113 protein-coding genes (1 of these 113 cut by a window edge) are annotated in these 112,105 nt (G+C 56.7%); 71 read left to right on the top strand and 42 right to left on the bottom strand.

Translation table 11 applies throughout. The annotated features are described in order from the left end of the window. From istB to C5F52_RS29765, 3 genes are all read left to right on the top strand, one after another. Positions 1-532 (top strand): IS21-like element helper ATPase IstB (gene istB / locus C5F52_RS21395; RefSeq protein WP_104800394.1); only part of this gene is annotated, 532 nt, incomplete at its 5' end. Positions 533-581: 49 nt separating this feature from the next. Further along, positions 582-776, top strand: coding sequence for a hypothetical protein (locus tag C5F52_RS29760; protein ID WP_146100135.1), 195 nt, complete (start codon positions 582-584; stop codon positions 774-776). Between the two features lie 32 nt (positions 777-808). Beyond that, on the top strand, positions 809-1,060 hold the full coding sequence (locus tag C5F52_RS29765; protein ID WP_146100136.1) for a hypothetical protein: 252 nt from the start codon (positions 809-811) through the stop codon (positions 1,058-1,060). Between the two features lie 844 nt (positions 1,061-1,904). Here the strand turns inward: C5F52_RS29765 and moaC are convergent. Next, positions 1,905-2,381 (bottom strand): cyclic pyranopterin monophosphate synthase MoaC, encoded by a 477-nt coding sequence (gene moaC / locus C5F52_RS21400; protein ID WP_104800395.1) that lies wholly within the window; start codon positions 2,379-2,381, stop codon positions 1,905-1,907. Between the two features lie 46 nt (positions 2,382-2,427). On the opposite strand from moaC, the gene C5F52_RS21405 reads away from it, so the two are divergent. Then, a complete protein-coding gene (locus C5F52_RS21405) occupies positions 2,428-4,026 on the top strand; it encodes a M48 family metalloprotease (protein ID WP_369953706.1) in 1,599 nt (532 codons plus the stop codon). On the opposite strand, the gene C5F52_RS21410 is transcribed toward C5F52_RS21405, so the two are convergent. Continuing rightward, the gene (locus tag C5F52_RS21410; protein ID WP_104800397.1) at positions 3,979-4,338 is read right to left on the bottom strand and encodes a phage holin family protein; all 360 of its coding nucleotides are present in this window, start codon (positions 4,336-4,338) and stop codon (positions 3,979-3,981) included. The two genes, C5F52_RS21405 and C5F52_RS21410, sit on opposite strands and share 48 nt — an antisense overlap. A gap of 79 nt (positions 4,339-4,417) precedes the next feature. Between C5F52_RS21410 and C5F52_RS21415 the strand changes: the two genes are divergently transcribed. Continuing rightward, positions 4,418-4,825, top strand: a complete 408-nt coding sequence (locus tag C5F52_RS21415; protein ID WP_104800398.1) for a DUF3717 domain-containing protein — start codon at positions 4,418-4,420, stop codon at positions 4,823-4,825. Between the two features lie 3 nt (positions 4,826-4,828). Here C5F52_RS21415 and C5F52_RS21420 read toward each other — a convergent pair whose 3' ends face one another. Then, the gene (locus tag C5F52_RS21420; RefSeq protein WP_104800399.1) at positions 4,829-5,389 is read right to left on the bottom strand and encodes a YaeQ family protein; all 561 of its coding nucleotides are present in this window, start codon (positions 5,387-5,389) and stop codon (positions 4,829-4,831) included. Between the two features lie 4 nt (positions 5,390-5,393). Next, positions 5,394-6,797: an adenylosuccinate lyase gene (gene purB, locus C5F52_RS21425; protein WP_104800400.1), complete on the bottom strand. Its 1,404-nt coding sequence runs from the start codon at positions 6,795-6,797 to the stop codon at positions 5,394-5,396. 84 nt (positions 6,798-6,881) lie between these two features. On the opposite strand from purB, the gene C5F52_RS21430 reads away from it, so the two are divergent. After that, positions 6,882-7,496 carry a glutathione S-transferase N-terminal domain-containing protein gene (locus tag C5F52_RS21430; RefSeq protein WP_104800401.1) on the top strand — a complete coding sequence of 205 codons (615 nt, stop codon included), beginning with the start codon at positions 6,882-6,884 and terminating at the stop codon, positions 7,494-7,496. Here the strand turns inward: C5F52_RS21430 and C5F52_RS21435 are convergent. Genes C5F52_RS21435 through C5F52_RS21465 form a run of 7 tightly spaced genes read right to left on the bottom strand, consistent with a single transcriptional unit; the run spans position 7,493 to position 13,274 of the window. Beyond that, complete coding sequence (locus C5F52_RS21435; protein ID WP_104800402.1) at positions 7,493-7,942, bottom strand: nuclear transport factor 2 family protein; 450 nt, start codon at positions 7,940-7,942, stop codon at positions 7,493-7,495. The genes C5F52_RS21430 and C5F52_RS21435 overlap by 4 nt on opposite strands. Next, positions 7,942-8,724: an SDR family oxidoreductase gene (locus C5F52_RS21440; protein WP_104800403.1), complete on the bottom strand. Its 783-nt coding sequence runs from the start codon at positions 8,722-8,724 to the stop codon at positions 7,942-7,944. The genes C5F52_RS21435 and C5F52_RS21440 overlap by 1 nt, the downstream gene beginning before the upstream one ends. Positions 8,725-8,758: 34 nt before the next feature. Beyond that, complete coding sequence (locus C5F52_RS21445) at positions 8,759-9,337, bottom strand: chalcone isomerase family protein (RefSeq protein WP_104800404.1); 579 nt, start codon at positions 9,335-9,337, stop codon at positions 8,759-8,761. Then, positions 9,334-10,569, bottom strand: a complete 1,236-nt coding sequence (locus C5F52_RS21450; RefSeq protein WP_104800405.1) for a cyclopropane-fatty-acyl-phospholipid synthase family protein — start codon at positions 10,567-10,569, stop codon at positions 9,334-9,336. Before C5F52_RS21450 ends, C5F52_RS21445 begins: the two co-directional genes overlap by 4 nt. Before the next feature lie 19 nt (positions 10,570-10,588). Further along, the gene (locus C5F52_RS21455) at positions 10,589-11,377 is read right to left on the bottom strand and encodes a DUF1365 domain-containing protein (RefSeq protein WP_104800561.1); all 789 of its coding nucleotides are present in this window, start codon (positions 11,375-11,377) and stop codon (positions 10,589-10,591) included. A gap of 5 nt (positions 11,378-11,382) precedes the next feature. After that, positions 11,383-12,675 carry an NAD(P)/FAD-dependent oxidoreductase gene (locus C5F52_RS21460; RefSeq protein ID WP_104800406.1) on the bottom strand — a complete coding sequence of 431 codons (1,293 nt, stop codon included), beginning with the start codon at positions 12,673-12,675 and terminating at the stop codon, positions 11,383-11,385. Continuing rightward, positions 12,672-13,274, bottom strand: coding sequence for a glutathione peroxidase (locus C5F52_RS21465; protein WP_104800407.1), 603 nt, complete (start codon positions 13,272-13,274; stop codon positions 12,672-12,674). The genes C5F52_RS21460 and C5F52_RS21465 overlap by 4 nt, the downstream gene beginning before the upstream one ends. A 126-nt stretch (positions 13,275-13,400) precedes the next feature. Here C5F52_RS21465 and C5F52_RS21470 point away from each other — a divergent pair, with 126 nt between their 5' ends. Beyond that, positions 13,401-14,345: a MerR family transcriptional regulator gene (locus C5F52_RS21470; RefSeq protein ID WP_236657958.1), complete on the top strand. Its 945-nt coding sequence runs from the start codon at positions 13,401-13,403 to the stop codon at positions 14,343-14,345. A 43-nt stretch (positions 14,346-14,388) separates the two neighbouring features. Beyond that, a complete protein-coding gene (rfaE2, locus tag C5F52_RS21475; protein ID WP_104800409.1) occupies positions 14,389-14,892 on the top strand; it encodes a D-glycero-beta-D-manno-heptose 1-phosphate adenylyltransferase in 504 nt (167 codons plus the stop codon). Here rfaE2 and glnE read toward each other — a convergent pair whose 3' ends face one another. Then, positions 14,893-17,586 (bottom strand): bifunctional [glutamate--ammonia ligase]-adenylyl-L-tyrosine phosphorylase/[glutamate--ammonia-ligase] adenylyltransferase, encoded by a 2,694-nt coding sequence (gene glnE, locus C5F52_RS21480; protein ID WP_236657959.1) that lies wholly within the window; start codon positions 17,584-17,586, stop codon positions 14,893-14,895. A gap of 36 nt (positions 17,587-17,622) precedes the next feature. Between glnE and C5F52_RS21485 the strand changes: the two genes are divergently transcribed. The 3 genes from C5F52_RS21485 to C5F52_RS21495 are packed head-to-tail and all read left to right on the top strand — an operon-like array spanning position 17,623 to position 24,320. Then, positions 17,623-21,681 (top strand): YhdP family protein, encoded by a 4,059-nt coding sequence (locus C5F52_RS21485; protein ID WP_104800411.1) that lies wholly within the window; start codon positions 17,623-17,625, stop codon positions 21,679-21,681. After that, positions 21,681-23,681, top strand: coding sequence for a nitrogen regulation protein NR(II) (locus tag C5F52_RS21490; protein ID WP_104800412.1), 2,001 nt, complete (start codon positions 21,681-21,683; stop codon positions 23,679-23,681). Before C5F52_RS21485 ends, C5F52_RS21490 begins: the two co-directional genes overlap by 1 nt. A gap of 3 nt (positions 23,682-23,684) precedes the next feature. Then, positions 23,685-24,320, top strand: a complete 636-nt coding sequence (locus tag C5F52_RS21495) for a response regulator transcription factor (protein ID WP_104800413.1) — start codon at positions 23,685-23,687, stop codon at positions 24,318-24,320. 1 nt (position 24,321) lies between these two features. On the opposite strand, the gene C5F52_RS30085 is transcribed toward C5F52_RS21495, so the two are convergent. After that, entirely contained in the window at positions 24,322-24,462 is a 141-nt protein-coding gene (locus C5F52_RS30085) for a hypothetical protein (protein ID WP_201747071.1), read from the bottom strand. On the opposite strand from C5F52_RS30085, the gene C5F52_RS21500 reads away from it, so the two are divergent. Genes C5F52_RS21500 through C5F52_RS30375 form a run of 3 tightly spaced genes read left to right on the top strand, consistent with a single transcriptional unit; the run spans position 24,395 to position 26,302 of the window. Then, positions 24,395-25,654, top strand: coding sequence for a murein transglycosylase A (locus C5F52_RS21500; RefSeq protein ID WP_236657968.1), 1,260 nt, complete (start codon positions 24,395-24,397; stop codon positions 25,652-25,654). The genes C5F52_RS30085 and C5F52_RS21500 overlap by 68 nt on opposite strands. Before the next feature lie 56 nt (positions 25,655-25,710). Next, on the top strand, positions 25,711-25,998 hold the full coding sequence (locus C5F52_RS21505; RefSeq protein WP_104800415.1) for a Bor family protein: 288 nt from the start codon (positions 25,711-25,713) through the stop codon (positions 25,996-25,998). Between the two features lie 16 nt (positions 25,999-26,014). After that, positions 26,015-26,302, top strand: coding sequence for a Bor family protein (locus C5F52_RS30375; RefSeq protein ID WP_104800416.1), 288 nt, complete (start codon positions 26,015-26,017; stop codon positions 26,300-26,302). 58 nt (positions 26,303-26,360) lie between these two features. Here the strand turns inward: C5F52_RS30375 and C5F52_RS21515 are convergent, their stop codons facing one another. Beyond that, complete coding sequence (locus C5F52_RS21515; RefSeq protein ID WP_104800417.1) at positions 26,361-26,837, bottom strand: Lrp/AsnC family transcriptional regulator; 477 nt, start codon at positions 26,835-26,837, stop codon at positions 26,361-26,363. 141 nt (positions 26,838-26,978) lie between these two features. Here C5F52_RS21515 and C5F52_RS21520 point away from each other — a divergent pair, with 141 nt between their 5' ends. The 9 genes from C5F52_RS21520 to C5F52_RS21560 all read left to right on the top strand — a co-directional run bounded on the left by C5F52_RS21520 (position 26,979) and on the right by C5F52_RS21560 (position 38,572). Next, complete coding sequence (locus C5F52_RS21520) at positions 26,979-30,539, top strand: indolepyruvate ferredoxin oxidoreductase family protein (RefSeq protein ID WP_104800418.1); 3,561 nt, start codon at positions 26,979-26,981, stop codon at positions 30,537-30,539. Positions 30,540-30,626: 87 nt separating this feature from the next. Beyond that, on the top strand, positions 30,627-30,956 hold the full coding sequence (gene yajC, locus C5F52_RS21525; protein ID WP_104800562.1) for a preprotein translocase subunit YajC: 330 nt from the start codon (positions 30,627-30,629) through the stop codon (positions 30,954-30,956). 28 nt (positions 30,957-30,984) lie between these two features. Next, positions 30,985-32,838 (top strand): protein translocase subunit SecD, encoded by a 1,854-nt coding sequence (gene secD / locus C5F52_RS21530; protein WP_104800419.1) that lies wholly within the window; start codon positions 30,985-30,987, stop codon positions 32,836-32,838. A gap of 12 nt (positions 32,839-32,850) precedes the next feature. After that, positions 32,851-33,804, top strand: coding sequence for a protein translocase subunit SecF (secF, locus tag C5F52_RS21535; protein WP_104800420.1), 954 nt, complete (start codon positions 32,851-32,853; stop codon positions 33,802-33,804). A gap of 185 nt (positions 33,805-33,989) precedes the next feature. Further along, positions 33,990-34,754: an ABC transporter ATP-binding protein gene (locus tag C5F52_RS21540; RefSeq protein ID WP_104800421.1), complete on the top strand. Its 765-nt coding sequence runs from the start codon at positions 33,990-33,992 to the stop codon at positions 34,752-34,754. Beyond that, positions 34,751-35,455 carry an ABC transporter ATP-binding protein gene (locus C5F52_RS21545; RefSeq protein ID WP_104800422.1) on the top strand — a complete coding sequence of 235 codons (705 nt, stop codon included), beginning with the start codon at positions 34,751-34,753 and terminating at the stop codon, positions 35,453-35,455. Before C5F52_RS21540 ends, C5F52_RS21545 begins: the two co-directional genes overlap by 4 nt. A gap of 24 nt (positions 35,456-35,479) precedes the next feature. Beyond that, positions 35,480-36,712 (top strand): ABC transporter substrate-binding protein, encoded by a 1,233-nt coding sequence (locus C5F52_RS21550; RefSeq protein WP_104800423.1) that lies wholly within the window; start codon positions 35,480-35,482, stop codon positions 36,710-36,712. Between the two features lie 52 nt (positions 36,713-36,764). Beyond that, positions 36,765-37,652 carry a branched-chain amino acid ABC transporter permease gene (locus tag C5F52_RS21555; protein WP_104800424.1) on the top strand — a complete coding sequence of 296 codons (888 nt, stop codon included), beginning with the start codon at positions 36,765-36,767 and terminating at the stop codon, positions 37,650-37,652. Further along, positions 37,652-38,572, top strand: a complete 921-nt coding sequence (locus C5F52_RS21560) for a branched-chain amino acid ABC transporter permease (protein WP_104800563.1) — start codon at positions 37,652-37,654, stop codon at positions 38,570-38,572. The genes C5F52_RS21555 and C5F52_RS21560 overlap by 1 nt, the downstream gene beginning before the upstream one ends. Before the next feature lie 16 nt (positions 38,573-38,588). Here C5F52_RS21560 and C5F52_RS21565 read toward each other — a convergent pair whose 3' ends face one another. Continuing rightward, positions 38,589-39,071, bottom strand: coding sequence for a DUF494 domain-containing protein (locus C5F52_RS21565; protein ID WP_104800564.1), 483 nt, complete (start codon positions 39,069-39,071; stop codon positions 38,589-38,591). Positions 39,072-39,131: 60 nt separating this feature from the next. Then, positions 39,132-40,295: a DNA-processing protein DprA gene (gene dprA, locus C5F52_RS21570; RefSeq protein ID WP_104800425.1), complete on the bottom strand. Its 1,164-nt coding sequence runs from the start codon at positions 40,293-40,295 to the stop codon at positions 39,132-39,134. Positions 40,296-40,414: 119 nt separating this feature from the next. Between dprA and C5F52_RS21575 the strand changes: the two genes are divergently transcribed. The 5 genes from C5F52_RS21575 to C5F52_RS21595 are packed head-to-tail and all read left to right on the top strand — an operon-like array spanning position 40,415 to position 45,440. Further along, the gene (locus C5F52_RS21575; protein WP_104800426.1) at positions 40,415-42,823 is read left to right on the top strand and encodes a penicillin acylase family protein; all 2,409 of its coding nucleotides are present in this window, start codon (positions 40,415-40,417) and stop codon (positions 42,821-42,823) included. 38 nt (positions 42,824-42,861) lie between these two features. Continuing rightward, on the top strand, positions 42,862-43,368 hold the full coding sequence (def, locus tag C5F52_RS21580; RefSeq protein WP_104800427.1) for a peptide deformylase: 507 nt from the start codon (positions 42,862-42,864) through the stop codon (positions 43,366-43,368). A gap of 4 nt (positions 43,369-43,372) precedes the next feature. Then, positions 43,373-44,362: a methionyl-tRNA formyltransferase gene (fmt, locus tag C5F52_RS21585; protein ID WP_104800565.1), complete on the top strand. Its 990-nt coding sequence runs from the start codon at positions 43,373-43,375 to the stop codon at positions 44,360-44,362. Next, complete coding sequence (locus C5F52_RS21590) at positions 44,362-45,093, top strand: AzlC family ABC transporter permease (protein WP_104800428.1); 732 nt, start codon at positions 44,362-44,364, stop codon at positions 45,091-45,093. The genes fmt and C5F52_RS21590 overlap by 1 nt, the downstream gene beginning before the upstream one ends. Beyond that, entirely contained in the window at positions 45,090-45,440 is a 351-nt protein-coding gene (locus C5F52_RS21595; protein WP_236657960.1) for an AzlD domain-containing protein, read from the top strand. The genes C5F52_RS21590 and C5F52_RS21595 overlap by 4 nt, the downstream gene beginning before the upstream one ends. Here C5F52_RS21595 and C5F52_RS21600 read toward each other — a convergent pair whose 3' ends face one another. Continuing rightward, a complete protein-coding gene (locus C5F52_RS21600; protein ID WP_104800429.1) occupies positions 45,441-45,827 on the bottom strand; it encodes a hypothetical protein in 387 nt (128 codons plus the stop codon). Positions 45,828-45,941: 114 nt separating this feature from the next. On the opposite strand from C5F52_RS21600, the gene C5F52_RS21605 reads away from it, so the two are divergent. Together C5F52_RS21605 and C5F52_RS21610 are read left to right on the top strand one after the other, a co-directional pair. Next, on the top strand, positions 45,942-46,691 hold the full coding sequence (locus tag C5F52_RS21605) for an SDR family oxidoreductase (RefSeq protein WP_104800430.1): 750 nt from the start codon (positions 45,942-45,944) through the stop codon (positions 46,689-46,691). Positions 46,692-46,770: 79 nt separating this feature from the next. Continuing rightward, entirely contained in the window at positions 46,771-47,964 is a 1,194-nt protein-coding gene (locus tag C5F52_RS21610; protein WP_104800431.1) for a phosphoglycerate kinase, read from the top strand. On the opposite strand, the gene C5F52_RS21615 is transcribed toward C5F52_RS21610, so the two are convergent. After that, positions 47,965-48,336 (bottom strand): surface-adhesin E family protein, encoded by a 372-nt coding sequence (locus C5F52_RS21615; RefSeq protein ID WP_104800432.1) that lies wholly within the window; start codon positions 48,334-48,336, stop codon positions 47,965-47,967. It abuts the gene before it with no gap. A 73-nt stretch (positions 48,337-48,409) separates the two neighbouring features. Continuing rightward, a complete protein-coding gene (locus tag C5F52_RS21620) occupies positions 48,410-49,495 on the bottom strand; it encodes a fatty acid desaturase (RefSeq protein WP_104800433.1) in 1,086 nt (361 codons plus the stop codon). Between the two features lie 237 nt (positions 49,496-49,732). On the opposite strand from C5F52_RS21620, the gene pyk reads away from it, so the two are divergent. From pyk to C5F52_RS21635, 3 genes are all read left to right on the top strand, one after another. Beyond that, a complete protein-coding gene (pyk, locus tag C5F52_RS21625) occupies positions 49,733-51,166 on the top strand; it encodes a pyruvate kinase (RefSeq protein ID WP_104800434.1) in 1,434 nt (477 codons plus the stop codon). 66 nt (positions 51,167-51,232) lie between these two features. Next, the gene (fba, locus tag C5F52_RS21630; protein WP_104800435.1) at positions 51,233-52,297 is read left to right on the top strand and encodes a class II fructose-bisphosphate aldolase; all 1,065 of its coding nucleotides are present in this window, start codon (positions 51,233-51,235) and stop codon (positions 52,295-52,297) included. Positions 52,298-52,300: 3 nt separating this feature from the next. Next, positions 52,301-53,206, top strand: a complete 906-nt coding sequence (locus C5F52_RS21635) for a phosphoribosylaminoimidazolesuccinocarboxamide synthase (protein WP_104800436.1) — start codon at positions 52,301-52,303, stop codon at positions 53,204-53,206. Positions 53,207-53,210: 4 nt separating this feature from the next. Here C5F52_RS21635 and trxA read toward each other — a convergent pair whose 3' ends face one another. Beyond that, positions 53,211-54,167: a thioredoxin gene (gene trxA, locus C5F52_RS21640; protein WP_104800437.1), complete on the bottom strand. Its 957-nt coding sequence runs from the start codon at positions 54,165-54,167 to the stop codon at positions 53,211-53,213. A 46-nt stretch (positions 54,168-54,213) separates the two neighbouring features. On the opposite strand from trxA, the gene purE reads away from it, so the two are divergent. From purE to C5F52_RS21660, 4 genes are read left to right on the top strand one after another with little or no spacing between them, the layout of a single operon-like run. Further along, positions 54,214-54,705 carry a 5-(carboxyamino)imidazole ribonucleotide mutase gene (purE, locus tag C5F52_RS21645; protein ID WP_104800438.1) on the top strand — a complete coding sequence of 164 codons (492 nt, stop codon included), beginning with the start codon at positions 54,214-54,216 and terminating at the stop codon, positions 54,703-54,705. Next, entirely contained in the window at positions 54,702-55,901 is a 1,200-nt protein-coding gene (locus tag C5F52_RS21650) for a 5-(carboxyamino)imidazole ribonucleotide synthase (protein WP_104800439.1), read from the top strand. The genes purE and C5F52_RS21650 overlap by 4 nt, the downstream gene beginning before the upstream one ends. A gap of 18 nt (positions 55,902-55,919) precedes the next feature. Then, positions 55,920-56,948 carry an L-threonylcarbamoyladenylate synthase gene (locus tag C5F52_RS21655; protein ID WP_104800440.1) on the top strand — a complete coding sequence of 343 codons (1,029 nt, stop codon included), beginning with the start codon at positions 55,920-55,922 and terminating at the stop codon, positions 56,946-56,948. Positions 56,949-56,978: 30 nt separating this feature from the next. Further along, positions 56,979-57,962: an SGNH/GDSL hydrolase family protein gene (locus C5F52_RS21660; RefSeq protein ID WP_146100137.1), complete on the top strand. Its 984-nt coding sequence runs from the start codon at positions 56,979-56,981 to the stop codon at positions 57,960-57,962. On the opposite strand, the gene C5F52_RS21665 is transcribed toward C5F52_RS21660, so the two are convergent. Further along, complete coding sequence (locus C5F52_RS21665; protein ID WP_104800442.1) at positions 57,959-58,222, bottom strand: SemiSWEET transporter; 264 nt, start codon at positions 58,220-58,222, stop codon at positions 57,959-57,961. The genes C5F52_RS21660 and C5F52_RS21665 overlap by 4 nt on opposite strands. 39 nt (positions 58,223-58,261) lie before the next feature. Beyond that, a complete protein-coding gene (dacB, locus tag C5F52_RS21670) occupies positions 58,262-59,800 on the bottom strand; it encodes a D-alanyl-D-alanine carboxypeptidase/D-alanyl-D-alanine-endopeptidase (RefSeq protein ID WP_236657961.1) in 1,539 nt (512 codons plus the stop codon). 32 nt (positions 59,801-59,832) lie between these two features. Here dacB and tsaB point away from each other — a divergent pair, with 32 nt between their 5' ends. Genes tsaB through C5F52_RS21685 form a run of 3 tightly spaced genes read left to right on the top strand, consistent with a single transcriptional unit; the run spans position 59,833 to position 62,108 of the window. After that, positions 59,833-60,660 (top strand): tRNA (adenosine(37)-N6)-threonylcarbamoyltransferase complex dimerization subunit type 1 TsaB, encoded by an 828-nt coding sequence (gene tsaB, locus C5F52_RS21675; protein ID WP_104800444.1) that lies wholly within the window; start codon positions 59,833-59,835, stop codon positions 60,658-60,660. 27 nt (positions 60,661-60,687) lie between these two features. Continuing rightward, positions 60,688-61,152 carry a ribosomal protein S18-alanine N-acetyltransferase gene (gene rimI / locus C5F52_RS21680; protein ID WP_104800445.1) on the top strand — a complete coding sequence of 155 codons (465 nt, stop codon included), beginning with the start codon at positions 60,688-60,690 and terminating at the stop codon, positions 61,150-61,152. Between the two features lie 11 nt (positions 61,153-61,163). After that, the gene (locus C5F52_RS21685) at positions 61,164-62,108 is read left to right on the top strand and encodes a uracil-DNA glycosylase family protein (protein WP_104800446.1); all 945 of its coding nucleotides are present in this window, start codon (positions 61,164-61,166) and stop codon (positions 62,106-62,108) included. Here the strand turns inward: C5F52_RS21685 and C5F52_RS21690 are convergent. Next, the gene (locus tag C5F52_RS21690; RefSeq protein ID WP_236657962.1) at positions 62,092-63,000 is read right to left on the bottom strand and encodes a DMT family transporter; all 909 of its coding nucleotides are present in this window, start codon (positions 62,998-63,000) and stop codon (positions 62,092-62,094) included. The genes C5F52_RS21685 and C5F52_RS21690 overlap by 17 nt on opposite strands. A 23-nt stretch (positions 63,001-63,023) precedes the next feature. On the opposite strand from C5F52_RS21690, the gene pyrF reads away from it, so the two are divergent. After that, positions 63,024-63,866, top strand: coding sequence for an orotidine-5'-phosphate decarboxylase (pyrF, locus tag C5F52_RS21695; protein WP_201747072.1), 843 nt, complete (start codon positions 63,024-63,026; stop codon positions 63,864-63,866). 3 nt (positions 63,867-63,869) lie between these two features. On the opposite strand, the gene C5F52_RS21700 is transcribed toward pyrF, so the two are convergent. Both C5F52_RS21700 and C5F52_RS21705 read right to left on the bottom strand, forming a co-directional pair. Next, positions 63,870-64,490 carry a CYTH domain-containing protein gene (locus C5F52_RS21700; RefSeq protein WP_161499747.1) on the bottom strand — a complete coding sequence of 207 codons (621 nt, stop codon included), beginning with the start codon at positions 64,488-64,490 and terminating at the stop codon, positions 63,870-63,872. A gap of 25 nt (positions 64,491-64,515) precedes the next feature. Beyond that, positions 64,516-64,914 carry a glutaredoxin gene (locus tag C5F52_RS21705; protein WP_104800569.1) on the bottom strand — a complete coding sequence of 133 codons (399 nt, stop codon included), beginning with the start codon at positions 64,912-64,914 and terminating at the stop codon, positions 64,516-64,518. 77 nt (positions 64,915-64,991) lie between these two features. Here C5F52_RS21705 and C5F52_RS21710 point away from each other — a divergent pair, with 77 nt between their 5' ends. Beyond that, complete coding sequence (locus C5F52_RS21710) at positions 64,992-65,462, top strand: peptidylprolyl isomerase (protein ID WP_104800448.1); 471 nt, start codon at positions 64,992-64,994, stop codon at positions 65,460-65,462. On the opposite strand, the gene C5F52_RS21715 is transcribed toward C5F52_RS21710, so the two are convergent. Then, positions 65,459-66,637: an ATP-binding protein gene (locus C5F52_RS21715; protein ID WP_104800449.1), complete on the bottom strand. Its 1,179-nt coding sequence runs from the start codon at positions 66,635-66,637 to the stop codon at positions 65,459-65,461. The genes C5F52_RS21710 and C5F52_RS21715 overlap by 4 nt on opposite strands. A gap of 250 nt (positions 66,638-66,887) precedes the next feature. Here C5F52_RS21715 and C5F52_RS21720 point away from each other — a divergent pair, with 250 nt between their 5' ends. Together C5F52_RS21720 and C5F52_RS21725 are read left to right on the top strand one after the other, a co-directional pair. Then, positions 66,888-67,724 (top strand): hypothetical protein, encoded by an 837-nt coding sequence (locus C5F52_RS21720; RefSeq protein WP_104800450.1) that lies wholly within the window; start codon positions 66,888-66,890, stop codon positions 67,722-67,724. A gap of 256 nt (positions 67,725-67,980) precedes the next feature. Then, positions 67,981-68,814, top strand: a complete 834-nt coding sequence (locus C5F52_RS21725; protein ID WP_161499748.1) for a DUF2971 domain-containing protein — start codon at positions 67,981-67,983, stop codon at positions 68,812-68,814. Positions 68,815-68,822: 8 nt separating this feature from the next. Here the strand turns inward: C5F52_RS21725 and uvrA are convergent, their stop codons facing one another. Continuing rightward, positions 68,823-71,798 (bottom strand): excinuclease ABC subunit UvrA, encoded by a 2,976-nt coding sequence (gene uvrA / locus C5F52_RS21730; RefSeq protein ID WP_104800571.1) that lies wholly within the window; start codon positions 71,796-71,798, stop codon positions 68,823-68,825. A gap of 187 nt (positions 71,799-71,985) precedes the next feature. Between uvrA and C5F52_RS21735 the strand changes: the two genes are divergently transcribed. The 3 genes from C5F52_RS21735 to C5F52_RS21745 all read left to right on the top strand — a co-directional run bounded on the left by C5F52_RS21735 (position 71,986) and on the right by C5F52_RS21745 (position 74,137). Next, positions 71,986-73,173 carry an MFS transporter gene (locus tag C5F52_RS21735; RefSeq protein WP_104800570.1) on the top strand — a complete coding sequence of 396 codons (1,188 nt, stop codon included), beginning with the start codon at positions 71,986-71,988 and terminating at the stop codon, positions 73,171-73,173. A gap of 27 nt (positions 73,174-73,200) precedes the next feature. Then, the gene (gene ssb, locus C5F52_RS21740) at positions 73,201-73,698 is read left to right on the top strand and encodes a single-stranded DNA-binding protein (RefSeq protein ID WP_104800452.1); all 498 of its coding nucleotides are present in this window, start codon (positions 73,201-73,203) and stop codon (positions 73,696-73,698) included. A 199-nt stretch (positions 73,699-73,897) separates the two neighbouring features. After that, complete coding sequence (locus C5F52_RS21745; protein WP_104800572.1) at positions 73,898-74,137, top strand: hypothetical protein; 240 nt, start codon at positions 73,898-73,900, stop codon at positions 74,135-74,137. Positions 74,138-74,158: 21 nt separating this feature from the next. Here C5F52_RS21745 and mnmA read toward each other — a convergent pair whose 3' ends face one another. Together mnmA and C5F52_RS21755 are read right to left on the bottom strand one after the other, a co-directional pair. Further along, on the bottom strand, positions 74,159-75,286 hold the full coding sequence (gene mnmA, locus C5F52_RS21750; protein ID WP_104800453.1) for a tRNA 2-thiouridine(34) synthase MnmA: 1,128 nt from the start codon (positions 75,284-75,286) through the stop codon (positions 74,159-74,161). Positions 75,287-75,293: 7 nt separating this feature from the next. Next, positions 75,294-75,794: an NUDIX hydrolase gene (locus tag C5F52_RS21755; RefSeq protein ID WP_104800454.1), complete on the bottom strand. Its 501-nt coding sequence runs from the start codon at positions 75,792-75,794 to the stop codon at positions 75,294-75,296. 103 nt (positions 75,795-75,897) lie between these two features. Between C5F52_RS21755 and C5F52_RS21760 the strand changes: the two genes are divergently transcribed. From C5F52_RS21760 to C5F52_RS21780, 5 genes are read left to right on the top strand one after another with little or no spacing between them, the layout of a single operon-like run. Further along, positions 75,898-77,028 carry a Re/Si-specific NAD(P)(+) transhydrogenase subunit alpha gene (locus tag C5F52_RS21760; protein WP_104800455.1) on the top strand — a complete coding sequence of 377 codons (1,131 nt, stop codon included), beginning with the start codon at positions 75,898-75,900 and terminating at the stop codon, positions 77,026-77,028. Positions 77,029-77,047: 19 nt separating this feature from the next. Further along, positions 77,048-77,371 (top strand): NAD(P) transhydrogenase subunit alpha, encoded by a 324-nt coding sequence (locus tag C5F52_RS21765; RefSeq protein ID WP_104800456.1) that lies wholly within the window; start codon positions 77,048-77,050, stop codon positions 77,369-77,371. Positions 77,372-77,388: 17 nt separating this feature from the next. Then, on the top strand, positions 77,389-78,867 hold the full coding sequence (locus C5F52_RS21770) for an NAD(P)(+) transhydrogenase (Re/Si-specific) subunit beta (RefSeq protein WP_369953765.1): 1,479 nt from the start codon (positions 77,389-77,391) through the stop codon (positions 78,865-78,867). Then, entirely contained in the window at positions 78,864-80,552 is a 1,689-nt protein-coding gene (locus C5F52_RS21775; RefSeq protein ID WP_104800458.1) for a long-chain-fatty-acid--CoA ligase, read from the top strand. Before C5F52_RS21770 ends, C5F52_RS21775 begins: the two co-directional genes overlap by 4 nt. After that, positions 80,549-81,307: a 5'-methylthioadenosine/adenosylhomocysteine nucleosidase gene (locus tag C5F52_RS21780; protein WP_104800459.1), complete on the top strand. Its 759-nt coding sequence runs from the start codon at positions 80,549-80,551 to the stop codon at positions 81,305-81,307. Before C5F52_RS21775 ends, C5F52_RS21780 begins: the two co-directional genes overlap by 4 nt. On the opposite strand, the gene corA is transcribed toward C5F52_RS21780, so the two are convergent. Next, complete coding sequence (corA, locus tag C5F52_RS21785) at positions 81,308-82,294, bottom strand: magnesium/cobalt transporter CorA (RefSeq protein ID WP_104800460.1); 987 nt, start codon at positions 82,292-82,294, stop codon at positions 81,308-81,310. 278 nt (positions 82,295-82,572) lie between these two features. On the opposite strand from corA, the gene hpf reads away from it, so the two are divergent. From hpf to hprK, 3 genes are all read left to right on the top strand, one after another. After that, complete coding sequence (gene hpf, locus C5F52_RS21790) at positions 82,573-82,902, top strand: ribosome hibernation-promoting factor, HPF/YfiA family (RefSeq protein WP_104800461.1); 330 nt, start codon at positions 82,573-82,575, stop codon at positions 82,900-82,902. A 90-nt stretch (positions 82,903-82,992) separates the two neighbouring features. Continuing rightward, the gene (locus C5F52_RS21795) at positions 82,993-83,457 is read left to right on the top strand and encodes a PTS sugar transporter subunit IIA (protein ID WP_104800462.1); all 465 of its coding nucleotides are present in this window, start codon (positions 82,993-82,995) and stop codon (positions 83,455-83,457) included. Further along, a complete protein-coding gene (gene hprK / locus C5F52_RS21800; protein ID WP_104800463.1) occupies positions 83,454-84,401 on the top strand; it encodes an HPr(Ser) kinase/phosphatase in 948 nt (315 codons plus the stop codon). Before C5F52_RS21795 ends, hprK begins: the two co-directional genes overlap by 4 nt. A 3-nt stretch (positions 84,402-84,404) precedes the next feature. Here the strand turns inward: hprK and fur are convergent, their stop codons facing one another. Beyond that, positions 84,405-84,839 carry a ferric iron uptake transcriptional regulator gene (gene fur / locus C5F52_RS21805; protein WP_104800573.1) on the bottom strand — a complete coding sequence of 145 codons (435 nt, stop codon included), beginning with the start codon at positions 84,837-84,839 and terminating at the stop codon, positions 84,405-84,407. An 85-nt stretch (positions 84,840-84,924) separates the two neighbouring features. Between fur and C5F52_RS21810 the strand changes: the two genes are divergently transcribed. The 8 genes from C5F52_RS21810 (at position 84,925) to C5F52_RS21845 (ending at position 93,106) form a co-directional block, all read left to right on the top strand. After that, entirely contained in the window at positions 84,925-85,470 is a 546-nt protein-coding gene (locus C5F52_RS21810; RefSeq protein WP_104800464.1) for an outer membrane protein assembly factor BamE, read from the top strand. A 22-nt stretch (positions 85,471-85,492) separates the two neighbouring features. Beyond that, positions 85,493-86,311, top strand: coding sequence for a 4-hydroxy-tetrahydrodipicolinate reductase (dapB, locus tag C5F52_RS21815; protein ID WP_104800465.1), 819 nt, complete (start codon positions 85,493-85,495; stop codon positions 86,309-86,311). 5 nt (positions 86,312-86,316) lie between these two features. Continuing rightward, the gene (locus tag C5F52_RS21820; protein WP_104800466.1) at positions 86,317-86,943 is read left to right on the top strand and encodes a MotA/TolQ/ExbB proton channel family protein; all 627 of its coding nucleotides are present in this window, start codon (positions 86,317-86,319) and stop codon (positions 86,941-86,943) included. Beyond that, positions 86,943-87,395: a biopolymer transporter ExbD gene (locus tag C5F52_RS21825; protein WP_104800467.1), complete on the top strand. Its 453-nt coding sequence runs from the start codon at positions 86,943-86,945 to the stop codon at positions 87,393-87,395. The genes C5F52_RS21820 and C5F52_RS21825 overlap by 1 nt, the downstream gene beginning before the upstream one ends. Positions 87,396-87,536: 141 nt before the next feature. Further along, positions 87,537-90,224, top strand: coding sequence for a leucine--tRNA ligase (gene leuS, locus C5F52_RS21830; RefSeq protein WP_104800468.1), 2,688 nt, complete (start codon positions 87,537-87,539; stop codon positions 90,222-90,224). Positions 90,225-90,234: 10 nt separating this feature from the next. After that, on the top strand, positions 90,235-90,738 hold the full coding sequence (lptE, locus tag C5F52_RS21835; RefSeq protein ID WP_104800469.1) for an LPS assembly lipoprotein LptE: 504 nt from the start codon (positions 90,235-90,237) through the stop codon (positions 90,736-90,738). A 2-nt stretch (positions 90,739-90,740) separates the two neighbouring features. After that, positions 90,741-91,811 (top strand): DNA polymerase III subunit delta, encoded by a 1,071-nt coding sequence (holA, locus tag C5F52_RS21840; RefSeq protein ID WP_104800470.1) that lies wholly within the window; start codon positions 90,741-90,743, stop codon positions 91,809-91,811. Between the two features lie 14 nt (positions 91,812-91,825). Then, positions 91,826-93,106 (top strand): glutamate-5-semialdehyde dehydrogenase, encoded by a 1,281-nt coding sequence (locus tag C5F52_RS21845; RefSeq protein WP_104800471.1) that lies wholly within the window; start codon positions 91,826-91,828, stop codon positions 93,104-93,106. A 57-nt stretch (positions 93,107-93,163) separates the two neighbouring features. Here C5F52_RS21845 and C5F52_RS21850 read toward each other — a convergent pair whose 3' ends face one another. Genes C5F52_RS21850 through C5F52_RS21860 form a run of 3 tightly spaced genes read right to left on the bottom strand, consistent with a single transcriptional unit; the run spans position 93,164 to position 94,882 of the window. Continuing rightward, positions 93,164-93,826: a DUF799 domain-containing protein gene (locus tag C5F52_RS21850; protein WP_104800472.1), complete on the bottom strand. Its 663-nt coding sequence runs from the start codon at positions 93,824-93,826 to the stop codon at positions 93,164-93,166. A 9-nt stretch (positions 93,827-93,835) separates the two neighbouring features. Beyond that, entirely contained in the window at positions 93,836-94,186 is a 351-nt protein-coding gene (locus C5F52_RS21855; protein ID WP_104800473.1) for a DUF4810 domain-containing protein, read from the bottom strand. A gap of 15 nt (positions 94,187-94,201) precedes the next feature. After that, on the bottom strand, positions 94,202-94,882 hold the full coding sequence (locus tag C5F52_RS21860) for a CsgG/HfaB family protein (protein WP_104800474.1): 681 nt from the start codon (positions 94,880-94,882) through the stop codon (positions 94,202-94,204). Between the two features lie 159 nt (positions 94,883-95,041). Between C5F52_RS21860 and gshA the strand changes: the two genes are divergently transcribed. From gshA to gshB, 3 genes are read left to right on the top strand one after another with little or no spacing between them, the layout of a single operon-like run. Next, positions 95,042-96,337, top strand: a complete 1,296-nt coding sequence (gshA, locus tag C5F52_RS21865; RefSeq protein ID WP_104800475.1) for a glutamate--cysteine ligase — start codon at positions 95,042-95,044, stop codon at positions 96,335-96,337. Between the two features lie 8 nt (positions 96,338-96,345). After that, positions 96,346-98,217, top strand: coding sequence for a potassium transporter Kup (locus tag C5F52_RS21870; protein ID WP_104800476.1), 1,872 nt, complete (start codon positions 96,346-96,348; stop codon positions 98,215-98,217). A gap of 5 nt (positions 98,218-98,222) precedes the next feature. Beyond that, a complete protein-coding gene (gene gshB / locus C5F52_RS21875; protein WP_104800477.1) occupies positions 98,223-99,173 on the top strand; it encodes a glutathione synthase in 951 nt (316 codons plus the stop codon). Positions 99,174-99,189: 16 nt separating this feature from the next. Here the strand turns inward: gshB and C5F52_RS21880 are convergent, their stop codons facing one another. The 3 genes from C5F52_RS21880 to C5F52_RS21890 are packed head-to-tail and all read right to left on the bottom strand — an operon-like array spanning position 99,190 to position 101,661. Next, positions 99,190-99,966 (bottom strand): class II glutamine amidotransferase, encoded by a 777-nt coding sequence (locus C5F52_RS21880; protein ID WP_104800478.1) that lies wholly within the window; start codon positions 99,964-99,966, stop codon positions 99,190-99,192. 17 nt (positions 99,967-99,983) lie between these two features. Then, complete coding sequence (locus tag C5F52_RS21885) at positions 99,984-101,444, bottom strand: MFS transporter (protein ID WP_104800479.1); 1,461 nt, start codon at positions 101,442-101,444, stop codon at positions 99,984-99,986. Further along, the gene (locus C5F52_RS21890; RefSeq protein WP_104800480.1) at positions 101,437-101,661 is read right to left on the bottom strand and encodes a cysteine-rich CWC family protein; all 225 of its coding nucleotides are present in this window, start codon (positions 101,659-101,661) and stop codon (positions 101,437-101,439) included. Before C5F52_RS21890 ends, C5F52_RS21885 begins: the two co-directional genes overlap by 8 nt. Before the next feature lie 47 nt (positions 101,662-101,708). On the opposite strand from C5F52_RS21890, the gene C5F52_RS21895 reads away from it, so the two are divergent. After that, positions 101,709-102,911 (top strand): FAD-binding domain-containing protein, encoded by a 1,203-nt coding sequence (locus C5F52_RS21895; protein WP_104800481.1) that lies wholly within the window; start codon positions 101,709-101,711, stop codon positions 102,909-102,911. A gap of 17 nt (positions 102,912-102,928) precedes the next feature. On the opposite strand, the gene C5F52_RS21900 is transcribed toward C5F52_RS21895, so the two are convergent. The 3 genes from C5F52_RS21900 to C5F52_RS21910 form a co-directional block, all read right to left on the bottom strand. Next, positions 102,929-103,324 carry a hypothetical protein gene (locus tag C5F52_RS21900; RefSeq protein ID WP_104800482.1) on the bottom strand — a complete coding sequence of 132 codons (396 nt, stop codon included), beginning with the start codon at positions 103,322-103,324 and terminating at the stop codon, positions 102,929-102,931. A gap of 114 nt (positions 103,325-103,438) precedes the next feature. Further along, complete coding sequence (locus tag C5F52_RS21905; protein ID WP_104800483.1) at positions 103,439-105,658, bottom strand: malate synthase G; 2,220 nt, start codon at positions 105,656-105,658, stop codon at positions 103,439-103,441. A 131-nt stretch (positions 105,659-105,789) separates the two neighbouring features. After that, positions 105,790-106,818 carry an SLAC1 anion channel family protein gene (locus tag C5F52_RS21910; protein WP_161499749.1) on the bottom strand — a complete coding sequence of 343 codons (1,029 nt, stop codon included), beginning with the start codon at positions 106,816-106,818 and terminating at the stop codon, positions 105,790-105,792. A 52-nt stretch (positions 106,819-106,870) separates the two neighbouring features. On the opposite strand from C5F52_RS21910, the gene C5F52_RS21915 reads away from it, so the two are divergent. From C5F52_RS21915 to C5F52_RS21925, 3 genes are read left to right on the top strand one after another with little or no spacing between them, the layout of a single operon-like run. Further along, positions 106,871-107,812: a LysR family transcriptional regulator gene (locus C5F52_RS21915; protein ID WP_104800485.1), complete on the top strand. Its 942-nt coding sequence runs from the start codon at positions 106,871-106,873 to the stop codon at positions 107,810-107,812. Then, entirely contained in the window at positions 107,809-108,639 is an 831-nt protein-coding gene (locus C5F52_RS21920) for a ChbG/HpnK family deacetylase (protein ID WP_104800486.1), read from the top strand. The genes C5F52_RS21915 and C5F52_RS21920 overlap by 4 nt, the downstream gene beginning before the upstream one ends. A gap of 7 nt (positions 108,640-108,646) precedes the next feature. Further along, entirely contained in the window at positions 108,647-110,260 is a 1,614-nt protein-coding gene (locus C5F52_RS21925) for a glycosyltransferase family 39 protein (protein WP_104800487.1), read from the top strand. On the opposite strand, the gene C5F52_RS21930 is transcribed toward C5F52_RS21925, so the two are convergent. Together C5F52_RS21930 and C5F52_RS21935 are read right to left on the bottom strand one after the other, a co-directional pair. Then, entirely contained in the window at positions 110,183-110,554 is a 372-nt protein-coding gene (locus C5F52_RS21930; RefSeq protein WP_104800488.1) for a GtrA family protein, read from the bottom strand. The two genes, C5F52_RS21925 and C5F52_RS21930, sit on opposite strands and share 78 nt — an antisense overlap. A gap of 4 nt (positions 110,555-110,558) precedes the next feature. After that, positions 110,559-111,599, bottom strand: coding sequence for a glycosyltransferase family 2 protein (locus C5F52_RS21935; RefSeq protein ID WP_104800489.1), 1,041 nt, complete (start codon positions 111,597-111,599; stop codon positions 110,559-110,561). Between the two features lie 66 nt (positions 111,600-111,665). Here C5F52_RS21935 and argS point away from each other — a divergent pair, with 66 nt between their 5' ends. Beyond that, positions 111,666-112,105 carry the 5' portion of an arginine--tRNA ligase gene (gene argS / locus C5F52_RS21940; protein WP_104800490.1) on the top strand. The gene runs 1,270 nt beyond the window's last position, so the window shows 440 of its 1,710 coding nt (coding positions 1-440); the start codon lies at positions 111,666-111,668; the stop codon falls past the right edge of the window.

Raw genomic sequence — 112,105 nt, forward strand, 5'->3', positions numbered from 1 at the left:
GGCTCAAATCCGAACGCTTCATAAAGGTTTGTTTGTTGAGAACGCTGAGAACGTGGTGCTCATTGGTGGGCCAGGAACAGGCAAGACGCATTTAGCGACAGCTATTGGTGTTCAAGCCATCATGCACATGCAACGGCGGGTGAGGTTCTTCTCGACGGCGGAGTTGGTGAATGCGCTGGAGATGGAAAAGGGCGCTGGCAAGCATGGGCAAATAGCCAACCGTTTAGGGATGGTTGATTTGGTGATCTTGGATGAGCTGGGGTATTTGCCGTTCAGCCAAGCTGGTGGGGCGTTGCTATTTCATTTGCTGAGTCGTTTGTACGAGCGCACCAGCGTGATCATCACGACGAACTTGAGCTTCTCGGAGTGGTCAGCGGTATTTGGTGACCCGAAGATGACGACAGCACTGTTGGACCGGTTAACGCATCACTGCCACATCGTTGAGACGGGAAACGAAAGCTACCGGTTCAGGAACAGTTCGACTCAAAGCAACAAGGAGGGAAAACAGAGAAAATCAAAACAGGAGCTCTAAAAAGCTTAAATCGGGTGGGTCAATATTCGATGCAAATCCTGGGTCAGATTTGGATGCAATTCAACAACGCAGAAGAATTGACCGTGCAATCAATGAAATGCATGAATTCTTGACATCCATTGAGGGTGAATTCGCTGGCGAAGAATTCGAGGTGCCACCTCTGAAGGTGAATCCTGCGGCAATCGAAGGACGGCTTGCATTCCTTGAATCAATGAGAAAGAAGCCTTCATCTGGTGAAGACTGACCTTTGATTTTTGATAGCAAAGGAAAGGATTTATGCCAAGTAAACAGCAACGACGTAACTGGAAAAGTTACGGTGACTTGATAAAGTCAGAAAGAAGAAAAACTAAAAAAGGAACTTACTGTGTGCTTTGCGGTGAATTCATTCCTAAAGGAATGTTGCTAAGTCACAAAGAGTTGGTCCACAACGAGAAAAAGATAACGGAATCACCTGCTGTAGATAAAAACTCATCGACATGGGTGTCGGTTGTAGGTGGTGGACTTCCCTCCTTAGGGAAGAAACGCTAAGCAAGCTAAGCAAGCATCTCAACTCAGGACGCAACTGTCCATTTGTCCTTATTTGAGCTTCAGGTCATATGCTGGGTAATGAGGTTAACTGCGTTAACCTGTTGATTTCGTTTCGTTCCTGAAAGTTCGCTTTGCTCATTTCAGTCACTTCACTCATCAACTAATTTTTAAAAGATTATTAGAAGAATCGGAGTGAAACGACGACTAGGGATTCATACAGATTCTTTAGACACACTTCGCCTTAAGCAGGCGAAGTGAATGTGTTTTATGTTTCATACGAGTTCCCCGAAACACTCTAGCGTTAGGACTACATGTTCTTAGAACAAGCGTAGGCTGTCACCCGTTACCTACTCATCCAGTCTTCATTGCGACGGCGGTTTACATTTCAAAAGCAGACTTGATATGTAAACGTGTGGGTCTTGCCCACGTCGTTTTGCCTTTAAAAATTTTTAGATGTAGTTGTGCCATGATCAGAGAGCCTTAATGATTTAAGTTCACATACTCCGCAGAATAATGAACTCGCTTTTTTAATAAAACAGCAAAACCACGGCATTTGTGATCGTCGTCCCCATTCGGGATAGTTGCTTGAGTGCGTATGTGCAGCGGATACGTCTTCTGTTTTCACACCCCGAGGGCTGGTTGTCTGTTAATCATTGACTTACTGCGTCGATGATTCACGTATGTTAGGCACCCGAATTTAGACTAGTGCTTGTCGTTAACTGCATGATATTTGTGGGACTTTCACCCACGTGTTTTTCTGAGCCATGAAGTGCTTCAAATTGGGTTGCAACAGTTAAGAACTGGCACCGCAGGAAATGTATAAGTTGCTAAAAACTTATATATATCAACGGTTTACGTATGACCCCGACTTTCCACCGTGTTTCTCAAGCAGTCGCACGTTGGTGATTTCCATCCCTCTGTCAACTGCCTTGCACATGTCATAGATCGTGAGCAACGCCACTTGCACAGCGGTGAGGGCTTCCATCTCCACGCCTGTTTGACCGACGGTCTCCACAGTGGCCGTGCACTGCACGCTGTGCGTGGTTTCGTCGATGGCAAATTCCACCGCCACGCGGGTGAGCGCGAGTGGATGGCACAAGGGAATCAAGTCGCTGGTTTTCTTGGCAGCTTGAATGCCTGCAATGCGGGCAATGCCCAACACATCGCCCTTCTTCGCGGTGCCGCTTTGAATTAGGCCCAACGTGGCGGGCAACATGACGATGCGGCCGGTGGCGACGCCCACGCGTTTGGTGTGGGCTTTGTCGGCCACGTCCACCATGTGGGCTTGGCCTTGCGCGTCAAAGTGTGTGAGTGTGGACATGCTGAAATTTACAACGGGTTAACATGAAAGCCGCATCATACGGTCCATGGCACACATGTTTTCTACCCTACCCCATCTGTTACGTCGCCTTGGCGTGTGGGGGGTGTGCGCGGCGATGTTGCTGCCAATGGCGCCTGCGCAGGCGCAACTCAACAATGGGCGCTTGCCAAACTTAGGGGATGGCGCCGAAGTGCCACTGGGTGTGGAGCGACGTTTGGGCGAGAGCATTGCCCGAGAAATTTACCGTGACCCAGACTATTTAGACGACCCCGTGCTGGGCGACTATTTGCAATCCATCTGGCAACCCTTGCTGGCTTCTGCGCGTCAGCGCGGCGAGCTGACGCCCGAGTTGGAGCAACAGTTTGCGTGGGAAGTGGCGCTGATTCGTGAGCGCAGCATCAACGCGTTTGCGCTGCCCGGTGGCTATTTGGGCGTGCACTTGGGCTTGATTTCAGCGGTCAGCAGTGCCGATGAATTGGCCTCGGTGTTGGCGCATGAGTTGAGCCACGTCACGCAACGCCACATTGCACGCATGATTGCGCAGCAGGGGCGTCAAGGCCCTATGGTGATGGGCGCCATGATTTTGGGCATGCTGGCTGCGAGCCGCACTGCCAACGCCAGCAGCATGAGTGCGGCGAATGCGGTGATGGTGGGCGGCCAAGCCGCGGCCATACAAAGCCAGTTGAACTTTTCGCGCGACATGGAGCGCGAGGCGGACCGCGTTGGCTACGGCGTGATGACCGAAGCCGGCTACGAGCCACAAGGTTTTGTCACCATGTTTGAAAAGCTGCAACAGGCCGCGCGTTTGAACGACAACGGTTCATTCCCTTACCTGCGCAGTCACCCGATGACGACCGAGCGTATTTCAGATGCGCAAGCGCGTCAGCAGTTGCTGCCCATGCGTGGCGCTGTGCCCACCACGTCGATGCACGCGATGATGGCTGCGCGTGCGCAGGTGTTGGCCAATCCAGGCATTGATGTCCTGCGCACCATCACCGCGCAAGCCAACGTAACGACTTTGGCGGCAGCGACGAAAGCCAAACAAGCAGGCATGCTGTACGGCGCTGCGATGGCCGAGATGAAGCAACGCAACTTTGGCGAAGCGCGTCAGTACCTGGGGCGCTTGCAAGCCTTAGGTAGCTTGGAGGTGAGCGCCCAACGTGTGGTGCGTTTGTTGGCTGCCGAGTTGGCTTTGGCGACCGGTGACGCCGCGCAAGCGGTGGCCTTGTTAGAGACCAAAGCCACGGTGATTGCGAACAACGACCGAGCTACACGCATTCAACTGGCCCAAAGCCGAGTGGCCACTCGCAAACCTACACAAGGCAAAGCCGCAGCAAGTGATTTGTCGGTGTGGCTCAACCAGCACCCACGCGACGCCACGGCTTGGTTGGTGCAAGCATCGGCGCATGAGTTGCAAGGTGACGGCTTGCGTGCCATTCGCGCGCATGCAGAGGCCCGCGCTATGGAGTTGGATTACGGTGCGGCGGTAGACCGTTTCAAAGCGGCCCAATTGCTGGCGCACCAAATAGCAGGTGAGGGAAAGCTAGACCGGGCGGGTCACATGGAGGCGTCCATCATTGACGCTCGTTTGCGCGAGTTAGAGCGGTTGCGGCGGGAACAAGCGCTCGAGCGCGGCATCAATTAACACGCCAAACGCCGAGTAAATCAGCGAGCCCAGCAGGGCTGAGCCAAAGCCGCGGACCCAAAAACCTTCCAGCAAACCAGCGGCGGCCCAAAACATCAAGGCGTTGATGACAAACATGAACAAGCCCAGCGTGAAAAACGTCACCGGCAATGTCAGCACGACCAAAGCCGGTCGCACGATGAGGTTAAAAATACCCATGACCAAAGCGGCTGCCATGGCCGCGCCAAAGCCCGTGACTTCAACGCCGCTGTAAAGATGTGCCAATGCCATCAAGGCGGTTGCGTGCAGTACCCAAGTTAAAAGTAGTTTCATTGCTCGGTCAGCATAGCATTGCCGCTATCATCCACACCCCGACTTCCCCCCTGCTTTTTAGGTAACAAACTCTAACGCGATGGCTGGCATTCACATCACCGACATTGAGGCGGCCATCAACTATTGGCGCGAACAAAAGCCATCGCCCGACGGCGTCACACTCGCGCCCGAAATCCGTGCGCTGGCCGAGGTGTATGCGCTGATGATTTATTACCACCACGAAGAAGCAGCTGAAAAAGGTTTCCCCAAAAAGGCCTACGACGCATGGCTAGGTTGGTACAACACCACCCCCGATGCGCCTTGCATTGCAATTTGCTCCACCAGCCAAGGCGACGAAGAGTGCAAGGGCTGCGGTCGCACCTTTGAAGAAGTGCAGTACTGGCCAGAAATGTCGCCGGGCGAGAAGCGCAGCACATGGCGACGCATCACCATGATTGGCACGTCTTGGCGCTTTAACAAATACGCCGAGCGTGCCCAGGCTGACTAGGCGTTACTTCCAGCGTTCGCACTCAATGTCAACGGTAGTCTTGCCGTTGCTCATCATCACCACACCTTCTTGAATGGTCGCTTGCAGCTGCATGCTGCGCTCGGCCAGTTTGGCCAAGTCTTGTGAGGCGCTGCTAGGAATGCGCCACACCTGCAGAGACGTGGGCTTGATGAGTTTGTTTTGCATGTTCTTCCACCAGACATCGCCTGAGCTAGAGAATACATACAACATCACTTGGTCAGCCTTGCTACATGCTTTGAGCAATGGCTTTTCTTCGGGCTGACCCACTTCAATCCACAGTCGTTTGCGGCCCGTGAAATCGGTCAGCATCACATCGGGTTCGTCGGGGTTCGACAGACCAGCGCCAAACGCCAGTACGCCGTCGCCGTTGCACACGTCTTGTAGCAAATGCGCTTGCAATGAGAGCGCGACCAAGCGCACCATCATGCGTTCGTCGGTTTCGCTTGGGTGACGCGCCAGGGTCAGTGCGTGGTCTGCGTAGTAGCTGTGGTCAATGTCAGCGATCTGAACGTTCGCTTTGAAGATGGTGGATTTGATCGCCATCTGTTTAAACGCGACGCGCCAGTTCGGCGGCTTTGCCCACGTAGCTGCCGGGCGTCATCGCCAGCAAGCGGTCTTTGTCGGCTTGAGGGATTTGTAACGAGGCAATCAAACCATGCAGCGCTTCTGCAGTGACGGTTTTGCCGCGCGTGACTTCTTTGAGCTGTTCGTAAGCACCTTGCACACCGTAGCGGCGCATGACGGTTTGGATGGGCTCGGCCAACACTTCCCATGCGGCGTCGAGGTCGGCAGCCAAGGCTTCTTCGTTGAGCTCGAGTTTGTTCAAGCCCACCATCATCGATTGATACGCCAGCGCGGTGTAGCCCAAAGCCACGCCCATGTTGCGCAACACGGTGGAGTCGGTCAGGTCACGCTGCCATCGGCTGATGGGTAGCTTTTCGCTCAGGTGTTTGAGCACGGCGTTGGCCAAACCTAAATTGCCTTCTGCGTTTTCAAAGTCAATCGGGTTGACTTTGTGTGGCATCGTGGACGAGCCAATCTCGCCAGCTTTCAGGCGTTGTTTGAAATAACCCAAAGACACATAGCCCCATACGTCGCGTGACCAGTCGATCAGGATGGTGTTGGCGCGCGCCACGGCATCAAACAACTCAGCCATGTAGTCGTGGTGTTCGATTTGAATGCTGTAGGGCTGGAAGGTCAGGCCCAAACCCAAAGGCGCTGGCGTTTCAACCACTTTGCGGCTGAAGGCTTCCCAGTCAAAGTCGGGCCAAGCGCTCATGTGCGCGTTGTAGTTGCCCACTGCACCGTTCATTTTGGCCATGATGTGCACGCCTGCAATGCGCTCGCGCACTTGTTTCAAGCGCACCACCACGTTGGCCACTTCTTTGCCCACGGTGGTGGGGCTGGCGGTTTGGCCGTGGGTGCGGCTGAGCATGGGCACGTCGGCAAACGCGTGGGCCATCTCGCGCAACTTGGCGATCAAGCCATCGAGGCCAGGCAAGATGACCTCATCGCGGCCCGCCTGCAATTGCAGCGCGTGGCTGGTGTTGTTGATGTCTTCGCTGGTGCAAGCAAAGTGCACAAACTCAGCAGCAGCTTCGAGTTCGGCATGGCCTTTGAATTTTTTCTTAATCCAATACTCCACGGCCTTCACGTCGTGGTTGGTGACCTTCTCTTCGTCTTTGATGGCCAGCGCGTCTTCGGTGCTGAAGTGGGTGACCAAACCGATCAAATACTCGCGCGAGGCGGCGCTCAAAGGTTTGAATTCGGCAAAGCCCGCATCGCTCAAGGCGATGAACCATGCAATCTCCACTTGCACGCGACGGTGCATATAACCTTGCTCGCTCATCAAGGGGCGCAGAGCGGCGACTTTGCCAGCGTAGCGGCCATCGAGAGGTGACAGGGCGGTGACTTGGGAAATGGCTTGGGAAGTGTGGTTTGTATTGCTCATCCTGCAATTTTAGGTGCTGGGCCCAAGTGCCATGTATACGCCAAGCTCGCTAAACTACAGCATCAACAAATCGATGTGAAACGTATGAAACTGATTGGTGCAATTACCAGCCCCTATGTGCGCAAAGTGCGCATCGTCATGGCCGAGAAAAAACTGGATTACCAGTTTGTGACGGAGGACGTTTGGGCCGCCGACACCACGATTTCCGCCGCCAATCCTTTGGGAAAGGTGCCTTGCCTTGTCATGGAAGGTGGCGAGGCCTTGTTTGACTCGCGCGTCATTGTGGAATACGTGGACACCTTGTCGCCCGTGGGCAAGCTCATCCCAGACCGTGGCCGCGAGCGCGCCGAAGTGAAAACTTGGGAAGCCTTGGCCGATGGCCTGTTGGACGCGGCGATCTTGGCCCGCTTAGAAGCGACTTGGTCAGGCCGCAAAGATGGCGAACGCAGCCAAGCGTGGATTGAGCGCCAAATGAAAAAGATTGACGACAGCTTGGTGGCAATGCATCGTGGTTTGGCCGAGCGCAGCAATTGCGTGGGCATCCATCTGAGTTTGGCAGACATTGCCGTTGGCTCCGCCTTGGGTTATTTGGATTTCCGTTTTCCGCAGCTGGATTGGCGTGCGCAGCACCCCAACCTAGAGGCTTTGTACGAACGCTTGGCGCAACGCCAAAGCTTCAAAGACACGGCGCCGGTTTAACTGTTCGCACGTTTTTTGAGCCAACGCATCAAGCTGCCCACCACGGGCAGTTTTTCGTACAACTCTTCAGCTGCATCCCAATAGTCGCGGTGCACGGCCACGCGCCATGCGCCCGCTTCTTCACGCAGCACAAAGTGCGTGGCGCCATGAATGGTTTGTGTCGCGCCGTTGTGCAGGCGAGGCATGGCAAACAAAAAATCCCACGTCACAAAACACTGTGCGCCTTGTTGCACTTGCTGGGTGATGACAAAGCGGGGCGCATCTAAGGCCTCAAACATGTGGGCAAAGATGCCTTCAATAGCGGGCAAGCCTTGCACCTCATTGAATGGGTCCTTGAACTGCGCATCGTGTGTGTAAATGCTGGCCATGTGGGCCACATCCGACGCTTGCAGGTGTTCAAAAAATTGCACCACGCGTTGCAACGCGGCTTCTGGGCTGTCTTGCATCACATGCCCGTGCCGCGGCGAACCAAGGCGAAATACCAGCGGTAGGGCAGCATGCGCAACAGCAACAACATGCGCGTGAACCGCTTGGGAAAGTGAATTTGAAATTCACCCTTGCGCCACCCTTTGAGAATTTCTTGTGCAGCTTTTGTGCTGCTGATGAGCGCGGGCATGGGGAAATCATTGCCTGCCACCAGCGGTGTTTCCACAAAGCCTGGGTTGATCACGCTCACGCCAATGCCGTGCGGCGACACGTCGTAATACAAGGCCTCAGCCAAGTTGATGAGTGCCGCCTTGGTGGGGCCGTACGCCAAACTTTGCGGCAAACCGCGAAACCCTGCCACGCTAGAAATAAAACTGATGTGACCACGTTGCTGCGGCAGCAACTCCGGTAACACGGCGTCCAGCACACGCAGTGCGCCGGTGTAATTGATGTCGAGGTGGCGCAGCATTTCAGACAGCGAGTAGTCGCTGGCGCGAACGGGCACGTAGTAGCCTGCGCAATACATCACCACGTCTAAGCCTTGCTGGGCTTGCACATATTTGGCAGCTTGGGTGATGGCCGTTGCATCGCTCACGTCCAACACCACAGCTTGGGCACCTGGATGTGCGTCGACAAACTGTTGCAGCAAGTCAGCTTTGCGAGCCGACACCACCACCTTGGCTCCCGCCGCATGTAATGCTTTGGCCGTGGCCAAACCGATGCCGCTGGAAGCGCCAATGAGCCAGACGCTGCGGCCGTGCCAATCGGTGATGGGCGTATTGAGAGGTTTTAAAAAGTTCATAACTCGGCTCTGTGTGAAAAGACGGGCGTGCGCATCAAAGCTGTGCACCTGCCAAAAGTTGTTGGCGCAGTTGGCGTTGCGAGGTTTCGGGTGCCAGCCAAATACCGAAAAAGCGTTGTGCCAGTTCGGTGTCTGTCACCTCACCCAAAGCACGGTCTTGATGCCACAGCTGCATGCCTTTGTCGGGTGCGTACACACCTGTGATGCGTTCGCCGTTGCGCACATTTGGAATGAGCGTTTGAAGCACGCCTGCCCAGTTTTGTTTTTGGTTGGTGGTCAACGCGCGCTGGCCTTGCATCTCATCTATCGAGCGTTGAGCAATGTCCGTGCCCTTGAAGTCACGCAAGTAGCGTAGCTCTAGCATCAGGGTTTGTTTGGCCCAGTCTTCAGGGGCAAATGCGGCGCTGGCCCACAGACTGGCGTCATACACCTCAAAGCCCCAATAGGTGAAGCGGTGTTGTCCAATCAGACGTGGCGTGCCACGCAGCAAGGTGCGTACAAAACCAGGGGCCGCTGCTGACGTGTTGGCGTGCGCCTCCACGGCCAGGCCCCCTGCACCGCTGACCAACGCGGCATGCATCACATAGGTCAAGGCGGTGCGACGTGTGGTCATGGTTTGACCAAGGTGAATTGCAACACGTCGGTGTTGTGCTGCTCAAACGCCGCCTCGCAGTAGGCGAGGTAAAACTCCCAAATGCGAACAAAGCGTTCATCAAAGCCGAGCTGCAACACCTGCGCTTTGTCCGCCATGAACTGGTGACGCCAGCGGCGCAATGTTTCGGCGTAGTCAAGTCCAAAGGCCAGCTCGTCGATTACCTTCAGGCCTGCGCGCTCGGCGTGCGCGCGGAACTCGCGCGGGCAGGGCAAGCAGCCACCGGGGAAGATGTATTGCTGAATGAAGTCGGTGCTTTTCACGTAGCGGTCAAACAGCGCGTCATCGATCACGATGGTTTGGACGCAAGCTTTGCCGCCCGACTTGAGCAAGCGCGCCACGCTCTCGAAATACGTGGGCCAATATTCTTGGCCAACCGCTTCCAGCATTTCGATGGAGCAAATGGCGTCATAAGGTCCGTCGTCAATGTCGCGGTAGTCTTGCAGGCGCAAGTTGCTGGTGCTTGCCAATCCTAGCTTTTGCATGCGTTGGTTGGCGAAGGCCAGTTGTTCATGGCTCAAGGTCACGCCACTCATGCGTGCGCCAAATTCTTTTCCACCCAACTCGGCCAGAGCGCCCCAGCCGCAGCCGATTTCTAGAATGCGGTCGCCCGCTTTGGCGTCGACCATGCGCAGGGCGCGGCGCACTTTGGCGGTTTGTGCTTCGGCCATGGGTTTGGCACGGTCGTTGTCAAACCAAGCCGATGAGTAGTTCATGGTGGGGTCTAGCCACAGCTCGTAAAACGCGTTGCCCAAGTCGTAATGCGCGTGGATGTTTTTCTTGCTGTTGCTGCGCGTGTTGCGATGCAACAGGTGGCGCACGCGGTAAAACAAGCGCCCTAGCCAGCTGCCAAAAATTAGCGCGTCCATGTCACGGCGGTTGGCCACCAAGAGTTGCAACAGTTCAGACAAATTGTTGGTGGTCCACTCGCCCGCGATGTAGCTTTCGGCAAAGCCAATGTCGCCTGATTTCAAGGCTTGCGTGAGCGGCGCATAGCTGTGCAAATGCAAGGTGGCGTTGAGAGCAGGGCCAGAGGCAGGTGTTGCGCCGTATTGCGCCACACTGCCATCGGGCCATTGCACATGCAAGGTGCCGTGTTGCAAACGTTGCAGCAAGCTCAACACGCGTCGCGCAGCAGCGGGCATGTCTTGTGGGGCAGAGCGGACGGGGGCCGAGGTCGTGGAGGTGGTCATGGCTGGGCTGTGAATCGGTTCAACGGGTTACAAAATCTTTGGGCGGCGTGGGCTTGGTAAAAAACGGCACACGCTTGCGCCACAACTTGAAGGCTTGCCAGTGGATGCGCAGCATCACCATCAAGGTCATCAGCGGGTAGCCCCACAGGGCGTGGCGCAACTCATCGCGGGTGATGGGCTTGAGGAGGCCGCTCACGCTGGTTTCAATCAATGGGCCTTGCGCATCGTCGTGGTCCACGCGTGCCACGGTGTGGTCGGCGGTGCGCATGAAGCGAAAGCGGTAGTCGCCCTGCACAGCACAAAACGGTGACACATGAAACACTTTGTCGGCACGTTGTTCGACACCGTATTGCGGACGGTCTAACAAGTAGCAATGACGTTCACCAAAGGTGTTGTTCACCTCCACCACGATGGCGCGTAGGGTGTTGTCGGCGGCGTGGCAATACCAAAAACTCACGGGCTTGAAGGTGTAGCCCAGCACGCGGGGGTAGCAATGCAGCCAGGTCTCGCCCGTGGCATCCAGAATGCCCGCGTCTTGCAGCAGTTCATCCAACCACGCCAATGCTCCCCCTGACTGAGCGCCGCGGCCATCGCCATGGTCGGTGTCGTGAAAGCTGATGGCCCCTGCGCGGTTGATGGGCAACACCGCATCGCCCGAGCTGCGCAGTGTGCGCATGGGCAGCATTAAAAAGAAGGTGCTGTAGTTGAACGCATGCACCTTGGGTCGCAAACGCGTGTGACGCACTTGGCCAAAGCCAATCATGGCTTTGGATATTTCACTGGCGGGTGAAGTCGGGCTGTGCGTCATGGGGTTCATGGTGCCAGGCTGGCCAATAAGTTCTGTGCGGCATCGCGCCCAGCTTTGAAGCCGTCTTCATGGAAGCCGTAGCCCATCCATGCGCCGGCGAACCACGTGTGTTGTTGGCCTTGCAGCTGTGGCATGTGGGCCTGCGCTTGAATGGCGGGCAAGTCAAACACGGGGTGGGCGTAAGCGTATTCGCCAATCACGAGTGCGGGATCAATCTCGCGAACAGGGTTGAGCGACACGATCACATCTTGGCTAAAAGGCAGTGGCTGCAGCAAGTTGAGCCAATAGTGCAAACACACACGGGTGGACTCGGTGCTGCTGTGCGCGGCACGCTCGTAGTTCCAGGCGGCCCATGCCAGTTTTGTCTGCGGCATCACCGAGGTGTCGGTGTGCAGCACCGCGCGGTTGGGGTGGTAGCGAATGGCACTGAGCGTGGCCTGTTCTTGTGCCGTGGGCTCGGCCAGCATGGCCAGTGATTGGTCGGCATGGGTGGCCAAAATCACTTGGTCAAATCGCTCATTGCGCCCGTGCGTCTGCACCGTCACGCTGTGCGCGTCGCGTTCAATTTTGAGCACGGGGGTGTTGAGGCGTTTGTCGGGAATACGCGCCAAAATCTTGTCGACATAGTGGCGTGCGCCGCCTGCCACCGTGTACCACTGGGGACGGTTGTTGACTTGAATCAGCCCGTGGTTGTGGCAAAACCGAATCATGGTGGCCACAGGAAACTTCAGCATTTGATCTGTCGGGCAGCTCCAGATGCAGCCCAACATCGGCAACAAATACCAGTCACGAAACGCATCGCTGAATTTGTGTGAGAACAAAAAGCCGCTCAGGGGTTGGGCCAGTTCGTGGTCTTGGTTGCGCTCGGCCAGCTCGGTGGCGAGGGTGTTGAAGCGCATCACATCGCGCAGCATGCGCAAGAAGCTGGGCTTGAACACATTGCTGCGTTGTGCAAACACGGTGTTGAGGTTGGCGCCGTTCCATTCCAAAGCGCCTTTGCCGTTCGCGTGCGGCACTTGCACCGAAAACGACATGTCTGATTTAACAGTCGTGACTTGCAGCTCTTCAAACAAGGCAATCAGCCCCGGATACGTGCGTTCGTTGTAGACCAAAAACCCCGTGTCTACGCCGTGTGTTTGTGTGCCCGTCGGCGTGGGCAATGTCACGTCGACGGTGTGTGTGTGGCCCCCGAAATAGTCGCTCGCTTCAAACAAAGTGATGTCGGCTGCCCCGTGCAAATGGTGGGCGGCCGACAGACCTGAAATACCTGAGCCCACAATGGCGATGCGTGGTTTCATGACGCAGGGCCCTTGACGATGGCCTGTTTTTCAGCGAGTTGTTTTTCGATTTCTTGGACGAAACTTTTATCTTGCGGGTTGGTCATGCTGCTGAAGCTTTTGATGGTTTTGCCGTCACGGCTGATGATGTACTTGTAGAAATTCCACTTGGGGGTGGTGCCCGTTTGCTCTGCCAACTGCTTGAACAAAGGCAAGGCACCCGCGCCCTTGACGGTGGTTTTCACAAACATGGGGAATTTCACGCCAAAGGTGTTTTCGCAGAAGTCTGCAATTTTGGCGTTGCTTTCGGGTTCTTGCGAAAAATCGTTGCTCGGAAACCCGAGCACTACCAACCCTTTGTCCTTGTATTTGGCGTGCAGAGCTTCTAGCCCTTTGTACTGCGACGTGAAGCCGCAAAAGCTGGCGGTGTTGACCACCACCACCACTTGACCGGCGTATTGGCACAGATTTTGTGGCTTTTCGTCTTGCAGGCGAGCCACCGTGTGCTGCAACACAGCTGGGCAAGTGGCTGCTGTGAAAGTGCCAGCGTCAGCTGCGCTGTGGGCGACGCCCATGCTGGCCATGAGGCAAACCACTATAAAAATGTTGCGTGGGTTCATTTCAAAGCCCTCCTAATTCGTACACAATCTTTGCGAAGTATTGCACTTCTGTCCAAGACAGATCCATTCTCCACGCTGACCACCGGGGGATTTCAACTTATGAATTCACGTGATGACCATTCGCAAATGACACTCTCCATCTCCGCTGTTGAGCGCGACACCGGGATTGGCAAAGACACACTCCGTGTATGGGAGCGTCGCTATGGCTTTCCCATCCCAGGGCGTGATGCTAACGGCGAGCGCACTTACCCCATGGCGCAAGTGGAAAAATTGCGTGTCATTAAACGTTTGATGGACCAAGGCCATCGCCCGGGCCGCATCGTGGCGCAGTCGATCGATGCTTTGCAGCACTTGAGCCGCGGCGAAGCCACTTTGCAAGCCAGTCGCGCGGTAGAAGCCGCCCACACCCGCCAAGACTTGGTGGCCTACATTGCCCTGTTGCAAACCCAAGACCATGAGGGCATGCGCCGCGAGTTGCTCAAAACCCTCTCTCAGCACGGCTTGCAATACTTTGTCACCGAGGTGGTGGCGCCACTCACGTTCATGGTGGGCGAGACATGGGCGCGCGGGGAACTGGCGGTGCATGAAGAACATTTGTTCACCGAGTGCGTCAGCAGCCTGATGCGCCAAGCCACTGTGGCAATCCCCAAGCCCGAAGGTGGCGGCGAGCCGGTTGTTTTGCTGACCACGTTCCCACAAGAGGCCCACGGTTTGGGTTTGTTGATGGTGGAGAGTTTGCTGACTTTGCAAGGCTGCCGTTGCGTGTCGTTGGGCACACAAACGCCGGTGCGCGACATCGCCCAAGCGGCAATTGCCCATGCCGCCGATGTGGTGGCTTTGAGTTTCAGCGTCAACATGAACCCCAACCATGTGGTCGACGGTTTGATGGAACTCAATCTGCTGTTGCCCGACTCGGTTGAGGTGTGGGTGGGCGGCGGTGCTTCGGCGTTGCGCCGCCGGCAGATTGAGCGCGTGCTGGTGCTGCACGACCTGCACTCAATTTCAGAAGCTGTGAGCCACTGGCATCGCCACAAAACCAGCTCTGAAAGCAAGGCCGACGGCTGGTCTTGAGGCTGCCCGTGTTCGGTCGGGTGCCGCCTAGAATTGGCGCACCATGACCGACACCACTTTGTTCCCTCCTGCTTTTTTATCCAAGTTGGCTTCGCGTCAAGACGCCGTGCAACGCGTGGCGGCCTTACGCACCCAAGGACCTGTGGTGTTCACCAACGGGGTGTTTGATGTGTTGCACCGAGGTCATGCCTCGTACTTGGCACAAGCCCGCAGCTTAGGTGGCAGTTTGGTGGTGGCTTTGAACAGCGATGCTTCTGCGCGTCGTTTGGGCAAAGGCCCAGACCGTCCGCTGAACAACGAGCTGGACCGCGCCGCCTTGATGGCTGCCTTGGAGTCGGTGAGCTTGGTCACGTGGTTTGACGAAGACACGCCTTTGGAGCTCATCACCGAGTTGCGTCCCGATGTGTTGGTCAAAGGTGGCGACTACGACATGAGCAAACTGGCCGAAACCCAAGTGGTCGAGGCTTACGGCGGTCGTGCCCAAGCCATTCCGTTTGTGGATGGTTACTCCACCACCGCTTTGGTGAAGAAGATTCGTCAAGGCTAATCAATCAAACACCGCGTGCCACAAAGACTGAATCGCCGCACATTCTTTTTCTAGTTCAGCCGTTGGCACTTGTGTGGGTTGCTCATCCAAACGCGCACGGTGTTGCACACGACGCAATTCTCGGTAAGCGCTGCCTGCCGCTTCACCCACACCAGCGGGCAACAAGCCTGCTTTTTCAGCACTGAGCAGCAAGGCAATGTTGCCCACGTTGGCGAGCAATTCGAGGTGTTGTTGCGCATGGGCGAGCACCAAGTACTGCACGGCAAATTCCACATCCACCATGCCGCCCGCGCTGTGTTTGACGTCAAACAAATCAGGCTTGACGGGATGGGCTGTGCGCATTTTGTCGCGCATGGTCACGATTTCTTGACGCAGTAAAACTGGGTCGCGCTTGGCGTTGATGACGCTGGCGCGCACTGCGTCAAAGCGTGCTTGCAGCTCGGGCGCACCTTGGCAGAATCGCGCACGCGTCATGGCTTGGTGCTCCCAGGTCCACGCGGTGTTGTCGCCGCGTTGGCCCTGGTAGTCGGCATAGGCCTCAAAGGTGGACACCAGCAGACCTGAGTTGCCGTTGGGTCGCAGGGCGGTGTCGATTTCGTACAAGTCGCCTTCGCCTGTTTTGACGGTCAACCAGTTGATGAGTTTGCGCACATACGACGCGTAAATTTCGCCCGCCCGCTCGTGCTCGTCTTCATACACAAACACGATGTCCAAGTCACTGCCGTAGCCCAGCTCTTTGCCGCCGAGCTTGCCGTAGGCGAGGATGGCAAATTGTGGTTCGTCGCGATGGCGTTGCTTGAAGTGTTGCCACACCCAACGACTGGTGATTTTCAATACCGCATCGGCCAATGCGCTCAGGTCGTCGGCCACTTGTTCGACGGTGATGCGGCCTTCCACGTCACGCGCCAAAGTGCGGAACACTTCGGCATGGTGGGCGCGGCGCAGCAAGTTGAGCAGGGTTTCCTCGTCGGCTTGTCCGGTGGCTTGCAGCGAGCCCAAGCGACGCTCTAACTCTTGCTCAAACTCAGCCGGCACAAAGCGTTCGGCCAACAAGGCTTCACCTGCCAACTCATCAATCACGCCGGGATGTTGTTGCAAATACTTGGCTGGCCAACGCGCAAGCCCCAGCAATCGCATGAGTTGCTCATGCACACGTGGACGTTCGATCAACAGAGCCAAATAGCTTTCGCGGCGCAGCAGCGGCTCCATCCAATCGCTCCAACGTATGGCGGCTTCTTCGGTCACACGACCATCGTCAATCCACGCGTTGGTGCGCTGCAAGAGTTTGAGCAAACGTTGCACGCCGTCATCACGCAGCGCGCGCATGCGTGGCTGCTCAGACCAATGGCTCACGCGCTCACGCAAACGAGGGTTCAAGTCAGGCAGCAAAGACGCCAAATCCACGTAATCGTTTTTAGGCGTGCAGCCTTTGCATTCGCCGTTGCCGTTGGATTCGGTTTTTTCGCCCAAGCCCAACAAGCGGTCAAACTCTTGCGCCACCAATTCGCGGTGGCTGTCGAGTTGTGCCAGGAAGTCGCACACATCACCAAAGCCCAAGGTCAACGCAATCCAATTCAGGTCTTCGTCGTGGGTGGGCAGTGCATGGGTTTGTTGGTCGTCCAAGTATTGAATGCGGTGTTCGACTTGGCGCAAAAACACATAGGCTTTGGCCAGCGCATCGGCGGTGGCGGCGGGCATGAGGTTAGCCTGGCTCAGGCGCTGCAAGGCTTGCAGCGTGGGGCGTGTGCGCAGCTCAGGGAAATGGCCGCCGCGCACCACTTGCAGCAGCTGCACGGTGAATTCAATTTCTCGAATGCCGCCGCGTGCAAGCTTCACATCGTTGGCGCGCTCAGGCCGTCCTGCGCTGCGTGAGACCGAGTGCTTGCGAATTTGCTGGTGCAGTCCGCGTAACGACTCAAACACGCTGTAGTCCAAATAGCGACGGAACACAAAGGGCAGCACGGTGTCGCGCAGCTCAAACGCATTGGCTTTGGCGCTGAAGGGGGCGACCACGCGGCTCTTTAGCCAGGCAAAGCGTTCCCACTCGCGCCCTTGCACCAAGAAATATTCTTCCAGCGATTGGCGCGACACCACGCTTGGCCCCGAGTTGCCGTTGGGGCGCAAGGCCAAGTCCATGCGAAACACAAAGCCGTGTTCGGTGGTGTCACCAATCAAGGTGTAAATCAGTTTGACGGCTTTGGCAAAGTAGTCGTGGTTGCTGATGCGTCCGCGGCCATCGGGCAAGCCGGTGGTTTCACCGTCTTCGTCGTACACATAAATCAGGTCGATGTCGCTGGACACATTGAGTTCACGTGCGCCAAATTTGCCCATGCCGATGATCCACAAAGTGGCGCGCTCGCCGCTGGGGGTGGTGGGCATGCCGTAGTTGCCATCGAGTTGGGCTTGTGCTTCTTGGAAGGCCATGTTGAGCGTGAACTCGCCCAATTCGGTCACGGCGCAGGTGATGGTGTCTAGGTTGGCGTTCTGCTCACAGTCCAGCACCACCAAACGTTCCATCACCAGCTGGCGCAGCATGCGCAGGCTATCGCTGCAGCTGTGGGTTTGGCGCAGTGCCTCAAAACAGGTCTGCATCGTTGCCAAGACAGGCGCCCCCTGCGGCAGCAAATGCAGCGCATTGGCATAGCGGCGGCGTAATCGTTGAACGAAGCGCGAATAAGTACTCAAGTTTTCCATAGGGCAGGGGATAATTCCCGTCATATTGCTCGTACCGTGAAACAGTTGTCTGACGCCGTGAATGCCACCCCCGAAAATTTGATGCTTGATTTGCAAACCAAGTCAGGCTGGCGACGTGCGCTCAACTGGGCTTTGGGTTTGGTGGTGTTCACGTGGGTGGCTGTGCTGATGGCTTGGAGCGCTCTGCACATTTTCATTGTGCCGCGAATCAGCGATTACCGTGAGGTGCTGCAACAACAAGCCTCACGTGCATTGGGCATTCGTGTGGAAATCGGCCATGTCAGTGCCCAAGGCGGCTGGTTGGTGCCATGGTTTGAAGCCAATGACATTGTGTTGTTTGACCGTGAAGGGCGTGACGCCTTGCGCTTGCCGCGCGTGATTGCAGCGGTGTCGCCACTCTCGGTGCTGTTCGGTCAGTTTGAGCAACTGGACATCGAGCAACCCGAATTAGAAATTCGTCGTGATGCGCAAGGCCATGTGTGGGTTGCTGGTTTGGACACCAGTGCGGCGGGTGATGGCCGCGGCGCAGATTGGTTCTTTTCACAACCCGCGTTTATGGTGCGTCAAGGCGCGGTGCATTGGCGTGATGAAAGCCGTCCAGCAAAAGCGCAAACGAGCGCACCGGTGCTGTCGCTTCAAGGTTTGGATGTCTCGGTGAAAAACCAGTGGTTTCAGCACGAGCTGAGGGTAGATGCCACCCCGCCCGAGGCCTTTGGCCAGCGCCTGTCTGTGCGTGGCAAGTTTTTCCAATTGCCTTGGCAGCGCGCGGGCGATACCGCGCAATGGTCGGGTGAGTTGTTTGCCGACTTGCCTTATGTCGATCTTGCGGCCTTGCGCCAATGGGTGGCGATGGACAAAGGTTTGTCTTTGCAAGAAGGCCGTGGTGCCGTGCGTGTGTGGACCGATGTGCAAAAAGGACAACCCATCGGTGTGACAGCAGATGTGGCGCTAGATGCTGTGGCTGCACGCTTGGGGGCAGATTTGTTGCCCTTGAGTTTGCGTCATATGCATGGTCGCGTGGGTGCACAGTGGCAAGACGGTGAAGTGGAAATCAGCAGTCAAGATTTGGTGTTCGACACCCAAGAGGGTGAACACTGGCCGGGTGGTGTGGTGCGTCTGAGCTGGCGCGGCGACACATTTGAATCTGGCACGTTCAGTGCAGACCGTTTGGATTTGGATGCTCTGGTGCAAATCAGCCAACGTGTGCCGTTGTCCGAACAGGTGCGTGACCTCTTGGCGCGTGCCCAACCGCAAGGTCAAGTCAACCAGCTCAAGGCCACATGGCAGACCAACGACGACGCTTCTCTTCAGTACAGCGCGCGCGGCCAAGTGCGTCAATTCTCTATGCAGCGCGATGCACTGCCCAACAGCCCATTGGCCCATGTGCCTGGCATGCAAGCCGCGCAACTGGAATTTGACGTGACGCAAAAAGGTGGCAAAGCCCGTGTGAGCATTCACAAAGGCAGCTTGACCTTGCCCCTCGGCTTAGATGAGCCGTACATCGCGCTGGAAGAAGCCTCGGCACAAATCGCTTGGCAGCTCAAAGGCGATGACGTGGCCGTGCAATTCACGCAGGGCCGCGTGGTGAACGACGACATGGCGGGTGAATTCAATGGCAATTGGAAAACAGGCGAAGGCGATGCGCGCTTACCCGGCGTGCTGGATTTGACGGCCTCGCTCAGCCGCGCCAAAGTGGCACACGTCCATCGCTATTTGCCCAACACCTTGCCCGCTGACGTGCGTGCCTATGTGCGTGATGCGGTCAAGACGGGAGACGCCAGCCATGTGACCCTGCGCTTGCGCGGCAACTTGAACGACATGCCGTTTGACAACCCCAAGCTGGGTGAGTTCCGCGTTGTTGCGCAAGTGGCACAAGCTAAATATGCCTACGTGCCACCGGAGCCACCTAAGCCTAAAACTGCGCCACGTCCTGCATGGCCTGCCCTGACAGAGCTCAATGGCGAGTTGGTGTTTGACCGATCTGCGTTGCATTTCAAAGGACGTACACAGTTGGCGGGTGCCCCAGATGTGACTTGGCAAAAAGTGGAAGCGCACATCCCTCAGTTGGCACAACCTGTGGTGAGCGTGACGGGCGAAGCGCGCGGGCCTGTGGCACAGGTGCTGGATGTGATTGCCAAATCTGCCCTCAACGACTTGACGGGCACCGTGCTGAACAAAAGCCAAGCCACGGGCGATGCAAATTTCAAATTGGCACTGAGCTTGCCCATCGACAAGCTAGAGACGTCTAAGGTTCAGGGCAGCGTGGTGTTTGCCGACAATGCTTTGCAAATTATTCCTGGTACGCCTGTGCTCAACCGCACACGCGGTACCTTGCAGTTCAGCGAACAAGGGTTTCAGCTCAAGGCGATGCAGGCCCAGTTGTTGGGCGGCGATGCGGTGTTAGATGGCGGGTTGTCATTTGTGGTGGGTGATGGCGAATCACCTTTGCAACTCAAAATTCATGGCGACCTGACCGCTGAGGGTTTGCAGCGTGCCCGTGAGCTTGGCTTTGTTTCTCGGTTGGCACAACGCGCATCTGGCAAGTCAAGCTACACCGCCACTTTGGGTTTGCGCCGTGGTGAGCCCGAGCTGTTGATCAACAGTGATCTCAAGGGCATGGCCTTGAATTTGCCGGCGCCTTTGAATAAAACGTCGCAGGCGGTCATGCCTTTGCGCGTTGAGACGCAACTCACACGCGAATCGCTAGCAGCTAAATCACGCGTGTTGCAAGACCAAATCAAAGTCACCTTAGGCAGTGTGGTGTCGGTGAACTATGTGCGTGACCTCACTGGGTCACGACCCCGTGTGGTGCGTGGCGGCATTGCCGTGGGGCAGTCGGTGATGGATGCTGTGCCTATGCGTGACAACGCGGTCAGCCTCAATTTGCAACTGCCGGCTTTAGACCTGGATGCATGGAACACCACGCTCACACAACTCACCGGTGCGTCGCCGCTCAAACGCAAATCAACCGCCACCTCGGTCATTGGCAGCGAAGCCACAAGCGAAGGCGCTCAAGACTACATGCCCACATTTGCTGCGTTGTTGGCAGAACAAATCAAGGTCTCAGATCGGGTGATTCACAAAGTGGTGGTGGGAGGCACACGCCAAGGTGATTTGTGGCGCCTCAACATCAGCGCCGATGAATTAAATGGTTCCGCGGAAGTTCGTCCGCCCAATGGCAACGTGCCCGCGCAGTTGTATGTGCGTTTGGCGTATTTGAATATTCCGCCCAGCTCGGTGCCCGATGTGGAGCGTCTGTTGACTGAGCAGCCCAGCAGCATTCCTACGTTGGACATCGTGGTGAATGAGTTGACCTTGCGTGGCAAGAAACTGGGGCGCTTAGAAATTGATGCGGTGAATCGCGTGGGCGCAAATGCTGTGCGTGAATGGCGACTCAACAAATTCAATGTGATCTTGCCCGAGGCCACCTTGACGGCCAATGGCAACTGGGCCGCCGAGGGGCCACGCGTACGTCGCACCCAGTTCAATTTTGTGCTGGCCATCCGCGACAGCGGTGATTTGTTGACGCGTTTGGGGACGCCTGGCGCTATTCGTTATGGTGAGGGGCGTTTAGAAGGCCAAGTGTCTTGGCAAGGCTCGCCCATCACTTTGGATTACGCCAGCATGAGCGGCAAGATGAATTTGGCGATTGAAAAAGGTCAATTTTTAAAAACAGAACCAGGCGCTGCGCGCTTGCTGGGTGTGTTGAATTTGCAAGCCTTGCCGCGTCGTTTGACCTTGGACTTCAGCGATTTGTTCAGCGATGGATTTGCTTTCGACTTTGTACGCGGTGATGTGCGCATTGACCAAGGCGTGGCATTCACCAACAACTTGCAGATGAAGGGCGTGGTTGCTGGCGCTTTGATTGAAGGCAGCGCCGACCTGGTGCGCGAAACCCAAAAACTCAAAGTGGTGGTGGTGCCTGAAATCAATGCGGGAACGGCATCGCTTTATGTGGCCACCATCAACCCGTTGGTTGGATTGACCAGCTACTTGGCCCAGATGGTGTTGAGCAAACCTCTGGTGCGTGCAGGCACCAGTGAGTTTCAAGTGGATGGCACGTGGGCAGATCCCCGTGTGACCAAGGTGGATTGATGTTGTTGCCTGTGGGACCACAAGTACGTCGCTGGGTGCTGTGGGGGCTCTTGGTGGTGCTGGTGTTGTCCATGCTGAGCACTTTGGTGTGGCTGGCTGGGCGCTATGAGGTGAGCCAGGTGCAAAGCCGCTTAGAGCGCGACGCGGCAGATGCGGTGAGCGACATCCGCACCGCGCTCACCCGCAATGTGCAAAGCTTGCAAGCCTTGCAATACGCCGATCGCGCTGCCACGCCGTGGGAGCAAGATGCCCACACCTTGTTGCGTGAACATCGCGAGTGGTTGCGTTTAGAGCTGCGTGATGCGGACTTACGCGTGCTCAAAAGCATCGACACCCCGTTTCGGGCTCCCGTGTTCAACCGTTTTGGTCGCGCGGCCAATCAGCCTGAAGTGGTGCAAGCGTGTGGTGTGGCACGCCGCCAAAGCGGCCCCGGCTATGGCGCGAGCACCTATGTCCCACAAGCTGATGGCTTGGGCTTGGAAATCATGGATTTGTGCCTGCCGGTCATCACCGATGGCCAGCTCACGGGCTACACCATTGCCACCTATTCCTTGGGTGAGATCTTGGTCAACATGGTGGGGCCACAGCTCACGCGCAGCCAAGAGGTGTCATTCACAGAGTCAGATGGCACGCGTTTGGCCATGCACGGCACAGCACGTCGCGGCTCGCGCGTGTTCATTGCCAAGCAGCTGATTGATTTGCCGGGCCACACCATGGTGCTGCGCATGGACAGCTGGCGCGGTGCCCCTGATGTGTTTCCCAATGTCTTGACCGCGTTGGTCACGGCCATGGCGATTGCCTTGGTCACCGTGCTCATCATGTTGGCGCGTGACATGCGTCGCCGTCAACGCGTGGAGCTGGACTTGGCCGATGCGTTGGCCTTTCGCAAAGCCATGGAAGACTCCCTCGTCACCGGCTTGCGCGCCCGTGACAACCAAGGTCGCATCACCTATGTGAACCCCGCATTTTGCGAAATGGTGGGTTTCGAGGCCAAAGAGTTGATTGGCAAAAGCATTCCTGCACCTTATTGGCCACCCGAGATGGTGGACGAGTACGGCCAGCGCCAAGCCTTGCGTTTGGCGGGTAATGCGCCGCCGCGTGAGGGCGTGGAATCGGTCTTCATGCGCCAAAACGGTGAGCGTTTTGCCGTGATGATTTTTGAAGCCCCGCTGATCAACGCCTTAGGCGAACAAACCGGCTGGATGGGCGCGGTGTTGGACATCAGCGAGCAGCGTCGCGTGGAAGAAGTGTCGCGTGCCAGCCAAGAACGTTTGCAAGCCACCGCACGTTTGGCCACGGTGGGTGAGATGGCCTCGTTGTTGAGCCACGAGTTGAACCAACCGCTCGCTGCGATTTCAAGTTATGCCACCGGCAGCATGAACCTGTTGCAAGATGCCGCTGTGAAAGACCCGCAGTTGGCGGAGACCTTGGGCAGTGCCATCCAGCGCATTGGCCAGCAAGCTGAACGTGCCGGCAAGGTCATCAAGAGCGTGCACGACTTTGTGCGTCGCCGTGACCAAGCGCGCGAGGCAGTGAAGCCACGTGCCTTGCTCGATGACGTGATGCCCTTGGTGATTTTGCAAGCCCGCAAATTGGGTGTGCGTGTGGTGGTTCAATGCCCGACCGATTTGCCAACCGTGTTCTGCGATCGGACCATGGTCGAACAAGTGCTGTTGAATTTGTCGCGCAATGGCATGCAAGCCATGGCGGATGAAACGCCTAACAAAGTGCTCACACTCAGCGTACGTAGCGCTGCATCCAACGCAACCAGCCGTTGGTTGGAGTTTTCGGTGGCTGATATTGGCCAAGGCATTCCTGATGGCGTGTCAGAGAAATTGTTCACACCGTTTTTCACCACCAAAGAAGAAGGCATGGGCTTGGGTCTGAGTTTGTGTCGTACCGTGGTGGAACAACATGGTGGATTTTTGGGGCATCGCCCCAACACACCGCGCGGCACGGTGTTCAGTTTCACCCTGCCACAATCGTCCCCCGAGACCTGACACATGCAACCCACAGAAGACGCTTTGGTTTTTATTGTTGACGATGACGCTGGCGTGCGCGAAGCGCTGGCGTGGCTGTTGCGTTCGCGCCGTTTGCCCAGTCAATCGTTTGACAGTGCAGATGCATTTGCCGAGTTTTTAGGGGGAGGCAGCAATGCGTGGCAGCCTTCGCAGCCCGGTTGCTTGTTGCTTGATGTGCGTATGCCAGGCATGAGCGGCTTGGCTTTGTTTGAGCATCTCATTGAGCGTCAACTGCTTGATGCCTTACCTGTGATTTTTTTAACAGGCCATGCCGATGTGCCCACCGCCGTCGATTCCGTCAAGCGGGGCGCGTTTGATTTTTGTGAAAAACCTTTTTCAGACAACGCCTTGGTCGACCGCATTGAACAAGCCTTGGCGCGTTCGGCGCAAACCTTGCAAAGCGTACGAGCCAAACAAGACCTGCAACACAACTTGGCCGATTTGACGGAACGTGAACGCGACGTGATGCACTTGGTGGTAGAGGGTTTGCCCAACAAACTGATTGCAGATCAGCTGGACATCAGCGTGCGCACCGTGGAAGTTCACCGCGCCCGTGTGTTTGACAAAATGAATGTGAAGTCGGCCGTGGAGTTGGCCAACTTGCTGCGTGGCGAGTGAGTTATTTTTCGTCTTTGGCGGCTTCTTCTTGTGCGGCAAGGTGTTCAGCTTCGGTTTCTTCCCGACCTGAGAACATCGTCCACCATACGATCAACACCAAGATGCAACCCGCGCCCAGCGCTTCTAGCAAAATTAACAGCATGAGACAAATCCTGTGGCGTTTGACATGGACCTTGATTGTAGGAAGCTTGGTGGCGTGCGGCACCCCACGCTACGCGCCCGTGACGGACTACGGTCGTTCAGCGCCTGCTGCTAGGGCGCCCGCAGAAACACCGCGTGCCAGCGGCAGTTTGGCTGGCACACCCGGCACACCGAGTCCGCAGCAAAGCTACCGCAGCCGTTGGGTGGCCACGTCATGGAACGATGTGCCCGGTTGGCAAAACGACCCCACGCAGGATGCATGGAATGCATGGCTGCAAAACTGTGAACGCCCGGGCCCTTTGTTTGCGCCGTTGTGCAAAGACGTGCGTCAACTCATGCTGGGCAGCGACGATGACCGCCGCCTGTGGATGATGAGCCACTTGCAGCCCTACCGTGTTGAATCGCTTGACGGTGCCGTCGATGGTTTGCTCACCAGCTATTACGAGCCGCTGTTTGATGCGTCAGCACAAATGCGTCCCGGCTTTGAAGTGCCGTTGTACGCCCCGCCTGAAGGGTTGGCCGAAGCGCGACGCGCGGGCCGCCCATGGTTCAGCCGACAAGAGATCGACACCAACTCGCAAGCGCGTGACGCCTTGCGTGGCCGCGAAGTGGCGTGGCTTGCTGATCCGATTGATGCCTTGGTGTTGCACATCCAAGGCTCAGGTCGCGTGCGCATGGCCAATCCCGATGGCACCACGCGCGTGGTGCGCTTGGCATTTGCCGGCTCCAACGAGCAGCCGTATCAAAGCGTGGGCCGTTGGTTGTTAGACCGTGGCTTGATTCGTGATGCGTCGTGGCAAGGCATCAAGGCATGGATTGTTAGCGCCCAACAAAGCAATCCGCGCTTGGTGCAAGAGATGTTGTGGAGCAACCCGCGCTATGTGTTCTTCCGTGAAGAGGTGCGCAGCGCGGCGGATGCCGACCTCGGTCCGCGTGGCGCACAAGGTGTGCCCCTGACCGCGGGACGCTCGATTGCCGTGGATAAAGATTCGATTCCCTACGGCACACCGGTATGGCTGGCCAGCGCTGGGCCCAATGGCAGTTTGCAGCGTTTGGTGTTTGCGCAAGACACGGGCAGCGCCATCGTGGGCGCGGTGCGGGCCGATTACTTTGCGGGCACAGGAGCGGAGGCGGGGGACTTTGCGGGGCGCATGAAGCAGGGTTTACGTCTTTGGGTGCTATGGCCTCGATGAATTGAATACTAATATCTACTAAAATAGACGCCCATCTAACTTTTTGAGTGTTTGAAATGAAAAAACTAGCGATTGCAGCCATTGTGCTCAGCTTGACTGGCTGCGCGATTCAGCGTTTTGATGTTCGCCCTGACGCGCACAACGCACCAACACATGACGACTTGCAAACCTTCTGGGTGGGTGGCATTGGCCAAAGCGAAGAGATTGATGCCGCCAAGGTGTGTGGCTCTGCTGCCAAAGTGCAGCGCGTCGAAACACAAATGACCGCTGGCAACGTGGGTCTGACCATTGTGACGCTGGGTATTTATTCCCCACGTCAAGTTCGTGTTTATTGCACCCGTTAATCGTTAGGACAGCATCATGAAAAAAATCTTTTTTCCCTTGATCTTGGTTGCCACATTGGCTGCTTGCTCAACACAAACTGCCTACATCAACGGTCAAACCGGCAAGTTGGGCAAAGAAGACATGCAAACCTTCTTTGTGAGCGGCTTGGGTCAAACACAAACCATCGACGCAGCTGCGGTTTGCGGCGGTGCCAACAAGGTGGTCAAGGTTGAACGTCAAACTTCATTCATCAACGGCGTGCTGGGTATGTTGACTGGCGGTATCTACACGCCTTACGACGCCAAGGTGTATTGCGCAAACTAAGTTAGTTGCGCATTTCGGAAGCCCCGTTTGCACGGGGCTTTTTTATGTCAGTCGACGATCATTTTTTCAAATGCGTCAAAGGCAAAGCCCCGCTGGCTTTGACTTCACCGAGTGAAAAGCTGGTGTGTATGTCTTTCACATGCGGCAAGTTGATCAACACCTCGCGTGCAAATTGGCTGAAGGTTTCTAAATCTTGCGACACCACTTGCAGCTCAAACGTGCCTGTGCCGCTGATGTAGTGGCAGGCCACGATTTCTGGAATTTTGCGAATCGCCACTTCTAACTTGCGGGCCACATCGCCTGTGTTGCGTTCCGCATCCACGCGCACAAATGCCAGCACACCCAAGCCAATTTTGTGGCGGTTGATTTCTGCGCGATAGCCGGTGATGTAACCCTCTTCTTCGAGCACACGCACACGTCGCCAACAAGGCGCCGCACTCAAGCCCACGCGCTGCGCCAGTTCTGCATTGGTCAGGCGTGCATCGGCTTGTAGCTCGCGCAAAATCGCCAGATCAAATTTGTCGAGTGTCTCCAAGGTAACGCCCCTTTGTTTCGTTTCGTGAAGATTTTAGAAAGAATCTTGCGCAAATAGGGTAATTTAGAGCGTAAAACGCAAACCTTTATCTGGACGCAAACCCTACACTTTGTTTCAAACACAAAACAAACGGAGACACCGATGAATGCACCCTTGCCCGAGCATATTCGCCGCGCCCTTGATACGGTGACGCTGGACGACAAATACAGCCTCGATGTGGGCCGTGCTTTCATGAGCGGCGTGCAAGCCTTGGTCAAGCTGCCCATGCTGCAGCGCCAACGCGATGCCTTGCAAGGCAAAAACACCGCAGGCTTCATCAGCGGCTATCGCGGGTCACCACTTGGCACGTATGACCAGTCGTTGTGGAAAGCTAAGCCGTATTTAGAAGCGCAAAACATCGTCTTCCAACCCGGTGTGAATGAAGAGCTAGCCGCCACTGCGCTGTGGGGCACGCAGCAACTGGGCTTTGCGCCGCCCGGCAGCAACAAGTTTGATGGCGTGTTTGGCATTTGGTATGGCAAGGGCCCGGGCGTGGACCGCTGCTCCGATGTGTTCAAGCACGCCAACATGGCGGGCACCACACCCTGGGGCGGCGTGCTGGCTGTGGCGGGCGATGACCATGTGGCCAAAAGCTCAACTGCGGTGCATCAAAGCGATCACATTTTCAAGGCCTGCGGCACGCCCGTGTTCTTCCCCAGCAACGTGCAAGAAATTTTGGATTTGGGTTTGCATGCCATCGCCATGAGCCGCTTCAGCGGTGTGTGGTCGGGTATGAAGACGATTCAAGAAATTGTGGAGTCCAGCTCCACTGCGGTGATTGATCCACAGCGCGTGAACATTGTCATTCCAGAGTTTGAAATGCCTGCAGGCGGCCTGCACATCCGTTGGCCCGACACCGCGTTGGAACAAGAGGCGCGTTTGTTTGACTACAAGTGGTACGCAGCCCTTGCGTATGTGCGCGCCAACCGTTTGAACCACAACGTCATCGAAGGCCCGAACGACCGCTTAGGGTTGATCACCAGTGGCAAGGCCTACAACGACACGCGGCAAGCGCTGCTTGACTTGGGGTTGGACGATGACACCTGCCGCCGCTTGGGTATTCGTTTGCACAAAGTGGCCGTAGTGTGGCCGTTGGATGCGCAGCTCACGCGTGAGTTTGCCAAGGGTCTGCAAGAAATTCTGGTGATTGAAGAAAAGCGCCAAGTTATTGAGTACCAACTCAAAGAAGAGCTGTACAACTGGCGTGCCGATGTCCGCCCCAATGTGTTGGGCAAGTTCAATGAGATCGAAGGCGATGCAGAGCAAGGCCCCTTTGGCGGCGGCGGTGGCGAATGGTCCATGCCCAACCCCAGCGCCAATACTTTGTTGCGCGCGAACGCGGACCTGAATCCTGCGCTCATTGCGAAGGCGATTGCACAACGCGTCTTGAAGCTCGGTGTGGATGCCGACACCACCGCGCGCATCAACGCGCAGCTGGCCATCATCACAGCCAAAGAACAAGCCATGACTGCGGTGACTTTGAAGGCCGACCGCATGCCGTGGTTCTGTTCGGGCTGCCCGCACAACACCTCGACCAAGGTGCCCGAGGGTTCACGCGCCATGGCCGGCATTGGTTGCCACTTCATGGTGTTGTGGATGGACCGCGACACGCATGGTTTTACGCAAATGGGCGGGGAAGGCGTGCCTTGGGTGGGGCAACAACCGTTTGTGAACGACCAGCACATCTTCGCCAACTTGGGCGACGGCACTTACTTTCACAGCGGCATCTTGGCGATTCGCCAAAGCATTGCGGCGGGTGTGAACATCACCTACAAGTTGCTCTACAACGATGCAGTGGCGATGACGGGCGGGCAGCGCGTAGGCGAGCGCCCCGAGGGGCACAGTGTTTTGCAAATCGCCCAAAGCATGAAAGCCGAAGGTGCGCAACGGATCACGGTGGTGACGGATGAGCCCGAGAAATACGAAGGTGTCGGTTTGGTCGAAGGTGTTGCCGTGTTCCACCGCGACGAGCTAGACCGCATCCAACGCGAGATGCGGGGAATCTTGGGCTGCACCGTCATCATCTATGACCAAACTTGTGCCACCGAAAAACGCCGTCGCCGCAAACGCGGCACCATGGCCGACCCTGCGGTGCGTGTGTTGATCAACGACTTGGTGTGCGAAGGCTGTGGCGACTGCGGCGTGCAAAGCAACTGCATGAGCGTGGAGCCGATTGAGACCGAGTTCGGTCGCAAACGCACCATCAACCAAAGCACCTGCAACAAAGACATCAGTTGCGTCAAAGGTTTTTGCCCGAGCTTTGTGACGGTGGAGGGCGGCAGCCTGAAGAAAAAAGCCAAAGGCGTGTCGCGTATGGCGTTGCCCGCATTGGCCTTGCCTGAACCCACATTGCCTGATGCCACACACGCGTGGGGCATGGTGGTGGCGGGTGTGGGTGGCACGGGTGTCATCACCATTGGCCAGTTGTTGGGTATGGCTGCGCACATCGAAGGCAAAGGCGTGGTCACGCAAGACGCTGCAGGCCTGGCACAAAAAGGCGGTGCGACGTGGAGCCATGTGCTCATTGCCAACCACCCAGACGACATTCGCACCACGCGTGTGGGTCTTGCCGCGGCAGACCTCATCATTGGTTGTGATCCCATCGTGGTGGCGGGCAAGGAAACCTTGCAACGCATGCGCGCCGGTCGCACGCATGTGGCGCTCAACGCACACAGCGCACCTACCGCAGCCTTTGTGCGCAACGCCAACTGGGAAAACCCAGGCGAAGCGTGTGTGGCTGAAATCGTGCACACCGTGGGCGCTGACGGCGTGAGCGCCTTTGATGCCGACCGTGTGGCCACACAAGTGCTGGGCGACAGCATTTTTGTGAACCCCATGGTCTTGGGCTTTGCTTGGCAAAAGGGTTGGGTGCCCTTGGGGCTGGAGGCCTTAATGCGTGCGATGGAACTCAACGACATGGCGGTGGCGCAAAACAAAGCGGCGTTTGAATGGGGCCGTCACTGCGCTGAGCATTGGGAAGCCGTGCAGGCCTTGTTGGCTCCCGCGCAAGTGGTGCAGTTCCACAAGCCCGAAGGCTTGGATGCGCTCATTGCGAAACGCGCAGATTTTCTGACTGACTACCAGAGCGCAGCCTATGCCAATCGCTACCGTGCCGTGGTGGAGCGCGTGCGCACAGTAGAGGCTGCGTTGCACAAAACCACACTGACCGAAGCCGTGGCACGCAACCTGTTCAAGCTCATGGCCTACAAAGACGAGTACGAAGTGGCGCGCTTGCACACCGACACAGCCTTCTTGCAAAAGATCGAAGGCATGTTTGAAGGCAACTACACGCTCAACTACCACTTGGCCCCGCCCTTGATTGCCAAGACGAATGGCAAAGGCGAGTTGCAAAAGCAAAAGTTTGGCCCGCTCATGCTCACGGGTTTCAAGGTGCTCAAGCATTTCAAGTGGCTCAGAGGCACGGCGTTGGATGTGTTTGGGTACCCCGAAGAGCGTCGCATCGAGCGCGCCTTGATCGCTCAATACCAAAGCAGCGTTGACACCATGCTGGGGCAGCTCAACGCCGGCAACCACGCCTTGGCGGTGGAGATGGCGCGAATACCTGAACAAATCAAAGGCTTTGGCCACGTCAAAGCGCGCCACTTGGCGGCGGCGCGTCAAAAGTGGGATGGCTTGAAAGCGCAGTGGTCTGCCCTGAACTGAGGCACTGAGCCAGCCGCATACAATCCGCGGTTGGTCTGCTGGGGCGTTTTGTGCTCTGGCAGTCGTCCCTCAAATTGGAGTTTGACCGTGTTGATTTCTTCTGCTTTTGCCCAAACCGCACCTGCCGCTGCTGCAGGTGGTGACCTCATGACTTCTTTGCAAGGCATGTTGCCTTTGGTGTTGATGTTTGTGGTCTTGTATTTCGTGATGATTCGTCCACAAATGAAGCGTCAAAAAGAACACAAAGCCATGATCGAAGCCATCGCCAAAGGCGACGAAATCGCCACAGCTGGCGGCTTGCTCGGCAAGGTGACCAAGTTGGCGGATGCCACCGTGACGATCGAAATCGCTGCTGGCGTGGAAGTGCAATTGCAACGCCAAGCCGTGGTGCAAGTTTTGCCAAAAGGCACTCTGTAAATATCAGCCACGAGACGACGAAGCGATCATGAACCGTTACCCCCTTTGGAAGTACGCGATCATCGTGATCGCTTTGTTGGTTGGCAGCATCTACACGCTGCCTAACTTTTTTGGCGAAGCGCCTGCGGTGCAGGTGTCTGCCGCCAAGTCGTCCGTCAAAGTTGACCTCGCTGTGCAAGAGCGCGTGCAAGCGGCCTTGGCCGCTGTCAGCCTCGCGCCCGATGTGGTGACCTTGGACAACGGCTCGCTCAAAGTGCGCTTTGACAGCACTGACAAACAACTCAAAGCCAAGGACGCAATACAGCAAGCCTTGGTGCCTGATGCGAACGATGCGTCGTATGTCGTGGCGCTCAATTTGTTGGCCCGCTCACCCGCATGGCTGACTTCGCTCAACGCAGCGCCCATGTATTTGGGCTTGGACTTGCGCGGTGGCGTGCACTTCATGTTGCAAGTCGACATGCCTGCGGCGCTGACCAAAAAGGCTGAGTCCTTAGCCGGCGACATTCGCACCGGCTTGCGCGAAAAGAACGTGCGCCACAGCGGCATCAGCCGTAACAACCAAACCATCGAGATTCGTTTCCGTGACATGGAAACCCTCGAAGCCGCACAACGTGTGATTCAAGACCAGTTCTTGGATTTGCAAACCACAAGCGCCCCCGATGGCGCAGACTTCAAGCTCACTGCGGTGATCAACCCTGTGGCCGCCAAGCGCGTGCAAGAGCAAGCCATCAAGCAAAACATCACCACCTTGCACAACCGTATCAACGAGTTGGGCGTGGCTGAGCCTGTGATTCAACAGCAAGGCACAGACCGCATCGTGGTGCAACTGCCAGGCGTGCAAGACACCGCCAAAGCCAAAGACATTTTGGGTCGCACTGCCACGCTGGAAATCCGCATGGTGGACGACAGCGCCGAAGCCCGCAGTGCAGAGTTTGGCAACGGCCCCGTGCCTTTTGGCACTGAGCGCTTCATGGATCGCAACGGCCAAGCCGTGATTGTGAAAAAGCAAGTCATTTTGACGGGTGAGAACCTCACCGATGCGCAACCGGGCTTTGACACACAGAACCAAGAAGCAGCCGTGCATCTGACGCTCGACGCCAAAGGTGCACGCATCTTCAAAGACGTGACGCGTGAGAGCGTGGGCAAACGCATGGCCATCTTGCTGTTTGAAAAAGGCAAGGGCGAAGTCGTCACCGCGCCTGTGATTCGCAGCGAAATCGGCGGTGGCCGTGTGCAAATCTCTGGCCGCATGAGCACCGTGGAAGCCAATGACACCGCGTTGTTGTTGCGCGCTGGATCGCTGGCAGCGCCCATGGAAATCATTGAAGAACGCACCATTGGCCCAAGCCTTGGTGCTGAAAACATTGCCAAAGGTTTTGACTCCGTCACTTGGGGCTTTGTCGCCGTGACCGCCTTCATGTGTATTTATTACATGTTGTTCGGAGTGTTCTCTAGCGTGGCTTTGGCGGTGAACTTGTTGCTCTTGGTGGCGGTGCTCTCTATGTTGCAAGCCACGCTCACGCTGCCTGGCATGGCTGCGATGGCCTTGGTGTTGGGTATGGCGATTGACGCCAACGTGCTGATCAATGAGCGTGTGCGCGAAGAGCTGCGCAATGGTGCATCCGCACAGTCGGCTATCCATGCCGGTTACGACCGCGCGTGGGCCACCATCCTTGACTCCAACGTCACCACCCTGATTGCGGGCTTGGCCTTATTGGCCTTTGGCTCTGGACCTGTGCGCGGCTTTGCCGTGGTGCATTGCTTGGGCATTTTGACCAGCATGTTCTCTGCGGTGTTCTTCTCGCGCGGTTTGGTCAACCTTTGGTATGGCCGCAAGAAGAAATTGCAAAGCGTGTCTATTGGCACTGTTTGGCGCGCTTAAAAGGAAGTCATCGTGGAATTTTTTAAGATTAAAAAAGACATCCCGTTCATGAAGCACGCGGTGGCGTTCAACGCCATCTCGTTCATCACGTTTGTGGCTGCGGTGTTCTTCTTGTTCAGCCGTGGTTTGCATTTGTCGGTCGAATTCACGGGCGGCACGCTGATGGAAGTCAGCTACAGCCAACCGGCTGACCTCAATGCCGTGCGTGACCAAATCGCCAAGCTCGGCTTGACCGATGTGCAAGTACAAAACTTTGGCACGGCGCGTGATGTGATGATTCGCATGCCAGCCGTCAAAGGTCAAAGCTCGGCTCAACAAAGCGAGCAAGTGCTGACCGCACTCAAAGCCAGCGACGCCAATGTGCAGCTGCGCCGCACCGAGTTTGTCGGCCCGCAAGTGGGCGATGAGTTGGCTGCTGACGGCCTCAAGGCCCTGGCCTTTGTGGTGGTGGGCATCATGATTTATTTGGCCATGCGCTTCGAATGGAAGTTTGCTGTGGCGGCCATCATTGCGAACTTGCATGACGTGGTCATCATCTTGGGCTTCTTCGCGTTCTTCCAGTGGGAGTTCTCGCTGCCTGTGTTGGCTGCGGTGCTGGCGGTGTTGGGTTACTCCGTCAACGAATCGGTCGTGATCTTTGACCGTATCCGTGAAAATTTCCGTCGCTTTCGCAAGATGGACACAGTTGAGATCATCGACAACGCCATCACGTCCACCATCAGCCGTACCATCATCACCCACGGCTGTACACAGCTCATGGTGTTGTCCATGTTGTTGTTTGGTGGCGCAACCCTGCACTACTTTGCGCTGGCGCTGACCATTGGCATCTTGTTTGGTATTTACTCATCCGTGTTCGTGGCGGCAGCCATCGCCATGTGGTTGGGCATTCGCCGTGAAGACCTGATCAAACACACGGCCAAAGTGGCGGGTGACCCGGATGACGAGAACTCGGGCGCTGTGGTTTAAAACCACTTGCCGTCAATGGAAAAGCCGGTTTGCGAACCGGCTTTTTTGTGCCCGCTTGGCTGAGTGGTCAGACCACTCTTTGTCTTGCAGGTGACTTGAAAAAGGGTTTACCCCTTTGCGACGACCACTGCCGATGCTTAGCATCCGCGTCCTAGACACACGGACTTCCATCGAAGGCATCAGGTTTGACACGCAACGACTTCATCCTAGAAACCAAGCAACTCACACGCGAATTCAAAGGCTTCATCGCTGTGGATGGCGTGAATTTGCAAATCAAACGTGGCTCGATTCACGCTCTGATTGGCCCTAACGGTGCGGGTAAAACCACCGTCTTCAATTTGCTCACCAAGTTTTTACCGGTGAGCTCTGGTCAGATCATTTACAACGGTCAAGACATCACGGCCCTCAAAGCCGCTGAAGTGGCGCGCATGGGCATGGTGCGTTCGTTTCAAATTTCCGCTGTGTTTCCACACCTGAGTGTTTTAGAAAACGTGCGCATTGGTTTGCAACGCAAACTCGGCACGAGCTTTCATTTTTGGAAACCTGAGTCCAGCCTCAACACCTTGAATGAGCAAGCCATGCACTTGCTAGAGCAGGTGGATTTGGCCAGCTTTGCGCAAACCGAAACGGTGCAACTGCCCTATGGCCGTAAACGGGCCCTTGAAATTGCCACCACCTTGGCGCTCGACCCTGAGCTGATGTTGTTGGACGAACCCACTCAAGGCATGGGCCACGAAGACGTGAGCCGTGTGGTGGATTTGATTCGCAAGGTGTCTGCCAACCGCACGGTGCTGATGGTGGAACACAACATGAACGTGATTGCTGACTTGTCAGACACCATCACGGTGTTGGCACGCGGCTCTGTGTTGGCTGAAGGCCCTTACGCCCAAGTGTCCAAAGACCCGCGCGTGCTTGAAGCCTATGTGGGCACTGTCGAGGAGGCTGCATGAGCAAGCCCCTCTTAAAAGTCGCGGGACTTGATTCTTGGTACGGCGAATCGCACATCTTGCATGGCGTGAATTTTGAAATTCACGAAGGTGAACTCATCACCTTGCTGGGCCGCAATGGTGCGGGTCGCTCGACCACCATGAAGTCTATTTTGGGTTTGACCGGTCGACGCACGGGGTCCGTACAAATTGATGGCGTGGAAACGATTGGCATGCAGACCAACCAAATTGCTCGCTTGGGTTTGGGGTATTGCCCAGAAGAGCGCGGCATTTTTTCCAGCCTGAGCTGCGAAGAAAATCTGATGTTGCCGCCCAAGATTGGGCCGGGCGGCATGTCGGTGGAAGAAATTTACGAGATGTTTCCCAACCTCAAAGAGCGTCGAAATAGCCAAGGCACGCGCTTGTCAGGTGGTGAGCAACAGATGCTGGCCATGGCGCGCATCCTGCGTTCAGGCGCACGTATTTTGTTGCTCGACGAAATCACCGAAGGTCTGGCGCCTGTGATTGTGCAAACACTGGGTCGCGTGATTCGCCAACTCAAGGCCAAGGGGCTGACCATCATCTTGGTCGAACAAAACTTCCGATTCGCTGCGCCGTTGGCAGATCGGCACTACGTGATGGAGCATGGCCAGATCGTGGCCACAGTCCACAAAGATGAGCTCGATAACAAAGCGCAAATGCTGAACGAGTATCTGGGCGTCTAAGCCCTTTTTCAACAGGAGCAAACTATGAAGCGTACTTTCGTGACCTCGGCTATCGCTGCCGCAACTGCTGTCTTTTTGGCAGGCGTATCCACCAGTGCTTTGGCGCAGGGCAAACTGTCTGGCGACAGCGTGAAGATTGGCGTGTTGACCGACATGTCGGGCGTGTACGCCGACTACGGCGGCCCTGGTGCTGTGGCCGCCGCCAAGATGGCGGTGCAAGACTTCGGCGGCAAGATGTTTGGCAAGCCCATCGAAGTGGTGAATGCCGACCATCAAAACAAACCCGACATTGCCAAGAACGTCACCCAACAATGGTTTGACCGCGATGGCGTGGACATGACAGTAGAGAACTTGAACTCGGCCGTGGCACTGACCGTGCAAGCCTTGGGCAAAGAGAAAAACAAAATCACCATCGTCACTGGCGCGGCCACTGCCCGTATGACCAACGAAGATTGCGCACCAGGCACGGGCGTGCATTACTTGATGGACACCATTGCGTTGAGCAATGTGGTGGGCAAAGCGATTGTGAAAGACGGCGGCGACAGCTGGTTCTTCTTGACGGCTGACTACGCCTTCGGTCACTCGCTCGAAAAAGACACGGGCGATGTGGTGAAGGCCGCAGGCGGCACGGTGAAGGGCGCTGTGCGCCACCCACTGTCTACGGGTGACTTCTCTTCCTTCTTGTTGCAAGCGCAAAGCTCAGGCGCCAAAGTGGTGGGCTTGGCCAACGCCGGTGGCGACACGGTCAATAGCATCAAAGCGGCGGCTGAATTTGGTTTGACCAAGAAGCAAAACTTGGCGGCTTTGTTGATGTTGATCACGGACGTGCACGCCATTGGCTTGAACACCGCGCAAGGCTTGTACCTGACCGAAGGTTGGTACTGGGACTTGAACCCAGAGACACGTGCCTGGACGCAAAAGTACGAAGCTGTGATGAAGAAAAAGCCCAACTCTAACCATGCGTCTGTGTACTCATCGACCATGCATTATTTGAAGGCTGTGCAAGCTGCTGGCACCGACGACACCGCTGCCGTGATGAAGAAGATGCAAGAGACGCCTATCAATGACATGTTTGCCAAGAACGGCAAGTTGCGTCCTGATGGCCGCATGGTGCACGACATGTATTTGTTCCAAGTGAAGAAGCCTTCTGAATCAAAAGGCGCATGGGACTACTACAACCTCAAAGGCACCATCAAGGGTGAAGATGCATTCCAGCCATTGGCCCAAAGCCGCTGCCCTGCATTTGTGAAGAAGTAATGTGTTGACACGACGGGCCGCATGATGCGGTCCGTTTCATTGAATCGGATGTATGACTGAAATTTTTGGCGTGCCCATACAAGCGTTGATGGGGCAACTCATGCTTGGCTTGGTGAATGGCTCTTTCTATGCCATCTTGTCGTTGGGGTTGGCCGTGATTTTCGGCATGCTCAACATCGTCAACTTTGCGCATGGTGCGCTTTACATGGCGGGCGCTTTCTTTGCGTGGATGCTGCTCAACTATGCGGGCATCAATTACTGGATGGCCTTGGTCATTGCGCCTATCGGTGTGGCACTGATTGGCGTGGTGATTGAAAAAACCATGCTGCGTTGGCTGCATCAGCTCGACCATTTGTATGGCTTGCTGTTGACCTTTGGTTTGGCGCTCATTCTGGAAGGTATCTTCCGCGAGTTTTATGGCTCATCAGGCTTGCCTTATGAGTTGCCAGATGTCTTCCGTGGCGTGTTTGATTTGGGTTTCATGATGTTGCCCAAGTACCGCGTGTGGGTGATTGTGGTGTCCATCGTTGTGTGTTTTGCGACTTGGTACGTGATTGAAAAAACCAAGCTCGGTGCTTACCTGCGTGCGGGCACAGAAAACCCCAATATGGTCAAAGCCTTTGGCATCAACGTGCCCCTGATGGTCACCTTGACCTATGCCTTTGGTGTGGGCTTGGCTGGTTTGGCAGGTGTGATGGCCGCACCGATTTACCAAGTGAGCCCGTTGATGGGTTCCAACATCATCATCGTGGTGTTTGCCGTGGTGGTGATTGGCGGCATGGGTTCTATCTTGGGCGCCATCGTCACCGGCTTGGGGCTGGGCCTGGTTGAAGGCCTGACCAAAGTGTTTTTTGCAGAAGCGTCGACGACTGTGGTGTTTGTCATCATGGCGATTGTGTTGTTGATCCGACCAGCAGGTTTGTTCGGGCGGGAGAAATGATGAGCAAACGTTTGATTTACGGCGGCCTGCTGTTGGCCCTTTTGGTCGCGCCGTTTGTGGGCTACCCCATGTTCTTGATGAAGGTGCTGTGCTTTGCTTTGTTTGCGAGCGCCTTTAACTTGTTGATTGGTTTCACGGGTTTGCTGTCGTTTGGTCACGCCATGTTTTTTGGTTTTGCGGCCTATGTGTCGGGCCATGCCGCCAAAGTGTGGGGCATGACGCCTGAGCTCGCCGTGTTGGCCGGTACCTTGAGTGCAGCATGCATTGGTTTGTTCACAGGTTGGTTGGCGGTGCGCAGGCAAGGTATTTATTTTGCGATGGTGACCTTGGCATTGGCGCAAATGATTTACTTCTTGTGCGTTCAGTCGCCGTTCACGTATGCAGAAGACGGCATTCAAAGCATTCCACGCGGCAAGTTGTTTGGTGTGTTTGATTTGAGCAGCGACACCAGCATGTACTACGTGGTGCTGGCCATTTTTGTGGCGGCCTTTGCGTTGATCTATCGCGTGGTGCATTCGCCCTTTGGGCAAGTGTTGAAGTCAGTGCGCGAGAACGAGCCACGTGCTTTGTCTTTGGGCTACAACGTGGACCACTACAAATTGGTGGCGTTTGTGTTGTCTGCGGGTTTGGCTGGTTTGGCGGGCGCCACCAAAGCCATTGCATTTGGCTTGGCCACGTTGACCGATGTGGGCTGGCAAATGTCGGGCGAAGTGGTGTTGATGACATTGCTGGGCGGCATGGGCACCATGATTGGGCCATCTGTGGGCGCGGCCATCATCATCACGATGGAAAATTATTTGGCCAGCCTCGGCTCGTGGGTCACCATCATCATGGGTTGCACCTTTGTCACCTGTGTGTTGGTGTTCCGTCGCGGCATCGTGGGTGAGATTGAGCACCGCTTTGGCGGCAAGAAGGGCTAAGTAGCCCAGATACGGATCAGTGTGCGACGCGATCTGCGTCGTCGCACAGCTCATCCAACACCAGCGCATCAGGCTCTAGCCCGATGCTCCAGTACACCATCAGCACAATGATTTTCAGGTCGTCCAAGTCCATGGGATGACCCGGGATGGCCATGGCGCGGTCCAACACGATTTCGCGCATGTGAGGCGACAGCACATCGGACGATTCGAGGAAATTGATGAAGCCCAAGCACTCGGCGCCCAAGTGGTCTTGCTCGGCCACCGAGTACACGCGCATGCTGTGGGCGGATTCGGTGTGGTGTTCGCGTGCAGATTGGCTGATGTCAATCAGCTCAGTTTTGTGCGACGCCAAGTTCAGCTCGTCGAGCCATGACAAAGCTTGTTGGATGTCTTCTAAGTTAAAACCTACGGCGTTGAGTTTGCGGCCGAGCTGCTCTAGCTCGGGACACGCATCGCCTCGCCAATAGTTTTCATAGACGAATACAAGCACTTCAAACATGAAACCAATATACCTGTTTTTTGTTTCTGTCTTGCCCACAAACATCGGTGTTCACCCTGATCAGGTCATGGCCAAACGTTGAAACAAACCACCAGGCAATCGACCTATTGCACCGTCTAACTCTAGCGTGAGCAATTGCGCTTGCAGCGTGGCGGTGTCTTGCCCACTGCGCGTTTGCAAGGCATCCAAGCTCACGGGCCCATAGCCCATGTGAGTGAGCAGTGGATGTTCTGCAGGGTCAGAGGTGGTGTCATCGTCTGCCCCCAATGCTTGGGCAAATAGATTCACTTGTTGTTGCGGTGCAAGTTGCAACTCCTCCAACACGTCGTGTGCGTTCTCTACCAACTTCGCCCCTTGGCGAATCAGCGCATGGCAACCGTGTGATTGCGTCGCATGGATAGAACCCGGAATGGCCAACACATCGCGGTTGAGGTCGAGTGCCATCTTGGCGGTGATGAGCGAACCCGATTTCAACGCGGCCTCCACCACCAAGGTGCCGAGGCCCAGTGCTGCAATCAGACGATTGCGCTTGGGAAAATTGTGCGCGAGCGGTGCAGTGCCCAACAAGTATTCGCTGATGACCAAACCGTTGCGTGCAATCTCATTCGCCAGTGTTTGGTGTTGACGCGGGTACACGCGGTCTAGGCCCGTACCCACGACGGCCACGGTGTGCCAATGCTGTGTGTGTGCGGATCCACCATCGCGAACTTCGCCACCACGCAATGCCCCTTGATGCGCGGCGCCGTCCACCCCGAGCGCCAAACCCGACACCACACACAAGCCCGCTGCGCTGAGTGCTTCGCCAAACTGCTCTGCCGTTTGTGCGCCTTGCGGTGTGGGATTTCGACTACCCACAATGGCCACGGCGTTGCCCAAGGTGCGCTGGGTTTGGCCTGCCACATAAAGCATCAGCGGTGGGTCTGCCAGTTGCAGCAGTTCGGGTGGGTAGTGCATATCGCCCAAGGTCCACAGCGCGTGGGTGTATGTGTCGGGTTGGTGCATCAGCCACTGATGGGTGCGCACGCATTGCACAGCCAATTCGTTGGGCACCGTCAACAAGGCTTGCGCTTGCTTCGGCGTGGCCACTTGGCGCAACGCGGTTTCGGTTTGTTCAAACACCGCTTGCGGGCTGCCAAAGCAAGCCAGCAGTTGGCGTGCGGCATCGTTGCCCACGCCGTCGGTCATGCTCAAGCGCAGCCATGCGCGTAACTCGTCTTTGTCCATGTGCCCCTCCTACTGAATGAAGAATTCATTGTCAGAACGGGTGTCGCTGGCGTGCACGGCCAGCAGTCGAAAACTTCTCAAGTGCTTTAAAGTCCAACCATGACAAGCAAAGGATGCGTATGACCCGCTGGCTCCATCGAATGTTCAAAGCCGTGTTTTGGCTGGTGCTGTCGCTTGCAGCAGGTTTGGGGCTGTGGGTGTTCCATACCCAGCCGATGTATGACGGGCAACTCAGAAGCGAAGGCTTGAAAGCGTCGGTCAACATCAAGCGCGATGCGGCCGATGTGGTGCACATCTTGGCGCAAAGCAACCGCGATGCCGCGTTTGCTTTGGGCTTTGCGCATGCGCAAGACCGCAGTTGGCAGTTGGAGTTCAACCGCCGTGTGATGCACGGTGAGCTGTCAGAAATTTTGGGCGAAGCCACGCTGCCCACCGATAAGCTCATGCGCACTTTGGGTTTGATGCACGTGGCGCAAAAGCAGCTCGACCTGTTGCCTGTTGATGTGCGTGAACACTTGCAGGCCTATAGCGATGGCATCAACGCGTTTCATGCCAACCGCCCACAAGGATTGCCACCTGAATTTGCGCTGCTGCGCACGCAGCCGGGTGGTGACAAAGGCGTGGCGTGGCAACCGGTCGACAGCGTGGCGTGGTCGTTGGTCATGGCGCTGGATTTGGGAGGCAACTGGGGGAACGAGTTTGCGCGTCTGGTGGCCGCGCGCAAGTTGAGCACCGAACAGTTGTGGGACCTGTACCCGCCTTATCCCGGCGAGAAGCCCGCTTCTGCCGTGGACCTCGCCAAGCTCTACCGTGACTTGGGCGTGTACAAAAATGACGCAGCCTTGCAAACGTCGTTTTCATTGCCTGTCATTGGCGAGCCTGGGTTTAACGAAGGCCGTGGCAGCAACAACTGGGTGGTGGCTGGCTCACACACCACCACAGGCAAACCGCTGTTGGCCAACGATCCGCACTTGGCCTTGAGCGCGCCGGCCATTTGGTACTACGCCCATTTGCAAACCCCCGATACCGATGTGATTGGTGCCAGTTTGCCCGGCTTGCCTTTCGTGGTGCTGGGCCGCAACGCGCATGTGGCTTGGGGCTTCACCAACACTGGGCCGGATGTGCAAGATTTGTATTTGGAACACATCGACCCAAACAACCCCGCGCGCTACAAAACCCCCACGGGTTGGCAAGCGTTTGACACACGCACCGAGACCATCGCCGTCAAAGGCAAACCCGCTGTGACCCATGTGGTGCGCAGCACACGTCATGGCCCTGTGATTAGCGATGCACAAGCCTCACACGCAGAAGTGATCGATGTGTCCCGCTTTGTGTTGGCCTTGCGCTGGAGTGCTTTGGATGCCGACAACCGCACCTTGGTGGGCGGCCTCAAAGCGCAACAAGCCAAAAGCGTGGCTGACTTGTTGAAGGCGTATGGCGACAACCACTCGCCCACCCACAACATCGTCATGGCGGACACCCAAGGCCACATCGCCTACAAGGCCGCAGGTCGCGTGCCCGTGCGCAGCGCTGCCAACGACATTCGTGGCGTGGCCCCCGCCCCGGGTTGGGATGCGCGTTACGACTGGATGGACTGGGTGGCTTATGCCGACATGCCTGCCGATGACGGCAAAAAAGGTTGGGTCGCCACGGCCAACCAGCGCATCACGCCGCCTAACTATCCCCACTACTTGGGTCAAGACTGGAACACGCCGCATCGCTTTGACCGCATTGAACAAGTGCTCAAAGCCAAGCCCAAACACAGCTTCAAAGACATGCAGGCGTTGCAAAACGACACCGTGTCCTTGTCCACATTGACCTTGTTGCCTGTGCTCAAAGCCACCCCATCGCAACACCCATTGGCCGCGAAAGCGAAGCAAACCTTAGATGGTTTTGATGGCCGCATGGATGCAGACCAAGCCGCACCACTTGTCTTTGCGGTGTGGGCCGATGAACTCACGCGTGGTTTGATCGAGCCAAAGCTGGGTGCCGATGTGTTCAAAGCGCAATACGGCAAACGCCACTTCAGGTTGTTGCTGGAAAAAGTCATGCAACAACCCAATAGCCCTTGGTGCGCGCCCAAGACATGCGCCGAGCAATCCACCGCCGCCCTAGACCGTGCGCTGGACCGAATTGCCGCGAAGCAAGGCAATACCCCCGCCCGCTGGGATTGGGGTGACGAGCATGTGGCACTCAGCACACACAAGCCCTTTGGCCAAGTGCCCGTATTGCGCGATGTGTTCAGCGTGCGTGTGCCTTCGGATGGCGACATGTTCACCGTCAACGTGGGCCAGTATTGGGCGAATGAAAAGTACCTGCCTTTTGCCAATCGCCATGCGGCATCACTGCGTGTGGTGTACGACCTGTCAGACCTGGAGCAATCGCAGTTCATTTACCAAACCGGCCAAAGCGGCTTGGTCTGGTCGGACAACTACAGCAACATGAAAAAAGAATGGGTCACAGGCAAATACCGCCCTCTGCGTAGCAAGCCCGATGCGTGGGTGCATGAGCTGGTGTTGAATCCTTAGTCGCGGAAATGGGTACAAGAACCGGAGACAATATTGCTATGCCCAAGTTAGACATCCTCCGATTCCCCGACCCCAAGCTCCACACCGTCGCCAAGCCCGTCAAAGAGATTGACGCGCGCATCAAGACCTTGATTGCCGACATGCTGGAAACCATGTACGACGCCAATGGCATCGGCCTAGCCGCCACACAAGTGGATGTGCACGAGCGCTTGGTGGTGATTGACACCTCTGAAGAGCGCAACGAAGCCATGGTGCTCATCAACCCTGAAATTACTTGGATGGGTGACGAGCGCGTCAAAGGTGACGAAGGCTGCTTGTCGGTGCCCGGTATTTACGACGGCGTGGAGCGCGCCACGCATGTGAAGGTGAAAGCCCTCGACGAGCATGGCAAAGAACGCACCATCGAAGCCGAAGGTTTGCTGGCCGTGTGCATTCAGCACGAACTCGACCATTTGATGGGCAAAGTGTTTGTGGAATACCTATCGCCTTTGAAGCGCAATCGCATCAAAACCAAATTGCTCAAAGCTTTGCGTGACGATGAGTGATTCGTTGCGCGTCATCTTTGCCGGTACGCCTGAATTTGCGGCTGAGGCCTTGGCCAAAATTTTGGCCGCTGGCCACACCGTGCCCTTGGTGCTGACCCAGCCCGACCGCCCTGCCGGTCGCGGCATGAAACTGCAAGCCTCTGCCGTCAAGCAATTGGCTGTGCAACACAACATCCCTGTGGCGCAACCCTTGAGCCTACGCCTAGACGGCAAATACCCAGACGATGCAGCCGCTGCACAAGCAGCAATTGCCGAAGCTATTTCGAAACATAAGGCCGACGTGATGGTGGTGGCCGCCTATGGTCTCATCCTGCCGCAGTGGACCTTGGATGCGCCGCGCTTGGGCTGCCTGAACATTCATGCATCGCTCTTGCCACGCTGGCGCGGTGCTGCGCCGATTCACCGCGCCATTGAGGCGGGGGATGCGCAAACCGGCGTGGTCATCATGCAAATGGACGCAGGCTTAGACACCGGCGACATGCTGCTGACCGACGTGCTCGACATCGCCGCAGACGACACCACCGCCAGCCTGCACGACCGCTTGGCTGACATGGGCGGCGCTTTGGTGGTGCGTGCGTTGGCCGATGCACAAGCGGGCAAGTTGCAGCCGCGCAAGCAGCCCGAGGCTGGCATCACCTACGCCCACAAAATTGAAAAGGCCGAAGCCGCGGTGGATTGGCAACAGTCCGCCGAGACGATTGGCCGACGCGTGCGTGCGTTCAACCCATTTCCCGCCGCATCAGCGCAGCTGGGTGCAGACGTTATCAAACTGTGGCGCGCCACAGTGGAAGGCACCGCACACCATAAGCCAGCAGGCACCGTGCTGAGCGCTGACGAGCACGGCGTGCGCGTGGCCTGCGGCGAAGGCGTGTTGTGCATCACCGAGCTGCAACGCGCAGGCGGTAAACGTCTGAACGCCGCCGACTTTTTGCGTGGCTTCCCGATCACCGCTGGCCAATGTTTTGAGCCTCACGCGGCTCACAAAGTTGTCTGATGTTTTGGCAACGCAAACTCTACCAACACCCTGAGTTCAAACTCGGCGTGCGTGACCTCGCGCCACAAGCCTTCGGGCAAATTGCGTGGGCATTGATGACGGGCGTGGCTTTGGTCAAGTCGGGCATGAGCGTGTTTGAAGCCGTATTCATGACGCTGATCGTGTACGCCGGTAGCTCGCAATTGGCGGCTACGCCACTCATCGTGGCAGGTGCGCCTGCATGGGTGGTGCTGGCTGCGGGCTTTTGTGTGAATTTGCGCTTTGTGGTGTTCAGCTTGCACATGCGTGGCTACCTCATGCATTTGCCGCGGTGGCCGCGCATCGTGACGGGCTACTTCAACACAGACCCCACCTATGTGTTGTTCACCCGTCGTTTCGCGCACCCTGCCAACACTGACGAACTGCGCCACACGCAAGAAGCCTACTTGGCCGGTTTGAGTTTTGCCAACTGGACCAGTTGGATTTCGTGCAGTTTGTTGGGCATTGCTTTGGCCAACGCCATTCCCACGTCATGGGGCTTGGGCTTTGCGGGCATTTTGTGTTTGTTGGGCATTCAATGCTCATTGGCTAGCTCGCGTTTGCGCGTGTTGTCGGCCATCGTCGCTGGCATCGCGGCGGTGCTGGCGTATGCCTTGCCTTTGAAACTCAACATCGTGTTGGCCATTCTCATGGCGGTGTTCGCATGCTTGATGGCCGAGCAGCTCAAGGCCGCGAAAGAGAGGCTGACATGAGCAGCACCGACTTGAACGTGACCGACGCATGGACCTTGTGGGTCATCGTGGGCCTGGCCATCATCACCGTAGTCACGCGCAGCTTTTTCTTTTTAAGCAACACCGAATGGCACTTGCCCCACTGGGCGCAACGTGGTTTGCAATACGCACCCATTGCTGCCTTGTCGGCGGTGGTGGTGCCCGAGATTGTGATGACGCAAGGCGAGTTGATTGCCACTTGGCAAGACGCCCGTATCTTTGCCGCAGCGGTGGGTGTAGCGGTTTACTTTGCCAAGCGCAATGTGTTGCTGACCATCGTGTTGGGTATGGGCGTTTACTTGCCCTTGCACTTGGGGCTTGGCTGGTAATTAGCCGCGCACAAAAAGTGTGACGAGTTCGTCAGGCCCCACTTGGCGGCTCCAGTGGCCGTGCACCTTGGCATCAAACGTAACGCCTGCAGGCAACACATCGGCTGAGTAAAAGTGTTCGCCCGGGCCAAAGACGCGTGACGTGCCGTCCTGCAAAAAGATTTCCATCTGACCTTCCAACACAAACAACCATTGCGGGTTGTCGGTGCAATGAAAGTCGCTGCGAAACCCCACAGGGCTGCGGCGCAGCTGCATACCGCCGCTGGCCATGAGAGGCGACAACCGCGCTTGTGGTTTGCCTTCGGTGAGTTCCACCGTTTCTTCGCGGAAGCGTGCGAAGCCGTCGGTGTCGGTGAAGAGGATGACTTTGTTAAAAATTGGATTCATAGGGCGCTACTTTAGCGCGCCGCCGGCAATGCGTGTCTTTCGCGCACGAGACAATGAATGCTTGAGTTAGACGCCAGCTTGTTCACAATCAAGGCATTACACAGGAGCATCCCCATGAGCAAAGTAGCAATCGTCACAGGCGCCAGTTCTGGCATTGGCAAAGCATGCGCATTGGCGTTGTTGACCGAAGGTTGGAAAGTGGTGTTGGTGGGGCGTCGTGCGGACGCGTTGCAAGCCACCGTGCAAGCGGCGGGCGCGAATGCAGGCAATGCGCTGGCTGTGCCCTGCGACGTGAGCAACGAGGACGATGTGGCCAAACTGTTTGAGCAGGTGCGCGTGAACTACGGCCGCTTGGATTTGTTGTTTAACAACGCGGGCATCTTCTTGCCCGCCACCATGCCCGGCGATTTGACGGGTGAAGACTGGCGTAGGTCGGTAGACGTGAATTTCAATGGCGCGTTTTATTGCCTCTCGCACGCGTTCAAGTTGATGAAAGATCAGAGCCCACAGGGCGGTCGCATCATCAACAACGGGTCGATTTCTGCACATGCACCGCGTCCAGGTTCTATCGCCTACACGGCCACCAAGCACGCCATCACGGGCATGACCAAAGCTGCGTCGTTGGATGGCCGCGCGTTTGACATTGCGGTGGGCCAGATTGACATTGGCAACGTGGCCAGCGACATGACCGAGAAGTTTGCTGCTGGCGCTTTGCAGGCCGACGGCACTGTGAAGCCCGAAGCTCGCATGGACATGCAAGGCGTGACCGACACCTTCATGGCCATGGCGCGTTTGCCGCTGACCGCCAATGTGCTGTTTATGACGGTCATGGCGACCAAGATGCCGTTTGTGGGGCGCGGTTAAACCACTCAGTTGGCCGCCAATTTGGCGCAAGGCTGAACTTTTAGAATAGCGGTAGTTTTTAACTTTTCCGCTTACATCCATGAACGTCATTCGCTTCTCTGATTTGTGCGCCAACGGCTCGGCCAAAGGCAAACGTGTTTTCATCCGCGCCGACCTCAACGTGCCGCAAGATGACGCAGGCAACATCACCGAAGACACCCGCGTGCGCGCCTCTGTGCCCGCGATCGAAATGGCGCTCAAGGCCGGTGCGGCTGTGATGGTCACGTCCCACTTGGGCCGCCCCATCGAAGGCGAGTTCAAGCCCGAAGATTCATTGGCTCCTGTGGCCAAGCGCTTGGGCGAGTTGCTTGGCCGCGATGTGCCGCTGGTGGCTAATTGGGTGGACGGCGTGAAGGTCGAACCAGGCCAAGTGGTGCTGCTCGAAAACTGCCGCGTGAACAAAGGCGAGAAAAAGAACAACGACGAATTGGCCCGCAAGCTGGGTGCGCTGTGCGACATTTTTGTGCACGATGCGTTTGGTACATCGCACCGCGCCGAAGGCACCACCTACGGCATCGCGCAATACGCGCCCGTGGCCTGTGCAGGCCCCCTGTTAGCGGCTGAGATTGACGCCATCACCAAAGCCTTGGCCAACCCCAAACGCCCATTGGCCGCCATCGTGGCGGGCAGCAAGGTGTCCACCAAGCTGACCATCCTCAAGAGCTTGGCTAACAACGTGGACCAGCTCATCGTGGGTGGTGGCATTGCCAACACCTTCATGCTGGCCGCTGGCTTGAACATCGGCAAGAGCTTGGCCGAGCACGATTTGGTGAATGAGGCCAAAGCTGTGATCGACATCATGAAAGCACGCGGCGCAGAGGTGCCAATCCCCACCGACGTGGTGACCGCTAAGACCTTTGCCGCTGATGCAGTGGCCACCGTCAAGAAAGCCACCGACGTGGCCGACGACGACATGATTTTGGACATCGGCCCAGAGACCGCCACCAAGTTGGCCGAGCAGCTGATGAAGGCCGGCACGATTGTGTGGAACGGCCCTGTGGGTGTGTTTGAATTTGCCGCGTTTGGGAACGGCACGAAGACCATTGCGCACGCCATTGCCGAATCGAGCGCGTTCAGCATCGCAGGTGGCGGCGACACCTTGGCTGCCATTGCCAAGTACGGCATCGAAAAACAAGTGGGCTACATCTCTACCGGCGGCGGCGCTTTCTTGGAAGTGCTGGAAGGCAAGACCTTGCCAGCGTTTGAAATTTTGACCAAGCGCGCTGCGGGTTAATTACCAAGCACAAGCAAACGAAAACAACTGCCGGCTCATGCTGTCTTGGCTCACAGGGCGCCATCCCTCGGGAACAGGGAGTGACTTGATGGCAGGGCCGTTGCCCATCTTGTTGGGATGGCTGGTGGCGCTGAGGGTTTTGTACTTGCCTTCGGTGCAGTCGTAGTCGATGTTGGACTTGACCGATTGCTGGCCTGTTTTATCAGGGCTCGTCAGGTCGTACACCACCCAAACACGGCGGTTGTAACCCAGCTTGCTGATGGCGCTGGAGTCGATGTAGACGGTGGCCACTTCATTGCGCGTGACCGTCACCCACATGGCGTGAGACGCTGCAGAGGCAACGGCCAACAAAAGCAAAACGATGAGTTTCATGGGTGAGAAGCGTACAAGAAAAAGCCCCGCAAATTCGTGTGAACTTGCGGGGCTTTGAATCTGGCGATGGCGATTAGGCTGCTTTCATGGCACGAGGGCTTGTGACCTTGCCTTCGTATGTCATCCAGCTGTCCGTTTTGAAGTCATACAGCTTGCAGTCGCGGGCGGTTTGCACATACCAGCTCCAAGAGAAAGGCTGAACGATGATGCGTTCTGGCAGCAACTCTTCGAGTTTGCTTTGCGCTTGCTTCAACTTGTACAGAGGAATGCTCATGTCCAAGTGGTGCGCGGTGTGCTCCATGATGTGGTGCATCAGCGCGCCGATGTTGAATGGGAAGGTCAAGTGCACGGTGGTCGACACAAAAGGCGAAGCCTTTGACCAGCCGGTGCGCTCCTCGTGCCAAGACACGTCCACATGGGTGTGGTGCACGTACACCACGAAACCAATCATGGTCACCCAGAAGAAGAATGGAATGATCACGCCCATCAGTAAGATGTAGCCAATGGTTTGGCCTGTGGCCACTGCGGCCCAAGCCATGACAGCCACCCAAGCAGCGCCAAAGCCAGTGATGAGCCAGCAGTCTTTTGTGAAGATAGGGCGGCGTGTAGGCATGTTCTTTTCGTTGGGGAACACCATCTTGTTCCACCAGATTTCGATCATGTAGTACAGGCCAGGTGCCCAGCCGCTGCGGTACACGCGGTCTTTGAGCTTTTGCATGGGGCTCAGCGCTTCAAACTCTTCGGGGGTGTAAGGGGCCCACACGAAGTCGAAGTTTTTGAGGTTGGTGTAACCGTGGTGCACCACGTTGTGGCCGATGTCCCACAAGCTGTAGGCGGTCAACGAGGGCAAGAAAGCAATGCGGCCCAACCACTTGTTGAGGTTGCGGTGCGGTGTGAGGCTTTGGTGGCAAGCATCGTGGCCCAAGATGAACAAGCGGCCAATCACAAAGCCTGCGACGCAGCCGCACAGAAGCTTGGCCCACCATGCGTCAAAGTACACGGTGCCTGTCAACAGTGCTGCCCACAGCACGTAGTCGACGACGAGCATGACAATAGCCAGCGCTGTGGTGCGCTCAGCCAAAGGAATCAGCCACTCGCGCATGACTTTGCGGTGTGGCATGGGTTCGCCGGGAAGGATCGGTTGGATATGTGTGGTCATAGGAATTGAATCTTAGGTGGCCTGCGAAGATGCGCACTGATTTGCATCAACTGTTCACGCCATTATCGCTGCATACGCCAAAAAAGAGGGTGTTTACCCGTTGGTGGGTCAAGGCCATCGGTTAAAAAGAGACAAAAAGAATTCGTTCTTAAGGCCCTTAACCCTGCAACCCCATGCGCTGGGGCGCTTGAGGCGTGCAAGAATGAAACAAACAAAACACATACGGAGACAAAGAATATGGCACGTCACGCGACCAAAATTGTTGCTACTTTAGGCCCAGCTTCCAGCGACCCTGCATTGCTTGAAGCCATGATTCGCGCCGGCGTCAACGTGGTGCGCCTTAATTTCAGCCACGGCAAAGCTCAAGACCACATCGATCGCGCCCGTTTGGTGCGCGAAGCCGCAGCCCGTGCAGGCCGCGAAGTGGCCATCATGGCCGACCTGCAAGGCCCAAAAATCCGCGTGGGCAAGTTTGTCGATGGCAAGGTCATGCTGGAAAACGGCGCGAAGTTTGTGCTCGATGCCTCACGCACCGAGCCCGGCGATTTGCAAGGCGTGGGCCTTGACTACAAAGAGCTGCCACGCGATGTGAAGCCCGGCGATTTGCTGTTGCTCAACGATGGCTTGATTGTGTTGACCGTCGAAGCCGTGCGCGGCGAACAAGTGCACACCACAGTGAAGATTGGTGGCGAGTTGTCGAACAACAAAGGCATCAACAAACAAGGCGGCGGCTTGACCGCGCCTGCGTTGACCGCCAAAGACATGGAAGACATCAAAACCGCGATGAGCTTCCAAGCCGACTACCTTGCCGTGAGCTTTCCCAAAAACGCCACAGACATGGAAATGGCGCGCCAACTGGCCAACGTGGCTGGCGCTGAGTACAAACACAAGCCGGGCTTGATAGCCAAGATTGAACGTGCTGAGGCCATCCCGCTGCTCGACGAAATTTTGCGTGCCAGCGACGGCATCATGGTGGCGCGAGGCGACTTGGCGGTAGAAGTGGGCAACGCAGCAGTGCCTGCGCTGCAAAAACGCATGATCAAGCTGGCACGTCAGCACGACAAGGTGGTGATCACCGCCACGCAAATGATGGAGAGCATGATCACCAACCCTGTGCCCACTCGCGCCGAGGTGAGTGATGTGGCCAACGCCGTGATTGACGGCACAGATGCCGTCATGCTCAGCGCCGAAACTGCCGCAGGCAAGTACCCGCTGGAAACCGTGGAAGAAATGTCCAAAATTTGCGAGGCCGCCGAGGCTGCCGAGGACGTAGAACTGGACGCTGATTTCAAAGGCCAAACCTTCAACCGCATTGACCAAACCATTGCCATGGGGGCGCTCTTCACGGCACACCACTTGGGCGCCAAAGCCATCGTGGCCTTGACCGAGTCGGGCTCCACCGCGCTGTGGATGAGCCGCCACCGCATTCACATCCCTATTTATGCGGTGACCACCAAGGTGGCGTCGCAACGCCGCATGGCCTTGTTCCGCAATGTGCGCCCTTTGTTGATGGACACCAGCGCTGACCGCGATACCGCTCTCGCGCAAGCTGAAGCGCACTTGAAGCTGCGCGGCATCGTGGATGCGGGCGATGTGTACGCCATCACCTGTGGCGACCCGATGGGCACGCCTGGCGGCACCAACATGCTGCGTATTTGCGAAGTTCGTTAATGGGGGTAACTGCGGCCTTTAAAATTGTCAGCAGTTACACAAGTTTTTAATTTTTGAGGATTCCCCATGGCACTCGTATCGATGCGCGAACTTCTGGACCACGCTGCAGAGCACGGTTACGGCATTCCAGCTTTCAACGTCAACAACTTGGAACAAGTGCAAGCCGTGATGATGGCTGCTGACGCTGTGGGCGCGCCAGTCATTTTGCAAGCCAGTGCTGGCGCACGCAAATACGCGGGTGAGCCGTTTATCAAGCATTTGATTCAAGCCGCCACCGAAGCCTACCCACACATTCCTTTGGTCATGCATCAAGACCACGGCACTTCGCCCAAGATTTGCCAAGGCGCGATTGACCTTGGCTTTGGCTCCGTCATGATGGACGGCTCGTTGATGGAAGACGGCAAAACGCCTTCTAGCTTTGAGTACAACGTGCAAGTCACCCAGCAAGTGGTGGCCATGGCGCACAAAGTGGGCGTGTCGGTCGAAGGCGAGTTGGGTTGCTTGGGTAACTTAGAAACGGGCGAAGCGGGTGAAGAAGACGGCATCGGCGCCGTGGGCAAACTCGACCACAGCCAAATGTTGACCGACCCCGAAGAAGCCGCACAGTTTGTCAAAGCCACACAGCTCGATGCCCTGGCGATTGCGATTGGCACCAGCCACGGCGCGTACAAGTTCACACGCGAGCCCACCGGCGACATCTTGGCCATCAGTCGCGTCAAAGAAATTCACGCGCGCATCCCCAACACCCACTTGGTCATGCACGGCTCTAGCAGCGTGCCGCAAGACCTGTTGGCCATCATCAACCAGTACGGCGGCAAGATGAAAACGACATTCGGCGTGCCCGTGTCTGAAATTCAAGAAGCCATCAAGCACGGCGTGCGCAAGGTCAACATAGATACCGACATCCGCTTGGCCATGACGGCGGCGGCTCGCAAGTTCATGTTTGAGAATCCAGAAAAATTCGATGCCCGCGAATGGCTCAAGCCTGCCCGCGAAGCCGCGATGAACATCTGTAAACAACGTTATTTGGAATTCGGTTGCGAAGGCCAAGGCAGCAAGGTAAAGGGCGACAGCCTCTCTGTGGTGGCGGCCAAGTACGCCAAGGGCGAACTCGCTCAGTTGGTGAAGTAATACATGACAGCTCTGCACACCTCTGCGCTTACTTCTTTGCCTTTGCTCGCACGCGGCAAAGTGCGCGACAACTACGCCGTGGGCGACGACCGCATTTTGATGGTGGCCTCAGACCGCATCAGCGCGTTCGACGTCATCATGGGCGAAGCCATTCCAGGCAAGGGCGAATTGCTCACCCAGATGGCTTTGTTTTGGTTTGGCAAGCTCGGCCACATTTGCCCCAACCACCTGACAGGCGAAGCGCCTGAGAGCGTGGTGAGTGCGGACGAAGTGGGTCAGGTTATTGGTCGCTCGATGTTGGTCAAACGCTTGAAGCCCATTCCCGTGGAAGCGGTGGTGCGCGGCTATTTGGCCGGCAGCGGCTGGCAGGAATACCAAGAGAACCAAGCCGTATGCGGCGTCAAGCTGCCCAAAGGTTTGAAGAACGCCAGCAAGTTGCCAGAGCCCATCTTCACGCCTGCCGCCAAAGCGGCTGTGGGCGACCACGACGAGAACATCACCTACGAACAAGTGGTCGAGATGATTGGTGGCGGTTTGGCCGAGAAGATCAAAACCGTCAGCATCGCCTTGTACGAAACCGCGCGCGATGTGGCAGCGGCCAAAGGCATCATCATTGCAGACACCAAGTTTGAGTTTGGTTTGGATGCCAACAACGACCTCGTGTTGATGGACGAGGTGCTCACCCCTGATTCATCACGCTACTGGCCTGCGGACAGCTACGCGCAAAGTTTCAAAGACGGCGTGAACCCACCGAGCTACGACAAGCAGTTCTTGCGCGATTGGCTGGAAACTGCCCAAGTGCAAGGCAAGCCTTGGAGCAAGTCACCCCCTGCGCCGCATTTGCCGCAAGAGGTGATTGCCCAAACCGCCGCCAAGTACCAAGAGGCTTGGGATCGGTTGAAGGACTGAAACCTCAGTTCAGCGCCATGCTGAGCTTGCGGCGGTAGCGAGAGATCAACTCCAACACGGGGTCTTCTTGCACCGCAGCTTTGCCAGTTAACTCGATGCCGCCTGCGGATTTGCCGAAGGCGGCATCGTCCGTTTTGGGCTTGGGTGGTGTCATCAGCTCCAAGATGGACACATAGGTTTTGCGCGCTACATCGTTATTCCACGTCTTGTCGCGCATGATGATTTCCAGCAGCTCATCCATCGCTGCTTCAAACAATTCTGCGGCAATCAACACGCGGGCTTTGGCCAAGCGGGTGTCGAAATCGCGTTTGTTTTGGGCGATGGCGGCTTCGACCTGCTCGAATGTCCAAGCGGCGCGCTCGTCGGTCGACACAAACACCAAAGCTTGCAGCCAGTAGTTGAGCGCATCAAAGCGCAGTTGCAGTGGAATTTCGGTCAGCTTAGGCGCCAGCGCCGCTTGCGCTTCTTCCAGCTCGCCCACAGAAATCAGCAGCTTGACCAAGTTGTAGCGGGTTTCGTCGTCAGCGGTGTTGAGGCTCAAAGCTTCTTGCAGTTTGGCGATGGCGGCTTGCGCATCACCCGCGTTGATGAGTTGCTCGGCCTCTTGTGCATCGGCTTGAGCAGCCACTTCGTTGTCGGACGGCAGATGCTTGTCTAAGAATTCGCGCACTTGTGCCAAGGGCAACGCACCCATGAACCCGTCCACAGGGCGGCCGCCCATGAGCAAGATGCAGGTGGGCAGGCTCTTCACGCCAAAGGCACCAGCCAATTCTTGCTGCGTGTCCGCATTGACTTTCACCAGCTTGAAGCGGCCTTGGTAGTCAGCTTCTAGCTTTTCGAGGACTGGGCCCAACGATTTGCAGGGGCCACACCAGTCGGCCCAGAAGTCCACCAGCACAGGGGTGGTTTGTGAGGCGCCAATCACATCGGCCTCGAAATTTTCCATCGTCACATCAATCATGGGGGTCCCGTCTTAAAATTCGTTTTTGCTCACACACAGCCACATCATGACCCAGTGCCAAGTCGGTGTCGTCATGGGTTCCAATTCCGATTGGGACACCATGCAACATGCAGCCCAGATTCTCCAAGAATTTGGCATCTCTTTTGAAACCCGCGTCGTTTCAGCCCACCGCATGCCCGATGACATGTTTGCCTACGCTGAAAGCGCTAAAGGCCGTGGCTTGCGCGCCATCATCGCAGGTGCGGGCGGTGCCGCCCACTTGCCCGGCATGATTGCCGCCAAAACCATCGTGCCCGTGTTGGGTGTGCCGGTGGCCAGCAAACATTTGCAAGGCGTGGACTCCTTGCACAGCATTGTGCAAATGCCCAAAGGCATTCCGGTGGCCACCTTTGCCATTGGCAATGCAGGTGCGGCCAATGCGGCTTTGTTTGCGGTGGCCTTGCTCGCCTCGACCGATGCGGCCTTGGCTGAAAAGCTGCAAGCCTTCCGTGTGGCGCAAACCGAAGTGGCTCGCAACATGACGTTGCCACCCCTATGAGCATTACTTTGAAACCCTTGCTGCCCGGCTCCACCTTGGGCGTGTTGGGTGGTGGCCAATTGGGCCGCATGTGGGCGCATGTGGCGCAGCGCATGGGCTACAACACTGCGGTGCTCGACCCCGATGCGCACAGCCCCGCAGGCTTGGTGAGCCATCACCACATCCACACCGACTACTTGGACCCCGCAGGCTTGAAGCAACTCGCAGCTGTGTGCCAAGCGGTCACCACCGAGTTCGAAAACGTGCCCGCCGACGCGCTGGCGCAACTCGCTGCCACATTGCCTGTGTCGCCCGCTGCGTCTGCTGTGGCCGTAGCGCAAGACCGTGCGCGTGAGAAGGCCCACTTTGTGAAATGCGGCGTGCCAGTGGCCCCACATGCGGTGATCGACACCGCAGCGCAACTCGCCGCTGTGACTGACAACTTGCTGCCAGGAATCCTGAAAACCTCCCGCATGGGCTACGACGGCAAAGGCCAGTTGCGTGTGACCACGCGTGACGAGCTCAACGCCGGTTGGGCCAAGCTTGGAAGCGTGCCATGCGTGTTAGAAAAAATGCTGCCCTTGGCTAGCGAATGCTCGGTCATCGTGGCGCGTGGCCGCGATGGCGCGATGGTGAACTTGCCCGTGCAACGCAACCTGCACCGCGACGGCATCTTGGCCGTGACCGAGGTGTTTGCTGGCAACGTGCCTGAAGCCTTAGCCAACCAAGCCATCGCAGCCGCCAAAGCCGTGGCGCAAGAGTTGAACTACGTGGGCGTGTTGTGCGTGGAGTTTTTTGTGTTGGCTGATGGTTCGTTGGTCGTCAACGAAATTGCTCCTCGCCCGCACAACAGTGGCCACTACAGCCAAGACGCGTGTGACGTGTCGCAGTTTGAACTGCAAGTGCGCACCATGGCCGATTTGCCTTTGACTCAGCCACGCTTGCACAGCCCTGCTGTCATGCTCAATCTGCTGGGTGATTTGTGGTTCAAGCCATCGAAGTCAGAGAAATTGGGGTCAGAACCCAATTCTTTACAGGCCGAACCTGCATGGCAAAAAGTGCTGGCGCTCCCTGGCACGCATTTGCACTTGTACGGCAAGAGCGAAGCGCGCGTGGGTCGCAAGATGGGCCACCTCAACATCACGGCCCCAACGCCAGAAGCCGCGCGAACTATGGCTTTGCAAGCTGCAGCTGTTCTTGGTATCGCGCTGTTTTAACTACGACGCACTTGCCCCATGATTCTTGACGGTCAGTCTCCTCAATCCATCACCGCCGCTGCGCAAGCTTTGCAGCGCGGTGAGTTGTTGGGCTTGCCGACAGAAACTGTGTATGGCTTGGCCGCTGATGCTGGCAACGACGCCGCAGTGGCCAAAATCTTTGAAGCCAAAGGCCGCCCCGCCAACCACCCGCTCATCGTGCACGTGGCCAGCGCGCAAGGTGTGCAGCGCTTTGCCAGCCATGTGCCTGACTTTGCACAAAAACTCATCGATGCTTTTTGGCCCGGCCCTTTGACGCTCATCTTGCCGCGTCGACCCGAGGTGGCTGCTGTGGCTGCTGGCGGGCAAAACTCGGTGGGCTTGCGCTGCCCTTCACACCCGACAGCGCATGCCGTGCTGCAAAGTGCCGAAACCTTGGGTGTCTTTGGCGTTGCCGCACCCAGCGCCAATTTGTTTGGTCGCGTCAGCCCCACCACCGCCGCGCATGTGGCGGGTGAGTTTGGCGATAGCTTGCTCATCATCGATGGCGGCTCATGTGATGTGGGCATTGAGTCCACCATCGTCGACTGCACACGCGCAGCGCCCGTGTTGCTGCGCCCAGGCGTACTTACGCCGCAACAACTCAGCGAGGCGTGTGGTGAGACGGTCATCACACCCACTGCGCCGGATGCCGATGCGCCGCGCGCCTCAGGCACCCTTGAATCTCACTACGCGCCAATGGCACGTGTGCAGTTGATGTCGGCGGTTGATTTGCAAAAAGTAATAGACGCTTATGTCAGAGAACCCGTGTCAAGCAATGACAACGCCCATCCAACGGTCGCCGTGTGGGCGCGCAGCTTCGTGCAAGTGCCTGCAACCCATGTGAATCAATTCGCATGCCAGGCCATGCCAGCAACAGCACAAGACTGCGCCCACCAACTGTTTGCCCAATTGCGCAGCTTTGACACCCAAGGCGTCGCATACATTTGGGTCGAAACCCCACCCCTATCCCCCGAATGGGATGGCGTGCGAGACCGCTTGATGCGGGCCGCCACGCCAACTCGTTAAACTAACGTGGTACTCAAAAGAGAGCCTGTGATGAACCCAATTTTTAGCCGAACCCTCAAAGCCTTGTGCGCCGTGATGGCCGCCACCCTGTTGTCTGCGTGTGGTGGTGCCAGCAGTACGGTCGATCCATTTGTGGCGACACGCGTGATTGCGTTCGGTGATGGTTTTAACTACGTCGATGGCGCCGGCGCTGGTCTTTCCACCGTGCAAACGGGAGAGACGGACAACACGATTGCGGGGCGTATTGCTGCGCGATATGGCATCGTTGTAAAAAATGTGCAGACCAACCCTTTGGCTGCAACAGGCGGTTTCAGTTATGCAACTGCTAATGCACGTGTTGCTGATGTGGATGCACAAATCACTGCGTTTTTGAGCTCAGCCGGATCTGTTGCAAAAAAAGACTTGATCATCATCGCCGTGGGTAACTGGGACATTTACGATGCTTATAGAAATGGTGTGACCAGCATGGACAGCAATGCCAGTGCACTCGTTGCGTCCATTCAACGTTTAACGACCGCAGGTGCTGAGCATGTTGTTGTGATGCCAGTGATCAACATGGCGCGAACACCATGGGCTGCAAATAAATCCTTGGCTGGCATCCAGCAGCTGAGCATCACAACGTCCTCACTGCCGGGTTTGAATTCTTTTAATTTCTTACTTTTGACGAAATTAAATGCAGCCTTTAGACAAGATAGAAAACCTGTGTATTTGCTAGATCGTTCCAGTGATTTCAATAATTTTGCAGGCCAATTTGATACCAACGGCTCGACCCGAATCATCAACGTGAGTGGCATGGCTTTAACGGCAGATACAGGTCTTTACGTGCCCGTGTGTACAGCGCATACGGCGATGGCTGGTTGTGCGCTTGGGGGTCTAAACACCACAAGCCCGCTGACTGCCACGAGCTATCAAACCTATGTCTTCGCCGACGACATTAACTTGACACCCTTGGCGAATAGATTCTTAGCGGATCGCATGATCTACACCATGCAGACGTTTGGTTGGGCTCCTTAAGCCTTGCGCCCAAAGCGCAAGCGCATCGCCAAAATGCTGGCAGCCAACACCAGCGTGATCACGTTGGCAATCACCACGGGCCAGGCTTCAATCAGCAAGCCGTAGGCCAACCACAGCGCAATGCCAAGGGTGAACGCGCTGTACATCCCCAACGAAATACCGCTCACGTCGCGGGTCTTGAAGGTCAGCCACGCTTGCGGCACAAAGCTCGCAGTGGTGAGGCTGGCAGCGGCGTAGCCGATCCATTCGGTGTAGTTCATTCGGGTCTTTCTAAATCGTTGACGGCTCTTCTAAGCTAGTTAAGGCTGCTTACCTGCCCAGTCAATCATCGCGTCAAGCGCAGGGCGGGCCGCATTCGCATTGGCGTGGTGCAGGATGGCCACCACCACCAAACGCTTGCCACTAGCGGTGTCTACAAACCCAGCCACGCCCGCCACATCACGCAAGCTGCCGGTTTTTAAATGCGCACTGGCTTGTGCCTTGCTGCGTTTCATCGTGCCGTCTAAGCCGGTGACGGGCAGCGAGCTCATCAGCTCAGACATATGGGGCGAGGCCCATGCCACTTGTAGCAAGCGTGCGAGGGCTTGTGCACTGATGCGTTCTTCACGGCTCAGGCCAGAGCCGTTGTCAAAGGTGGGCACTTCGCCGCCAACGCGCTCGCGCCACCAGCGCTGCATCACATCGCGTGAAGCATCAAAGCTGCCCACGCCGCGTTGTTGTTGGCTGAGTGTGAGGAACACATGCTGAGCCATCACGTTGTTGCTGTACTTGTTGATGTCGCGGATGGTCTCGGCCAAGGTGGCCGATTCAATATTGAAGGTAGGCTGCAAGTTGCCGGGAATGCTGCCATCACGCACTTGGCCGCTGAGGTGTCCGCCGAGTTGTTGCCACATGCCCGCGATGGCGCGGGGTGCAAATTGCTGAGGTGCGGCATAGGCGATGGGCCACATTTTTTCGCCACACACAGCGGGGTAGTTGCCGGCAAAGCGGATGCGTGTGGCGTCGCTCCAATCGGCGCGCAAGGCGCTGCGGTAGTCGCTGCAGTCGCCGTTGCTCAATGGCACGGTGGCTGGGAATTGCACACCGGCCAGTGGTGGTTCGATTTGCACACGCGCCACATTGGCGGCACGGTCCGGTACAAACTGAATCAGCAGTGATTTGAAGTTGAGCAGCAGCGCATCGGGTGCGGCGTTGTAGGGGCGCAGAGGTTCGCCATCAAAACTGGCGGCGTCACGTGCGGGTACATCAAATGCACTGCGGTCGAGCACGATGTCGCCCTGAATTTTTTGAATGCCCAAGCCTTGAATGCGGCGCATTAGCAGCCACAAACGCTCCACCACCAAGCGAGGGTCGCCGCTGCCCTTGATGTAGATATTGCCGTGCAACACGCCGTCGCGCACAGTGCCGTCCACATACACAGGCGTGCGCCACACAAAGGCGGGGCCGAGGGTGTCGAGTGCGGCGGTGGTGGTGGCTAGCTTCATCAGCGAAGCAGGGTTCACGCGCTCTTGGGCTTGGTGGCTTAGGCGTGGCGTGCTGCCCGTGTGTGTGTCGATCACCATGACATGGAAGTTGTCGCTCGGCACTTTGGCGCGTTGCAGCGCGGCTTGCACTTCGGGTGGCAGTTGGCCAATGTCGCCTGCGGTGTGCTTGGGCGGCTCGCTGCGCACGACTTTGGAGTGCGGTGCTGCGTGTGCTGGCAAGGTTGCAACGTAGATCAGGGCAAACATTTGGGCCAAGGCGAGCGCATACGCCAAAGGCCAGTGCGCAACGCCCCATCGTGCGGTGCTGATGCCGAGGGTGAGCGGAGACAAAGTGGACATATGCGAGCGAGTCATAGGCAAATTATCACGGCTGGGATAATCAGCGGATGCACACCAACCAGTGGCTGGCTTTAGAGACCAGCACCGACACCCTTTCTCTTGCGGTCGCAAGCGGCACGCAGACATGGACGCACACCAGCGCAGGCGGTGCGCTCACGTCCACGCACATGATTCCGCAAACCTTGGCGCTCTTGAAAGAGGCCGGTTTGGCATTGACCGATTTGCAAGCCGTGGTGTTTGGCCGTGGGCCGGGCGCGTTCACGGGCTTGCGTACGGCGTGCTCGGTGGCGCAGGGTTTGGCTTTCGGCGCTGACTTGCTCGTGTTGCCGATTGATACTCTGTTGGCTGTGGCCGAAGAGGCCCGTGCGGCCAATGCTTCAACAGGCCCTGCACCCGTGACGCGCGTGCTGGCTGTCATGGATGCGCGCATGGAGCAGGTGTATGTGGCGGCGTACGAATTCACGCCAAACGCCAGCGATGCGGCAGACGGCACAAACCTCATGCAAGGCACTTGGCGATGTGTGCAGCCGCCCGAGCTGCACGGCCCGGAATCTTTGCATTGGCCCGCTGATTGGGCGCAAGACAGCTTCATTGCCGCAGGCAATGCGTGGCCCGTATACGCAGGCCGTTGGCCCACCGCATTCACGGCAGTTCAAGTGATGGCCTTGCCCGCCGCCGCCGCGCTGCTGCGCCTTGCTCCCGCTGCATGGGCCGCAGGTGCTGCCGTACCTCCTGAAGAAGCGCTGCCGCTTTACATCCGCGACAAAGTGGCGCAGACCACCGATGAGCGCATGCAAATCAAAGCGCAACAAGCTGAACAAGCCGCGCAAGCCAACGAAGCCAATAAAACTGCTTCACCGACAATCACGCCCTAACTTTTCATAGCCACATCCACCCACGCCATGAGTGCTGTTTTGAAACCCGAAGTACGCCTAGAGCCGCTGACCGAAGCGCTGCTTGACGACGTGCTGCGCATCGAAAACAGCGCTTACGCCCACCCGTGGACGCGGGGCAACTTTGCGGACTCGCTCAAGTCGGGCTACCAGTTGCTGGCGCTGATGGGCGGCGACACCTTGATTGGTTACTTTGTGGCCATGGAGGGCGTGGAAGAAGTGCATTTGCTCAACATCACCGTCGCGCCCGAGTTTCAGGCTCAAGGCTACGGCGTGCTCATGCTTGATGCCTTGTCAGTCTGGGCACGTGGCCGCCAAGCCGAATGGTTATGGCTAGAAGTCCGCGTGGGTAACACCCGCGCCATGCAGGTGTACGAGCGCTATGGTTATCGCCGCGTGGGCGAACGCAAAAACTATTACCCCGCCGACCACGGCCAACGCGAGCACGCGGTGGTCATGTCGCTCAAGCTGTAAGCTACTCACCCATGACCGACACCTTGCACCTCGACAAACGCCAACGCGCCATGCTGGCCGAGATGGGCGTGCGCGTGTGGTCGCCCATGTCTGAGGCCGCCGTCATGGGCGCGCCTGCCGTGGAAACCTTGGTGGTGGACACATCTGCTTCTGCACCCGCTGACGTGGTGATGCAAGCCCATGCAGAAGAAGCGCACAGCTTTGCCGCTGCCAGTGAGTTGGCCACACAAGCCATTGCCAATGCAGCGGGTTATGAAACCGCAGCGCGACAAATGCCCGCGCCAGTGGCAAAGACAGAACCAGCACCCATCATCATCCAACGCCCCGAAGGCATTGACCAAATGGATTGGTCATCCTTGCACAGCACCGTGTCGGGCTGCCAAGCTTGCACCTTGTGCGGCTCGCGTCAAAACACTGTGTTTGGTGTGGGCGCACCTGCACCCGAAGGCGAAACGCCGCAAGTGGATTGGCTCATCGTGGGCGAAACCCCGGGCGAAGAAGAAGATCGCCAAGGAGAGCCGTTTGTGGGCCAAGCCGGCAAGCTACTCGACAACATGCTGGGCGCGATGAAGCTCTCTCGCACTGGTGAACGCACTGCAGAGGGTGGCGGCGTTTACATCGCCAACGTGCTCAAGTGCCGCCCACCCGGCAACCGCAACCCCAAGCCCGAAGAAGTGGCCCAGTGTCTGCCCTACCTAGAGCGCCAAGTGGCCATGCTCAAACCCAAAATGATTTTGGCCATGGGCCGCTTTGCGGTGCAAGCCTTGTTGCGCGACAGCGTGCCCGAGCTAGAAGGCACGCCTTACGGCAAGCTGCGTGGGCGCGTGTATCAGTATCAAGGCGTGCCGGTAGTGGTGACGTACCACCCCAACTATGTGCTGCGTAACTTGCCTGAGAAGTCCAAGGTATGGGCCGACCTTTGTTTGGCCATGGCGCACCTCAAGGGTTCTGAGTAGACCTCGCTGGCCACAGCACTGACGCAATGGCCACCACCATCAGCACCACGGCGGTCCAGTCTTGCCAGTGCAGCACTTCACCCAATAGCCACGCCCCTGTGAACACGCCCAGCACGGGAATGAACATCACGCTCAAAGTAGATGCCACAGGCGGCAGCCCACGTGCCAGTGTCAGCCACGCGGCCTGCGCAAACGCAAACACGCCCAGCGCGTTGTAAAGAATCGCCCACTGCGTGCTCTCGGTGGGCATTTGCCAGCGGTCTTGCTCAAACACACAGGCCAGCACTGTCAGCAATACCGTGGTCATGCTCGTCATCCAAAACGCGATGGTCAGCGTGGGCACGGGCATCGGTGTGTGGCGCAGGCGCTGCGTGCCATAGGCCCAAGTGGATGCAGCCACCAACACCATCAGCACACCTACGGGTTGGCCCGACAAGTGGCTGAGTTCATTCCACAGCAGCAGCAACACGCCAATCCCCGCTGCAGCAACGCCCAACCATTGACGCGCACGCAGCGGTGCGTTGAACCAAATCACGCCCCAAATGGCCGAGAAGATGGGCATGGTGTAGCCCAAGATCGCCGCCCGCCCGCTCGACAACATGGGCAGAGCCAAGATCACCAGCACGTGCCAGATAAACATGTTGAACACAGCCAGCGTGAACAACTCGCGCCAGTGGCTGCGCGGAATGCGAAACGGAATTTTCATCAGCACCAGCGCCAAGCCCAATACCGGCAAGCCAATCAACATCGACAAGCTGCGAAAGGTGAGCGGTGGAAAACCCGTCACGCCAAACTTCATGATGGGCCAGTTCAAGCCCCACACCAAGGTGAGTGTGATGAGCGTCCAAAGTTGGCGGCGGGTGAGGCTGGGCAGGGCTGACATGGGGTGCATGGTAAGCCTTCTAAAATCACCGCATGACCTTCCTTGACATGCTTAAGGGCGCAGAGCGCCAAAACAACTCCATGCTCTGCGTGGGCCTTGACCCAGAACCGACCAAGTTCCCAGACCGCATCAAGGGCGACTCGAACAAGATTTACGACTTTTGTGCGGCCATCGTCGATGCCACCGCCGATCTGGTGAACAGCTTCAAACCCCAAATTGCCTACTTTGCTGCGCACCGCGCCGAAGGGCAGTTGGAGCGTTTGATGGAGCACATGCGCCGCGTCGCGCCCCATGTGCCGATCATCTTGGATGCCAAGCGCGGCGACATCGGCAGCACCGCCGAGCAATACGCCATTGAAGCCTTCGAGCGCTACGGTGCAGACGCCGTGACCCTCTCGCCCTTCATGGGCTGGGACTCGGTAGCCCCGTATTTGAAGTACCACGGCAAAGGCGCGTTCTTGTTGTGCCGCACCTCCAACCCCGGCGGTGACGATCTGCAAAACCAACGCCTCGCATCTGTCGAAGGCCAGCCCTTGATGTACGAACACATCGCCAAATTGGCACAAGGCCCTTGGAACCTCAACGGTCAATTGGGTTTGGTGGTGGGCGCAACTTACCCCAAAGAGATCGAGCGTGTGCGTGAACTCGCACCCTCAGTGCCTTTGCTCATTCCAGGCGTGGGCGCACAAGGTGGTGATGCGGTGGCTACCGTCAAAGCTGGTTTGCGTGTGAGCGGTGACACGACCACCGGCCCCATCATCGTCAACTCATCGCGTGCGATTTTGTATGCGTCCAAGGGTGACGACTTTGCAGAAGCTGCGCGTCGCGTGGCCTTGCAAACGCGCGAGACTTTGCAGGCGGCGAAAGCGGCTTAACTTTTAGCTTTGAGCGGATTGCGCGAAAAGCGCCAATCCGCGCTGCGCCTTGCTCGCATCACATGGCGTGAGCGCAATTGCACCTCTAGGCGTTTGGCGCAGCGCATCCGCCAATGCATGCAGGGCTGCTTCTGGCCCACTCAGCAGCTCAAGCTCCAACTCCAAAATGCCTTCGCTCAACGTTGTGCCCGGCACAGTGATGTGGCCTTGGTCCAGTGCCACTTCTATACTGGCGCTGTCATGCATCAACACCCAGCTGTGACGCTCAAAGTCGGTGCGAAACAAGGGTTTGAGTTCAGCACGCAAAGCTATCAAAGATGCTGCCAAGTCAGCGTCATCCACCAGCGCCGCAAAGTCCAACGCGCCGGGCGTGGTGGGCGCTTCCCATTCTTGGCGGCGTGACAAACCGTTTTCACTTTTGCCTGCGGTCTTCACGGTCAGCAGCCATTGCTCGCCAGCCAAACGCTCGCGCACGGCCATACGGCGTTGCTTCAAATCCAAAGCCGGCGTGTCAAAGTAGGTGTTGAGCAGGCGCTGCACTTTTGCTGGCACGGCCAGCAGCGGGTGAGCCAGCAGCGCGGGTACATCTTGCTGGCGCAGGCTGAGTTTGAGTTCGGTTTCCATGCGGTGTGCCAGCAGATGCAGAGGTTCAGGCTGCTGACGTGCCGAAACGCTCGCGCAAGTAGGCCACGATGGCCTTCGAGTCTTGCAGCCAACGTGTTTGGCCATTGGCTTCTGTGATTTTCAAACAAGGCACTTTGGTAGCGCCGCTGCTTTGCATAAGTTCTTCACGGTTGGCCGCGTTGTGTTGCGCATCGCGCTTTTCAATCGGCAGCGATAAGCGGCGCATTTCTTGGCGCACCTTGATGCAAAACGGACAGGTGTTGAACTGGTACAGCGCCAAGCTTTGGCATTGCAGATCAACCGCCGCTTGAGCCGCAGCATCGCGTTGCATGCCCTTAGGTTGGGTGAGGCGCTCTTTGAGCAGCATGACTGGGCCCAGCACAAGGCGCAGGGTTTGGAAAAAGGCACGGATGACAGGTTTCATGGGGGTGAATGGTAAGGCTTGATGACGCGCCATCGCAGAGGTCGTAGACAATGGCATTTTTCATTCAGAGCCTAGCCATGCAAATCATTCAAGACACGGCCGTCACCATCAAATACCAAGTCACCTCACCCGCAGGCAAGCCATTGGACTCGGGGCATTTGTCGTATCTGCACGGCGGCTACGAAAACATTTTTCCAAAGGTCGAAGCCGCACTCAATGGCCAAGCCGTGGGTTTCGCCGTCAAGCTAGATTTGAGTGCTGAAGATGCCTTTGGCGAGCGTGACGAATCATTGGTGCGCGTCATCCCTAAGGCGGAGTTTCCACCGGGCGTGAAAGTGGGCGGCCAGTTGCAAGGCGCGGGCGACGATGGCCAGCCACGCGTGTTCAACGTGGTGAAGATCAAAGGCCCCGAAGTGCACTTAGACGGCAACCACGAGTTGGCGGGCCAAGCACTGCGTTTCAGCTGCACCGTGACGGATGTGCGCGCCGCCACGGCTGAAGAAATTGCCCACCGCCATGTGCATGGCACGCATGGGCATCAGCATTAACTGGCGCAGAGTATGCCCATCAGATCGGTCAAGCCTATCGCGGTAGCTTGATGGCGCATGCCAAAACGCTCAGCGCCTGGGTACACCACATAGCGTTGCGACACGCCCAAGTCGTCACACGCCACGCCAAAGCCTTTGCTCAATGCGGGCGCTGAACTGCGTTTGATTTCAATCGCCATCCATGGCCGACCTGCTCTTTCAAACAACAGGTCAATCTCTGCGCCCGTGTGTGTGCGGTAGGCGTAAGGCGTGCATTGCGGGCCTGCGGCGGTAATTAGGTTTTCAATGCAAAAACCTTCGTAGCTGGGGCCGCACACGGGATGCCCGGCTAGGTCGTCGAGTGTGCGTAAGCCCAGCAACGCATGCACCAAACCGCTATCACGCACAAACACCTTGGGCGCTTTGACCAAGCGCTTGCCCACGTTGCCGCTCCAAGGGCGCAGCCGCCGCACCAATTGCAGGTCTACCAACAAGTCAATGTACCGACCAATCGCCGGGCTGGTCAGCCCCAAGCTACTGGCCAAACGAGTTTGCTGCAACAGGGCGCCTTGCTGGTGGGCCAGCATGGTCCACAGGCGGCCCACTGTTTCGGCGGGCAGGCGTGGCGCAAACATGGGCACATCGCGTTGCAAATAGCTGCGTACAAAGTCTTCGCGCCAGCCTAGGCTGGCCGCATCGTTGGCGGCTAACAAACTGTCTGGAAAGCCACCGCGCAGCCACAGCGCATCGGTGCTGAGGCTTTGCCCTTGCAGCTCTTGCGCGTTCACGGGCGTGACCTCTAGGTAAGACACCCGCCCCGCCAGCGTTTCGCTGCTTTGCTGCATCAAGTCCAGCGAGGCCGAGCCCAGCAACAAAAACTGCCCAAAGCGTTGCCCCGCACGGCGCCGCTCGTCAATGATGCCGCGCAGCACCTCAAACAAACCGGGCAAGCGGTGAATCTCGTCGAGGATGACCAGCTTGTCGCCCTGCATGCGCAAAAAGCCGTCGGCATCGTCCAGTTTCAGGCGGTCGGCAGGGCGTTCGAGGTCGAGGTACACCGAGGCTTGCGGCCACGTGCGCGCCGCCTCTAGCGCGAGCGTGGTTTTGCCCACTTGGCGCGGGCCGAGCAACACCACAGCCGGGGCTTGCTGGAGCTTGTCTTGCAGTTGGGAGAGGGTTTGGCGTGGAATCATCATTGAAATTTTAACGCGAGACTTTAAAATTTCAATGATGATCCAGAGAGGTTGGGCGAAAGTAGATATTTTTGAATTACATTTTCGGCAATGCATGCGCAGGCTTGACTGGATGGACAAGCCAAAAAATTGACGGGTTTCTTTGAAACCCAGTCTACAAGCGACTTGCAGAGGGTAGGGCTGCAGGATTTATCCGACGGCTCTGGTTTTGTACCGCAGGTTTTGCGGGATAAATTAAGTTAGACCTACAGGTATGACCGCAATCGCAATTTGGCTGAATGAGGAAGACCCCAATCGACCCGCGCTGTGGGTGGCTGCGGACAGTTTCGTTACGAGAGCGGGCAAGTTTCGGCTGATCGGAGACGCCGCCAAGATCATGCCTCTCCAGGTCGTTTGCAGAAGGCCAGACTCCCAAGGCTTCTTCTCAAAGCTGGCGTCCGTGCATTCGTACGGCTACGCCTTCGCGGGAAGTACGTTGGTTGGTCAGAACGTGTACTTGTCTCTGCTGCCGCTCTTGAGCAGCCTAAATGTACATGTCGACTACTCCCCGTCGCTTGCTGAAGTCGCCGACTACATTCACCGATACCTGCGCACATCCTATGACGACCTAAAGGTGAGTCTCGGACCACAAGGACACTTTTGCATCGCAATCTTTGGCTGGTGTCCCGTAGCGAGGGCGGTGGGAGTCTACAAATTTCAACCCACCAAGAACCCATCCGGCCAGTACGAGGTCGCTTCTACTGTGACGACGGACTTCTCGAAAACCAAGTTCGTGTACCTTGGTGATTACAGCACGTATATGGAAGCGGAAATCGCCAACGCTCTTTCAAAGGACAGCACGCCTGGGCGTCCGCAGTCGAGAGCGCCGAAATTCGTCATAGAGGAGCATATAGCTGCAGATGCGCATCCGACCATTGGAGGTGACCTGCAACTTGGCATTGCGAATGCTTCTGGCTTTCAGCCGTACATGCTGTGTCGGCCTCGTGAGCCTGGCCGTCCCTCCGCTTACTTCAGCTATCTTGGCCGGGAGCTCTCCGACGACATGCAGCGACTTGGCTCTGCTCATGTCTTCTTCCCGGCCCTGCCATGAGGGCGATCGTGGCGTCCGTGTACGCGCATCTCGCAACGGCATCGAAGGTCTCACGAGGGCTGTGCGCGCTGACGTCTAACAGGTCGGTCGACTCGGACACGTTGCGGCGAGAGGCCGCACAGTGCCATTGGAGATCGTGCACCGTGCGGCCTCTCGCCGCAACGTGCCGGTCACCTTCACGTTAGGCATCCGGACAACTATGCCACCAGGTCTTCGACCCTTCTACAAGTACAGCTCACCTGACGGAGCGCTAGCGATGCTGAACTCGGGTGTTGCCCGGTACAGCACCCCGCTATTGTTCAACGATCCGTTTGATATTCAGGCCGGCCTTCACTTCGACTTTGATCCTGAGCAGTTGCACAGAGCCGTGGTCGATCGGATCGGCGAACTTGCTGCAAGCAGTGACGAGCCGCCAGTCGATCCGCAAGATATCTGGGGAAAGGTAGTGCTGATGGCACGGCGCCACTTCAGAACGCACGGCTTCGACCGGGAGCATTGGATGCTTATGACAGAGCCGTCTTTCGCGAACCTCCTTGAAGTCATCCGTGACACGCAGGCCCAGTATCAAAAACATTGGCATGAAGTCCAGTTGCCACAGATGAGGGTCTTCTGTGTCTCCGAAGACCGGGACAACCTACTCATGTGGTCCCACTACGCGAAGGATCACACGGGCGCGGTCTTCGAATTATGGTCCCTCCCAGATGAAGACAACCCACTGTCAGTGGCTGTACCCGTCAACTATGTGGAGCGCCCTATTGCCTTCTTCAGCATGAAAGAGTTTGTGGATGACATGGTCGGCATCCGCAAACTCGACATTCGGGCACTGTACCGTCGATATGCCTGCACGAAAAGTCTGCACTGGGCATACGAGAAGGAGTGGAGAGTCTGGTATCCCCTGTCTAAGACTGACAAATACGACTTCTCGCCGATCAGGCCCTCCGAGCTTAAGGCTGTATATCTCGGTTGCCGGTCCGAACAGGGTTTTCGAGACCATGTTCGGCGGCTGGTAAACGAAAAGTACCCGGAGGCAAAGCTGTTTATCGCACAAGAAGCCACTGGGTCGTACGAGCTGCGTTACGCGGATGCCTAACTCGAACGTTACCCCCCCAACAACCTCTTCAAATACTTCCCCGTAAAGCTAGCTGGATTCGCCGCCAAGTCCTCCGGCGTACCCACACCCACCACCGTGCCGCCACCGCTGCCCCCCTCTGGGCCCATGTCAATCAGCCAGTCGGCGGTTTTGATGACGTCGAGGTTGTGTTCGATGATGACGATGGTGTTGCCCGCGTCGCGTAGGTGTTGCAGCACTTTCAGCAGCAGCGCAATGTCGGCAAAGTGCAGACCCGTGGTGGGCTCGTCCAAGATGTAAAGCGTGCGGCCTGTGTCGCGTTTGCTCAACTCCAAAGCCAGCTTCACGCGCTGCGCTTCACCGCCCGATAGGGTGGTGGCTGCTTGGCCGAGTTGCAGGTACGACAAGCCCACGTCCATCAAGGTTTGCAGCTTGCGGGCAATGTTGGGCACGGCGTTGAAGAACTGCAAGGCGGCTTCCACGGTCAAATCTAAGACTTGCGCGATGTTTTTGCCCTTGTACAACACCTCCAAGGTTTCACGGTTGTAGCGCAAGCCGTGGCAAACGTCGCAGGGCACATACACGTCGGGCAAGAAGTGCATTTCCACTTTCACCATGCCGTCGCCTTGGCAAGCCTCGCAGCGGCCACCGCCTGAGCCTGCGGCCACGTTGAAGCTGAAGCGCCCTGGGCCGTAGCCACGTTCGCGAGCCATCGGTACTTCGGCCATCAGCTCGCGAATGGGGGTGAAGAGGCCGGTGTAGGTGGCTGGGTTGCTGCGTGGCGTGCGGCCAATGGGTGACTGGTCGACGTTGATGACTTTGTCGAAATAGTCGAGGCCCGTAATCTCATCGTGTGCCGCTGGCTCGTCGTGTGCACGGTGAATGGTGTGCGCGGCGGCTGTGTACAGCGTGTCGTTCACCAATGTCGATTTGCCAGAGCCCGACACGCCGGTGACGCAGGTGAGCAAGCCCACAGGGAAATCAGCGGTGACGTTTTTCAAGTTGTTGCCACGCGCACCACGGATGCGAATGACTTGGTGTTCGAACGCATCTTTGTGCAGCTTGCGTTGGAACTTCAGCTCTTCCGCTTCCACGGGCAAAAAGGCGTTGCGCTTGGCTGGCACGTCGATGCGCAGCGCTTGAGCCAAGTAGCGGCCCGTCAGTGAGTTGGGGTTGGCTTCAATCTCGGCAGGTGTGCCACGAGCCATCACTTGGCCGCCATGCACGCCCGCGCCGGGGCCCATGTCCACGCAGAAGTCAGCAGCCCGAATCATGTCTTCGTCGTGCTCCACCACCAACACGCTGTTGCCAATGTCACGCAGGTGTTTGAGCGTGTCGATGAGGCGGTCGTTGTCGCGCTGGTGCAAGCCGATGCTGGGCTCGTCCAGCACATACATCACACCTGTCAGGCCCGAGCCAATTTGGCTAGCCAAACGAATGCGCTGCGCTTCGCCGCCCGACAGGGTGTCGGCACTGCGGTCTAGGCTGAGGTAGTTCAAACCTACGTCGTTCAAAAACTTCAAGCGTGAGGCAATTTCGCGCACCACTTTGTCGGCAATTTCTGCTTTTGCACCTTGCAGTTTGAGCGTGTTGAAGTAGCCAAAGCATTCGCCCAGCGTGGTGTGGCTGATGTCGAAAATGCCGCGCATTTGTTCGCCTTCGCCAATGCGCACATTACGCGCTTCGCGACGCAAGCGTGTGCCGCCGCAGGATGTACACGCACGTACGCCACGGTAGCGCGACAGGTCTTCGCGCACCACGGTCGAGTCGGTCTCGCGGTAGCGGCGCTCCATGTTGACCAAGATGCCTTCGAAGGGGTGCTTCTTGCTCAGCTTTTTGCCAGAGCCGTTTTCAAGGCTGTAATTGAACTTGATTTCTTCTTCGCCCGAGCCATACAACAGCACTTGGCGTGTCTCGGGGCTCAGGTCTTCAAACGGCGTGTCGAGGTCAAACTTGTAATGTTTGGCCAAGCTCTCCAGCAGGGTGAAGTAATGCGCGTTGCGGCGGTCCCAGCCTTTGATGGCGCCGCTGCCCAGGCTGAGTGACGGAAACGCCACCACGCGTGCAGGGTCGAAATAGTCTTGGTGGCCTAAGCCGTCGCACGAGGGGCAAGCGCCCACGGGTGAGTTGAACGAGAACAAGCGCGGTTCGAGTTCGCTGATGGAGTAAGTGCACTGCGGGCAAGAAAACTTGGCGTTGAACGCGTGCTCTACACCCGTGTCCATCTCTAACGCGATGGCGCGGCCTTCGGCCAAGCGCAAGGCGGCTTCAAAGCTCTCGGCCAAACGCTGGCGCAGGCCGGGCGGCGGCGCGGCCACGGCAATGTCGCCAATGCTGGGCGCTGCCACAGGCGCGGGTGCAGCTGGCGCTTCGTGACGCACCTTGATGCGGTCCACTACCACGTCGATGTCGTGCTTCTCGGTTTTCTTCAGCTCGGGCAGCTCGTCGTATTCGTACACCTTGCCCTCGATGCGAAAACGCACATAGCCCTGCGCTTGCAGCTGCGTGAAGATTTCGCTGTACTCGCCCTTGCGGTTACGCGCAATGGGTGCGAGCAGCATGAGCTTGGTGTCTTCGGGCAGCGCCATGACGGCGTCCACCATTTGCGACACGCTTTGCGCTTGCAGTGCCAAGTTGTGGTCAGGGCAGTAGGGCGTGCCCGCGCGGGCAAACAGCAAGCGCAGGTAGTCGTGAATTTCGGTCACCGTGCCCACGGTGGAGCGGGGGTTGTGGCTGGTGGCTTTTTGCTCAATGCTGATAGCGGGTGACAGGCCCTCAATCAGGTCCACATCAGGCTTGTCCAAGCGGCCCAAAAACTGGCGGGCATAGGCCGAGAGGCTTTCCACATAACGGCGCTGGCCTTCGGCGTACAGCGTGTCAAACGCGAGGCTGGACTTGCCCGAACCCGACAAACCCGTGATCACCACCAGCTGGTTACGCGGAATGTCCAGGTCGATGTTTTTCAGGTTGTGCGTGCGCGCCCCGCGAATGCTGATGTTTCGCATGGCAGAGGGGTGGTTCAGGGCTTGGCCTAAGTAGGCGCCGTCAGAAGGTGCGTTCACTGGACACTCAAAATAAAAGGGCAACCCGACATGATAGTGGCGGCGGGCTTACTTGGCCAGGAATGCGGGACAATGGCAGGCTGTGACGATCAATCTGACCCCCGACCCCACGCTGGACCAAAGCCCCACCATGACGCGCACTGAGCTGCGCGCCAGTGGTTCGCTCGCGTCCATCTTTGCCTTGCGCATGTTGGGCTTGTTTTTGGTGTTGCCCGTGTTTGCGCTGGAAGCGCGCAAGTACCCGGGCGGGGACGACCCCGCGCTGATTGGCTTGGCCATGGGTATCTATGGCCTTACGCAAGGCCTGTTGCAAATCCCGTTTGGCATGGCATCTGATCGCTTGGGCCGAAAGCGGGTGATTATTTTTGGTTTGCTGGTGTTTGCTTTGGGCAGCTTGATTGCTGGCAGTGCCGACACCTTGACGGGTTTGCTGTTCGGCCGCTCGGTGCAAGGCGCAGGCGCGGTGTCTGCTGCGGTCACCGCTTTGTTGGCCGACCTGACCCGTGACAGCGTGCGTACCAAAGCGATGGCCTTGGTGGGCGCGAGTATTGGGTTGATGTTTGCGTTGTCTCTGGTGGTGTCGCCCGTGATTGCGGCGCACATTGGTTTGTCGGGCTTGTTTGTGCTGACAGCAGTGCTGGCGCTGCTGGGCACGGCCGTGGTGGTGTGGGGTGTGCCGGCTGAGCCCGTGGCGCACAAAGATGCCGCCCGTGGCGGCCTGCGCCATGTGCTGTCTAGCCCTGCGCTGCTGCGCCTGAACATTGGTGTGTTTGTGTTGCACGCGGTGCAGCTGGCGATGTGGGTGGCGATTCCTGCGTTCTTGGTGCAAGCCGGTTTGGGCAAGGACGACCATTGGCAAATTTATTTGCCCGCCGTGCTCGGTTCGTTCGTGTTGATGGGCGCGGTGTTTCCGCTGGAGCGTCGTGGCTATTTGCGCGCCGTGTTTTTAAGCGCCATTGCATTGATTGCTTTGGTGCAAGTGGCCCTGCTGTGGGTGTCGTCTGGCGCGCCCAGCATTGCTTGTTTGGCTTGGTTGTTGTTTGCGTTCTTTTGTGGCTTCAACGTGTTGGAAGCCACGCAGCCTAGTTTGGTGTCGCGCATCGCGCCCGCTTCGTCGCGTGGTGCGGCCATGGGTGTGTACAACACGCTGCAATCGTTGGGCTTTTTTGCGGGTGGCGTGATGGGCGGTCAGCTTGTCAAAAGCTACGGCACACAAGGCCTGTTTTTAACTTGCGCAGCACTTATGGTGCTGTGGCTGGTGGTAGCTTGGCCCATGGCGGCGCCCAAGCGTCCAGCCCATTCCGCAAAGACCCCATAATTAGCCCCTATCTGGAGGAATTTACCCATGGCATCCGTAAACAAAGTCATCCTCGTCGGCAACTGCGGCCGCGACCCCGAAGTGCGCTACCTGCCCAGCGGCCAAGCCGTGGCCAACGTGAGCGTGGCCACATCAAGCCGCCGCAAAGACAAAAACAGCGGCGAGATGATTGAAGACACACAGTGGCATCGCGTCACGTTTTATGACCGCTTGGCCGAAATCGCTGGCGAATACGTCAAAAAAGGCCGTCCCATCTACGTGGAAGGCCGCTTGAAATACGGCGTGTACACCGATAAAACCACAGGCGTGGAAAAAAACACCGTGGACATCATTGCGACTGAGTTGCAACTTTTGGGCGGCCGTGAAGGCATGGGCGGCCCCAGCGGTGGTGGTGAAGAAGGCGGTGGTGGCTACAGCCGCCCAGCGGCTGCGCCTCGCGCCGCAGCGCCTGCAGCGCAACGCCCTGCGGCACCCGCACCTGCCAAAGGTGGTTTTGACGACATGGATGACGACATCCCGTTTTGATCTGCGAACGCAGCATGGAACAAAAAACCGACTCGCGAAAGCCAGTCGGTTTTTTTTACGCCGGTGCGCGAGGCGTAACGAAGTGGGTGCAAAAACGTTGACCTAAATAATTAAATATTTGCGTCAACAACTGTGTGTCGGGCGCCGTTGTTTGATCACTCCGATGTTGGAGTTGTTCAACCACCGTAAAGGAATTTATATGAACAAGCTGATTGCCTCTTTGATCGTTGGTGCATTTTCTGCCGCAGCTTTTGCCGTGACACCTGCGGCACCGGCGACACCAGCAACCCCTGCCACGCCCGCCTCTGCAGCCAAGGCTGAAGCCATACCCGCAGTGAAGAACGAAGGCAAGCACCTCGGCCAAGAAAAGAAGGCTGCGAAAAAAACCGAAGGCGGCAAGAAGGCAGAAGCCGCACCCAAAGCTGACGCTGCCAAGTAAGCGCGTCGCTGCGTTGCGCAGTTAGGCGAGGGTTGTGTTCAGCGCTGCAGCGCTGGCAATGACCCCGCCGCCCATACACACCTCGCCGTCATACAACACAGTCGATTGGCCGGGTGTGACGGCCCACTGAGGGTCATCAAAGGCGAGCACCAGCTCGCCTTCGTCGTTGTAACTCAGCGCGCACGGCGCATCGGCTTGGCGATAGCGCGTTTTGGCGGCGTAGCGGCCGGGGGCTGGCTGATGCGGGGCGCACCAGCTCAGGTCGTCGGCGTGCAGTGAGCCGTAAAGCAACCAAGGATGGTCATGACCTTGCACCACATACAAGGTGTTGGTGGCCAAGTCTTTGCGGGCTACAAACCAAGGTTGATGTTCACCGCCACCGCGCTGTGCACCTTTTTCTTTGAGACCGCCAATGCCCAAACCTTGGCGTTGGCCGAGTGTGTAAAAACTCAAGCCTACATGTGTGCCAATCTTGCGACCGCGTTCGTCTTTGATGGGACCCGGTTCGTTGGCGATGTAGCGGTTTAAAAACTCGCGGAAAGGACGTTCGCCGATGAAGCAAATGCCGGTGGAGTCTTTTTTCTTGGCGTTGGGCAAGCCAATTTCATCTGCAATGCGGCGCACTTCGGTTTTGTGCAGCTCGCCCACGGGGAACAAGGTTTTGGACAATTGCGCTTGGTTCAAGCGGTGCAAAAAGTAGCTTTGGTCTTTGCTGGGGTCCAAGCCTTTGAGCAGTTGAAACTCGCCATTCACTTCACGCACGCGGCAGTAGTGGCCGGTGGCAATTTTTTCAGCGCCTAGGCGCATGGCGTGGTCTAGGAACGCTTTGAACTTGATTTCAGCGTTGCACAAAATGTCGGGATTGGGTGTGCGGCCGCCTTGGTACTCGCGCAAAAATTCGGCGAACACGCGGTCTTTGTATTCGGCGGCAAAGTTGACGTGTTCTATTTCAATGCCAATCACATCAGCCACGGCGGCAGCGTCGACGAAGTCGATGTTGGACGAGCAGAATTCGCTGTCGTCATCGTCTTCCCAGTTTTTCATGAAGATGCCGACGACGTCGTAGCCTTGTTGCTTTAACAGGTAGGCGCTGACGGCGGAGTCCACACCGCCGCTCAAGCCCACCACCACACGTTTGTTATTTGCCATGCGGCAATTATCCCTTTGCGAGATTGACCACGCTGGCGTCGGTGAAGATTAGGCTCATGGGAAAACGTTGTCCAGCCAAGTGGTCCTCCATGCAGCGCAACACGAGTGGGCTGCGCAGGCGGTGCACATTGGCACGAATTTCGTCAGGTGTCATCCACAGCGTGCGCACGATGCCTTTGTCCAGTTTGGCGCCCGGCACTTGCGCCCCCAGTTCACCGCAATAGGCCAAACGAAGGTAGGTGACATCTTCTGCGGCACGGCCTTCGCGGGCAGGGCGCTGCAAGCGCGAGATGTAGATACCCACAAGCTCCGTGGGCTTAAACGTGTGTGTGGTCTCTTCTAGTGCTTCGCGTGCGCAGCCGTCTTCAGGCGACTCGCCCGGATCGAGGTGACCTGCGGGGTTGTTGAGGCGCAAGCCTTCGGGTGTGTGTTCTTCGATGAGGAGGTAACGACCCTCGCGCTCAATGATGGCGGCGACGGTGACACTGGGTTTCCAACGTTTATTCATTCGCTCATTATCTTTCGGGTAAGTCCGACTCATTGATATAGTGATTCTGGTGTAACCTTTCAGCGTTCTGACACGCTTGAACTTTTCTATTAGGAGCCCTCCCATGTTGATTGGCGTACCCGTTGAGCTTGCCGCCGGAGAAGCCCGTGTGGCGGTGACGCCAGAGACGGCTAAAAAATTGATTGCCCAAGGGCACGCCGTGCGTGTGCAGTCAGGCGCGGGTGTTGCCGCCAGCGTGCCAGATGAGGCCTACGCAGCGGTGGGGGCTGAGTTAGTCAATGCCTCCACGGCATGGGGCTCAGATTTGGTGCTCAAGGTGCGAGCGCCAGAAGCGGCCGAGGCCTCGAGCATCAAAGCAGGCAGTACGGTGGTAGGCATGTTGGAGCCCTTCAATGCAGAAGGTTTGCAACGCTTAGCCACTGCGGGCGCCACAGGTTTTGCGCTTGAAGCTGCACCTCGCACCACACGTGCACAAAGCATGGACGTGCTCTCTAGTCAAGCCAACATCGCGGGCTACAAAGCCGTCATGCTGGCGGCAGACAAATACCAACGTTTCTTCCCCATGTTGATGACAGCGGCGGGCACGGTCAAGGCCGCACGCGTGGTCATCCTCGGTGTGGGCGTGGCGGGCTTGCAAGCCATTGCCACCGCCAAACGTTTGGGCGCGGTGATTGAAGCCACCGATGTGCGCCCCAGCGTGAAAGAGCAAGTGGAGTCACTCGGTGCGAAGTTCATCGACGTGCCGTTTGAAAGCCAAGACGAAAAAGATGCCGCCGAAGGCGTGGGCGGTTATGCCCGTCCTATGCCACAAAGCTGGCTCGACCGACAAAAGGTGGAAGTGGCCAAGCGCGTGGCGTTGGCCGACATCGTTATCACCACGGCTTTGATTCCGGGGCGTGCCGCGCCAGTGCTGGTCACCGAAGACATGGTCAAAGCCATGAAGCCAGGCGCAGTCATCATTGACATCGCCGCAGGCAAAGGCGCCGATGGCGTGGGCGGCAATTGCCCACTCACCGAAGCAGGTAAGACCGTCATGAAGCATGGCGTGACGATTGTGGGTGAGACCAATTTGCCCGCCTTGGTCGCAGCAGATGCGAGTGCGCTGTATGCCCGCAACGTGCTCGACTTCCTAAAACTCGTCATCAACAAAGAAGGCGCGTTGCACATCGACCTAGAAGATGACATCGTGGCCGCCTGTCTTGTCACCCGCGATGGCGCGGTGGTGAAGAAATAAAAACGAGGAATATCAAAACATGGATGCAGTTTCCCCCACCCTCGTCAACCTGATTATTTTTGTGCTCGCCATTTACGTGGGCTATCACGTGGTGTGGACGGTGACGCCTGCGCTGCACACGCCGTTGATGGCTGTGACCAACGCCATCTCTGCCATCGTCATCGTGGGTGCCATGCTCGCAGCTGCGATGACCGAAACCACGTTGGGCAAAACCATGGGCGTGCTCGCAGTGGCCTTGGCTGCGGTCAACGTGTTTGGCGGCTTCATGGTCACGCGCCGCATGTTGGAAATGTTCAGAAAAAAAGACAAGTCTGCTAAAGCAGCAGCAGGAGACAAAGCATGAACATGGACTTTGTTTCAATGAATCTCGTCACCCTGATGTACTTGGTGGCCAGTGTGTGTTTCATTCAAGCGCTCAAAGGTTTAAGCCATCCCACCACATCGATTCGCGGCAACGTGTTTGGCATGACGGGCATGACGATTGCGGTGCTCACAACAGCCGCATTGATTGTCAAGTTGTCGGGCTCCAGCATGGGTATGGGCTGGGTTTTGGCGGGCCTTGTGGTCGGCGGCGGCGCTGGCACGATCATGGCGCAACGCGTTGAAATGACCAAGATGCCTGAGCTGGTGGCCTTCATGCACAGCATGATTGGTTTGGCGGCGGTGTTCATCGGTGTGGCCGCCGTGGCAGAGCCTTGGGCCTTTGGCATCACGGCTGCGCCTCAAGAGGTGGTGACCAAGGTGCAAACCGCATCTGGCATGGTTATCACTGAAATGATGCAGCGCTTCCCCATCCCCGCGGGTAACCGTTTGGAGTTGTTCCTCGGTGCGGCGATTGGTGCCATCACCTTCAGTGGCTCCGTGATTGCGTTTGGCAAGCTCTCAGGTAAATACAAATTTCGTTTGTTCCAAGGCACGCCCGTGAGCTTTACGGGGCAACACATGCTCAACCTGGTGTTGGGTTTGGTTACCGTTGGATTGGGTTTGATGTTTGTCGCGACTGAGAGCTGGACTGCTTTCTTCGCCATGTTGGCACTGTCGTTTGTGATGGGCGTGCTCATCATCATTCCGATTGGTGGTGCAGACATGCCGGTGGTGGTGTCCATGCTCAACAGCTATTCGGGCTGGGCGGCAGCGGGCATTGGCTTCTCGCTCAACAACAGCATGCTCATCATTGCGGGCTCGTTGGTGGGTAGCTCGGGCGCGATTCTGAGTTACATCATGTGTAAGGCGATGAACCGCTCGTTCTTCAGCGTCATCTTGGGTGGCTTTGGTGCAGAGGCAGTCACGGCAGTCGCCGGTGCGCAAGAACAACGTCCTGTGAAGAGTGGCAGCGCCGATGACGCAGCCTACATTTTGGCCAATGCCGAGTCCGTTGTCATCGTGCCTGGCTATGGTTTGGCGGTGGCGCGTGCGCAGCATGCGGTGAATGAGTTGGCCGAGAAGCTGATGCACAAAGGCATCAGCGTGAAGTATGCGATTCACCCTGTCGCAGGCCGTATGCCCGGCCACATGAACGTGCTGCTGGCTGAGGCCGAAGTGCCCTACGACCAAGTGTTTGAGATGGAAGACATCAATGGCGAATTTGGCCAAGTGGATGTGGCCATCGTTTTGGGTGCGAACGACGTGGTGAACCCCGCCGCGTTGGAGAAAGGCAGCTCAATTTACGGCATGCCGATTTTGGAGGCTTACAAAGCCAAGACCGTGATCGTGAACAAACGCTCCATGGCTTCGGGCTATGCGGGCTTAGACAACGAATTGTTTTATATGGACAAGACCATGATGGTGTTTGGAGATGCCAAGAAAGTGGTTGAAGATATGGTGAAAGCGATCGAATGAACTCCACAATGAAACCTTGGCTAAGCGCCTACCCAGAGGGCGTGCCTGCAGAAATTGACACCACCGCGTACAGCTCGTTGGTGGACTTGATGCAAGAAAGCTTTCGCCTATACGGCGATCGCACCGCTTTCAGTTTCTTGGGTAAGGGGCTGACCTACAAAGAACTTGACCGTTTGAGCCAAGTGTTTGCCGCCTATTTGCAAAGTCTAGGTCTGGTATTTGGTGACCGTGTGGCCATCATGTTGCCCAATGTGCTGCAGTACCCCATTGCTGTAGCGGCCGTGTTGCGTGCGGGTTTTGTGGTGGTCAACATCAACCCGCTTTACACGGCTCGTGAGTTAGAGGCTCAGCTCAAAGACTCAGATGCCAAAGCCATCGTGGTCCTCGAGAACTTCGGCGCGACTTTGCAAGAGTGCCTGGCCCGTACCCCTGTGAAGCATGTGGTGTTGTGCGCGATGGGCGATCGCCTAGGTTTGCTCAAAGGCATGGTGGTCAACCATGTGGTGCGCAAAGTTAAAAAAATGGTGCCTGCATTTGAGTTGCCCACCGCCGTTCGATTCAATGATGCGTTGGCGGTCGGCGAGGGTTGCACGTTGACGTCCCCTGAGATCCATGGCGATGACTTGGCGGTGTTGCAATACACCGGCGGCACCACCGGCGTAGCGAAAGGTGCGGAGCTATTGCATCGCAATGTAATGGCCAATATGTTGCAAGCGTCGGCGTGGTTTCAGCCTGCACTCAAACGGATTCCGTCTCACGAGATTCCGACCTTTATTTGCCCGCTGCCGCTGTATCACATCTTCGCGTTCACGCTCAACATCATGGCGTGTATGCGCATGGGCGGGTGCTCGGTGCTCATCCCCAACCCGCGTGATTTGCCCGCGGTGTTCAAAGAGATCAGCAAGCATCGCTTCCATGTCTTCCCTGCGGTGAATACTTTGTTCAACGCCTTGGCCAACCACCCCGATTTCAACAAAGTGGATTGGTCGCATTTGGTGGTGTCCGTTGGCGGCGGCATGGCCGTGCAAGGTCCGGTTGCCAAGTTGTGGCTTGAGAAAACAGGTTGTCCTATTTGCGAAGCCTATGGTTTGTCTGAAACCAGCCCTGCCGCGAGTGGTAACCCCGTGACCAACAAAGCCTTCAATGGCTCGATTGGTGTGCCGTTGCCCAGCACCGACATGAAGATCATCGACGATGAGGGCAACGAAGCACCGATTGGAACGCCCGGTGAGATTGCCATTCGTGGGCCGCAAGTGATGGCCGGTTATTGGCAGCGTCCCGACGAAACCGCCCGTGTGATGACCGCCGATGGTTTCTTCAAATCGGGCGATGTGGGGGTGATGGACGAACGCGGGTTCTTCCGCATCGTGGACCGCAAGAAAGACATGATCTTGGTGAGTGGTTTCAACGTCTATCCCAATGAGGTGGAAGAGGTGGTAGCCGGTTTGTCTGGTGTCATGGAGTGTGCAGTGATTGGCATTCCCGACGAACGTTCAGGCGAAGCAGTCAAGCTGGTGGTGGTCAAGAAAGACCCCGCATTGACCGAAACGCAAGTGTTGGAACATTGCCGTCACAACCTCACTGGCTACAAGATGCCACGCGTGGTGGAGTTCCGTACCGAGTTGCCTAAAACGCCTGTTGGCAAAGTGCTGCGCCGCGAACTGCGCGACAAAAACCCAGCATGAGTCGCATCGCGCTGGTCAGCGCCATGCACGAAGAGCTGGCCGCTGTGCTGGCTCGCATGCCCGACGAGCAAAAAACGGTTGTTGCTGGTCGTGAGTTTTGGGTGGGGCATTGGCATGGCCACGAGGTGGTGGCCGTGCTCTCTCGCATCGGCAAGGTGGCCGCAGCCACCACCGCTACAACCCTGATTGAACGTTTCGGCGTGAGCCGCATGGTCTTTACCGGCGTGGCAGGTGGCTTAGCGCCACAGGTTAATGTCGGCGATGTCGTAGTGGCGCGTGAATTCATTCAGCATGACATGGATGCATCACCTTTGTTCCCACGTCACGAAGTACCGCTAACAGGCATGACACGCTTTCAAGCCGACCCCACGTTGAGCGATGCTTTGGCAGCTGCGGCACCTTTGGCCATGCAAGACATGCTGGCGACATTGCCTACATCCCAGTGGCTCAACTTAGATTTACCCAACGCCCAAGTGCACCAAGGCTTGATTGCTAGTGGCGACCGCTTTGTGTCACAAACCGTGGAAAGCCAAGCCTTGCAGCGTGAGCTGCCCGATGCGTTGGCTGTAGAGATGGAATGCGCCGCCATGGCGCAGGTCTGCTACGACTATGGTGTGCCCTTGGCGGCCGTACGCACCATTTCAGACCGCGCCGATGATGCGGCGCATGTCGACTTTCCGCGTTTCATTCAAAGCATCGCCAGTCGCTACAGCGTGGCAGTGCTGGATCGCTTGCTGTCTTCGCTTGCGGTTTGACTATTTGAGCCAACCGCGTTTGCGGAAGTACCACATGGGTACCAAGGCGCTGGCAATCATCAAGCCCAGTGCGTAGGGGTAGCCCCAGGTTTTGTCGAGCTCAGGCATGAATTGGAAGTTCATGCCGTAGATGCTGGCAATCAAGGTGGGCGGCAGCAAGGCCACGCTGGCCACCGAGAAGATCTTGATGATCTTGTTCTGGTTGATGTTGATGAAACCTACGGTCGCGTCCATCAAGAAGTTGATCTTGTCGAACAAGAAAGCTGTGTGGTTATCGAGTGATTCAATGTCACGCAAGATTTGACGGGCTTCTTCAAACTGGTCAGCGTTGAGCATGCGCGAGCGCATCATGAAGCTCACGGCGCGGCGGGTGTCCATCACGTTGCGGCGAATGCGACCGTTCAAGTCTTCCTGACGGGCGATGGCGCCCAGCACGTCACCGGCCAATTCGTCGGTCACATCTTCGGACAGCACCAGCTTGCCCGCTTTCTCGAGCTGGTCGTAAATGCCTTCGAGGGTGTCGGCTGAGTATTCGGCGTCGGCGTCAAACAGTTTGAGTAAAACGTCTTTGTCGTCCTCAATCAAACCAGGTGCCCGGCGGGCGCGCATGCGCAGCAGGCGGAACACGGGCACGTCTTCATCGTGAATCGAGAACAACACGCCACGGCTGCGCAGCGAGGCGTTGTTTTGGTTCAAGATGAATGCCACGCGCACGGTGCGGGGTTCGTCTTCGTCTGCAATCAGAAAGTCGCTACGGATGTGAAGCTCGCCGTTGTCTTCTTCGTAGAACCGGGCAGATTCCTCGATGTCCTCGTCCATTGCATCTTCGGGAATGGACAGTTCGTAGTACTGCTTGATCCAGCGTTTTTCCTCAAGCGTGGGCGCTTCGAGGTCAACCCAGATGGGTTGGAATTTGGAGAGTTCTTCCAGCGACTCGATCTCTTCTTGGAAGAGACGACCGTTGGCCAGCGTGAAGATGTTGAGCATGGCAGTCCTTGCGCGTGGGGCACAGAAATTCGAAAAGTAAAAAATGCAGCTTTCGAATTTGCGTGGCGCTTGGGAGGCCTGATGCAATCCGAAAGCTACCGACTAGGGTAGGTTTCCAAGGAGAGAGCTCCGCTGTTGATATGCATCAGATTATCGCACTGCCTCAGCCTAGCCTAAGGGTTTCCCGTAGTGCGTTTTTAAATGGATTTTGAGCTGTACCCATTGCCTTTTTTCAAACAGGGGCGCATAGTGAAAGCGCTAACTCAATGGAGGTTTTTATGAACTTGACGATCAGTGGACACCATCTGGAAGTAACCCCCGCCTTGCGCACCTATGTGACAGGCAAACTAGACCGCATTACCCGACATTTCGATCAGGTGGTTGACGTGAAGGTGCTGCTCAGCATTGAAAACCAAACAGAAAAAGAACGTCGCCAAAAGGCTGAATGCAATATTCATGTCAAAGGCAGCGACATGTTTGCCGAAAGCGCACATGAAGATATGTATGCAGCCGTGGACGAATTGGTTGATAAATTAGACCGCCAAGTGGTTCGGCACAAAGACCGCCTTCAAAATCACCACCATGAGAGCCCCAAGCGTCTAATGTGATCTTTTGAAAGCTTCTCAAAACCGCCGGAATCCGGCGGTTTTGTCGTTTCTGACCTTGTTATTTTGAGGGTGCATAATCTGCGCTCAACCATGAACCGCCTAGCTTCCATTCTTCCTGCTGCACAAGTTCTTGTGCAAGTCGAGGTCACCAGTAAAAAGCGCGCCTTTGAAGAGGCGGGCTTGTTGTTTGAGGGCCTGCATGGCCTCAACCGCGCGTTGGTGGCTGAGAGCTTGTTTGCGCGTGAGCGTTTGGGCTCTACTGGTTTAGGACATGGTGTAGCGATTCCGCATGGCCGTATCAAAGGCTTGAAGTCGCCCATGGCGGCTGTATTCCAGCTTGAAAAAGCAATTGGCTTTGATGCGCCAGACGAGCAACCTGTGAGCTTGTTGATCTTTTTGTTGGTGCCTGAAGCATCCACACAAAAGCATTTGGAAATCTTGTCGGAGATTGCCGAGTTGCTTAGCGATACGGGCTTGCGCGAAAAAATCAAAACCTGTGGTGATGCGGAGGAACTCCACCGCATCATCTCGACCTGGAACGCGGTGCAGCCGTGAGGCCTTCCGTCATCAGCGCGGATGTGCTGTTCGAAGCCTTTCGCGGCCGACTGCGCTGGGAATGGATTGCTGGCTTAGGCGCCTCCGAGCGTCATTTTGACGAAGTTGCCGTGCGCAGCGCCCGCTCAGGTGCAGACTTGGTGGGCTACCTCAACTACATCCATCCCTACCGCGTGCAAGTGATGGGCGAGCGCGAAGCCAATTACGTGAGCAAGGCTACGCCCGAAGATTGCGCGCGTCGCATTGCACGCATCGTCACCTTGGAACCCCCTATGTTGGTGTTGGCCGATGGCCAGCAACCTTCCGAGGCGTTGGTGTCCATGTGTGAGCGGGCGCAGATCCCCTTGTTTGCGACGCACGAATCTGCCGCGTTTGTCATTGACTTGCTGCGCGCTTATTTGTCCAAACACTTCGCCGATCGCACCACCATGCACGGCGTGTTCATGGACATTTTGGGCTTGGGTGTGATGATCACCGGCGAGTCTGGCTTAGGCAAAAGCGAGCTGGGCTTAGAGTTGATTTCACGTGGCAACGGCTTGGTGGCCGACGATGCGGTCGATTTGTACCGCATCAACCAAACCACCATCGAAGGCCGCTGCCCCGAGTTGCTGCAAAACTTGCTGGAAGTGCGCGGCATTGGTTTGCTCGACATCCGTGCCATCTTTGGCGAAACCGCTGTACGCCGCAAGATGCGCCTGAAACTCATCGTGCATTTGGTACGCAAAGAAACCCTAGAGCGCGACTACGAGCGCTTACCCCACGAGCCCCTCACCCAAGACGTGCTGGGCGTGCCCGTGCGCAAGGTGGTGATTCAAGTGGTGGCGGGCCGAAACATCGCGGTGTTGGTGGAAGCGGCAGTGCGCAACTCAATTTTGCAGTTGCGTGGTGTCGACACTTACCAAGAATTCATTGCGCGCCATCAGCGCGCCATGTCGCAAGGCTAAGCCTTACTTGCCCGCGGGGCGGTGTTCGCAGTTCTTTTTCACGCAGTGGGCATACAGACTGAGTGCATGGTCTGCAATCTCAAACCCATGGCGCTTGGCCACTTTGACCTGCAGAGATTCGATTTCTTCGTCGTGAAACTCTTCCACGCGCCCGCAGTCTAGGCACACCAAATGGTCGTGGTGTTCGCCTTCATTGAGTTCATACACCGCACGCTCGCTCTCAAAGTGGCTGCGTTTCAAAATGTCGGCCTGCTCAAACTGCATCAACACGCGGTAGACCGTGGCAATGCCAATGTCCATGTTTTGCAGCAGCAAATGGCGATACACATCTTCTGCCGTCATGTGGCGTTGGGTGCCTTGTTGGAAAAGCTCCAAAATTTTCAGGCGAGGCGCGGTGGCCTTGAGGCCAATGCTTTTGAGGTCGTCTGGATGTGCCATTTTTTCTTTCACTCGGCAGTGGAAACAGGCCCACCGCTACAATGAATGAATCATAGCCTCAGCGCCTCATTCGGCCTTTCACACCATGTTTGAATCCTGTCGAAATGCCCCAGAATTTTTGCCTCAGCAACGGCGCTTCGTTGTCCTTGCTTGCGTGGTCGCGGGCCTAGGGCTCACGGCTTGTTCGAGCAACCTGATTTACAAGCCCGAGGTCGTGCAAGGCAACTTTGTCTCGCGCGAGCAAGTGCAAGCCTTGCGTGCTGGCATGCCGCGCCAAGCGGTGCGCGATGTGCTGGGTACACCGTTGGTCACCAGCTTGTTCCATGCAGATCGTTGGGATTACGCCTTCACCATTCGCCGTCAAGGTTCTGAGCCACAACAACGCCGCTTCAGCGTGTTCTTCAAAGGCGATGGACTTGATCGCATTGAAGGCGATCCATTGCCCACCGAAGCTGAGTTTGCGGCCAAGCTCGACAACCGTCGCCCGCCCACCAAGTTGCCAGAACTCAAAGCCACCGAGGCTGATTTGGCCAAGTTCCCTGCCAAGCCTGCATCTGCTGCAGGCGCCGCTCAGTCTGCCGCACCTGCTGGCCCTGTTTCTTACCCGCCGCTTGAAAACGCGGCTCGTTGATTATTGAAAGCGCCGATACACCATGGCCCAATCTCCTGATATTTTGAAAATTGCTATCGCTGGTGCCAGCGGCCGCATGGGCCACATGCTGATTGAGGCTGTGCGCAACGACCCCACATGCCAGTTGTCTGGCGCTTTGGACGTGCCCTCTAGCCCCGGCATTGGCAACGACGCCACTGGCTTCTTGGGTCAAGCCAGCGGCGTGAACATCGAGGCTGATGTGCGCAAAGGCTTGCAAAACAGCCATGTGTTGATTGACTTCACACGTCCCGAAGGCACGCTGGCGCATTTGAAGATTTGCCGCGAGTTGGGCGTCAAGCTCGTCATTGGTACCACGGGTTTTACCGACGAGCAAAAAGCAGAAATCGCCGAGGCGGCCAAAGACGTCGCCATCGTCATGGCGCCCAACATGAGTGTGGGTGTCAACGTGACTTTGAAGCTCTTGCAAATGGCGGCACAAGCCATGCCCACAGGCTACGACATTGAGATCATCGAAGCGCACCACCGCCACAAAGTGGATGCGCCTTCGGGCACCGCTTTGAAAATGGGCGAGGTGATTGCGGATGCCATCGGTCGCGACCTCAAAGACTGCGCCGTGTATGAGCGCTACGGCCACACTGGCGAGCGTGACCCATCAACCATTGGCTTCTCCACCATCCGTGGCGGCGACATTGTGGGCGACCACACCGTGTTGTTCGCTGGCATTGGTGAACGCATTGAAATCACACACAAGTCGTCAAGCCGTGCGACGTACGCGCAAGGCAGCTTGCGTGCCGCGAGCTTCTTGGCAGGCAAAAACAAAGGCTTGTTCGACATGTTTGACGTGTTGAACCTGCGCTGATCGCCATGGAGCTTTTTGCAACCGTGTTTGAAGGCGATGCGCTCAGCATCACGCTGGCCTTGGCTTTGTTGGCCATGTCGGTGGCCAGCTGGACGGTGATTTTTTATAAGGCTTGGTTGCTGCATCGCGTGAGTGCAGATGTGGCCCATGGCAAAGCTGCCTTCTGGCAAGCGCGTGATGTGGCTCAGGCTTTGCAAGCCTTGGCATCTGTCGATCGTTCAGTGGTTTTGCTGCCGCTGGCACAGGCCAACCAGCAGTTGATGCCTGGTACCTTGGGTGCGCAAGGCGATGTATCCGCCCAGCGCACCCGCGTGTTGCGCGATGCTTTGCATGGCGTGTTGCATCGTTTGCAATCGGGTCAAGTGTTGTTAGCCACGGTGGGTTCCACCGCGCCGTTTGTGGGTTTGCTCGGCACCGTGTGGGGCATTTATCACGCGCTCACTGGCATCGCTACCGCAGGTCAGCTGACCATCGAACGTGTGGCTGGCCCCGTGGGCGAGGCCTTGGTCATGACGGCTGCGGGCTTGGCTGTGGCCTTGCCAGCTGTCTTGGCTTTTAACGTGATGGGCCGCGTGATCAACCGCTTGGAGCAAGAGCTGGAAGGCTTTGCCCACGACCTGCGAGAGCTCTGATGGCTTTCGGACGTTTTGAGCGCACACCGGGCCAAACGCCCATGAGCGACATCAACGTCACCCCCTTGGTTGACGTGATGATGGTGTTGTTGGTCATTTTCATCATCACCGCTCCCTTGATGGTCAGTGCCTTGAAGCTTGATTTGCCCAAAACCGAGGGCGCGCAGGCCAGTAACGCACCGCCGCGCTTTGTCAAACTCAGCATCGACGCCAAAGGTGTGGTGTATCTCGACGACAAAGCGACCTCGCTAGATGACCTCAAACGCAGCCTCAACGCCCAAGCCTCCAAGGCCTTGGCTGTCGCGCATGGCGAATTGCCCGAACTCCAGCTGCGCGCCGACGAGCGCGTGCCCTACGGCAAAGTGGTCGAAGTCATGGGTCTCGCCCAGCAAGCGGGCATGAACCGCATTGGCTTTGTGACCGAGCGCAAACAAGCCGTTACCACGCCTTAATTAGCCTCGTCCTCATTCACGGATCGTTACCTTCTTCGCGATCCTAATTGGTCTCAAACCAAGGCCTAAAATCAGAACATTCCTAGCCTTTGTTTGAAGGCGCTGCCTCGCGACCCCTGCGGGGGTTCTCTGACTGATTCCATGCAAGACAAATACAACCACACCGAGGTCGAACGTGCCGTTCAGGCCGCTTGGACCCAAGCTGACGCCTACCGCGTGACCGAAGACGCGTCCAAGAAAAAGTTTTACGCCTGCTCCATGCTGCCTTACCCCAGCGGCAAGCTGCACATGGGTCATGTGCGCAACTACACCATCAATGACATGCTCACGCGCAACCTGCGCATGAAGGGCTTCAACGTTTTGATGCCCATGGGCTGGGACGCATTTGGTTTGCCCGCTGAAAACGCCGCGCTCAAAAACGGTGTGCCACCTGCCAAGTGGACGTATGAAAACATCGCCTACATGAAGAAGCAAATGCAGGCGATGGGCTTGGCCATCGATTGGTCACGCGAAGTGGCCACCTGCGACCCGACGTATTACAAGTGGAACCAATGGCTCTTTTTGAAGATGCTCGAAAAAGGCATCGCTTACCGCAAGACCCAAGTGGTGAACTGGGACCCAGTCGACCAAACCGTGTTGGCCAACGAGCAAGTGATTGATGGCAAAGGCTGGCGCACGGGCGCACCGGTTGAGAAGCGCGAAATTCCAGGCTATTACTTGAACATCACCCAATATGCGCCCGAGCTGTTGGAGCATGTGCAAATGGGCAACGACAAAGCCACTTTGAATGGCTGGCCTGACAAAGTGCGCTTGATGCAAGAGAACTGGATTGGCAAGTCTGAGGGCGTGCGCTTTGCGTTCACCCACGACATTGCAGGTGCAGATGGCGCGTTGATCGGCGACGGCAAGATGTATGTGTTCACCACACGCGCCGACACCATCATGGGCGTCACATTCTGTGCAGTGGCTGCTGAGCATCCGCTGGCGCTGCATGCTGCGGCAAGCAACCCCGCCATGGCTGCATTCCTCGAAGAATGCAAGAGCGGCGGCACGACCGAAGCTGAGCTTGCCACGCAAGAGAAAAAGGGCATGCCCACGGACCTGTTCGTCACGCACCCACTGACCGGCGCGAAGGTTGAAGTTTGGGTGGGCAACTACGTGCTCATGTCATACGGTGATGGCGCGGTCATGGGTGTGCCTGCGCACGACGAGCGTGACTTTGCGTTTGCATTGAAATACGACTTGCCGATCAAGCAAGTGGTGTCGGTCAAAGACCAAGCGTTCAACGACAAAGAGTGGCAAGAGTGGTACGGCGACAAGCAGAGCTGCGTGTGCATCAACTCTGGCGAACTCGATGGCTTGAACCAAAAATCTGCTGTTAACAAAGTAGCCGAGCTGCTCGCTGCCAAAGGCCTCGGCGAAAAGAAAACCACCTGGCGTTTACGCGACTGGGGCATCAGCCGCCAGCGCTATTGGGGTACCCCAATCCCAATCATCCATTGCGACGAACACGGCGCAGTTCCCGTGCCCGAAAAAGATTTGCCCGTGGTGCTGCCGCAAGACTGCATCCCAGATGGTTCTGGCAATCCATTGCACAAGCACGAAGGTTTCCATGCGGGTGTGACTTGCCCGGTGTGCGGCAAAGCAGCCCGCCGCGAGACCGACACGATGGACACGTTTGTGGATTCGTCGTGGTACTTCATGCGCTATTGCGACCCAACCAACACGGATGCAATGGTGGCTGAGGGCGCGCAGTACTGGGCGCCGATGGACCAATACATTGGCGGCATTGAGCACGCGATTTTGCATTTGCTCTACGCACGTTTCTGGACCAAAGTCATGCGCGACATGGGCCTGGTCAAAGTGGACGAGCCCTTCACCAAGCTGCTCACGCAAGGCATGGTGCTCAACCACATTTACTCACGCCGCACGGCCAAAGGTGGCAAAGATTATTTCTGGCCACACGATGTCGAGCATGTGCTGGACGACGCAGGCAAAGTGGTGGGCGCCAAGCTCAAAAACGCGGCCGACAGCAGCGACGGCAAATTGCCCGTGGGCACCGCCATCGACTACGAAGGCGTGGGCACCATGTCCAAGTCCAAGAACAACGGCGTGGACCCGCAAGACCTGATCGAGCGCTACGGCGCAGACACCGCGCGTCTGTACACCATGTTCACCGCGCCGCCCGAAGCCACGCTGGAGTGGAACGATGCGGCGGTGGAAGGCAGTTACCGCTTCTTGCGCCGCGTGTGGAACTTTGCGCACAAGCATGAAGCCACACTCAAGGCTGCCACCGCTGGCAACTTGAGTGCGGCCAAGCCACGCAAAGAAGCTGCTGACCTGCGCCGCGAAATGCACGTGGTCTTGAAGCAAGTCAGCTACGACTACGACCGCATGCAATACAACACCGTGGTGTCGGGCTGCATGAAGTTGCTCAATGCTTTGGAAGACTTCAAAACCGATGGCAGCGATGGCGATAACGCTGTGCTGTGCGAAGGCGTGTCTGTTTTGCTGCGCATGCTCTACCCAGCTTGTCCGCATATCACGGCCAATTTGTGGATCGAATTGGGTTATGCAGCCCGCTTGGGTGACTTGCTCGATACCGCATGGCCTGAAGTGGACGAGAGCGCCTTGCAACGCGATGAGTTAGAACTCATGCTGCAAATCAACGGCAAGTTGCGTGGCGCAGTTACAGTCAGTGCCACAGCGAGCAAAGAGCAAATCGAGCAGGCTGCTTTGGCCACCGAAGCCTTCATCAAGCAAGCCAATGGTGCTGCACCGAAGAAGGTCATCGTCGTGCCCGGCCGCTTGGTCAATATCGTGGTTTAAAGGTTCCATCATGACTACGCGCCGCTCATTGCTGATGTCCTCCTTGCTCGCCACGGGGTTGGTCGGGTGTGGTTTTGAGTTGCGCAAAGCGCCCAATTACGCGTTCAACACCTTGTACAGCTCTATCCCTGTGGTCTCACCTTTTGGTGCCAAGCTCAAGCGCAGTTTGGAGTCTTCGGGTCAAGTCGAAGTGATCAATGATGCGCGTCAAATTGAGCGCGCACAGGTCATCTTTGATCAGTTGTTTGAGTTGCGTGAGAAGGTGGTGGTGGGGCGCACCTCAACAGGTGCCATTCGTGAATTTCAATTGCGCTATCGCTATCGCTTTCGACTGCGCAGCCGCAATGGCACAGAGTTGATTCCCGATACAGAAATCATGCTCACGCGTGACATCAACTTCAATGAAACTGGCGCTTTGTCAAAAGAGTCGGAAGAGGCTTTGCTTTACCGTGACATGGAAAACGACTTGGTGCTTCAAATTCAACGTCGCTTGGCCGCCGTGCGCCAACTCTGAGCATGCAAGTCGCTAGCGCTCAATTTGCCAATCACCTGCAAGCGCAGGCGAGCAAAGGCTTGCGTAGCCTCTACACCTTTCACGGGGATGAGCCGCTGCTGCAACAAGAGGCGCTCGATGCGTTGCGTAACACCGCACGCGCGCAGGGTTACACCGAGCGCAGTGTGTACACCGTGGCAGGTGCACATTTTGATTGGGGCGAAGTGCTGGCCGCAGGTGGTTCTATGAGTTTGTTTGCAGACAAACAGCTCATTGAAATCCGCATTCCCTCGGGCAAGCCCGGCAAAGAAGGCAGCACAGCCTTGCAGCAAATTGCTGAACTGGCCGTGGGCAATGACAGCACCCTCACCGTCGTGCTATTGCCCCGTCTGGACAAAGCCACGAAGAGTTCGGCTTGGTTCAGCGCCTTAGAGAACAACGGCATCAGCGTGCAGGTCGACCCCGTTGAGCGCCACGCTTTGCCCACGTGGATTGCACAGCGCTTGGGCGCGCAACAACAACGTGTAGCCTCTGGCGAAGCGGGTCAACACACCTTGCAGTTTTTCGCCGATCGTGTGGAAGGCAACCTGTTGGCCGCGCACCAGGAAATTCAAAAGCTCGCCCTCTTGTACCCAGAAGGTGAATTGAGCTTTGAGCAAGTCGAACGTGCCGTGTTGAACGTGGCGCGTTACGACGTGTTCAAACTCTCAGAGGCCGTGCTCAGTGGTCAGCCCCTGCGCGTGCAACGCATGCTCGATGGCTTGAAGGCCGAGGGTGAGGCCGAGGTGTTGGTGCACTACACGCTGGCCGAAGAAATCCGTGCCTTGAAGCGCGTCAAAGATGCTGTGGCTTCGGGTAAGGCTTTGCCTATGGCTCTGCGCGAGCAGCGCATTTGGGGTCCGCGTGAGCGTTTGTTTGAACGCGTGTTGCCGCGCTTGAGTGTGGGCATGCTTGAAAAATTGTTGCAGTCGGCCCATCAGGTCGACGGCATTGTCAAAGGTTTGAAAACGCCAGAATGGCCTGCTGATAACTGGCAGGCCCTGCACCGTTTGGCCATGCGTTTGTGCCGCGCTTGTATGCCGCGCAACGCTTAATTAGGAAGATACACATGACGACTCTCAATGTTGCCGATCACATGCACGCGCTGGGCGCACAAGCCAAAGCCGCGTCTGCGCAAATGGCCAAAGCCTCTGCAGCGGTCAAAAGCGCCGCTCTGCGCAAGCTCGCTGCTTTGCTGCGCGAAAACATTGACGCCTTGCAAATTGACAACGCGAAAGACATTGAGCGTGCCATCGCTGCAGGCCTCGATGCCCCCATGGTGGACCGCTTGAAGCTCACGCCCAAAGTATTGGAAACCTGCGCACAAGGCTGCGAACAACTCGCGACCATGCCTGATGTGATTGGTGAAATCATTGGCATGAAGCAGCAGCCCAGCGGTATTCGCGTGGGTCAAATGCGCGTGCCACTAGGTGTGTTCGGCATGATTTTCGAAAGCCGTCCCAACGTGACGATTGAAGCTGCATCGCTCTCTATCAAGAGTGGCAATGCTTGCATCTTGCGCGGCGGTTCAGAGGCGATTGACTCTAATAAAGCCTTGGCCAAGTTGGTGCAGCAAGCCTTGATCGAAAGCGGCTTGCCCACAGACGCTGTGCAACTGGTGCAAACCACCGACCGCGAAGCTGTGGGTCACCTCATTGCCATGCCTGAGTTTGTGGACGTCATCATTCCGCGCGGCGGCAAGGGCTTGATTGAGCGCATCAGCCGTGAGGCCAAAGTACCCGTCATCAAACACCTGGACGGCAACTGCCACACCTATGTGGACGATCCTTGCGACATGGCCATGGCGGTGACCGTGGCGGACAACGCCAAGACCCAAAAGTACAGCCCTTGCAACGCCAGCGAAAGCTTGCTGGTGGCGCGTGGTGTGGCAGCGGAGTTTTTGCCCAAGATTGGCGCGATCTATGCTGCCAAAGGCGTGGAGATGCGTTGCTGTCCAGTGGCCAAAGCCATCCTCACGCAAGTCAAAGGTGCCAACCTTAAAGACGCGACTGAGCAAGATTGGTTTGAAGAGTATTTGGGCCCCATCATCAGCATCAAAGTGGTAGAAGGTTTGGACGCGGCGATTGCGCACATCAACCACTATTCCAGCCACCACACAGAATCCATCCTCACGCGTGACCACATGCACGCCCAACGCTTTTTGCGCGAGGTAGATTCATCTAGCGTGATGGTCAATGCCAGCACCCGCTTTGCAGATGGTTTTGAATATGGTTTGGGTGCTGAAATAGGCATTTCCACCGACAAATTCCATGCGCGTGGCCCTGTGGGCATCGAAGGCCTGACCTCGCTGAAATACGTGGTGCTGGGTCAGGGCGAAATTCGCGTTTGATGCAGCTGCGCTGCCAACTAAAAAGCCCCGAGGTAAATGCCTAGGGGCTTTTTAGATTTATTGACCTTGCGCTTGCTCAAATTTGGGAGATCGCGGACCTGGTAACAGCCCTCGGTTTCCTGTACTTAACAGGCGATGGTTGGTAATGCGTCCAATGCGATACCCAGGATCGCTTACAGAATTAGCAATCTGATTGATGATGCCTTGAATAAGCAAGCCGACTAAGCCGTTTTGGTTTTGCTTACCCTCCGCATCTGATGCGCTTGCCTTACCTTCCCATAGTGCGGTTCCGGTGCGCGTATCGATTAATGAGGCTTGCGCAGTGACCACGACATCACCACCCAAGAGTGCACTTGATGCGCCGTAGTTGGTGATGGTGATGTAAAGCGCTGCATCCGCACCAAAAATTTCATTCAGCTTTTTGGGCGATGCTTGGTGCATTTCGCCTGGGTTTTGCAAACCGTTTTCTTTGAAGGTTTGATCGACCAAGGCCACAGGAAAAACGTAATAACCCGCCTCGGCCAATGGCAATGTGGTCGAAGACATCACACTGTAGGTGGCGCGTAAGTCGGATGTGTTGTTCAGGGGCGGTAAGACCAAGATGGACTTGGGCTGGTGCTGACGAAATGCTGAGTAATCCACATCCGCCTGTTTTGTTGCACAACCTGTGAAGATCAACACAGTCGCCAACAGAGCCAAGAGTTTCAAATAACGTGACATACCAATCCTTTACTTTTTTACTTTGGCCAAGATGCGATCCATGTAAACCGCTGACTCTGGAAACAAAGTTTTTTCAGTTTGAAAGGACTGAACAGCTTGGTCACCTTTGCCGGTTTGGAAATACAAGTAGCCCAAATGCGCATGAAAGCCTGGTGGCACGGCTTTGTTTGTGCTGCGAGCTTTTTGATAATCTGCTTCTAGCTTTTCAATCTGTGCTTCGATGGGCGATTTGCCTGGGTCGTTGTAGAGTGAATAAACTTGGCTTTCGTAGTCGCCCCATTGATAAAGCGATTGTTTAGGCGCTGCGCAGCCCACAAGGGTAAACAGCAGCAGTGCACATAGGGTGTTTTGAATACGCATTTGGATTACCTCCGATTACTGAGCAGGTTTCCATTGACCGGATTCAACACCTTCGACCAAGCGATTGACCGCTTCACGAATAGCCAAATCGAGTACTTTGCCGTTCAGTGTGGAGTCGTAGCTGGCCGTGCCGCCAAAGCCGATGACTTCCCGGTTTGACAGGGCGTATTCGCCAGCACCTTGGACCGAAAAAATCACTTCAGAAGTCACTGCATCAACCACGTTCAGACTCACTTTTGAGTAGGCAATTTGTGTTTTGCCGCGCCCCAAAATACCGAATAGCTGTTGGTCACCCACTTCTTTGCGACCAAATTCGGTCACGTCGCCCGTGATCACAAAATCAGCACCGCTGATTTTTTGTGTTTTACCTTTGAACTTGGCTTCTTGGCTGATTTCGCCCATGTTGTCGCGGTCAACCACTTTGAATCGGTTGGCTTGTTGCATGTGCGTGATCAAAATGGTTTTGGCTTGACCGCCCAAACGGTCGACGCCGTCTGAAAACAGACCGCGCATGAAGCTAGATCGGTTGTCAAACTTGCCAACCGCAACCGTACTTCTAGTGCCGCTGTAGCTGGTTTTTGCGGCGGTGACTTGTTGGGGGGTGACCGTCTGTGATGTTTCTGTGGCGCAGCCCGCTATGAACAGTGAAAAAGCACAAAAGACGGCGAGCAATGAAACCCGTGAAAAGCAACTCATTTGAATACCTTTGAATTATTTAAAAGCCAATAAGTATAAAACTATTACTATTAATTAAATATAAAGAAGGCGTAATTAACCGTTTGAGTCCTCTAAACAAAGGCAACTTATTTGCCTGCGGTGAAGGCCTAGAATTAGCCTCCACCTCCCAAGGACACCATGGTTCCTCACCTCATCACCGCCCTCAACGGCCCCATCAACGAACTTGAACAACGCATCCTCGATTCCATGCCCGCCATCGAGCGCTGGTTTCGTTTGGAATGGATGGAGCACACGCCTCCGTTCTATACCTCGGTTGATATTCGCAACGCAGGTTTCAAGCTTGCACCGGTAGACACCAACCTCTACCCAGGCGGCTGGAACAACCTCACGCCTGAGATGCTGCCCCTCGCGGTGCAAGCCGCCATGGCTGCGATTGAAAAAATCTGCCCCGAGGCTCGCAACCTGTTGTTGATTCCAGAGAACCACACACGCAACACCTTTTACTTGTCGAACGTGGCGCAGCTGCAGCGCATCTTCCACATGGCAGGGTTGAATGTGCGCGTGGGATCGATCAATCCCGAGATCAAAGAGAACACCACCATTAATTTGCCCAATGGCGACAGCGTCACGTTGGAGCCAGTGATTCGTGGCAAGCACCGCTTGGGGCTCAAAGATTTCGACCCTTGCACCATCTTGCTCAACAACGATTTGAGCGCTGGCATTCCCGGCATCTTGGAAGACTTGCACGAGCAACATCTACTGCCACCATTGCATGCGGGTTGGAGCGTGCGCCGAAAGAGCAAACACTTTGAGTGCTACGAAGAAGTGGCCAAGCGTTTTGGCAAGCTGCTGGGCATTGACCCATGGTTGATTAACCCCATGTTCAACCAGTGCGGCGAAGTGAACTTTGCCGAAGGCACAGGCATGGAGTGCTTGCAAACCAATGTGGACGCCTTGCTCACCAAGATCAAGCGCAAATACAAAGAGTACGGCATCAACGAAAAACCATTCGTCATCGTCAAAGCCGACAACGGCACTTACGGCATGGGCATCATGACCGTGCGCGATGTCAAAGACCTCGATGCACTCAACCGCAAAACACGCAACAAAATGAGCGTGGTCAAAGACGGTCAAGAGGTGAGCCAAGTCATCATCCAAGAAGGCGTGCTCACGCACGAGCGCTTGAACGATGCGGTGGCTGAACCTGTGGTCTACATGATGGACCGCTATGTGGTGGGCGGCTTCTACCGCGTGCATGCTGACCGTGGCGTGGACGAAAACTTGAACGCACCCGGTGCGAGCTTTGTACCGCTGGCTTTCGAGCAAAGCGCGCACACACCGCAGCCTGGCATGAAGCCCGGTGCGAGCACCCCCAACCGCTTTTACATGTATGGCGTCATTGGTCGTTTGGCCATGTTGGCTGCGAGCTATGAGCTCGAAGCCACCGATCCCGAAGCAGAAATTTACGACTGAGGTTAGTCATGGATCAACACGGTAAATCGTCGCTCGCGGCGCTCACCTTGGGCGCGATTGGCGTCGTTTATGGCGACATTGGCACCAGCGTGCTGTATGCGATGAAAGAAGTGTTTGGTTCTGGGCACGTGGAGTTCACGCCCGACAACATCTACGGCATTTTGTCTATCTTCTTTTGGACGCTGACTGTCATCGTGTCTATCAAGTATGTGGCCTTGGTGCTGCGTGCGGACAACCACGGTGAAGGTGGTTTGGTGGCCATGCTGGCCTTGGCTTCAATGGCCGTGAAAGACCGACCCGTGTTGCGTCAGCGCATGTTGATCGTGGGTATCTTCGGCACCTGTTTGTTTTATGGTGACGGTGTGATCACGCCCGCCATTTCGGTGCTGTCCGCGGTCGAAGGTTTGGAGGTGGTGTCACCCGCTTTTAAGAAGTATGTGATTCCAATCACGATCATCATTTTGTTTGGCCTCTTCGCCGTGCAAAAGCGAGGCACCAGTGGCATCGGTAAATTCTTCGGCCCGATCACAGTCGTGTGGTTTGCCGCTATTTCTGCTTTGGGGGTGTATCACATCGCCTCGCATCCAGAAATTTTGTGGGCGATCAGCCCACACTACGCTGTGATGTTCATGGTCAACGAGCCCAGCATCACTTTCCTGATTTTGGGTGCGGTGGTGTTGTGTGTGACGGGTGGCGAGGCTTTGTATGCCGACATGGGGCATTTTGGAAAGAAGCCCATTCGCATCGCCTGGTTCTTCGTCGTGATGCCGGCGTTAACGCTGAACTATTTTGGCCAAGGTGCTTTGTTGTTGAGCGATCCTACGGCGGTGGCCAACCCCTTCTTCAATATGGCACCTGATTGGTTGCTCGTGCCTCTGGTCGGGTTGGCGACGGCGGCGACGGTGATTGCTTCACAGGCTTTGATTTCTGGCGCGTTCAGTGTGACCAAACAAGTGGTGCAAATGGGATTTTTGCCACGCTTGCAAGTCCTCCACACCAGCGTCAAAGACACGGGGCAAATTTATATCCCGTTCGTGAACTGGGGCTTATTTGCTGTCATCGTGTTGGCAGTGATGATGTTCAAGTCGTCCAGCAATTTGGCAGCGGCCTACGGCATTGCGGTGTGTACAGACATGCTCATCACCACTGTGTTGACCTTCTTTGTGATTCACTACGGTTGGAAATACCCCTTCTGGTGGTGTTTAGCTGCCACAGGCTTTTTCTTTGTGGTGGATTTGGCTTTTTGGGCATCTAACTTGTTGAAGTTATTTGACGGCGGTTGGTTCCCCTTGTTGATCGCATCCGTCATCATGATGCTCATGCTCACATGGCGTGACGGCCGCGGCATTCTTTACGAGAAACGCAAAGAAGATGCATTGGATTTGACGAGCTTCTTAGAGGCCGTGTTTTTGTCACCTCCCACACGCGTGGAGGGCACGGCGGTGTTCTTGACCTCAGGCAAAGGCGCGGTGCCTAACGCCATGCTGCATAACTTGAAGCACAACAAAGTGCTGCACAAACAAAACTTGTTTGTGAACGTGCAAAACCATGAAGTGCCTTGGATTGAAGAAAAAGAGCGCCTTGAAATTACAGCGATTGGCAACGAATGTTGGCAGGTGGTGATTCACTATGGCTTCAAAGATGATCCTGATGTGCCAGGCGCTTTGAGTCATCTCAACGGCATGGGCTGTGAAGTCAGCCCCATGACCACCAGCTACTTCTTGTCGCGTGACAGCATCGTGCCCACCGTGGGCAGCGGCATGTCGGCTTGGCGTGAAAAACTGTTTGCACAAATGCACCTCAATGCCAGCTCCGCTGCCGACTTCTTGAACTTGCCTAGCAACTCCGTGGTGGAGCTGGGCAGCAAAATCGAAATCTAAAACCCATGCACATCCTTTTCGTCGCAGACCCGTTGTCGTCCTTCAAAATTTACAAGGACACCACGTTTGCGATGATGCGTGAGGCGCAGCTTCGCGGCCACCAAGTGCTGGCCTGCGAGCCGCAAGACATCGTGTGGCAAAGCGGCCAGCAAGTGTCGGCACGCGTGCAGCTGGTGCGTTTGACGAGCAATGCTGATGATTGGTTTGAAGTGCAAAGCGTGGACGAGCATTACGCACTCAAAAGTGCCGACGCCATCGTCATGCGAAAAGACCCGCCTTTTGACAGCGAATACTTTTACGCCACGCACTTGCTAGAGCAAGCCGAGCGCGAAGGTGCCAAGGTGTTCAACAAGCCTGCGGCTTTGCGCGACCATCCAGAAAAGTTGGCCATTCTGGAGTTCGAGCAGTTCATCAGCCCCACGCTGGTGACACGCAGTGCCGATGCCATTCGTGCTTTTCATGCAGAACATCGCGACATCATTCTCAAGCCACTCGATGGCATGGGTGGCATGGGTATTTTCCGTGTGAAGGACGATGGCTTGAACCTAGGTGCCATCACCGAAACTCTCAACCGTGACGGTGCACAGACCGTCATGGTGCAAAAATTCATTTCCGCTATCGATAAAGGCGACAAGCGCGTGCTTGTCATCGGCGGCAAGGTTGTGCCCTATTGTTTGGCCCGTATCCCGCAAGGCGGCGAAGTGCGTGGCAACTTGGCTGCAGGTGGCAAAGGCGTGGCACAAGCCATCTCAGCACGCGACCAAGAAATCGCTGAAGCCCTTGGCCCCATCCTTGCCAAACGTGGCTTGTTGCTAGTGGGTTTGGATGTGATTGGTGACTGTCTCACCGAAGTCAACGTGACCAGCCCTACGTGCTTTCAAGAGATCTTTGACCAAACGGGTTTTGATGTCGCTGCGATGTTCATCGACGCGCTTGAGGCCGCAGCAAAAAAGTAAGCCAGTTGCACAGCAGTCAGCTTCGTACCTGCCCATCCACAAACACCTTCAACTCCCCCGGTGCAAACGGTGTCCAAACCTCGTTAGTTGTCAAAGGCGCAGTGACAACGACAGCCACACGGTCATCCGCAGACGCGTGCTCCGCAAAATTGATGCTCATGTCTTGGTCGCTCAAGGTGGCTGTTGCAAATGGGTGCTTGCGCTCGATGTAGCAAAGATTGGTGGAGGCATGTGCCCACAGTGCTTGGCCGTTTGATAACAAAAAATTGAACGTGCCGTGCTTCGCAATTTGCGGCACCAGCTCTTTCAAGGTCAGTGTGAGTTCGTCAATCGACGGCACATTCGCGTGTGATTTGGCCATCTCTTGCATCAACCAGCAAAACGCGCGTTCGCTGTCGGTGTGCCCCACAGGTTTGAAGCTGCCGTGCAAACGCGGTGCGTAGTTTTCTAAATTGCCGTTGTGCGCAAACACCCAATAGCGCCCCCATAGTTCACGCACAAAGGGGTGGCAGTTCTCCAGCGACACCACACCTTGTGTGGCCTTGCGGATGTGCGAAATGACATTGCGGCTTTTGATGGGGTACTTGCGAATCAGCTCAGCTACGGGTGAGGTGCTGGCGGGCAGGTGATCGATGAAGTGGCGTAAACCGCGGTCTTGTTCTGAGCCTTCAAAAAAAGCGATGCCCCAGCCATCGGCATGGTGGTCAGTCACACCTGCGCGTTGGGCAAAGCCGCTGAAACTAAACGTCGCATCGGTGGGGTTTTTGCAGTTGAGTCCGAGCAGTTGGCACATGGCGTTTCAATTCAAAATCAATGGGTGTCTTGGTTGGGTTGGCGAATGCGCCACGCCGCTAAGAGTGCCAACATGCAAACCAAGGCGAGCATCAAAAACACTTCGTCAAAAGCCGCCAAGCGCATGGCCGATGTCTTGGCGTTGGTGAGCGAATCACCGTGCACAGCCAATCGCCACTCCAACAAAATACCGCACAAGCTCACGCCGGCAGCGCCGCCCAACATGCGTAAAAAATTGATGACGCTGGCACCTTGAGGAATCAAGCTGCCGTCCATGCCACGCATGGCGCCGATGTTGAGCGATGGCAAGATAAAGCCCAAGCCCACGCGACCCAAAATCGCGAACACCACCAGCACCCACAAACCAGTTTGCAAATTCACGGTCAGCATCAGTGCGAATGAAAGTGCCAACAACACCAAACCAAAACTCACCATCAAGTGCGTGGGGTGCGTGCTGGAGTAGCGACCCACAACGGCAATCGTGAGGGCCAACAACAAACCCGAAGGCAGCAGCAAGGTGCCCACATAGCTAGGCGATAAACCCAAACCCAGCTGCAAATACAAAGGCAGCAAATAGGTGGAGCCAAACATTGCAATGCCGTAGATGAAGGCCACGGTGGTGCCCATGGCAAATGGGCGATGCGCAAACAATGCCAAGTTCATCAGCGGCTTGCCATCGTTTTGAGTTTGCACACGTTGCCACACCACAAAACCCACGGTGCACAACGCCGCAGCACCCATCAAGCTGAGAGCGGCCGTCACATTGCCGCTGTGCAACATCACCAAGCCATTGAGCAAGCACAAGGTGCCCACTGTGGCGAGTGCGAGGCCGCCTAAATCGAGCGAGGGTTTGCCGTGGTTGGCGCTCACGCCGCCAGGTGCCGTGGTGGGGACATAGCGCATGGCCATCCACATCGAAATTGTGCAAAACGGCACCACCATGAAGAACAGCGCGCGCCAGCTCATCCAGTCCACCAACAAGCCGCCGATGCTGGGGCCGAGCGCCGGTGCCAGCACCACGCCCATGCCAAAGAAGCTGTTGGCACGGCCTTGTTCAGACGTGTCAAACGCCCGCAAGATGATGATCGCGGGAATGGGTTGCACCACGCCAGCCGCCAAGCCTTCAATCACACGCGCGGCCAGCACCCAGTTGTAGTCCGTCGAGAGTCCGCCTGCAATGCCAGCGATGAGCAGCACCCACATGCAACCCATGTAGGTGGTGCGGTAGCCAAATCGCGCCAACAGCCAAGGCGTGGTGAGCATGGACACGGTCATCGCCACCATGAAGCTCGAGCTCACCCATTGCGCCGATTCTTGGCCAATACCGAACTGCATGCTCATGTCGGGAATGCCGACGTTCATGATGGTGGACGACATGATGGCGGCCATCGAGCCAATCATCACCGTGGTCAGCATCAGCCAGCGGTGGCGTGTGCCGTAGCGGCTTTGCAAATCGGCCAGTGAGCCGCGTTCAGCCATGTGCGTCTTTCGTGGCGCAGGCTTGGCAAATACAAGCCTTGCGTTGGGATGCAACGGGGACCTTTGCCAGCAACTCGGGCGGAAAAGACACGTTGACACACCAGCACTTAGCCACGGGTTGCCCGCTGGTTTTGGCGACTTCCATCGCACATTGGTTTGGCTTGCCGCACAAGGGACAAGCGCAAGCGTCAATGGGGGCGGGCATTTGGCTGGGCATGACCTAAAGTGTAGCGAAGCGAACAAGGCACAATCGCAAAAAATCTTATGTACGAATTTCCGCCCACGCCAGAAGCCGCCCAGTTGCGGCTTGACCACGTCAGCCCCAAAGACTATGCGCACACACGCAACGCCTTGGATGGTGCAGTCACGCATTTGTCGCCGTACCTCACGCATGGATTTTTAAGCGTGCCCGATGTGGCCAGCGCCATGTACCACCAGTACCGCGTGGGCGTGCAACACAAGCTGATTTACGAGCTGGGTTGGCGCGAGTACTTTCAACACGTGCACCACCATTTGGGCGATGGCATTGCGCAGTCGTTGCGTGAAGGCGTATTGCCTGAAGCTGAGTACAGCACCGAGTTGCCCGAAGACGTGCGCCACGCGTGCACCCGTGTGCCCGTCATCGACAACGCGATTCGCATGCTCTACACCACGGGCTATTTGCACAACCATGCACGCTTGTGGGTGGCCAGCTACATCGTGCACTTGCGCAAGGTGCATTGGCGTGTCGCAGCAGATTGGATGTACAGCCATTTGCTGGACGGTGACTTGGCCAGCAACTACCTCAGCTGGCAATGGGTGGCGGCAACCGGCAGCAGCAAACCTTATTTGTTCAACGCCGATACCGTTGAAAAATTTGCACCTGAAATTTGGCACAGCCGTGGCACATCGATTGATGTGAGCTACGAGTTGATGGACATCTTGGCCAACAGCGCTGCTACGGTGGCGCAAGTTCGTAAAAACGAATTGGCCTGGGATGAGCCCCAGGTGTTCGCCGAGCCGCCTGCAGAACTCGGCTTTACACAAGCTGTGGCCAGCGATGTGGCGGGTAAACATGTGTGGCTGGTGCATCTTTGGGCGCTGGCCGATGTGCCAAAAGATTTACCGGCGGACGTGGTGTGCGTGGCCGTGGCATTTGCAGAGCACACGCAAGCGCATCCGTGGAATGCCTTGCGCTGGAACTTTGTGGGTGAACGCATGGCGGCACTCACGCCGCACCGTTGGTTTGCGTCGGCGGAGGAAGTGTTGCAAGCCTTGGCCCATGCGCAAAGTGTGCAAACCGTGGCGCATTTGTGTTTGCCAGACCTTGCTGAGAGCAAGGTGCAAATGCGGCCAGCGCCGCGTTTGTTTCGTCAACTCGACAAACCCATGGACTCGTTCAGCAAATGGTGGGTGCAGGTGAACAAAAACGTGCGCCATTTGCAGCAACTGGTGTACCCGCTGCCGACGCGAACACCAGCGCCTTAAACCTGCATTGAAGCGGCTTACTCGCCAGGCGCGGGCGTGACCTTGGTGATGAAGTATTCCGTCTCGCCAAAGCAGCCGGGTAGGCCTTTGTGTTGTTCGTATTCCACCACTACTTTTTGACCAATCTGTTTGTTGATCTGGTCAGCCACTGCATCGTCACGGACGGTGAATGCAAATTTTTCTGGAATAGCGGGCAATGTTGCCAAAGCGCGAATTTGCTCGCCTTCCCATGTCTTGCAGACCCAACCTTTGTAGGAAAGCTTTTGCACAAAGCCCACGCTCTCACCTTTGGAGTAGGTGAAGTGGTAAGCGAATACCAAATACAAGCCCAGACCGATGACGACAGTCAACACCAAGCCAATGACGGTGCGCAGCGCAAAGCGAATTAGCGTGCTGATGAAGTTGTTGGTCATGTGTGGGCTTTCAAAATAAGTTCAATGTGCTGAATCATAGTGGTCCTAACAAACAAAAGCGGCTTCCGAAGAAGCCGCTTTGTTGTGAGACGTTATCAGCTGTGCTGGTTTTGATTAAACCGTTCCTGCTTTCACCTTCAAGCGCCATGCGTGCAGCAATGGCTCGGTGTAGCCGCTAGGCTGCTCTTTGCCTTTGAACACCAAGTCGAGGGCAGCTTGGTAAGCGGGCGCTTTGGCAAAGCGGCCAGCCATTTTTTGGTAAGCCTTGTCGCCTGCGTTTTGCTTGTCCACCACCGAAGCCATACGCTTGAAGGTGTCTTTCACTTCAGCCGGTGTCACCACACCGTGGTGCAACCAGTTGGCGATGTGTTGGCTAGAAATACGCAGCGTGGCGCGGTCTTCCATCAGGCCGACGTTGTGGATGTCTGGGACTTTGGAGCAGCCCACGCCTTGGTCCACCCAGCGCACCACGTAGCCCAAGATGCCTTGCACGTTGTTGTCCAACTCTTGTTGCTTCTCAGCAGGCTTCCAGTTGGGGTTGGCTGTCACAGGCACTTGCAGCAAGTCGTTCAAGAGGCTGTCACGCACCTTGTTGTAGTTGACCTTTTCCAACTCTTTTTGCACGTCCACCACTTTGACTTGGTGGTAGTGCATGGCGTGCAACACAGCAGCAGTTGGGCTTGGCACCCATGCGGTGTTGGCGCCTGCTTTGGGGTGACCAATTTTTTGTTTCAGCATCTCTGCCATCAGGTCGGGCATGGCCCACATGCCTTTGCCGATTTGCGCTTTGCCGCGCAAGCCGCATGACAAACCAGCCAACACGTTGTTCTTTTCGTAGGCTTGAATCCATGCGCTGGTTTTCATATCGCCTTTGCGCAACATGGGGCCGGCTTGCATGGCGGTGTGCATCTCGTCGCCAGTACGGTCCAAGAAGCCGGTGTTGATGAACGCCACGCGGCTGGCCGCTGCGGCGATACAGGCTTTCAAGTTCACGCTGGTGCGACGCTCTTCGTCCATGATGCCCAGCTTGACGGTGCTGTCAGCCAAGCCCAAAACCTTCTCGACGCGGCCAAACAATTCGCAAGCAAACGCCACTTCGGTGGGGCCGTGCATTTTGGGTTTGACGATGTACACAGAGCCTGTGCGCGAGTTGCGAATGCCTTTTTTGCCGTGGCCTTGCAGGTCGTGCAAAGCGATGGTGGTGGTGACCACAGCGTCCAAGATGCCCTCTGGGATTTCGTGCATCGCGCCGTCTTTGCCTTTGTAAAGAATGGCGGGGTTGGTCATCAAGTGGCCCACGTTACGGAGGAACAGCAATGAACGGCCGTGCAATTTGACGGGCTGGCCGTCTTTGCCTTTGTATTCGCGGTCTGCATTCAAACCACGTGTGAAGGTCTTGCCGCCTTTTTCAACAGTCTCAGTCAACGTGCCTTTGACGATGCCCAACCAGTTGCTGTAGGCCACCACTTTGTCGTCGGCATCCACCACGGCCACGGAGTCTTCCAAGTCGAGGATGGTGGACAAAGCCGCTTCCACAATCAGGTCGCTCACGCCCGCTGGGTCAGTTGCGCCGATGGCGGTGTTGCGGTTGATTTGCAAGTCGAGGTGCAAACCGTTGTGCACGAACAGCACAGACGATGGCTCAGACATCTTGCCTTGGAAGCCCACGAATTGCGCGGCCTTGGCCAGCTTGGTGGTCTTGCCACCTTTGAGCGTGACAACCAATTCACCGTTCACCACGGCGTAGCCGGTGGAGTCGATGTGCGAGCCGCTCTTCAATGGCACGGTGCGGTCGAGCACAAAGCGTGCGTATTGAATAACCTTTGCGCCGCGCTTGGGGTTGTATGCGCCGGCTTTTTCGCAGCCGTGTGTTTCTGGCAAAGCGTCCGTGCCGTACAAAGCGTCATACAAAGAGCCCCAACGTGCATTAGCGGCGTTCAAGGCGTAACGTGCGTTGAGCACGGGCACCACCAGTTGTGGGCCAGCTTGCAAGGCCAATTCAGCATCGACGTTTTTGGTGGTGGCTTTGACCTTCTCGGGTTGAGGCACGAGGTAGCCAATTTTTTCCAAGAACTTGCGATAGGCCTTCATGTTTTTGATGGGGCCAGGGTTGGCGCTATGCCATGCGTCCATCTCGGTTTGCAGGCGGTCACGTTCGGCCAACAGGGCGACATTCTTAGGCGCCAAGTCTTTCACGATGGCGTCGAAACCTTTCCAGAATTTATCGCTGCTCACGCCGGTGTCGGGCAACACTTTGGTCTCGATGAATTTGTGCAGGTTGGTGGCAACTTGCAAGCTGTGCACAGCAGTGCGTTTGGTGGTGTCTTGGCTCATGGTGAAGTCTCTCTGGATAAATCAAAAACGGGAATCAGGGCGAATCTTATTGGATTGCGTTGGGTCGATTGCATCGCCAGCTTTTGGGCTGTCGTGACAAATAGGGTGGTAATCGTGTGGGCGGACGCGCTTTACTGGTTAGGCACCAGCAAGTGGCCATGACGCAAGCCGCGCCACGTGCCTAGGGTCAACCCCAAAATTAATAAGGACGTGACAGCCAACAACAAAGTGGCGGGCAACTCTAACCATGCGCCACCTGGCTCTTGCGACATGCGCAAGCTGAGTGTGGTGAAGGCTGCCATCGGAAAGCTCATGGCCCAATGTGGCAAACCAAAAGGCTGTTCAAGAATGGTGTGAATTTGCGTGAGCGATAGGGCTAAGAAAAACAGACCAATGCCCCATGAGCCCCACGCCAAGCTCAGCGGTGCATCAAATTGCAAGAAACACAAACCGATGATCGATGGTGCCACCATGGTGATGAAGATGCTGGGGCTCAGGCGCGCAGCCAGTGGGCCGGCTTGCACCATGCGAATGAGGAGCATGGTTTGCAGCACCGGCCATAACAACAGACCAATGCCAAACTGAGCAGTGGCCCAAGACTCAAGACCGATGGTCACGCCCGCGAGCGGTGCCAACACGTTGCCAATGACGGGAATGAAAAACACGGGCGTGAAAGCCGCCCATTGCAAACCACCGTTGTCAGGCGTGTTGAGCCAACGCGCCATCACCCACACAGACGCTGCCAGCTCTAACACTGAGCCCAACACCCACGCAAATGTGAGCAGCGTATCCAGTGTGCGTGAGGTGTTCCAAAACAAAGACACGCCAATGCCAGCCAACAGCATGATGGACAACGGCAGGGTGGCCATGAAGGCGTGACGCACGGGGTGGCGCATGTCAGCAGCCACGGCGTTGGGGTGAAACGTCAAACGCACCACGCATGAAATGCACAGCAAGACGAAGACAAATAGAGCGAAGAGAGAGCCCACCAACCCTAAGCCCAGAGCCGTGTCGCCAAACACATCGGTGGCACGCAGCCAAGCGAGTGACAAACCACACCAACCCATGACCATGGCAAACCATGCGGGGGCGAGGTGCTCTAACAGCGCAATCGCGCGGGTGATTCGGCTGGGGCGATGCGTAGGCGCTTGGGTATTCATGCGGTGGATTTTAGGTTGTAGCTTCAAAACCGTCGGCGTGGATAATTGGTGCATGGACAAACTCAAAGCCTTTGAGTCTTTTGTGTCGGTAGCCTTGAAGGGCAGCTTGACCGCTGCGGCCAAAGCCGAGGGCGTGGCACCCGCCATCATGGGGCGTCGCTTGGATAGCTTAGAAGCGCACTTGGGCGTCAAGCTCTTGGTGCGCACCACGCGACGCATCACGCTCACACACGAAGGCACGGCATTCCTCGAAGACTGTCAACGCTTGCTGGCCGATGTGGCCAATGCCGAAGCGAGCGTCAGTGCGGGCGGCCTCAAAGCCAGCGGGCACTTGCGCATCACGGCGCCCGCGGGGTTTGGTCGTCGCCATGTCGCGCCTTTGGTGCCCAAGTTTCACAGCATGCATCCCGATGTGACGGTGTCACTCAACCTGAGCGACCGCGTGGTCGATTTGGCTGCCGAAGGTTTTGATTGCGCGGTGCGCGTGGGCGATTTGCCCGACTCGTCGTTGGTGAGTGTGCGCATGGCCGACAACCGCCGCTTGTGCGTGGCCACGCCTGAATTCTTGAAACGCTACGGCGCACCCAAAGTGCCAAGTGATTTGATGCGTTTCAAATGCTTGACGCTTTCCAGCGATGCTTCGCAAACACGCGGCTGGGCATTTCGCGTGCCCGTCAATGGCAAAGGCCATGAAGGCCAAACACATGAGGTGATTCACCTGCGCCCCAGTGGCCCGATGGATTGCTCAGACGGTCAAGTTCTGCACGACTGGTGTTTGGCAGGCCACGGCATTGCATGGCGCAGCACGTGGGAAGTGGAAACAGAAATCAACAGCGGGCAATTGGTGCCGGTGCTGGAAGAATTCGCCGCACCTCCCAATGGCATTTATGCGGTGTTCTCGCAACGCAAGCACTTGCCACTGCGCTTGCGCTTGTGGATTGACTTTCTCAAAGACCACTACGGTCATGCCAACTACTGGAGTGCTGCTGCATGACGCAACATCAAATCAAAGAAGTCGTCCTGTGCGCCGATGACTACGCGCTGAATGCGCCAGTGTCGCAAGGCATCGTTGCTTTGGCGGTGCTCGGTCGCTTGAGTGCCACCAGCGTGATGAGCCTCTCACCCCGTTGGGCGGAAGACGTGGTGGCCTTGCGTGATGTGCGCGAGCGTTTGGATGTGGGTGTCCATTTGGATTGGACCAGCAGTTTTGCGGTGGACGCTGGGCATGGCAGTGGCTTGGGCACGGTCATGGCGCGTGCGGCGCTGCGCTTGTATAGCCCCAAATTGATTGAAGATGAAATTGAGCGTCAGCTCGATGCGTTCGAGGTGCATTGGCAAGCGGAGCCAGACCACATCGATGGCCATCAGCATGTGCAACAGTTTGCTGTGTTTCGACATGCCTTGGCAGAGGTGCTCATGCGCCGATATGGCAATTCAGCGAAGCGTCCGTGGTTGCGTGTGTCGCAAGTGGCGCAGCCTGGCCTCAAAGCCAAGGTGATTTCAGCCATGGGCGCGCATGGCTTGCAGCAGTGGGCGACGCAGCAGAACTGGCCCACGGTTGGCCCGTTGTTGGGCGCGTATGGTTTTGACGGCAGCATGGACGACTACGCGCGTCACATGCAAAGCTGGTTGGTCAACTTGCCCCAAGACAAACCTGCCGTCATCATGTGCCACCCTGCAGTGTCTGCACAAGCGGATGACGCGATTGGTAACGCGCGCAAACGCGAATTTGCTTACCTTGCTGGCCACGATTTTGTGCAGCACATGTTTGATGCGGGCGTGCGCTTGGTGCGCGGCAGCGGTAAATCCATAGAAGCTTGATCACCCAATGACCTCATCATTTTTTGCATCTCCCCGCTGGCGTACTTGGGGTTGGGTGTTGCTGCCCTTGTTCTTGCTGGTGTTGGCTGCGCTTCGTCCGTTGGCCTTGCCCGATGAGGGGCGCTACGCCGAAGTCGGGCGCTGGATGGCGATGAGTGGTGACTGGCTCACGCCAAGACTAGACGGCATTCCGTTCTTTCACAAACCGCCGCTGCTGTATTGGCTGGAAGCCGCTGTGATGAGCGTGCTGGGCGCTACGCCTTGGGCTGCGCGCTTGGTGGTGGCTGTGCATGCGTGTTTGATGTTGGGGCTGATGTGGGTGTGTACGCGCCACATCGCTGGTGCCAAGGTGGCACAACGTGCTGCATGGATGTTTGGCAGCAGCTTGGCGTTTCTCGTGGGTGGCCAATACGTGAACCACGACATGATGGTGGCGACGTGGATGGGTGTGGCTATTTGGTGTTTCGCGCGCGCCTTCATGCACGACGCCGGCGTGCACGCCGGCTGGGCTCGCTGGGGGTTTGTGGCGTGTGCACTGGGCGTCTTGAGCAAAGGACTGATTGGTTTGCTGCTGCCCGGTTTGGTGCTCTTTGTTTGGATTGCTTACACCTGGCAATGGCGAAAAATTTTGGTCTTGCCTTGGGTGAGTGGCTTGTTGTTGTTTGCCATCATTGCGTTGCCATGGTTTGTGTTGGCAGCACGCGAACACCCAGACATGTTGGCCTACATGTTTGGCAAGCATCAGTTTGGTCGTTACACCGCCACCACGTTCAACAACGGCCGGCCTTGGTGGTTTTATGGCTTGGCCATCACGGTGTTGATGTTCCCTTGGGTGTTTGTGGTGGCTGCAGACGGGGTGCAACGATTGCGCTCTGCGGTCATGCGAATGTCACGTTCAGATGCACATGATGTGGGCGCAGCTCATGTGGATGCACGTTGGGTGGCGCTGTGTTGGATTTGGATCGTTGCCATTCTTGGTTTCTTCTCCATTCCCAATTCCAAATTGATTGGTTATGCCTTGCCTGTCATGCCTGCGCTTGCCGTGCTGGCCGCGTTGTGGTGGCAGCAACATGTGGCACCACGCAGCTGGGGGCGATTTGTGTTTGGTGCCTTGGTGGTTGTGAATTTGGGCTTGGCCATCGTGGCGCAGGCGAGCGCCAGCCGCTACACCGAGCAACGCAGCACACGCGATGTGGCTGAGGTGTTGGCATGTGCCGCGCAGTCGACGGATGTGGTGGCCGCAGTCGATGATTACCCATACGACTTACCTTTCTACGCGCAGCTCACCCGCCCCTTAGAAGTCATTCAAGACTGGGACACCTTGCGCCAAACGGCAGGTGACAACTGGCGGCGTGAATTGTTTGAAGGGGCTGACTTTGATGCCAGCGCTGCGCGTAGCTTGGTGCCCATGGCGCGCTTGCAAACGTTGAAACAAGAGCCGCATGCATGGGTGGTTGCGCCCAATGCGTCAGCCGTTCTCAATGCGCAATCGCATGAAGGCTTCACCCTTGTTGCGACAGGCCAAGCGTGGAGTTTGTTCCGATCAGGCCTTGCGTCTGAAAGCCCAGAATCGACTGAGCAAAAAGGTTTGCGCGGATGCAAACACCAAGGCAAACAATAAAGCCAACCAATCGGGCAAATCCACCCCGCGCAGCAGCGCGATGAACATCAGCTCGTTGGCGGCAAAGCCGGCCAACGCTGTGGCTGCAAAGCGTCGAAAGCTTTGCCACAGATCGGTGTCTGCATCGCTGAAGCTCAAAAAGCGGTGGCCAGCAAAGCTCACCACAAATGCCACGCAAAATCCTGCGGCATTGGCCACTTCAGGCCAGAGGTAGGGCGATGCCAGTATGAACACAGCCATGTGTACGGCGGCGGCTGAGCCACCCACCACCAAAAACCAAAACCCAGTACGCATAGATTTAGACGGGGTGTGGTGGATCGTTGTCGATCACCGCAGGCGCTACGGGCTTCACAGGCGCGATGCCTAGGCCCGAGCCCCAGCGTTGGCTGACCAAATACATGGGGCGCTGTTTCACTTCCTCGTAGATGCGGCCCACATATTCGGCGAGAACGCCAATCGACAGCAATTGAATGCCGCTGAAAAACATCATGCCCACCACCAATGTGGCGTAGCCTGGCACATCAATCCCCCACCAGAAATACTCGGCCACCACCCAGGCGCCGTAGCCCATGGCCAACATGGCCAACATCAAGCCTGTGATGGTCAGGGCGCGCAGAGGCGCAATCGAGAACGCCAACACCCCGGTCAGCGCCAGCGCAAATGAGCCGCGCAAACCAAAGCTGCTCTCGCCAGCGGCGCGGGGCAAAGGTTCGTAATCAATGGCGGTGCTGGCAAAACCCACCCACGCGTACAAGCCCTTCATGAAACGGTTGCGCTCGGGCAGCTGCTTCAAGGCTTCGACCACGCGGCGGTCCATGAGGCGGAAGTCACCCGCGTGGGCTGGGATCTTCACGCGGTTGCCCGCGTTGATGAGTTTGTAAAACATGCCCGTCAGGCCTGCATGCAAAGCTGACTGGTCGTCGCGCGTGCGGCGAATCGCGTACACCACGTCCGAACCTTCGCGCCAACGCTGAACCATCTCGGCCACCAGCGACACAGGGTGCTGGCCGTCAGAGTCCATCAGCACCACCACTTCGCCACGCGCGGCATCAATGCCTGCCGTCAGTGCTGCTTCTTTGCCAAAGTTGCGCGACAGGTTGATGCCCACCACTTCGCGGTGCGCTGCACACAAGGTTTGTATCACCTGTGCTGTGTCATCACGGCTGCCGTCGTTGATCAACACGATCTCGACCTGAGAACCCAGTGCTTGCAAAGCTTGCAGCACTTGAGGCACCAGCGTGCCTAAGTTTTTGCCCTCGTTGTAAGCGGGCATGACGCACGACAAAGTGGGGGTGTATTGGAAACGGTCGATGGGGGTGAGGGTATGGGCGTCGCGCATAGGTAGATCATGCCAAAAAAAACACCCAATCCCCTTAAGCACAGGCGCGCCCCGTAAAATCTAGCCATGCTCCAAGTTAAACAAGAATTGCTAGCCGCTTTAGGCCAAGCCCTCGACGGTTTGTTGCCCGGTTCCGGCAACAAGGCCGCTTTTGAATCGCCCAAGGTCGCCGCGCATGGCGACTTCGCCATCACCGCTGCGATGCAGCTGGCCAAACCCCTCAAGCTCAACCCCCGTCAGCTGGGCGAACAACTGCGCGACGCGTTGCTGGCCGCCCCCGTGTACCAGCAGTGGGTGCAAGACATCGAGATTGCAGGCCCCGGTTTCATCAACATCCGTTTGAAGCCTGCTGCCAAGCAACAAATCGTGCGCGAGGTGTTGGCTGTCAAAGATTGCTTTGGCTTTCAACCCGACAACGGGCAACGCGTGTTGGTCGAGTTCGTGTCTGCCAACCCAACTGGTCCGCTGCACGTGGGCCACGGCCGTCAAGCGGCGCTGGGTGACGC

The sequence above is a fragment of the Limnohabitans sp. TS-CS-82 genome (assembly GCF_002943475.1).

Excerpts from the sequence above, each read along its gene's own strand:
- rimI (WP_104800445.1), top strand. The coding sequence starts at position 60,688 with ATGAGTGCTGTTTTGAAACCCGAAGTACGCCTAGAGCCGCTGACCGAA.
- C5F52_RS21825 (WP_104800467.1), top strand. The coding sequence starts at position 86,943 with ATGGCTTTCGGACGTTTTGAGCGCACACCGGGCCAAACGCCCATGAGC.
- C5F52_RS21445 (WP_104800404.1), bottom strand. The coding sequence starts at position 9,337 with ATGACCACACGTCGCACCGCCTTGACCTATGTGATGCATGCCGCGTTG.
- C5F52_RS21715 (WP_104800449.1), bottom strand. The coding sequence starts at position 66,637 with ATGATGATTCCACGCCAAACCCTCTCCCAACTGCAAGACAAGCTCCAG.
- C5F52_RS21595 (WP_236657960.1), top strand. The coding sequence starts at position 45,090 with ATGAGCAGCACCGACTTGAACGTGACCGACGCATGGACCTTGTGGGTC.
- C5F52_RS21720 (WP_104800450.1), top strand. The coding sequence starts at position 66,888 with ATGACCGCAATCGCAATTTGGCTGAATGAGGAAGACCCCAATCGACCC.
- dacB (WP_236657961.1), bottom strand. The coding sequence starts at position 59,800 with ATGACTCGCTCGCATATGTCCACTTTGTCTCCGCTCACCCTCGGCATC.
- C5F52_RS21755 (WP_104800454.1), bottom strand. The coding sequence starts at position 75,794 with ATGAATAAACGTTGGAAACCCAGTGTCACCGTCGCCGCCATCATTGAG.
- C5F52_RS21925 (WP_104800487.1), top strand. The coding sequence starts at position 108,647 with ATGACCTCATCATTTTTTGCATCTCCCCGCTGGCGTACTTGGGGTTGG.
- C5F52_RS21560 (WP_104800563.1), top strand. The coding sequence starts at position 37,652 with ATGAGCAAACGTTTGATTTACGGCGGCCTGCTGTTGGCCCTTTTGGTC.
- C5F52_RS21900 (WP_104800482.1), bottom strand. The coding sequence starts at position 103,324 with ATGACCAACAACTTCATCAGCACGCTAATTCGCTTTGCGCTGCGCACC.
- C5F52_RS29765 (WP_146100136.1), top strand. The coding sequence starts at position 809 with ATGCCAAGTAAACAGCAACGACGTAACTGGAAAAGTTACGGTGACTTG.
- C5F52_RS21505 (WP_104800415.1), top strand. The coding sequence starts at position 25,711 with ATGAAAAAACTAGCGATTGCAGCCATTGTGCTCAGCTTGACTGGCTGC.
- C5F52_RS21565 (WP_104800564.1), bottom strand. The coding sequence starts at position 39,071 with ATGTTTGAAGTGCTTGTATTCGTCTATGAAAACTATTGGCGAGGCGAT.
- def (WP_104800427.1), top strand. The coding sequence starts at position 42,862 with ATGCCCAAGTTAGACATCCTCCGATTCCCCGACCCCAAGCTCCACACC.
- C5F52_RS21725 (WP_161499748.1), top strand. The coding sequence starts at position 67,981 with ATGCTGAACTCGGGTGTTGCCCGGTACAGCACCCCGCTATTGTTCAAC.
- gshB (WP_104800477.1), top strand. The coding sequence starts at position 98,223 with ATGCACATCCTTTTCGTCGCAGACCCGTTGTCGTCCTTCAAAATTTAC.
- C5F52_RS21615 (WP_104800432.1), bottom strand. The coding sequence starts at position 48,336 with ATGAAACTCATCGTTTTGCTTTTGTTGGCCGTTGCCTCTGCAGCGTCT.
- pyk (WP_104800434.1), top strand. The coding sequence starts at position 49,733 with ATGGCACGTCACGCGACCAAAATTGTTGCTACTTTAGGCCCAGCTTCC.
- C5F52_RS21935 (WP_104800489.1), bottom strand. The coding sequence starts at position 111,599 with ATGCGCGACGCCCATACCCTCACCCCCATCGACCGTTTCCAATACACC.
- C5F52_RS21775 (WP_104800458.1), top strand. The coding sequence starts at position 78,864 with ATGAACTCCACAATGAAACCTTGGCTAAGCGCCTACCCAGAGGGCGTG.
- lptE (WP_104800469.1), top strand. The coding sequence starts at position 90,235 with ATGACTACGCGCCGCTCATTGCTGATGTCCTCCTTGCTCGCCACGGGG.
- C5F52_RS21860 (WP_104800474.1), bottom strand. The coding sequence starts at position 94,882 with ATGAGTTGCTTTTCACGGGTTTCATTGCTCGCCGTCTTTTGTGCTTTT.
- C5F52_RS21605 (WP_104800430.1), top strand. The coding sequence starts at position 45,942 with ATGAGCAAAGTAGCAATCGTCACAGGCGCCAGTTCTGGCATTGGCAAA.
- ssb (WP_104800452.1), top strand. The coding sequence starts at position 73,201 with ATGGCATCCGTAAACAAAGTCATCCTCGTCGGCAACTGCGGCCGCGAC.
- hpf (WP_104800461.1), top strand. The coding sequence starts at position 82,573 with ATGAACTTGACGATCAGTGGACACCATCTGGAAGTAACCCCCGCCTTG.
- uvrA (WP_104800571.1), bottom strand. The coding sequence starts at position 71,798 with ATGCGAAACATCAGCATTCGCGGGGCGCGCACGCACAACCTGAAAAAC.
- C5F52_RS21895 (WP_104800481.1), top strand. The coding sequence starts at position 101,709 with ATGTACGAATTTCCGCCCACGCCAGAAGCCGCCCAGTTGCGGCTTGAC.
- C5F52_RS21610 (WP_104800431.1), top strand. The coding sequence starts at position 46,771 with ATGAACGTCATTCGCTTCTCTGATTTGTGCGCCAACGGCTCGGCCAAA.
- C5F52_RS21590 (WP_104800428.1), top strand. The coding sequence starts at position 44,362 with ATGTTTTGGCAACGCAAACTCTACCAACACCCTGAGTTCAAACTCGGC.
- C5F52_RS21490 (WP_104800412.1), top strand. The coding sequence starts at position 21,681 with ATGTTGTTGCCTGTGGGACCACAAGTACGTCGCTGGGTGCTGTGGGGG.
- rfaE2 (WP_104800409.1), top strand. The coding sequence starts at position 14,389 with ATGACCGACACCACTTTGTTCCCTCCTGCTTTTTTATCCAAGTTGGCT.
- leuS (WP_104800468.1), top strand. The coding sequence starts at position 87,537 with ATGCAAGACAAATACAACCACACCGAGGTCGAACGTGCCGTTCAGGCC.
- C5F52_RS21690 (WP_236657962.1), bottom strand. The coding sequence starts at position 63,000 with ATGCACCCCATGTCAGCCCTGCCCAGCCTCACCCGCCGCCAACTTTGG.
- C5F52_RS21555 (WP_104800424.1), top strand. The coding sequence starts at position 36,765 with ATGACTGAAATTTTTGGCGTGCCCATACAAGCGTTGATGGGGCAACTC.
- glnE (WP_236657959.1), bottom strand. The coding sequence starts at position 17,586 with ATGGAAAACTTGAGTACTTATTCGCGCTTCGTTCAACGATTACGCCGC.
- C5F52_RS21780 (WP_104800459.1), top strand. The coding sequence starts at position 80,549 with ATGAGTCGCATCGCGCTGGTCAGCGCCATGCACGAAGAGCTGGCCGCT.
- C5F52_RS21440 (WP_104800403.1), bottom strand. The coding sequence starts at position 8,724 with ATGAACTTTTTAAAACCTCTCAATACGCCCATCACCGATTGGCACGGC.
- C5F52_RS21545 (WP_104800422.1), top strand. The coding sequence starts at position 34,751 with ATGAGCAAGCCCCTCTTAAAAGTCGCGGGACTTGATTCTTGGTACGGC.
- C5F52_RS21420 (WP_104800399.1), bottom strand. The coding sequence starts at position 5,389 with ATGGCGATCAAATCCACCATCTTCAAAGCGAACGTTCAGATCGCTGAC.
- C5F52_RS21455 (WP_104800561.1), bottom strand. The coding sequence starts at position 11,377 with ATGACGCACAGCCCGACTTCACCCGCCAGTGAAATATCCAAAGCCATG.
- C5F52_RS21665 (WP_104800442.1), bottom strand. The coding sequence starts at position 58,222 with ATGAACTACACCGAATGGATCGGCTACGCCGCTGCCAGCCTCACCACT.
- C5F52_RS21820 (WP_104800466.1), top strand. The coding sequence starts at position 86,317 with ATGGAGCTTTTTGCAACCGTGTTTGAAGGCGATGCGCTCAGCATCACG.
- C5F52_RS21685 (WP_104800446.1), top strand. The coding sequence starts at position 61,164 with ATGACCGACACCTTGCACCTCGACAAACGCCAACGCGCCATGCTGGCC.
- corA (WP_104800460.1), bottom strand. The coding sequence starts at position 82,294 with ATGCTCAACATCTTCACGCTGGCCAACGGTCGTCTCTTCCAAGAAGAG.
- dapB (WP_104800465.1), top strand. The coding sequence starts at position 85,493 with ATGGCCCAATCTCCTGATATTTTGAAAATTGCTATCGCTGGTGCCAGC.
- C5F52_RS21450 (WP_104800405.1), bottom strand. The coding sequence starts at position 10,569 with ATGACCACCTCCACGACCTCGGCCCCCGTCCGCTCTGCCCCACAAGAC.
- C5F52_RS21890 (WP_104800480.1), bottom strand. The coding sequence starts at position 101,661 with ATGCCCAGCCAAATGCCCGCCCCCATTGACGCTTGCGCTTGTCCCTTG.
- fur (WP_104800573.1), bottom strand. The coding sequence starts at position 84,839 with ATGGCACATCCAGACGACCTCAAAAGCATTGGCCTCAAGGCCACCGCG.
- holA (WP_104800470.1), top strand. The coding sequence starts at position 90,741 with ATGCAAGTCGCTAGCGCTCAATTTGCCAATCACCTGCAAGCGCAGGCG.
- C5F52_RS21495 (WP_104800413.1), top strand. The coding sequence starts at position 23,685 with ATGCAACCCACAGAAGACGCTTTGGTTTTTATTGTTGACGATGACGCT.
- C5F52_RS21650 (WP_104800439.1), top strand. The coding sequence starts at position 54,702 with ATGAGCATTACTTTGAAACCCTTGCTGCCCGGCTCCACCTTGGGCGTG.
- C5F52_RS21910 (WP_161499749.1), bottom strand. The coding sequence starts at position 106,818 with ATGAATACCCAAGCGCCTACGCATCGCCCCAGCCGAATCACCCGCGCG.
- C5F52_RS21465 (WP_104800407.1), bottom strand. The coding sequence starts at position 13,274 with ATGAACCCACGCAACATTTTTATAGTGGTTTGCCTCATGGCCAGCATG.
- secD (WP_104800419.1), top strand. The coding sequence starts at position 30,985 with ATGAACCGTTACCCCCTTTGGAAGTACGCGATCATCGTGATCGCTTTG.
- C5F52_RS21870 (WP_104800476.1), top strand. The coding sequence starts at position 96,346 with ATGGATCAACACGGTAAATCGTCGCTCGCGGCGCTCACCTTGGGCGCG.
- C5F52_RS21920 (WP_104800486.1), top strand. The coding sequence starts at position 107,809 with ATGACGCAACATCAAATCAAAGAAGTCGTCCTGTGCGCCGATGACTAC.
- C5F52_RS21705 (WP_104800569.1), bottom strand. The coding sequence starts at position 64,914 with ATGAAACCTGTCATCCGTGCCTTTTTCCAAACCCTGCGCCTTGTGCTG.
- C5F52_RS21850 (WP_104800472.1), bottom strand. The coding sequence starts at position 93,826 with ATGTCACGTTATTTGAAACTCTTGGCTCTGTTGGCGACTGTGTTGATC.
- C5F52_RS21905 (WP_104800483.1), bottom strand. The coding sequence starts at position 105,658 with ATGAGCCAAGACACCACCAAACGCACTGCTGTGCACAGCTTGCAAGTT.
- C5F52_RS21885 (WP_104800479.1), bottom strand. The coding sequence starts at position 101,444 with ATGGCTGAACGCGGCTCACTGGCCGATTTGCAAAGCCGCTACGGCACA.
- C5F52_RS21575 (WP_104800426.1), top strand. The coding sequence starts at position 40,415 with ATGACCCGCTGGCTCCATCGAATGTTCAAAGCCGTGTTTTGGCTGGTG.
- trxA (WP_104800437.1), bottom strand. The coding sequence starts at position 54,167 with ATGATTGATGTGACGATGGAAAATTTCGAGGCCGATGTGATTGGCGCC.
- dprA (WP_104800425.1), bottom strand. The coding sequence starts at position 40,295 with ATGGACAAAGACGAGTTACGCGCATGGCTGCGCTTGAGCATGACCGAC.
- purE (WP_104800438.1), top strand. The coding sequence starts at position 54,214 with ATGACCCAGTGCCAAGTCGGTGTCGTCATGGGTTCCAATTCCGATTGG.
- mnmA (WP_104800453.1), bottom strand. The coding sequence starts at position 75,286 with ATGGCAAATAACAAACGTGTGGTGGTGGGCTTGAGCGGCGGTGTGGAC.
- C5F52_RS30085 (WP_201747071.1), bottom strand. The coding sequence starts at position 24,462 with ATGCTGTTAATTTTGCTAGAAGCGCTGGGCGCGGGTTGCATCTTGGTG.
- gshA (WP_104800475.1), top strand. The coding sequence starts at position 95,042 with ATGGTTCCTCACCTCATCACCGCCCTCAACGGCCCCATCAACGAACTT.
- fba (WP_104800435.1), top strand. The coding sequence starts at position 51,233 with ATGGCACTCGTATCGATGCGCGAACTTCTGGACCACGCTGCAGAGCAC.
- C5F52_RS21735 (WP_104800570.1), top strand. The coding sequence starts at position 71,986 with ATGACGCGCACTGAGCTGCGCGCCAGTGGTTCGCTCGCGTCCATCTTT.
- C5F52_RS21550 (WP_104800423.1), top strand. The coding sequence starts at position 35,480 with ATGAAGCGTACTTTCGTGACCTCGGCTATCGCTGCCGCAACTGCTGTC.
- C5F52_RS21620 (WP_104800433.1), bottom strand. The coding sequence starts at position 49,495 with ATGACCACACATATCCAACCGATCCTTCCCGGCGAACCCATGCCACAC.
- C5F52_RS21520 (WP_104800418.1), top strand. The coding sequence starts at position 26,979 with ATGAATGCACCCTTGCCCGAGCATATTCGCCGCGCCCTTGATACGGTG.
- C5F52_RS21430 (WP_104800401.1), top strand. The coding sequence starts at position 6,882 with ATGAAACTGATTGGTGCAATTACCAGCCCCTATGTGCGCAAAGTGCGC.
- purB (WP_104800400.1), bottom strand. The coding sequence starts at position 6,797 with ATGAGCAATACAAACCACACTTCCCAAGCCATTTCCCAAGTCACCGCC.
- C5F52_RS21470 (WP_236657958.1), top strand. The coding sequence starts at position 13,401 with ATGACACTCTCCATCTCCGCTGTTGAGCGCGACACCGGGATTGGCAAA.
- C5F52_RS21410 (WP_104800397.1), bottom strand. The coding sequence starts at position 4,338 with ATGAAACTACTTTTAACTTGGGTACTGCACGCAACCGCCTTGATGGCA.
- C5F52_RS21915 (WP_104800485.1), top strand. The coding sequence starts at position 106,871 with ATGGACAAACTCAAAGCCTTTGAGTCTTTTGTGTCGGTAGCCTTGAAG.
- C5F52_RS21710 (WP_104800448.1), top strand. The coding sequence starts at position 64,992 with ATGCAAATCATTCAAGACACGGCCGTCACCATCAAATACCAAGTCACC.
- C5F52_RS21930 (WP_104800488.1), bottom strand. The coding sequence starts at position 110,554 with ATGCGTACTGGGTTTTGGTTTTTGGTGGTGGGTGGCTCAGCCGCCGCC.
- C5F52_RS21405 (WP_369953706.1), top strand. The coding sequence starts at position 2,428 with ATGGCACACATGTTTTCTACCCTACCCCATCTGTTACGTCGCCTTGGC.
- C5F52_RS21770 (WP_369953765.1), top strand. The coding sequence starts at position 77,389 with ATGAATCTCGTCACCCTGATGTACTTGGTGGCCAGTGTGTGTTTCATT.
- C5F52_RS21855 (WP_104800473.1), bottom strand. The coding sequence starts at position 94,186 with ATGCGTATTCAAAACACCCTATGTGCACTGCTGCTGTTTACCCTTGTG.
- C5F52_RS21600 (WP_104800429.1), bottom strand. The coding sequence starts at position 45,827 with ATGAATCCAATTTTTAACAAAGTCATCCTCTTCACCGACACCGACGGC.
- C5F52_RS21880 (WP_104800478.1), bottom strand. The coding sequence starts at position 99,966 with ATGTGCCAACTGCTCGGACTCAACTGCAAAAACCCCACCGATGCGACG.
- C5F52_RS21460 (WP_104800406.1), bottom strand. The coding sequence starts at position 12,675 with ATGAAACCACGCATCGCCATTGTGGGCTCAGGTATTTCAGGTCTGTCG.
- C5F52_RS21635 (WP_104800436.1), top strand. The coding sequence starts at position 52,301 with ATGACAGCTCTGCACACCTCTGCGCTTACTTCTTTGCCTTTGCTCGCA.
- tsaB (WP_104800444.1), top strand. The coding sequence starts at position 59,833 with ATGCACACCAACCAGTGGCTGGCTTTAGAGACCAGCACCGACACCCTT.
- C5F52_RS21745 (WP_104800572.1), top strand. The coding sequence starts at position 73,898 with ATGAACAAGCTGATTGCCTCTTTGATCGTTGGTGCATTTTCTGCCGCA.
- pyrF (WP_201747072.1), top strand. The coding sequence starts at position 63,024 with ATGACCTTCCTTGACATGCTTAAGGGCGCAGAGCGCCAAAACAACTCC.
- C5F52_RS21655 (WP_104800440.1), top strand. The coding sequence starts at position 55,920 with ATGATTCTTGACGGTCAGTCTCCTCAATCCATCACCGCCGCTGCGCAA.
- C5F52_RS21760 (WP_104800455.1), top strand. The coding sequence starts at position 75,898 with ATGTTGATTGGCGTACCCGTTGAGCTTGCCGCCGGAGAAGCCCGTGTG.
- C5F52_RS21415 (WP_104800398.1), top strand. The coding sequence starts at position 4,418 with ATGGCTGGCATTCACATCACCGACATTGAGGCGGCCATCAACTATTGG.
- C5F52_RS21795 (WP_104800462.1), top strand. The coding sequence starts at position 82,993 with ATGAACCGCCTAGCTTCCATTCTTCCTGCTGCACAAGTTCTTGTGCAA.
- C5F52_RS21660 (WP_146100137.1), top strand. The coding sequence starts at position 56,979 with ATGAACCCAATTTTTAGCCGAACCCTCAAAGCCTTGTGCGCCGTGATG.
- moaC (WP_104800395.1), bottom strand. The coding sequence starts at position 2,381 with ATGTCCACACTCACACACTTTGACGCGCAAGGCCAAGCCCACATGGTG.
- C5F52_RS21765 (WP_104800456.1), top strand. The coding sequence starts at position 77,048 with ATGGATGCAGTTTCCCCCACCCTCGTCAACCTGATTATTTTTGTGCTC.
- C5F52_RS21435 (WP_104800402.1), bottom strand. The coding sequence starts at position 7,942 with ATGCAAGACAGCCCAGAAGCCGCGTTGCAACGCGTGGTGCAATTTTTT.
- C5F52_RS21810 (WP_104800464.1), top strand. The coding sequence starts at position 84,925 with ATGTTTGAATCCTGTCGAAATGCCCCAGAATTTTTGCCTCAGCAACGG.
- C5F52_RS21700 (WP_161499747.1), bottom strand. The coding sequence starts at position 64,490 with ATGGAAACCGAACTCAAACTCAGCCTGCGCCAGCAAGATGTACCCGCG.
- C5F52_RS30375 (WP_104800416.1), top strand. The coding sequence starts at position 26,015 with ATGAAAAAAATCTTTTTTCCCTTGATCTTGGTTGCCACATTGGCTGCT.
- C5F52_RS21845 (WP_104800471.1), top strand. The coding sequence starts at position 91,826 with ATGACGACTCTCAATGTTGCCGATCACATGCACGCGCTGGGCGCACAA.